Below are 114,488 nucleotides of genomic sequence, written 5' to 3'. Positions count from 1 at the left end.
TCCATGGGGAGGTGGTTCAGGCGTTCCAGGTGGACGTCGAGGATGCGGGCGGTTCCGTCCGCCCGCTCCACGTAACGGCCGATCCAAAACAGGGACTCGGCAATACGGCTAAGCATTCGCGGCTACCTCCTGCGCGCCCGGAACTAAGTTGGAAAAGAAATGCCCGACGGCGGTCAGGTGTCCAGGTGCCCGGCTCACTGCTGCTGCTCCGACTGGCGGTCGCGCCAGTTGCTCTCGACAGGCCAGACGGAAACCCGTTCGCGGACGGTGACCGACTGCCGGGGAACGGTTTCCACCGGCATCTGGGGTGAGTCGGCCAGGACCCACGTGTCCTTGGACCCGCCGCCCTGGCTGGAATTGACGATCAGGGAGCCCTCCTTGAGCGCCACGCGGGTCAGGCCGCCGGGGAGCACCCAGACGTTGTCGCCGTCGTTCACCGCGAAGGGGCGGAGGTCCACGTGCCGGGGGCCGAACTTGTCGCCGCCCAGGGTGGGAACCGTGGAAAGCTGCAGCACCGGCTGGGCAATCCAGCCGCGGGGGTCGGCAATGATCCGCTGGCGGAGTGCGTCCAGTTCGTCGCGGGACGCGTCGGGGCCGATGACCAGGCCCTTTCCGCCGGAACCGTCCACGGGTTTGACCACCAGTTCCGCGAGGTTGTCCAGGGTGTACTCCCGGGCTTCCTTCTCCTCGAGGCGGTAGGTGTCCACGTTGGCGATGATGGGCTCCTCGCTGAGGTAGTAGCGGATCAGGTCAGGCACGTAACTGTAAACCAGTTTGTCGTCGGCAACGCCATTGCCCACCGCGTTGGCGATGGTGACGCCGCCGGCGCGGGCGGCGTTGACCAGGCCGGGGCAGCCGAGCATGGAGTCGGAGCGGAACTGCAACGGGTCCAGGAAGTCGTCGTCGATCCGCTTGTAGATCACGTCCACCCGCTGCTCGCCGGCCGTAGTCCGCATGTACACCCGGTTTCCGCGGCAGATCAGGTCGCGGCCCTCCACAAGCTCCACGCCCATGAGGCCGGCCAGGAGGGTGTGCTCAAAGTAGGCGCTGTTGAAGACGCCGGGGGTGAGGACGACGACGGTGGGATCGTCAACGCCGGCCGGCGCGGTTTTGCGCAGCGCCGAGAGCAGCCGGCGGGGGTATTCCTCCACCGGGCGGATCAGCTGCTGCCCGAAGGCTTCGGGCAGGCCCTTGGCCATGGCGCGGCGGTTCTCCAGCACGTAGCTGACGCCGGAGGGCACGCGCACGTTGTCTTCAAGGACCCGGAAGGTGCCTGCGGCGTCGCGGACGACGTCGATGCCGGAGATATGCACCCGGACGCCGCCCGCGGGCTCGAAACCGTGCACCTGCCGGTGGAAGTGCGCGCTGGTGGTCACCAGCTGACGCGGGATCACGCCATCGGACACCACGGTCATCTTGTCGTAGACGTCGTTCAGGAAGGCTTCCAGGGCGCGTACCCGCTGGGCGACGCCCCGTTCCAGGACATCCCACTCGGCAGCGGGGATGACCCGCGGGACGATATCGAGGGGAAAGGGCCGTTCCTCGCCCGCGTAGTCGAACGTGACACCGCGGTCCAGGAAGGTGCGGGCCATGGAGTCGGCGCGTGCGCTGACGTCCGCCAGGGAGAGCTTCCGGAGAGCCTCCGCCACCTGCCCGTACGAGTCCCTGGCCTGCTGTCCCGGGGCGAACATCTCGTCGTAGGCTCCGGTGCGGCCTGCGGCCTCGGAGTAATCCTGGAATAGGTCTGACATGTCCAATAGCCAACCATCTTTTTGTTTCGAATTCATTTACAGCCACCCATTGTGGCGTGTTGGCGCCGGTAGCCCGGTTCGTACTTTACTGGCCTCTTCGGGCACAGTAGGTGAGTGCCAGTCAGCAGAAGCATTCCCGAGCCGGGCCGTGGCCGTTTCCGGCCCCTCCTGGCGCGGCTTGTCCCGGGCCTGCTGACCGCGGCAGCCGCCGTCGCTGCGGCCTTCCTGGTGCATGGGGTGCTGCCTGCGCTCCCCGCGATGACCCTGGCCGTGGTGCTGGGGGTGCTCGCCGCCAACCTTCCCGGTGCCGCCGGATGGACCGAAGGGCGCGCACGGCCCGGGCTGGACTTCGCGGGCAAGCACCTGATGCGCGCTGGCATCGTCCTCCTGGGCTTGAAGGTCAGCGTCATGGACGTCCTGGGCCTGGGGTGGCTGGCGCTGCTTCTGATCGTGGCGGTGGTGGCGGCCAGCTTCGGCGGGACGTACGCCATCTCGCGCCTCTTCCGCCTGCCGCCGGTTACCTCGCTCCTGGTGGCCACCGGGTTCTCCATCTGTGGGGCCTCTGCGATTGGCGCCATGGCAGCCGTCCGCCGGATCCGGCACGCCGATACCGTCCTGCCCGTGGCCCTGGTGACCCTCTGCGGAACGCTCGCCATCGGTGTCCTTCCCCTCGTCGCCCATCCCATGGGCCTGACGGCGGCCGTGTTCGGCGCCTGGACCGGCGCTTCCGTGCATGATGTGGGCCAGGTGGTGGCCACCGCCCAAACCGCCGGGACCGCTGCCCTGGCGATCGCCGTCGTCGTCAAACTCACCCGGGTGCTGCTGCTGGCGCCTGTTGCCGCCATGGCGGGCGCGCACCATCGAAGGGGCGCGCGGTCAATCGGCGCGGCAGACGGCAGCACGGCGAAGATGCCGCCGGTGGTGCCGCTGTTCGTAGTGGGTTTCGTCGCCATGGTGGCGCTTCGCTCCACGGGCTGGCTTCCCGCAGCGTGGCTTGAGGCCGGAGCCACCCTGCAGGACCTCCTGCTGGGCGGGGCGCTGTTCGGGCTGGGCTCGGCGGTGCGGATCCGCAGCCTCCTCCACACGGGTGGCCAGGCGCTCCTGGCAGCACTGGCCTCCTGGTTCCTGATTGCCGCGCTGGGCCTTGGGGCCGCGTTCCTTATCGCCGGCTGAGCGAGCCCTTGGCCCGGCCACCTGAGCCAACCCAACAGGGCCGTGGTTAGATAGCCGGGTGTCGAATGAGAATCTGCAGCGCCGCGAAGCCGCCGAACGTTCAGCCCTGATCAGCACCACCAGCTACGACATCTCCCTGGATGTGCGGCAGGCAGCTGATCCGGCAGTCGCCGGTTACACCAGCCGCAGCGTCATCACCTTCACGGCCGAGCCCGGCTCCAGCACGTTCCTGGACTTCATCGGCAGCAGCGTTCACAGCGTGCTCCTCAACGGCAAGGGACTGCCGGTGGAGGACGTGGTGGACGGCGCACGGATCCGGCTGGACAACCTGCGGGCCGAAAACCAGGTCACGGTCACCGGAACCGCGCTGTACAGCCGCTCCGGCGAGGGCATGCACCGGTTCGTGGACCCCGCCGACGGCCAGTGCTACCTGTACACCCAGTATGAGCCGGCCGACGCGCGGCGGGTGTTCGCCAACTTTGAACAGCCGGACCTGAAGGCTGCCTACACGTTCCATGTCATGGCCCCTGCAGACTGGCACGTAGCCTCCAACGGTGCGGAGGTGAAGCGCACCCTGCTCACCAGCGACCCGGCCACCGCCTGCTGGGACTTCGCCACGACCCTGCCGATGTCCACCTACATCACCACCGTCCTGGCCGGCCCCTACTTCAAGGCAGAGGACAGCTGGCAGGCAACGCTCGACGACGGCACCCGCCTGGACGTCCCGCTGGCCCTTTACTGCCGCGCCTCGATGGCTGAATCCTTCGACACGGACCACCTCTTCGAGCTCACCAGGAAGGGGCTGGACTTCTTCAACCGGCTCTTCGACTACCCGTACCCCTGGGGCAAATACGACCAGGCCTTCGTTCCCGAGTACAACCTCGGTGCCATGGAGAACCCTGGCCTGGTCACCTTCACCGAGAGCTACGTCTTCACGTCCCGGGCCACCGACGCCCAGTACCAGGGGCGGGCCAACACCCTGCTGCACGAGATGGCCCACATGTGGTTCGGGGACCTGGTGACCATGCAGTGGTGGGACGATCTGTGGCTCAAGGAATCGTTCGCCGACTACATGGGAACGCTCGGCGTCGACCGGGCCACGGACTGGGACACCGCGTGGGTCAACTTCGCCAACAAGCGCAAGGCCTGGGCCTACGTCCAGGACCAGCTGCCCACCACCCACCCCATCGTGGCGGACATCCCGGACCTCGAGGCGGCCAAGCAGAACTTCGACGGCATCACCTACGCCAAGGGCGCCTCCGTCCTCAAGCAGCTGGTGGCCTATGTAGGTTTTGACGCCTTCATCGCCGGCTCGCGCGAGTACTTCCGGAAGCACGCCTACGGGAACACCTCGCTGGCCGACCTGCTGGCGGCCCTGGATGCTGCCTCAGGCCGTGAGCTGTCCGGCTGGGCCCGGCAGTGGCTGCAGACCTCAGGCATTTCCACGCTGTCTTTGGACTTCGCCGCGGAGGGTGCGCCGGAAGGCGCAGCAGCGGACGACGACGGCGTGCCGGGCAGGGTGGCAATCGTCCAGGAAGCGACGGACCCGGTCACGGGACACGAGGAGCTGCGGCCGCACCGCCTCCGGGTGGGTTCCTACGACTTCGACGCCGAGGGCGCCCTGGTGCGGACCGGCAGCATCGAAACCGACGTGGCCGGCGCCCGCACGGAACTCCCCCAGCTCGCGGGCCAACCGCGGCCTGCGCTCCTCCTGGTCAATGACGACGACCTGACCTACGCCAAGGTGCGCCTGGATCCTGCCTCCGAGGCAACGGTTCGTTCCTCGCTGGACCGGATTGCCGATCCCATGGCCCGCGCCCTTTGCTGGACGTCGCTGTGGAACTCCGCCCGGGACGGCGAAAGCCCCGCATCGCTGTACGTGGATGCCGTAGCTGCCTTCGCCCCTGCCGAAACGGGCATCGGCGTCCTGCTGAACGTCCTCGACAACGCGACAACCGCCGTCGAACGCTACGCCCCCGCTGACAGCCGGGCCAGCGTGCGCTCCGCCTTCCTGGCCGCGGCCGCTGCCGAACTGGACCGTGCCACGCCCGGCTCGGACCAGCAGCTCGCCTGGGCCCGCACCCTGGCCACCCTGAGCCGGCATGACGGGAGCCTGCTCCCCCGCCTCCGCGGCCTGCTGGATGGCAGTGCTCCCGTGGAGGGGCTGGCTGTGGATGCCGAGCTCCGCTGGCACCTGTGGCATGCGCTCGCTGCCAACGGACAGGCCGGCGCAGCAGAACTGGATGCCGAACTGGCCCGGGACACCACCGCTTCGGGCCGGGCAGGGCACGCGACCGCGATGGCGTCCCGGCCGGACCCTGCCGTCAAGGCCGCGGCCTGGCACGCAGCCGTCGAAGGGACCGAGCTCTCCAACCAGCTCCTGACGGCGACCATCAGTGGCTTCACCACCGCTCCGCCGGCGCTGCTGGAACCCTATGTGGAGCCGTATTTCGATTGCCTTCGGACCGTATGGAATGAACGCAGCATTGAGATTGCCAGCCGGATTGTTCGCGGTCTCTACCCCGCGGCGCAGGACCTGGCGGCGGGCACCCATCCCGAAGAGCATCCGGTGGTACGGCGGACCGATGAGTGGCTGGCTGCCAACCTGGAGGCGCCGCATGCCCTGCGCCGGATCATCATCGAGCAGCGCAGCCACCTGCTGCGCGCACTCACCGCGCAGGCCGCCGTCGTTCCCCACCACTCATCGATTGCTCCCTAAGTGTCGTTTTGCAGGCGCCAAAACGACAACGGGCCCACGCCGGCGAGGGCCCCGGCCTGAGCTTGCGAAGGATGGGAGCCGGTGGGGAGCAACCGATGAGGCTACGGGACGCGGTGGAGCCACTCCTCGGTCCCGAACTTGGCGGCCACCCGTTCCTCGGCGGCGGCCAGTTCGTGTCCCGCCAGCTGTGACGGCGTTGCCCCGTAGCGCTCGCTGAACACCTCGATCATCGCCTCGATGATCGCCATCCGGGCCAGGCCGGTCTGGCGGCGCAGTGGGTCCACGCGCTTCTTGGCGCTGCGGGTGCCTTTGTCGGAGAGCTTCTCCTTGCCGATCCGGAGGACCTCCACCATCTTGTCGGCGTCGATGTCGTAGCTCATGGTGACGTGGTGCAGCATGCCGCCGTTTGCCAGCCGTTTCTGTGCGGCGCCGCCGATCTTGCCCTGGTCCGTGGCGATGTCATTCAACGGGATGTAGAACGCGTTGATGCCAAGCTTCTTCAGTGCGGCCATGACCCAGGCGTCCAGGAAGGGGTAGGAGTCCGCGAAGCTCAGCCCGTCCACCAGGGTCTGGGGCAGGTAGAGGGAGTAGGTGATGCAGTTGCCGGCCTCCATGAACATGGCGCCGCCACCGCTGATCCGCCGGACCACGTTGATGCCGTGTTTGGCAACGCCCTCGGGGTCCACCTCGTTCTGCACGGACTGGAAGCTGCCGATGACCACCGACGGCTCCTGCCAGTCCCAGAACCGCAGGGTGGGAGTGCGCTCCCCCGCGCCAACGGCCTCCGTCAGCACCTCGTCCAGGGCGACATTGATTTCGGTGGGAAGCACGGTGGGCGCGATGATGTTCCAGTCGTGGTCTCCCCACGAGGTGGCCTTGGCCAGCGCCCGGCGGACGGTGACGGCCACCGCATCGGCAGAGAAGCCGAACAGGACCGCTCCAGTTGGCAGCGCTGCGGTGACGGCCGCGGCGAGGTCTTTAGCGGGAGTGGTCTCGGGGAGCCCGGTCAGCGCGCGGTTGATGTCTGCCAGTGCCTCGTCCGGTTCCAGGAAGAAGTCGCCGCTGACGGACACGTCCGCAAGGGCGCCGTCCGCCACGGTCAGGTCCACCACCACCAGCTTGCCGCCGGGCACCTTATATTCACCGTGCAGGCGCTGGTTGCTGGCGGCTTCAGGGGCGGGGAAAGGTGACTGGGTCATGCTTCCAATCCTGCCCCAGAAGACAGGTGTGCGGTTAACGCAGGAAGCCCGCACCGTTTCCGGTGCGGGCTTCCTGATACAAGCCAGGGCGAAGGAATTACTTCTTGCCGCCGAAGCCCTTGAAGCGAGCGTTGAAGCGCTCGACGCGGCCTGCAGAGTCCATGATGCGCTGCTTGCCCGTGTAGAACGGGTGGGACTCGGAAGAGATTTCGACGTCGATGACCGGGTAGGTGTTCCCGTCTTCCCACTCGATGGTCTTGGAGGAAGACACGGTCGAGCGGGTCAGGAACTTGGTGCCGGAGGCCAGGTCGTTGAAGACAACAGCTTCGTACTTCGGGTGGGTATCAGACTTCATAATGGGACCTTTGTTCGCGCAGCTGGATTTTGCCAGCTGCCAGGTATGAATGGGATGGCTGGGCTTTGTTGCATCAGCCGTAGCTGAAAAAGCAGGACAACCAGCTATCCATCATAGCCGATGCCCGTGGGGCTGACGAACCAATGCGCCACACGCTAGGCCCGCGCGCGAAGCTCCCAAAAAGCCACGGCGGAAGCGGCTGCCACGTTGAGGGAATCCACGCCGTTGCGCATGGGGATCTTTACGGCGAGGTCGACGGCGGCGAGGGTCTCCGGGCTCATGCCGGCACCCTCGGTGCCGAGCACCAGGGCGAGCTTGTCCAGGTTCCGGGAGGCGACGGCGTCGACGTCCTCCGCGTCGGGCGTCAGCTCCAGCGCCGCGACGGTGAAGCCGTGGTCCTTCAGCACCTGGAGGTCGCCGGGCCAGTTGTGCAGCCGTGCCCAGGGAACCTGGAACACGGTGCCCATGCTCACCCTGACGCTGCGGCGGTAGAGCGGGTCGCCGCAGCGGGGGGAAACCAGGACAGCGTCGATATCGAGCGCCGCTGCGGAGCGGAAGATGGCCCCCACATTGGTGTGGTCCACGATGTCCTCCAGCACGGCCACGCGGCGGGCCCCGGCCAGGAGCCCCGGCAGCGGCACCGGGGCAGGGCGCTGCATCGCCGCCATGGCCCCGCGGTGCAGGTGGAAGCCGGTGATTTCCTCCAGCAGGGCTGCCGAGCCGATAAAAACCGGGACGTCCGGGTAGGCCTTGAAGACGTCGTCGAGGTCCGCCACCCACTTCTCGGCGAGGAAGAACGACCGTGGCTGGTGCCCGGCGGCCAGCGCCCGGCGCAGCACCCGCGACGACTCGGCGATGTACATGCCCTCGGCCGGTTCGCGGAGCTTGCGCAGGTGCACGTCGGTGAGCGTGGTGTAGTCGCTGACCCGGGGGTCGTTGGCGGATTCGAGGTAGTGGAAAGTCACCGGGTGATTATTGCAGCAGGTTGGCGATCATGACGGCGAGGGCCACGAGGCCCAGGCTGAAGATCACGGCACGCAGGACGCGGGGCGACAGCTTGCGGCCCACCTTCGCGCCCATGAGGCCGCCGATGGTGGAACTCACGGCGATCAGCAGCACCACCAGCCAGTTGACACGGTCGAAGGCGAACAGCAGGTAAGAGATGGCGGCGACCATATTCACGCCGAGGACCAGGAAGTTCTTCATGGCATTGGCGTTCTGGATGGTGCCGGTGAGGAACACGCCAAGGATGCCCACCAGCAGGATCCCCTGCGCTGCCACGAAGTAGCCGCCGTAGACACCGGCCAGGTAGACCAGGACCAGCAGGAGGATCCCGTGGCGTTTGTCTTTGGCGGCCTGCGCCGGATCGGCCTCGCGCTTGCGCACCCAGTCCTGCAGCCGCGGCTGGAACACGACCATCAGCATGGCCAGGACCAGCAGGACCGGGGCCACATAGTGGAAGACCTTTTCGGGCAGGTGAAGCAGGAGATAGGCGCCGGTGATGCCGCCAAGCACCGACGCCGGCAGCAGGCGCATGACCTGCCGCCCACGGCCGGCCAGCTCACGGCGGTACCCGAAGGCCCCGGCGCCCGTGCCGAAGACCAGGCCCATCGCGTTGCTCATGGAGGCGGTTACCGGGGCCACGCCCAAGGCGATGAGCACTGGGAAGGTGACCAGGGTCCCGGAGCCCACCACGGCGTTGATGGTGCCGGCCCACAGCCCGGCGATGAACACAATGATGCTGCTGAAGAATTCCAAGGTAGTTGCGCAGGCCTCTTCTAGCGGCGTGCTGTGGCGGTGTAGCGTCCCGCGTTCTCGGTCACCGCAAGCGGCAGCCCGAAGGTGGTGCTGAGGTGTTCTTCGGTCAGGACCTCGGTAATGGGACCGGCAGCCACAACTCCGCCGTCACGCAGCAGCATGGCGTGGGTGAACCCCGGCGGGACTTCCTCGAGGTGGTGCGTGACCAGGACCATGGCAGGAGCCGCTTCATCGCGGGCTAGTTCAGCGAGCTTGTGCACCAGCTCTTCGCGGCCGCCCAGGTCCAGTCCGGCGCCCGGCTCATCCAGCAGGAGCAGTTCGGGGTCCGTCATCAGGGCCCGGGCAATCTGGACGCGCTTGCGCTCGCCCTCTGACAGGGTGGCGAACGTCCTGTTGAGCAGCGGCCCCATGCCCCAGTCGTTCAGCAGCCGGAAGGCGCGCCGTTCGTCGTCGCGCTCGTAGCCTTCGCGCCAGCGGCCGGTGACGCCGTAGGCAGCGGTAACCACAACGTTCAAGACGTTCTCGTGTTCGGGGATCTGGGTGGCAAGGGCTGCGGAGGAGAGACCGATGCGGGGCCGGAGCTCGAACACGTCAACGCGGCCCAGGATTTCGTCGAGGATGCCGGCCGTTCCGCTGCTGGGGTGGAGCCGGGCCGCCGCGATCTGGAGAAGGGTGGTCTTGCCGGCGCCGTTGGGGCCGAGAATGACCCACCGCTCGCCCTCGTTGACCTGCCAGTCAACCTTGTCCAGCAGGGTCTTTTTGCCTCGGACAACGCTGACGGAGTCCAGTTCCAGAACATCACTCATAGGAGTAGACACTAGGACAAAAAAGAAGATGACTGATAACCGGTGTGAAGGCTGCCTAACGGCCCTGCATCGGCCGCCCGCAATGAATTCAAGGCACCCGTTGACCGCTGGCTAAGATTGCTGGCATGACTTCGAACGTGACTGCGGTCAGCTATGGCCTGAATGTGACCCCTGCCGGGCTGGAGCAGCTGCGTTCCGTCCTTGATTCGCACGGCGCCGAGGTGCTGGCCGAAACGGGGTCAGGAGACAACCGTTATCGGGTCCAGATCCTTGAACTGGCCCTTCCTGACGCGACCGGTGCGGGGCTCGCCGCACTGCGCCGCGGCGTGGCGGAATCCGCAACGGACGGCTTTGACACTGCCATCGTGCCCGCGGCCCTTCGCACTGCGGCCCGCAAGCTGCTGATCATGGATGTGGACTCCACCCTGATCCAGCAGGAGGTCATCGAACTCCTGGCCGCCTACGCGGGGAAGCGGGAGGAGGTCGCAGCCGTAACGGAGGCTGCGATGCGGGGTGAGCTGGACTTCGCCCAAAGCCTGCACGCCCGAGTGGCCGTACTCGCTGGGCTGCCGGCCGACGTCGTCCATTCCGTGCGCCAGGAAGTGAAGCTCAGCGAAGGCGCCGACCAGCTGGTGGCCGCGTTCAAGGCCGCAGGCCACACCGTGGCCGTGGTGTCCGGCGGATTCAACCAGATCCTTGAGCCGATCGCCGCCGACCTGGGCCTGGACTACTGGCAGGCCAACGAACTGGAGATTGTCGACGGCGCGCTGACCGGCAAAGTACTGGGCGCCGTGGTGGACAGGGCTGCGAAAGAAAAGTATCTGCGGGAGTGGGCTGCCGCTGAGGGAATTGCGCTTGAACACACCATCGCCGTGGGTGATGGCGCCAACGATCTGGACATGCTGGGTGCCGCCGGGATCGGGGTGGCTTTCAACGCCAAGCCTGCCGTCCGCGCCGTGGCAGATGCAGCACTGAACATGCCGTACCTGGACGCGGTCCGCCACGTCGCCGGCGTCTGACTCCCCCGCTTAACCGCGAGATGGCAGTTCGCGGCAGTGCTCGACATGAGCATTGCCGCGAACTGCCATCTCGCGAAGGGGCCAGAGTTTAGCTGGAAGCCTCGGCGCTCTTGCCGAAGTAATCCGCTCCGCCGGCGTATTCGGTGTGGCCGGACTCGACGTCGGCCGTTGCCATCCCTGCCACAACCTGCGCAAACTCTTCGACGGAGTACAGCTTGCCGGCCTCCGCGCGGCGGGCCTCGATGGCGCCTGGCGTGGAACGGTCCAGGAGCGTGGCGGTGACGGTGCCTTCGATCATGTCGCCGGACACCACCACCAGGGAGATGCCCTTCTCCGCGAGGTTGGGGATGAGTTCACGCAGGGCGTCCTCGCCGGCGCGCTTGCTGCGGGCCACCGGCTCGTAGGCCGGCATCGTGGGGACCGTGTTGATGAAGTGGGCCTGGTGGCTGGTCACGAAGACCACCCTGGAGCCTTCCTTCATCAGGGGCACTGCGGCGTTGAGCATGTTGATCTGCGCGTCGCGGTTCAGCTTGAGCGCGTAGTCCTCGCCCATGCCGGTTTCCATGCCGCCGGAGGCGTTCAGGACCAGGATGTCCAGCGATCCAAAGTTTTCCATGGCGGCGCTGGCGAGGGCCTGCACGCCTTCCTGGGTAGTGAGGTCGGCACCCACGGCGACGGCACGGCCGCCGGCGGCCTCGATCCCTTGCACTACCTTGTTGGCGCGGGGCGCCTTCTGGCGGTAGTTGACCACGACGGCGGCACCCTCCGAGGCGAGGATCTTGGCTACGTCAGCGCCAATGCCGCGCGATGATCCTGTGACGATCGCCGTTTTGTTGTCCAGCAGTCCCATACGAGCTTCCTTTGTTCGAAACATCTAAATCGTTGTGGCCTGCAGTCCATCATGCCAGCGGCCGAAGCCGATATCCCTTGTCCGACTTCGACAAAGAAGGACCCGGCGGCTAGTTTCCCGCAGCGTCAGGGGGCGGCAGGGTCAGCGGCTGAGACCGGCAGGGTCAGTGGCCCATGCCCAGGCCGCCGTCCACCGGGATCACGGCGCCGGAGATGTAGGCGGCTTCGTCGCTTGCGATCCAGCGGACCACGTTGGCCACCTCCGCGGCCTCGGCAAAGCGTCCGGCGGGGATGCTGGACAGGTAGTCCTTCTGGGTGGCTTCGGGGAGTTCTGCCGTCATGTCGGTGTTGATGAAGCCGGGCGCCACCACGTTGGCGGTGATGCCGCGGGAACCGAGCTCGCGGGTGAGGGACCGGGCGATGCCCACCAGGCCGGCCTTGGACGCGGAGTAGTTGATCTGGCCGGGTGCGCCGTAGAGGCCGGACACCGAGGAGATGAGGACAACGCGGCCCTTCCGCAGACGGATCATGCCCTTGGACGCGCGCTTGATGACCCGGAAGGCCCCGGTCAGGTTGGTGTCGATGACCGAGGTGAAGTCGTCCTCGCTCATGCGCAGGAGCAGGGTGTCCTTGGTGATGCCGGCGTTGGCCACCAGGACTTCCACGGGGCCATGCGCCGCTTCCACTTCCTTGAAGGCAGCATCCACCGAGGCTTCATCAGTAACGTCCGCCTTGACGCCGAGGATTCCCTCCGGAAGCTGCGTTTCGCTGCGGTAGGTCACGGCCACCTTGTCACCGTTGGCGAGGAACGCCTGCGCGATGGCAAGGCCGATGCCGCGGTTGCCGCCGGTCACCAGGACACTGCGGGGGGCGGACGCTGTTTCAGTCATGGGGATGCTCCGAAATTCTGCGGCAGGCTGTGCCGCGCTAGCGGGGTGTGGTTTGGGCTGCCTCCGATCTTAGCGGCAGGCCTGCGGCGGGTTTGGGCAGCACTGCCGATGGTGCGAGAATTAAGGGAAGCCTTTGGAGCGTGATCATCCACCGTGACCCTTGAAAACCATGCGGGACGTTCCGCGCCCGAAGAACCGGGCCGGTTCTCCGGCGACGCCGAGGTCCACAGCATTACGGACGCCGCGGCCGCACATTCGGAAGATATGCGCCAGCGGATGATCAAGTACGCCCTGGCCATGGGGATCCGCATGGTCTGCCTGATCCTGATTTTCGTGGTGGACGGGTGGTTCAAGATCATTGCGGTGGCGGGAGCAGTTTTCCTGCCGTGGATTGCGGTGGTCATCGCCAACGGCAGCGACAAGGCGGAGACGCCCAGCGACTTGCTGCTGGACTCGGCCCCGTTGGCCGAGCTCGAAAGCCCGCCTCCCCCGGCCACCGACGAAAAACCGGAAAGCGCCGTGCTCCAGGGCGAGCTGGTGAAGGACGATGACCAGGAGCGCGGAGAGCAGGGGCAGGCCAAATGAGCATTTTCGATTTTGCAGCAGGATCCGACGTCGTTTCTGAGACCGCCCTGTGCTCGCGGAAGGCGTGCAGGGCGCAGGCGTCCTGGCAGCTTCTCTGGAACAACCCCAAAATCCACACACCCGAGCGGCGAAAGACCTGGCTGGCCTGCGCCGACCACCGGGCATGGCTGGAGGACTACCTGCAGACGCGCGGGCTCTGGAAGGAAACCCTCCCCCTCGCCGGCGACGGCGGATCGCTGGAGCAGGACATCTGAATGTACCGTTTCCTTTTTTCCAGCAAGTGGCTGGGCTATCTCCTGCTGGCCGCCATCTTTGCCACCGCATGTGTTTTCCTGGGCCGCTGGCAGATGGACCGCCGTGCGGAGACCCTGGCCGAAATCAACCGGGTGGTCAGCAATTACTCGGCAACTCCCATCCCTTTCGAGCAGGCACGGGACCAGTTCAACCACCTGGACCCGGCCAAGGAGTGGACCCAGGTCGAGCTCAAGGGAACCTATGACGCCGCCGGGGAACGGATCGTGCGCAACCGGCCTCTCAACGGTCAGCCCGGCTACGAGGTAGTGGTCCCCTTCCGCCTCACCACCGGTGAGACAGTCGTCATCGACCGGGGCTGGTTGCCCATCGGCAACAAGAATCCGGGCAGCCCCGATTCGGTGCCTGCCCCTCCCCAGGGTGAGGTGACCGCCGTCGTGCGCTTGAAGCATGGTGAGCCGGAGCTTCAGCGCGGGGCCCCCGAAGGGCAACTGGCGTCCATCGATCTCCCCACGTACGCCGCGCAGCTGGGCTACCCGCTGATGACGGGCGCGTACGGCCAGCTCGCCTCGGAAACACCGCCGGCAGCCGCGATGCCCGTTGCCTTCCCCAAGCCGTCGACGGATGAGGGGACGCACCTGTCCTACTCCCTGCAGTGGTTCGCTTTCGGCGTTCTCATGTTCGTCGGGTTCGGCTACGCGGCGCGGCAGCAGGCACGGAACGCGGCGATCGACGCCGAGGACGAGGAGCTGATTGACGATGGGGCCATGCATGCTGCGGTGGCCCCCCGCCGTCGGCCGGCTGCACCCCGAAAGCGCAAGAAGGCGACCGCCGAGGAAGAAGAAGACGCTCTCCTGGACGCGCAGGGCTACTGAGGCATGGAGTACGACGGCGGCCCGGTCTCCTTGGTGCGCTCCGCTCTGGTGGCGGCGGGGCTCGCCGACACCGTGCGCACCTTTCCGTCGGGAGTACCCACGGCAGCCGCAGCAGCTGAGGCCCTCGAATGTGACCTTGCAGCCATCACCAACAGCCTTGTCTTCGAACTCGGCGGGGAGCCGCTGCTGATCCTGGCCAGCGGCGCCGCGCGCGTGGACACAGCGCTGGTATCAACGCAGCTGGGCGCAGGGAAGATCCGCCGCGCCTCCCCCGCCTTCGTGCTGGAACATACGGGCCAGGAGGTAGGTGGCGTAGCCCCGGTGGGCCACCCCAAAGGGATCCGCACCCTGCTGGACGAGTCCCTGCGGCGCCACGAGCTGCTGTGGGCCGGAGCGGGAGACCACAACTCCATGTTCAGCATCACCTACCAACAGCTCCGGAGCCTTACCGCGGCGCTGGAGCTGCAGGTGCGCTAAGCCAGAGTGATGAGGTCCAGGTAGTCCTCGTTCCAGAGGTCCTCGACGCCGTCCGGAAGCATGACTACGCGTTCCGGGTTCAGGGCTTCGACCGCACCTTCGTCGTGGCTGACCAGGACAACGGCGCCGGTGTAATTGCGCAGGGCGCCCAGGATTTCGGCGCGGCTGGCGGGGTCGAGGTTGTTGGTGGGCTCGTCGAGGAGCAGCACGTTGGCGCTGGAGGCAACGATGGTGGCGAGAGCCAGGCGGGTCTTCTCGCCGCCGGAGAGCACACCCGCAGGCTTGTCCACGTCGTCACCGGAGAACAGGAACGAGCCAAGGATGCCGCGCACCTCGGCGTCCTTCATATCGGGCGCGGCGGAGCGCATGTTCTCCAGCACAGTCCGGTTGTGGTCCAGGGTTTCGTGTTCCTGGGCGTAGTAGCCAACCTTCAAGCCGTGGCCGGGGATGACTTCGCCGGTGTCGGGAATGTCCACGCCGGCGAGCATCCGCAGCAGAGTGGTCTTTCCGGCACCATTGAGGCCCAGGATGACCACTTTGGAACCGCGGTCGATGGCCAGGTCGACGTCGGTGAAGATCTCCAGCGAGCCGTAGGACTTGCTGAGCCCGTCCGCGGTGAGCGGGGTCTTGCCACAGGGTGCGGGGTCCGGGAACCGCAGCGCTGCCACCCGGTCCTGCTCGCGGACCGCTTCCAGCCCGCTGAGCAGGCGCTCGGCGCGCTTGGCCATGTTCTGCGCGGCAACGGCCTTGGTGGCCTTGGCCCGCATCTTGTTGGCCTGGTCCATGAGGACCTGCGCCTTCTTCTCAGCGTTGGCGCGTTCCCGCTTCCGGGCGCGCTCGTCGGTCTCCCGCTGAAGGAGGTAGCGCTTCCAGTCCATGTTGTAAAAGTCGATCTGGGCACGGTTGGCGTCCAGCAGGAACACCTTGTTGACGGTGGCTTCCAGCAGGTCCGTGTCGTGGCTGATGACGATCAGGCCGCCCTGGTGGTTCTTGAGGAAGTCACGCAGCCAGGCGATGGAATCGGCGTCAAGGTGGTTGGTGGGTTCGTCCAGGAGCATCGTCTCGGCGTCCGAGTAGAGGATGCGGGCCAGTTCGACACGGCGCCGCTGGCCGCCCGAGAGCGTCTTGAGCGGCTGGTTCAGCAGCCGGTCCGGGAGCGCAAGGTTGGAACAGATCGACGCAGCTTCGGCTTCCGCTGCGTAACCGCCGGCTGCGAGGAACTCGGATTCCAGCCGGTCATACCGGCCCATGGCCTTCCGCTGCACTTCGGCGTCCTCGCTGGCCATTTCGTCGTGGGCCTTCCGAAGCTTACCGACGACGACGTCCAGGCCACGGGCGGACAGGATGCGGTCCCGTGCCAACTGCTCCATGTCCGGGGTACGGGGATCCTGGGGCAGGTAGCCGATCTCCCCGCTGCGGGTGACCTTACCGGCGGCGGGAAGGCCTTCGCCTGCGAGGACGCGGGTCAGCGTAGTCTTGCCGGCACCGTTCCGGCCGACAAGGCCGATCTTGTCTCCCTTGTCGATGCGGAAGCTCACCTGGTCCATCAGGAGCCGGGCACCGGCGCGCAGTTCAAGATCCTGGACAGTAATCACAGCAGGTAAGGCCTTTCACAACAGGGAACGCCACGGTCCGCGCACGGAGTGCCAGGGGACGCTGGGGCAGAGTGGCCGGAGAACGGCACATCCCAGTCTACCGTCCGGCAGGCGGCGGTCCATCCATACTGCATACAGGGGAAGGATGCCGTCGGCTTAACTGCCGTTTCGGGCCCGGTCCGTCAAGGACAATGAGGACATGGAATTCGACCGGCTGCTGCAAATCCGCCGCATTTACGCGCAGCCTGCAGCCTTGGAGCTGCCGCGCGGGCGGGAGATCGTGGCACGGTGGCCGGGAGCCGACGTCGTTCCCGTGGAGAGCCATTGGAACATTCCCGACCTCCACGGCGACGAAACCAACGTGCCGCGGTGGTCCCGGATCAAAACCGAGGCGCTGGTCCTCGGGGTCAAGAAGTCCCTGACCGTGAAGCCGAACGGCAGGTCAGCGGACTTCATTGCCCCCTCCACGGCCAACGGATGTGCCATGGCGTGCGCCTACTGCTACGTTCCGCGGCACAAGGGCTACAGCAACCCGGTCACCGTTTTCGCCAATATCGACCAGATCGCCGGGACGCTGGAACGGCACGCCACGCGCCAGGGACTCAAGCTGGAGCCTAACCAGTGCGACCCCGAGCTCTGGGTCTATGACATTGGCGAAAACAGCGACTGCTCGGTGGACGCGCTGATCAGCGACAACGTGGAGGACCTTGTCACGCTGTTCCGGGAACTGCCCAATGCCAAGCTGTCCTTCGCCACAAAGTTCGTCAACCGGCACATGCTCGGCTGGAACCACGGGGGCCACACCAGGGTCCGCTTCTCGCTGATGCCGGCGGACCTGGCGAAGTCAGTCGATGTGCGGACGTCCCCGGTGGCCGAGCGGCTGGCCGCCATTAACGATTTCGTCGACGCCGGGTACGAGGTACATGTGAACTTCTCCCCCGTGATCATTACCGACACGTGGCTGGCCGACTGGGAGGAGCTGCTGCGCCAGTTGGACGCCGCCCTGACCCCTGCAGCCAAGGCGCAGCTGGCCGCCGAGGTCATTTTCCTGACCCACAATGAGCAACTGCACGAGGTCAACCTGGGCTGGCACCCGCAGGCCGAAAACGTCCTGTGGCGCCCTGACCTCCAGGAGGCCAAAGTCTCCTCGAATGGTTTCAGCAATGTCCGGTACCGGGCGCGCGCCAAGGCAGGCTACGTCCAGCAACTGACTGCGCTGATTGGCAGGATCGCACCGTACTGCCGGATCCGGTACGCGTTCTAAGCACCGCGCTTCCCGGCCCGCTGGCCCGGCCCGCGATGGAACGGAAGACTAATGGCCCGCGGGACCACCGCCGTCGGGCGTTTCTCCTGCCGCGCCGTGCCCGTGATCCTTCGCCTTGCCGAAGGGCAGCACTTTCAGCAGCGGGCCAATGACAGCCATGACCACCAGGCCCCAGGCGAGCCCGATCACCGCTGAGCACAGGGTGTCCACGAGCCAGGCCAGGAAGCCGCCAACAACGGCAACGCCCGCCACCGGGTGCTCGAGTGCGTGGATCAAGTCATAGGGCGCGTGCCAGCCAAGGTCGTGTGCCCCCTGCACCATAATGTGGCCGCCTACCCAGAGCATCGCGATCGTTCCCACGAAGGTAATCGCAGCCAGTACGGCCGGCATGCCCCTTACCAGGAGGTGGCCAAAGCGCTTGGCGCGCGCAGAATCCTTGGCGGCAAGATGGACTCCAATATCGTCCATCTTCACGATCAGCCCGACGGCGCCGTACACAAGCACTGTGATGGCAATCGCCACCAGGACCAGAATGAAAGCCCGGACCCAAATGGATTCCGTCGCCACCTCGTTCATGGAGATGACCATGATTTCGCAGGACAGGATGAAGTCGGTGGTGATAGCGCCCTTGACGACAGTGGCCTCCGCGTCATGCCCGCGTTCCACAGCCGGCGCTTCCTCGGCCTCATGGTGGCCGCCGCGCAGCTTGTGCCAGACCTTCTCCGCGCCCTCATAGCAGAGGTACGTGCCGCCCAGCATCAGGATGAACGGGATGATCCAAGGGATGAAGGCGCTGATCAGCAGGAGCGCCGGGAGAATGATCAGGAGTTTGTTCCGGATGGAGCCCCAGAAGATCTTCTTGATCATGGGCAGCTCGCGCGACGGGTCCGCCCCGGACACGTACTGCGGGGTGACGGCGGCGTCGTCAATTACGACGCCGGCGGCCTTGGTACCAGCCTTGGCGGCACCGGCTGCCACATCGTCTACCGAGGCTGCCGCGATGCGGGCCAGGGCGGCGACGTCGTCCAGCAGGGCGACGAGCCCGCCGCTCACAGGTGGCCTCCGCCTGGCTGGGGACCGGACGGTTTTGCGTGGGTGGGTGCGTGCGTGATGGGCATCTTCGGAGTATATGGCAGCAGGGCGTAGGCCCTCTCACCCGCACGGGGGCGAGGTGCTCAGTTTCCGGTGGACTTCTTGAGTTCCTGGGCGAACATCACAATGATGCCGCTGGGACCACGGACGTAAGTCAGCTTGTAAATGTCTCCGTAGGTTGCGACGCCCCGCAGCGGGTGGCATCCATGCTTCGCGGCGATCTCCAGCGCGGCGTCAATGTCGTCGACCGAGAAGGCAACGCGGTGCATTCCGATTTCGTTCGGCAGTGTGGGGTGTGTGTCGATGGCGGCAGGATGGATGTACTCGAAGAGCTCAAGCTGGCCTCTGCCGTCCGGGGTCTGGAGCACTGCGATTTTTGCGTGGTTGCCGTCAAGGCCCACGGCGGTGTCGGCCCACTCCCCGCTGACGGTGTCACGGCCCAGGACCGTAAGCCCGAGGTCAGTGAAGAACGCGATGGCCTCTTCCAGGTCACGAACCGCGATTCCGACGTTCTCAAGTTTGATGGGCATGTGCCACAGGCTACCAACTCACGAAGTCCTGGTCAGTGGACCGAGTACCTGACAAGGTGATCCATTTGTGCGGCCACAACGTGACCGTCGAGGGAGGCATAAGCCCATCCTTTGCCGGACAACCACTTGCTGCCTGCAGCCGGAGGGCAATGAGTTCTGCCCGCCCTCGCGGTCGGTCCAAGACCTGGAACGGGAAGAACTGCAGCAGCACTAAAGGTCCTCGACTCAGTACTTGTAGAAGCCCTCCCCCGAGGCGACCCCCAGCTTGCCCTGGTCGATGTAGTGCTCCTTCAGGTACTGGGCGAATGCCTGGGAACCGGCATCCGGCGAGGCCGAGGCGATGTTGTACGCCGTGGTGAGGCCGACGACGTCGTAGATCTGGAACGGTCCGCTCGGGGCGCCCGTGGCGATGCGCCAGGTCTTGTCAATGGTGCGCGGGTCGGCCACGCCCTGCAGCAGCAGTCCGGCGGCCGCGTTCAGCAGCGGAACCAGCAGCGAGTTCAGGACGTAGCCGGCCTTCTCCTTCTTGATCTCGATCGGTTCCAGTCCGCTGTTCCGGGCAAAGTCGACGACAGCGGCGTACACCGCCGGGTCCGTCTCCGCGGTGCCCATGACCTCGGCGATGTTCTGCGCCCAGATGTTGTTGGCGTAATGGAGCGCGAGGAAGCGGTCCGGGCGTCCGGTGAAGTCTTTCAGGTCACTGGGCAGCAGGGTGGATGAGTTGGTCGCGAAGATGGCCTTGGCCGGCGCCAGTTCCGCGAGCTTGCGGTAGACGTCGCGTTTGAGTTCCAGCAGTTCGGGAACGGCTTCGATCACGAGGTCCGCGTCGACGACGGCGTCCCCCAGGTCTGCGGTGAGGCGGAGGTTTGCCAGGGCTGCTTCGGTCTTGCCCTCGGAGGCGCCGGCAATCTGTGCCCGGTAGATGCCGGCGAGGCGGGCGAAACGGTCCCGCGCCTTGGCAAGTGCGTCCTCATCGACGTCGTAGGCGGTGACTGCGAAACCGTGGAATGCGGCCTGGAAGGCGATCTGGGAGCCGAGCACCCCTGTGCCGAGCACGGTGAGCGTCTTGATGGAGGGCATTATGGTTTCCTTTCGGCGCCGGCCTTAGCGGCCGCCGGGGTTGTCGGACCCGTAGATACTGCGGATCCAGATGGTTGACAGGATGTCCAGGGCGGCGGTCTCCGCGATGGCAGGACTCTCCCGGTTGAGGGCAGCAGTAATGACCCGTTCGTTCATCAGGTTCAGGCTCACCGCGAGGTCGTGCGCGTCGGTGCCCGCCGGCGCGGCCCCGCGGGCCTGCTCGGCACGGATAACGTCGCTTGAGAAGTCGACCCAGGACTGCATCGACCTGGACCACAGCCCGCGCACCTCGTCGTTTCGGGTGCGCGCCCCGATGGCGGCGGTCGACACACCGCGGTGCGAGACAAACACCTCAACGAACATTCCGATGGAACGGGTCCACGCACCCGCGGGGTCGCTCTCGAAATCGCGCGGCAGGTGCCCCACCCGGTGCTCGACCTCGTTGATAACCCGGTCCAGCAGGGCCAGCAGCACGGCATCTTTCGAGGGGAAGTAGAAGTAAAAAGTGGGGCGCGAAATGCCGGCACCCCGGGCCAGATCCTCGATGGAGACCTCGTCAAAGGCACGGTTTGCCAGGAGGGCCTCGGCGGTGACCAGGATTGCGTCCTGGCGCTCATCGCCCGAAACCCTCGCGCTGCGTCTTCCTCTTTGAGCCATGCGCCCATCCTAGCCCCGGTTCTCAACACGGTGTTGACTATCTCAACATTAAGTCGATAGCTTGGCGGCATGAGCGAGCACGTAGATGTGTTGATTGTCGGCGCCGGGCTGAGCGGTGTGGGTTTCGCCAGCCGGCTGAAGCGCGAGGTACCCGGAAAAACCTTCACCGTAGTGGAGTCGAGGAACGCCGTCGGGGGTACCTGGGACCTGTTCCGGTACCCCGGGATCCGGTCCGACAGCGACATGTACACGCTCGGCTACTCCTTCCGGCCCTGGGCCGGCGCCAACGCGATCGCGGACGGCGAGTCCATCCGCGAGTACATCGAGGCAACGGTCGCCGACGAGGGCCTGGCGCCGCGGATCCGGCTGAACACCAGGGTCATTTCCGCCTCATGGTCAAGCGAAACCGCACTGTGGACCGTGACGGCGGTCCACACGTCCGGGGGCGAGTTCCGGTCCGGCGACACCGACTCCTCCCCCGAGCCACTCACCTTCACCTGCTCGTTCCTGTCCGTCTGTTCCGGCTACTACCGCTATGACGAGGCCTTCACCCCGGCCATCAACGGGGCCGACACCTTTGCCGGAACGATCGTCCACCCGCAGCACTGGCCGGCCGACCTCGACTATGAGGGAAAGCAGGTGGTGGTCATCGGCAGCGGCGCCACGGCCGTGACGCTGGTGCCGTCCATGGCAAAGTCGGCGGCCAAGGTAACGATGCTGCAGCGCTCCCCCACCTACATCGCCCCCGTGCCCGCGCGGGACCACCTGGCCGACCGCCTCCGGGGCAAGCTGCCCGCGCAACTGGCATACGACGTCGTACGCTCCAAGAACATTCTCTTCTCCATGTTCACCTACCAGCTCAGCCGACGGCGGCCCGAGACGATGAAGGCGATCCTGCGCAAGTCGGCAGTAGCCAAACTGCCGGCGGGCTTCCCGGTGGACACGCACCTGGCCCCGTCGTACCAGCCGTGGGACCAGCGGGTCTGCGCGATCCCCAACGGGGACCTGTACCGGGCCATCAGTGCCGGCACTGCCGAGATCGTGACCGACACGATCTCCCGGATCACCCCGGACGGGATTGACCTGGCCTCCGGCACATCGCTGCCCGCCGACGTCATTGTCACGGCCACGGGACTGAACCTGCTGGTGATCGGCGGCATGAAGCTCTCCGTCGACGGCGAGCCTGTGGACGTTGGCAGGACTCTAACCTACAAGGGCATGATGCTGGAGGGGGTCCCGAATTTCGCCCTCACCATCGGCTACACCAACGCGTCCTGGACCCTGAAGGCGGACCTGGTCGCCGGGTACATCTGCAGGCTGATCAAGCATCTGGACCGCCGGAACCTTCAGTGGCTGGTACCCGCGGCACCCGCCGACGTCGCCAACGGCTCGCTGTCCTCGCTGATCGACCTGAAGGCCGGCTACATTTTCCGCGGCGCCGACCAGTTGCCCCGGCAGGGCGCAGGCTCGCCGTGGCGGCTGCACCAGAACTACTTCCGCGACTTCGCCCTGCTCCGGTCCGGCCGGCTGACCGACCACGTCCGGTTCGGCCGGCGGGGGCAGCCGGTGCGGAAAACCGCCCGGCAACCCGCGGCCCCGGCCCGGGATCCCCTCGCGCTGCCGGGGACGGGCCATGTCACCGTCGCGGGGACACGGCTGCGCTACCGGAAGACCGGCAGTGGGGATCCGGTCCTGCTGCTGCACGGCATCGGCCAGAGCCTCGAGGACTGGAACGAACAGCACGATCGGCTCTCGGACCGCCACACGGTCTACAGCGTCGACCTGCCAGGCTTCGCGTACTCCGAACGGCTCCCCGGCACGACCACGCTCGCAAAGCTGGCCGGGATCCTGCCGGCCTTCCTGGACGCCGTCGGGGTTACCGGGCCGCTGCCCGTGATGGGCAACTCGCTCGGCGGTGCCGTGGCCATGAAGCTGGCCGCCGACCATCCGGACCGCGTCTCCGCGCTCGTGCTGGCCAACAGCGCCGGATTCGGCCAGGAAGTGGCACTGGTCCTTCGCCTCCTTGCGGTCCGCCCGCTCGCGGCCCTGCTCCTGCGGCCCGACGAGAAAGCATCACGCCGGACGGTACAGTCGCTCTTCTACGACAAAACGCTGGTCACGGACGACCGCATCGGCCACGCGCTCGCCCTGTCGCAGCGGGAGGCGCACCGCCGGACGCTGGTCGACGTCGCCCGCGACCTGGGAACGATTTCCGGTGTCCGGGCTGAGTGGCGCACCGCTCTGATCGGCGCGCTCGCCAAGTCAGACGTTCCGGCGCTGGTGGTGTGGGGCGACCACGACCACATCCTGCCGTTCAGCCACCTTGAAGCGGCCGCCGCGGCGCTGCCCCGCGCCGAGTCGCACGTCTTCGCCAAGACCGGGCACATGCCGCAGATCGAACGGCCTGACGAGTTCGCGGCGGTAGTCGAGGACTTCCTCACGAGGGTCTCCGCCGACCGTCAAGCGGCCAGCATCTAAGGGCGCTTCTCGTCGTCGGCCTCTCGGCATGCGGGCGCTGCGGTAGCCGGTCTCACCGTCGGCCTCTATACATGCCGGCTGCAGCGGGGGCACCTGCCGTCGCCCGCCGGGCCGGGTCGTGGCGGCCAAACTCTTGGCCGCCTTCTATTGGCCTGTCTCAGCGCTATGCATACATAGCTGTAGCCCGGGCAGCAGCAGGTCCGGCGGCACCTGGGTCATGCCGTAGAGCAGCAGGCCCATCGAGACGACCATGACGCATACGCCGCGAACGTCCATGGACGGCGGGCACGAGTGCCTATTGCATCCCCCATGTCATGGAAGGCACTCCAGCGGTTTCGATGGTCTTCGCCGGGAACCGAGAGATTGCAACACTTGGACAGCAAGTGTCAGGGGCCGCAAGCCGATCCTCAAATGCGTGTGCCTTTTTGTAGTGGTGCGTCTCCCGCCACCTGATGGTCGACGGCCCGTGGTCCGGAGTCTACACGCGGCAGTCAGCTTCGCGTGATCGGCTGGAAGCCGCACCGGGAACAGGTATTCGAGGTGTTCACAACGCGCGGACTGTGCTGTGCGGATCCATATCAGGGGGCTCGACCTCCGGAACCGCTGTGCATCTGGCTCAAAGCCTCATCTACAGGATCAGGATGGAGGGCTTCCCCTCTGCGGTAACGGAGCCCTGCTGGCCTTGCCGGGAGGAAGCGTCCTCTGGGGTCGAGATCAGCGCGCTCGGCCTGAACGCGCTCATCATCTCCCGATGCGTTACCGTCATGCGGATGAAAAAGGTCGCCGCTTATCCCGCGTCTGCCGAATGGACCAACTGACAAGGCGATCTTTCGCCTTCGGGGATAGACCGACGGCAGTATGCTCTTCGAAGGTCTTCGTCTTGCAAGGTTTGGGGGTAGGTGCATGCGGTTCACCGCGGGTATAGCTGTGGCTGTCGCTGGCAGCATCTTGATGATTGGTGCTGCCCCGTCGATGGCATCAGGGGATTTGGTTTATGTTGACCAATTCCCTCTCGGCGTTGTCGTCGACACCGAGGGCACTGCTTACATTGGCGATACCGGAGGAGTTCACGTTCTTCCCAAGGGCGCGAGCACGCCAACCAAGACGCTCATGACAGGTGTCAACCCGAAGGGAATGGCATTGTCTGCGGATGGCACCCTGTTTGTCGAGGGGCCCACCTTCGGGGACCGACCACACGAAGAGCTGACGGTAATACCGAAGGGCGCCTCAGCCGTGGCGCGCACAATTCCCCTCAGTTTCAGCGCCCACCTCATATCCGCCGCTGCCGACGGCACTGTTTTTGTTCCCAACCCAGAACTGGGGACGGTGTCAATCATCCCGCCAGGAGCCGACGCGCCGGCTCAAGAGGTTACCGTCGGCCCGACTCCCAGGGAAGTAGCCGTAGCCCAGGACGGCACCGCCTACGTGACCAACCAGGACGGCGGGACCGTCTCGGTCATCGCCCCGACCGCCGGCACGGTTTCCCGCACCATTGACGTCAGGAAGACACCTGACAGCGCTGGCGCTCCCCACGGGATTGCAGTAGGCCCGGATGGCGCGGTCTACGTCACCAACATCACCTCAAACGACGTCGCGGTGATCAAGCCGGGAGAGTCAGTTGTGTCCTACCGGGTGCCGGTTCCGGGCGGGCCAAAGGAAATCGCTGTCGGCCCGGACAGCGCTGTCTATGTTCTTTCCGAGGCCAGCAGCCTCAACGTCATCGCACCAGGTGAAACGAGTGTCCGCCGCAGCCAGCCGACGGCCCGGAACCCCGGGCATCTCGCCGTCGCTCCCAACGGGTCCGTCCTGGTCACCAACACCGCCGATATGTCCGTGACGGTCTTCCCAGCCCAGGACCTGGGCATCCCCGCGCTGGCGGCTGTCAAGGCCCAAGCTGCTGAGGCTGAGGCAAAAGCAACAGAACCCTCGGCTCAGGCAGACACCACGGGGAACGGCATCATGTCCGACCTTCCCGTCATCGTCGGCACCGTGGCGGCAGCCATCCTCGTAGGGGCCGCCGCGCTGATCCTGGTCGGCAGAAGGCGCAGGCGTTCCGAAGCTGCCCACGATGCAGCCACATTAGAGCCATCGGCAGAGGATCCTGAAAGATCTGCAGTCCCTTCGGATCACACACCAAACTGAGCGTCCGGGTTTCCTTGGTGCGGCCAACGGCCCTTCCGTGTTCGACAAGGATCTTTCACAGGACTCGTGGAGGCCGGTCCTCGGCTGGCAGGGACGCACTGATCCTCACAGACCTGGTAACCTCACGTCCCTTGAGGTTCGTCGCGGCCAATGTGATCGAGTGCGTGATCGTAATTCATCGCCAGGGTCGGCAGCCCCGCATCAAGCCGTCGTTGAGCCACCTGAATAACCGAAACACTTGTGTTCCTGCTTATGCGGACTATTGGTGAGCCCTCTTCGACAACTTCCCAGTGGGCTCCCGGGATGGTGTGAGTGAGAACGTCTCCGTAGAACATGCCAATTGAGTATGTCAACCCGATCCAGGACCACTGAGACGGTCCGAATCAGGACCGGCCTGACCCGGCAACCCCAGCTGATGAGTGACTCGATGGTCGCGGGAACCTGGTCGGAATCGGGATCGGAATCAACGAGACACTTGGCGTCCGGCCGGGCGACGAGCTCGCGGGTATCGAAGACTGCAAATTCCAGGTAAAGGGGCTCTTCGCGGTTGATGGGGAATTGAGTTCGTGTCGTTGAAGACAAAGGGGCCCGTGGCCCTGTTGGGATGAGTGTGTCTAAGCATTCAACCTGGAACAGGACCACGAGCCTTGAACGAGCCTACCGGGGTCGCAGCCGATGCTGCCACCATCCTCTTCAACCTGCCCGACTACCGTGTCATCTCCACGACCATGTCCGCTGGCCGCCGTCAGGTCATCGTCGAAACTGACGCGCTACCGGGCTGCCCGAGCTGTGGGGTCATTGCCTCCCGGCGGAAGGAACGCCGCCTTCAACGGCTCCGCGATATTCCCGTCGCCGGGCCGGTGGACGTGCTCTGGTCCAAGTACCGCTGGTACTGCGAAGAGTCAGCGTGCGACCGGCTCTCGTTCTTCGAATCCACGCCGCAAGTGCCGCGCCGTGCCCGGTCGACGAGCCGGCTGCGGGACCAGCTCGTGGACGCGGTCATTCGCTCCGGCAGGGCTTTCTCGGAGACAGCTGCCGGCTTCGCCGTGTCCTGGTGGATGGTCCGGGCTGCGGTGACCGAGGCCTGCCTGCTGCGGCTGCCCGACGTGGACAAGCTCAGTCCGCGGATGCTGGGCATTGATGAACACCGGTTCCGGTCCGTGCGCTACTTCCAGGACCCGACCACGAAGGCGTGGACACGGTTCGAGCCGTGGATGACAACCATCGTGGATCTGGAGACCGGCCAAGTCCTCGGCGTGGTCGACGGCCGAGACCACAAGGGCGTCGGGGACTGGCTGTTCGCCCGGCCCCTGCAGTGGCGGCTGGCCGTGCAGGTCGTCGCAATCGACCCCTCCGCGGCGTTCCGCAAAGCCTTACGGATGTGGCTTCCCCGCACTGCTGTCGCCGTCGATCACTTCCACCTGATCTCGCTGGCCAACCAGGCAATGACTGAGACCAGGCAGAACCTCTCCCAACAGGTCAAGGGCCGCCGCGGCAGGGCCATCGACAAGGCCTGGGCCCACCGCATGCTCCTGCTGCGCGGCGGTGACACCCTCACGTGTAGGGCCGCCCTCCGACTCGAGGAAGTGTTCGCCCTGGACGATCCAACCGGCACCCTCCAGGCCGTCTGGAAGGTCAAGGAACAACTCCGCGCCCTGTTGCGCACCGGCTCCCTGGAGGACGCCGCGGCGGCCAAGCAGGTACTCGAGGAGCTGGTCAAGGAAGCCGCACGGCCGGAGACGAACAGGCTGTACCGTACAGTCTGCCGGTGGTGGAAGGAGATCGAGGTGCTGATCATTACCGGCGCCACGACAGGCAAGGTCGAGGCGAACAACACCGCAATCAAGAACATCAAACGAACCGCCCGCGGGTACCGCAACGCCGCCAACTACAAATCGGTTATTCTCTTGAGAAGTGCCGTCAGGACGGCGGCATGACGCTCATTCCAGGGATCCATTTCCCCACGAACCGCGAAGAGCCGGTAAAGGTCCGGCTGCAGTTTCGCACGCCGCAGCGTCATGCTGCGCCGGAATCTGCTCTCCTGCCAGTGGCGGCTGACTAACGTCATCGAGGGGAGAAGACGAAAATAAATCAAGATAGCTGGCTCACAACGATCCGATGATGGCTCGTTTCGTTGCAGTTCTCGACACAATTGCTGCGTCCCGAAGCGGTGAGGCTGGCGACGTTGTGCGGAATCTGTGACCGCCCGTGCGCCGTGATGAAACCCGTGTCGACGGCGGTCCTCTGTTGTCTGCCGGCGCGGGCCCGGTTAGTCTGACGAAGGGAAGAGGCCCGGGCAACCAAAGTTTTGGGGGCAGGCCTCACGGCAATCTAGTCGTGCCGATTCCCGCGCTGGCTCCGCTGCCCGAGGACTGGGGGGCCAGCGCCGCCCAGGGCGGCCAATGTTGTTCTGCCCCAGACTGGCAGAACAGAGCCAATGAGATTCGGACGAGTCCCGGCAATCAAGGAAACGAAAAGGTCCGACCGGCTCGGGCCGGTCGGACCTTCTCATGGCGCGTCGGTGGGCGGAAACGGCGGGTTATCCGACTTTGCCCGCCAGTGCCACGAGCACACCGGCTGTGGCGAAGAACTTGTTGCTCCCCAAGTCGCGGATGGTCTTGACACCCATGCCGGCGAGCAGTTCATCGTGCTTTTCCGTCAGCCCGGCAAGGGCCGAGGGCGGTGCGGCCAGAACTTCGTCGAGGGTCGAGTTCTCGTAGGCCTTGTCGAGTGCCTTGCCCAATTCAATAGAAACAGCCATGTACATGTCCTTTCATCGATACGGAACAACAGCACACCCGCCGCGGATCCTGCCAAGCAGGAATGGGGTATGCACGGACGCCGGGATATTTCCCTGCGCCCCTGCCGGATACGCTATCGCAATGTCCTCACCAGTACATCCATATCCGGCAATCAATGTGCACAGACACTGAGCATCTGCATCGATCTGTTCGGACGGCGCTGGGGCGTCGGACATTCAATTTGCTTTACCCCGAAAGAACGGCCAGTTTCTGGTGGCCGGCCTTTCCTCGTTGGCTACTGGCGGCGGTCCTGCTGCAGGGAGTCACGGATTTCCGTGAGCAAAGCAATCTGCGGATCCTCCGCTGCTTCTTCCTTGACATCAGGGTTGATGCCCAAGCGCCGGTTGCGGCGTTCGATCATGTGGTTCATCGGGACAACAATGACGAAGTAGATGGCTGCAGCCACGAGCAGGAAATTGACGATGGCCGTGAGCAGGACACCGAATTTGATGTCGTTGCCATTCAGGGTCACGACGGCGAAACTGTCGAAATTCGGCGATCCGACCAGAGCCGCAATGAACGGCATGAGAACACTTTGGACTAGGGCCGTGACCACGGCGCCGAAAGCGGCACCAATCACGACGGCGACGGCAAGGTCTACGACGTTGCCCTTCAGGATGAAATTCTTGAATCCGGTCAACATGTTCCTTAAGTTACTCCACTATGAAGCCGATTTCGTGACAAGCGGATAAATAACCGGGGGTGGCGAAGATGACAAGCCCGCTGAATATGTCAACGTCATTCAGGACACGACGACGGCCTGATTCAGGGCCACCCCGGACCCACGATCAGATCCCCCAACGACGATGCCCAGCCCCACAATCAAGGTTCTGACATGCTTCGGTAAGTTCAGCCGTTCCCGTTTGCGTGCCGGGTGCCGTTTGCGGGCTCTTCGTGGTTGATGGTGAAACAGGTTCGTGTCTTGAAAGCTGAAGGGCTCGTAGCCCTGCTGTGATGGATGTTCTCTACGCATTCATCAAGTCAGGAGCTACGAGCCTTGATCGAGCCTACTTCGCCGCGCCCCGATGCTGCCACCGCAATTTTCAACCTGCCCGACTACCGCGTCACCGATACTGAGATCCTCGCTTTCGGGCAGCGCCGGATCCAAGTCGTGGCCACCGCCGAGGCCGGCTGCCCATCCTGCGGCGTCATCAGCACCCGCGTTCATTCCCGCCGGCCACAACGCCTGCGTGACATCCCCGTCGCCGGGCCGGTCGAAGTGGTCTGGGCCAAGCGGAGATTCTTCTGCGATGAGTACCTGTGCCCGCGCCAGACATTCACCGAGGAAACAACCCAGGTCCCGCGCCGGGCACGGTCCACCCATCGGCTCCGTGAGGCCCTGGTTGCCGCCGTCATCGGATCCGGCAGGGCAGCCGCCGAGGCCGCCGCTTCTTTCGGAGTCTCATGGTGGCTCGTGCAGCGGGCCCTGGACTCTGCGGCGCTGACGCTGCCCGATGTCGACGCCCTTGCACCGCGGATGCTCGGCATCGATGAACATCGCTACCGGTCCGTGCGGTTCTTCCGCGACCCGGCCACCAAGGCCTGGAAACGCTACGAACCATGGATGACCACCATCGTCGATCTTGACACCGGACAAGTCCTAGGGATCGTTGACGGCCGCGACAGTGAGGGCGTCGGGGACTGGCTTTTCGCCCGTCCGCTCGAATGGCGCCTGGGCGTGCAGGTCGTTGCCATCGACCCATCCGCCGCTTTCCGCAAAGCCCTGCGGATGTGGCTGCCACGCACCGCTGTCTCAGTCGATGCATTTCACCTGGTCAAGCTTGGCAACGACATGCTCACCGAAGTCCGGCAGCGCCTCACGCAGCAGGTTCATGGCCGGCGGGGACGCGCCATCGACCCGGTATGGGCAAATCGGCGACTGCTCCTGCGGGCCGGGGACACACTCTCGGACCGGGCACGGAACAGGCTCAGCACCGTGTTCGACACCGACGACGCCACCGGGAAGTTGCAGGCCGCGTGGCTGGTCAAGGAACAGCTCCGCGCCCTGCTGACCACCGGGTCCCTCGCCCACGCGGCCGCCGCGAAAGACCAGCTTCAGACACTGGTTGTCAAAGCCGCGCAGCCCGAAACCAACCGGCTCTGGCGGACGGTCTGCCGCTGGTGGAAAGAGATCGAAGTGCTCATCGTCACCGGTGCGACAACCGCGAAAGTGGAAGCCAACAACACCGCGATCAAGCACATAAAGAGGACCGGCCGGGGATTCACCAACGCACGCAACTACAAAACGCGTATCCTGTTGCGCAGTGCCGCCAGAACAGCGGCATGAACATCCTTCACGGCAGAACATTCACCACGAACCGTGAAGAGCCCGTTTGCGCCCCTTCATGGACGGCTCACCGAGAAATGGGGCCTACGGAGTGCACGACTCACGGCATAGTATCGCCGCGACTGTCGGGCGTTAGTCCTAGGACTGGCTGTTCGGATGGCTTCTCCGGCGTTTAGAGTCAGACATGACTGAGAAGCGCAGGCGTCTGTATTTGGTTCTTTTGCTTGTCGGCGGGGGTGGGGCCTATTTTCTCTATGAGCTCCTCTCTGGCCAACCTGCAGACCTTGCGGCAATAGGTACTCTCATCTTCGTAGGTGCCGTCAGTCTGATGCTCATTGTCCTAGTGCGTCAGCGGCGCCGGTCATCGCAGCGGCTGGCCCAGCGTGGCCAGATTGAGTGTTACATCCGTCGACCCGATGCGCCCGAGGGAGACCGCTATAGGAAGTGGAATATCGGACTCGTAACGCCAGGCCAGGGAGTGTTCACCTTCCAGCCGGTCGTGGGTCGGACACGCACAGCGCGAGGTGAGCCCTTCGATTTTCGCGTTATCGCGACGACCGGATCCCGCTATCCCGCTACGAAATGGGACAAATTCAACCGATTGGAGTCCAACGCTATCGTTCTGCCGATGAACACTGATGATGGACCCCTTGAGATTGCGGGTCAGACCAAAACGCTCGACAAAATCGAGGCATTCCTAACAGGAAAGGAGTCCCAAGGCCCTCGTACCTAATCAGACCTCAGCAACAACTCTGACGTCCTCTCCAGGTTCCCGAGGGAAGCCGTGGACTAGACCTAGCGACTTATGCCGCGTGAGGCGTCTCCTTTGGGACGCTGAATCGGTGTCACTGAGAGGGCTACGAGGTTTGTTGGGCGATGGTGTGGGCGAGGCGGTAGGAGTCTGTGCCGGTTTCGATGATGGTGCCGTTGAAGGTGAGGCGGTCAACGATTGCGGCGCAAAGGCGCGGGTCACTAAAGGTTTTGGTCCAGCCGGAAAAGGATTCGTTGGAGGCGATGGCAATGGAGTTCTTTTCTTCCCGTTCGGTGAGGACTTGGAAGAGGAGCTCGGCGCCTCGGCGGTCCAGTTGCATATAGCCCAGCTCGTCGATGCACAGTAGGTCGACGCGGCCGTAGCGGGCGATTGTTTTGGCCAGCATTTTCTCATCGGCAGCTTCGACGAGTTCGTTCACAAGCCGGGTGGCGAGGGTGTATTTGACTCGGTAGCCCTTCTCGGCGGCGGCTGTGCCGAGACCGATGAGTAGGTGGGATTTGCCGGTCCCCGAGTCTCCGATGAGGCACAGGGGCGCGCCTTTGCGGATCCAGTCCCCGGTGGCCAGCGTGTGGATGGTCGCTGGGTTGATGTTCGTGTTCGCGTCGAAATCGAAATCCCCGAGCCACTTATCCCGAGGAAAGTTTGCAGCTTTGACGCGGCGGATCGAGGAGCGCCGGTCCCTATCGTCGCATTCGGCCAGCAGCAGCTCGGCCAGGAACCCCTGGTAGGACAGTTGTTCTTTCCCGGCGACGCTTAGTGCTTCGTCTAGGACCCCACGGATGGTTGGCAGGCGCAGGCGGCGGCAGGCTTGGTCCACGGCTGCGACCGCGGCCTGTTCGGTCAGACCGCGTCGTCGGCGCAGGACCGGAGTGACGTTTGTAGCAGGGGTTGTGGGGCTCATGAGATGTTCTCCTTCGAAGCGGTTTCCGCAGGGTGTTCGGCGCGCTTGGCCAGCAGCTCGTCATAGGCGCGGACTGAGGGCAGGGGCCGGCTATCAGAAGGCAGCCCCGCGATGACGGCCGCCGGGTCCATGAGTCGACGCTGCGTCAGGCTGACAACGCGTTGCACTTCCGCTTGAGCGTGGTCACCGCGATGACGGTTTGACCTGGGCCCACCCTCAGCGGCGGAAGTCATTGCGTGTCTGCGGGCTTCGACCGCGACGACATCGGCGCTGACCGCACCCACTCGCAGCGCGGCGGTGATTCCTGCTTCGATGTCTGCTCCATCCATGGAACGGTGGAGCAGCAGGACATCGATCAGCTCACGAGTCCCTTCGGCGTCGCCGTTGACCCGACGCGAGGCAGCCCAGAAAGCCTCATGGGCGCTGGTGAAAGAACCTGATGCCCGAGCCCGTGCCAAAGCCGTGGAACCAGGCAAAGCGCCGGGTTTGGCCTTGAGGACCTCCAAGTAATGGTCGAGCTGGACCGACTGGCCGCCCTTGGCGACAATTCTCTGATGCCGGGCCGCCACCGCACGGCCGTCGAACACCACAAGCTCCGACGCCCGCAAGGACACCCGGACCCTTCGGCCGATGAACCGTGCCGGTACGGAATACTTCACCATCCGCACCGTAATCATTGAGGACCTGTCCACTCTCGGGTTCAGCACAAGACCGGGGTCGAACTCTTCGGCCGGCAGCGGCGCCAGGAACGGACGCTCGGCGGCGAAGTCATGGCCGATGGTGCGGATCCTGCCATCAATCCGCCGCTGATCGTCCTGGACCTCGCGGTCCCGGATCCGGTCGTTGAGCTCCTCAAGGGACTTCACGACAGGCATCGGGGTAAGGCGGTTGCGGCGGAACCAGCCCACCTCGCCCTCGACCCCGCCCTTCTCGTGAGCCCCGGCAATACCTGGCTGGCAATAAAAAGGATCAAAACCGTATTCTCTGAACTCGCTCGAAAGGGATGGCTGGCGCTGTCGGTGATGATCAAATTTTCTTGGCGGAGGGCAACCCGAGAGAGACAGTCGGTTGGCCCGTCCGGCGCCGTTGAGCCTGGGCGAGTTTGTCTTCGGCTCCTGCGAGACTGACTTGCAGGCCTTCGATCTCGCCGATCCATCCTTCCCGTTCAGCCTCGGCGATGCGGGCAAGGAGGTTGTCGCGGATCTCGAGGAGCCGGCCATGCTGGGCAGGGTCGGGCCAAAGCATCGGGCAGCGGATGCAGGCGTGCTCGTGGATGCAAGGTGTTCCGAACGCTCGTCCGCAGGTCCCGGCCGCGACTTTGCGTTTCTCGAAGTGCCCGAGGAACTCTTTCCATTCTTCTTCGGTGGGGGTGCGGTATTCCTCGCTGGGCCGTAGCGACCGTCTGCGGGCGAGGAATGCCAGGTGGGCGTCGATGGCCTCGGTGGGGTAGACGGCCTTGTAGCCCATGGTGACGTTGATGTCTCGGTGGCCGGCAATGATCTGCGCGATGTGTGGCGGCAGCCCACTGAGGACGGCTTCGGTGATGAACAGCCTTCTAAAGTCGTGCGGTGTGAAGTGCAGCGGTTCTCCCGTGACGGGATTGACCAGGCCGGAATGTTCCAAGGCTGCGGTGAGCAGTTTGCGGATCAGTCCCGCGCTCATCGCGCGGTGCTCGCCCACGACGCGGCGCTGGAAAAGGAGAGGCGCCGCTGGTCTCCAGACTCGCTCGTGGTCGTCGTATGCTTCGACCAGCGGAATGGCTCCGGTCTTCGGGTTCTGGACGCGGCGGATGATCAGGCTGAGGACGTCGGCTAGTTCGGGACTGACCACCAGCAGCCGCTCGGTATCGGTCTTTGACGGCGCGATCTGCAGCAAGGGAACGATTTCTCCGGTGGTGGGCAGCCGGTATTGGATCAGACTGTGGTGGGACAGTTCGGTGAGTTCCTCGACGCGGATCCCGGTAGCCCGAAGGGTCTCGACGGCGGCGAAAGCCCAGAACGCGTGTTCTTCCTCGCGACCCAAATCGCGCCGCTGACCGGTGTCGGGTTCGACTGCCCAGATCTTCACGGCAGCCGCTCGGGATGGAGCCACTCGCATCAGGTTTTGACCGGCCGCGGTGAACGTCGCTCCCGGGGCCGTCCGGGTTGCTGATTCGAACAGTTCGGCGGCTTCCTTCCGGCGCCGGTTCACGCTCTCGACCAGGACTGGCAGGACCGGTAGGCGTTCTCGCGTGCGGGCGTCCATGCGGGACTTCAGGTGGCGCTTGGCCTTCCGGCGGTCGATCTCCTCCCTTCCGATCGGGCAAGGGGCGACCCAGTGCGCCCAGCGGGCCGGGTCCTCGACGGCCCACTGAGCCAGGTCGAGGTAGAGCGCCCGGACAGGAGTCAGGCATTCGCGGTAACTGACCCGCTCGACTTCGGCATCACGTTTACGGCCATCGGAGTCGGTGACGGAACGGGTGATGGTGCGCAGTCTCCGCTTCCAGGCCGCGGCGACGCCGGCGGGGAGGTCGAGGCTGTCAATGCCCGGGTGATGGCGTTCCAGATCGGCCCAGAACAGCCCCGCCAAGTGGTAGGTGATCGAGGTCAGACTACTGTAGTCGAGGCTTGCCTGGCGTTCCTTGAGGTAAGCGATCAAGAGACCGCGGATGTGGTCGGAAGAGAGTTGGTACTGGTCGATCATCTGTTCGGGGGTTTTCTGTCCGGCGACGCGCAAGTGGCGCAACGTGGCTGGCGCGTCGGGTCCGAAGGAGCCCATCTCGTGCAGCAGCCGGTAGAACAGGCCGGTCGAGCCGATAGTGGTGCCGCGCGTGGAGGCTTCGGCGTCCAATACTTCCACGACATCACCGGGGGTGATGTCGCTGATCGTCCCGCCCATGGCCGAGACCAGCGCGGCGGCGCGGTATAGGTTGCGGGTCAGTGCAGTCTGGGAGACGTTCGGGTCGGCGGTGCATTTGGCCCGGAGTTCGGCGAATCCGGCAGGGTCGCGCATGGCCGCCATAGTCCGGGCCAAGGACCCGGACCCGAATGCCGCGATGCAGAGCCAGGAGAGTGAGGGGCGGATCAGGTCGGCGCCGAATACGATGTGGAGCGAGCGGAGGAACTGTTCGTCATTCCATTGGCTCTCCCTGCCTAGGTTTCGCAGCCAGGCCAGGGGAATCTGCCGCCAGGGCCGACCTGCTGCTTCAACGCCGGTCGCCGACCATCGTTCCTGCCACGTCGCGCCCGGATGCTCGTCAAGCCAGTCCAGAACCCATTGACTGCCCTGACGGGGGATCTTGATGTGATCGCTCGCCTCTACATGTCGCGATCTCATGCGGGTCAACGCTGCGTCCCGGTCCAGCATCGTTGCAGCCCAGCGCGTGGCGGTCGGCCGGGCCCGAAGTGATTCGCTCAGCAGTGGTGCGGTGACCTGCTGGGTACTGCGGTGAGCTTTGGGATCGTCAACGACCAGGACAGTCATAGTCATGACCTTCCGAACAGGATTTGCAGGGTCTCGGGCGCATAGCCCGGTGCCGGCGCTGGAACTGCCCGGCGCTCGGCTTGGCGGGTCTGTTGCTCGTGGTGCTCCAAGACCCGCCGGATTACTTCCTGCTTGCGCGGAGTGAGGTAGATCTGCGTGGTCGTCAGCAGCGCGTGCCCGAGCACGAACTGGACATCGGTCAATGGCAGATTCGGGTCTTCGGCCATCCGGTAGGCCGCCGTATGCCGCAGCCCGTGGAGCGTCGCATCGCTCCCTGCCGCACGGACCGCCCGCTCGAACATTCGGTGCGCCGCATGGTAAGTCAGGGGACGATAGGGCTCCCGGAGCGTCCACCAGATCGGCATCGATCGCCCTTTCGGCAGGCGTCCTTGCATCTCGAGCTCATAGAGCCGGAGCCAAACGAACGCGTCAGTTGAAGCCGGCAGCTCCTGACTCGCCCCCGAGCCTTTCCGGATCACTGTGATCACCTGCCGGCCCGGATCAACACCGCTGCGCAGGGCCGACAACAGCTCCGAGGCCCTGGCCCCGGTGGAGACATAGAAGGCAACCAGCGCACGATCCCGATGTGAGGGCAGGCGCGCAAAGATCTCGTTGAATTTCGCGTCAGGAATGCTGCGCGGGATCCTCGAGGCAAGTCGCGGCCGGAACAGGCCGCTGCGTTCGTTTCGGTGGGGCTCCATTGGATTGTGATGGGCATGCGCACGACCCCCGCGCCGTGGACGCTCCAACGGGAACGGGTTGAGCAGTGGCCCGGTTCCTGTGTCGAGGTGGAAGTCGTAGAACCGGCGCAGCACCGTCTCGGTGTGTGCCCGGACCGCGGGCGAATACGGGACCGGCTTCGCCCGGCGCTTCACTGATTCGCCGGGCCTGCGCCAATGCGATCGTTGCGGCTTGCCCGATACCAGCATCCAGCGGGCGAAGTCACGGGCCTCGACCCGGCTCGCCCGGTTCCAGGCGACGTCGATCTCCCAGAGGAAGCGGAACCACCGCAGCAGGTCCATCCCGTAGGAACGCAGCGTCGAGGCCGATCTGCCTGCCGCCTGCAACTCGTCGAAGAACGCCGATACCGCCGCGATCGGTGCGCCTCCGGCATCAACTAGCCGACACGGCCGACACAGGTCCCCTGTGCTTTCAACCGCCCCTACCAGCGGCACCGACAGTCGAGCCAGGTCTCTGTCCACGTCTTCGCTCATCACAAGACAGACCGTAGTCAGCGAACCAGAATCTAGGCGTCAACCAGCACAAACGCGTGTCGTAGTTCAGTAAACGGGTAGAACGAGCGGAACAACACCCACCGATCGTTCTCCACACGGTTCCGGCCCTGCCCGAACACCACAGTCCTGACGGCACTGGTGAGGTTGTCATAGCGGATGTGTTTGACCGGCACGCCGCCGATCTCGTTGAACGCCTCGACGTGGCCTTCCAGAAATGCTTCCTGCGCCTGAGTGGGGTAAATCCGGTGGATCGCCTTGCCGGAATGGGAGAGACGGAAGATGAACATATGGCACTTCGTCTTCACCCCGTCCAACACGATCCAGACCTCGCCGAAGTCCACTTCGGCCTCCGCGCCCGGGGCATGTTCTTGAGGAACAAACACCTCAACCCTGCGGCCGGCCTCCACATCGATCTGCGCCCGGCGGACCCGGACATAGTCTCGCACCGTCGAATACGACAGCTCGTCCGCATCATGCTCCTCGATGAGCCGGGCAAGAATCCTACGGGCCGTATGGCGTTGCTTCCGCGGAGCCGTCGTGTCCTCAACCAGCATGGCGTCAATGGCCGGTCTAAAGGGATCAAGCCGAGGCGAGGATCTCACCGGAGTCTTCCGTGCTGGAGGGACGGGATCCGACAATGCCTGCCGGACCGTGTCCCTACCCACTTGATACCGCTTTGCCAGACCGCGGATCGATAAGCCCTTGTTAGCGGCCATGAAAAACTGCCCATAGGCGGCCACGAAAGTGCCCGCTGGCGGCCAGCAGAACTGCCCGCCGGTGGCCATGAGATCTGCCCACTTCCTTACTTGTTCCTGCCGCGTCTTTAAGCGGTGGGGGCCTCTCCCTGCGGTTTGATGACGGTGTCTAAGCGCACCAAAAGCGAACCAGGAAGAGGCCCTGTATGAAGTCTGACGGAGAAATCATGGAAATTCTTGCTGCCTACGATCTGACCGGATCGTTGCGCGCCACCGCGGAGCTCACGGGCTGCTCGCACCACACCGTTGCTAAACACGTCACCGCCCGTGACGCGGGCCGGCCGATCGGGGAACCCGCGGCCCGCGGCCGGGTCACCGACGCGTTCCTGCCCAAGATCGAGGAATGGATCGAAGCCTCCAAGGGCCGGATCCGGGCCGACAAGGCCCACGAAAAGCTCCTCGCTCTGGGCTACACCGGTTCGGAACGGTCTACCCGCCGGGCGATCGCGCAGGTCAAAGCCGCGTGGCGGCTGGGCCACACCCGCGTCCACCGGCCGTGGATCACAGAACCGGGGATGTGGTTGCAGTACGACTTCGGCGACGGGCCCCGGATCGGCGGGGTGAAGACCATCCTTTTCGTGGCCTGGCTGGCGTTCTCACGCTTCCGCATCGTGATCCCGCTCAGGGACAGGACCGCGCCGAGCGTGTTCGCGGCCCTGGACCGGTGCTTCCGGATCCTCGGAGGGGCGCCGACCTATGTCCTCACGGACAACGAGAAGACCGTCACCACCGCCCACGTCGCCGGGGTCCCGGTGCGCAACCAGCAGACCCTGGACTTCGCCCGGCACTACGGGGTGACCGTGCTGACCTGCCAACCGGCGGACCCGGCCACCAAAGGCGGAGTCGAAGCGTCCGTGAAACTCGCCAAGGCCGACCTCGTGCCCAAAGACACCAACCTCCGCGATGACTACCGCACCTTCGCCGAGCTCGAGGCCGCCTGCACGGCGTTCATGGACGAGGTCAATCACCGTGAGCACCGGACGACGCGGCGGAAACCCGCGGCCATGCTCGCCGAGGAAGCCCCGCGGCTGCACCGGATCCCGGACACCGCCCACACGGTCGCGTTCGGCCTGGCCCGCGGCGTTCCGGAGAACACCCCAATGGTCACCTTCGAAAACGCCCAGTACTCCGTCCCGGCCCACCTGCTCGGAGCCCGGGTGTTCGTCCGCACCCACGGCACCGGGCCCGGCGAGCAGGTCATCATCGTCCACCACGGCACGACCGGGCCCGTCGAAGTCGCCCGCCACGAACGGGCACGGCCCGGCAGCCCCGCCATCAACGACGAACACTTCCCCGGAACCCGGGCGAAGCTCCCCGGCGACTACGAGGTGAGGGCCCGCAGCGCGGACGAGGCCGCGTTCCTGGCCATCGGCGAAGGCGCCAGAACCTGGCTCGTCGAGGCCGCCGCGGCCGGGACCGCAAGGATGAACGTGAAAATGGCCGAAGCCGTTACGCTGGCCAAAATCGCCGGCACTGATCAGGTCGACCGGGCCCTGGGCGACGCCGCCCTGCACGGCCGGTTCGCGCACCCGGACCTCGCCTCGATCTTGAACGCCAACATCCGCCGCACTACCACCCACGCCGCCAACGAAGCCACCTCCCTCACCCAAGGAACAGGGGCGTGGGCCGCGATCGGCAACCCCGCAACCATCACCACGCCGGAGGAGGCCCGATGAGCCCCGTCACCACGACCAATACCGTGGCTCCGCCGCTACCGGCGGACCTGGAGGCCCTGATGCGGTCCCTGAAAATGCCCCACGCCCGGGCGCTGGCCCCGGACCTGATCGCGACCGCCCGCGCCCAGCGGTGGGAACCGGCCGAGGTCATCAAGGCCCTCTTCACGGAGGAAGCCGCCGGCCGGGCCCGGTCCATGCTCGCTTCCCGCCGCAAAGCAGCCGGGTTCCCGACCGGGAAGACCTTCGAGGCGTGGGACCCTGCAGCGTCCTCCATCCCGGGCCCGACCCAGCAGGCACTGCGGACCCTGGAATGGATCACCCGCAGGGAAAACTTGGTCGTCTGCGGGCCCTCGGGGACGGGGAAGACGTTCTTCCTCGAAGCCCTCGGCCAGCAGGCCGTCGAAGCCGGAATGCGGGTCGCTTGGTTCAGGCTCGAGGACCTCGGCGTCCTCATCCGCGCCCACCGAACCGATGACAGCGTCACCCGGGCCGTTGCCCGGATCCTGCGCGCCGAGCTCGTGGTCATCGATGATATTGGTCTGTTGCCCGTGGCCACGGACGCCGCCGAAGGCCTCTACCGGGTCGTGGACGCAGCCTACGAAAAACGCTCCGTCGCGATCAGCTCCAACCTCCACCCCGCCGGGTTCGATGAGCTCATGCCCAAAACCCTCGCCACCGCCACCGTTGACCGACTGCTGCACCACGCCCACGTCTGCCAGACCAGCGGCGATTCCGTCCGTCTTACCCAGGCCCTCGCCGGAAAAGGAGTGACCCGCTTGAACTGACCAACCCAACGATGGCCGACCCCGCCGAAACGAATCAGTGGGCAGATCTGTTGGCCATAACCGGGCAGTTTTACTGGCCACCAGCGGGCACATCAACTGGCCGCCCATGGGCAGAACGTAATGGCCATTGACAAGCCCTCAATGCGGGCATCTCTGCGAATACAGGCGAACAGCTCCAAGCGCACTCTCATCCGGACCTCCAAGTGTTGCTTTCATCAGATGAAGCAACACTGAGGGTGGTCCTGGTTCAGACCGTCACAAGCAACCGGCGAGTTGTGGGGTGGTCCTGATTCAAACCGTCACACCGGTCCTGAATCAAACTGACATATTCACCAATGGCCGCAGTGAGTCCCGTGAGGTCCTTCTTGGCCTCCGGTCCCTCACTCAAGGCATCAATTACGGCGAGGCCCTCGCGCGAGCGGGGAAGGGCTATTCCTTTCCCGCGGACGTACTTGAGGAGTTCGTCATAGCCTCCAACATTTGTGGGTGGAGGCGACGGTTCATCGGTAGCTGGCTTGTACTCTGCATATCTCCGGGCCATCCCTGGAGGCAGTAATTGAAGCGGCTCTTCGGTTTCGTCCCGGTCAGGCATGCCGCCATGCTACCCGGCTACGGTCCTGGAGCGGCACCGCCGATTAGTAGGGGATCAGCGGGAATTACCTCGCCCCATTGCCGATCGATGAGTGACACCAGCCACGCTTGCAGACATCCTTGAGGAACAGGGAACTGGGCCCGCGCGGGACGCTGCCGGGATCTGGGCCCGGGCTGTTGCTGTGCGGGATCGACTCCCGGAGATTCCCCTGGCCGACGACAAGCTGCCAGGCATTGAAGCAGCGCTTGCCCGGGAAGGCTCAATGCTGCTGATGGCGCGAAGCCGCGGGCGTCCGCTGGCGTTCTCCATCGTCGTACTCCATACAGGCGCCCTGGAGGTTCTCTACTTGGCAGTCGACCCGCCAGCTTGGGGCACGGGCCCGGCTCGCCAACTCCTTGATCACCTGCGACATCACTCGATCCCGGCCCAGACACCTATGGAGCTCTGGGTTATCGCTGACAACATGAGGGCCATCAGTACCTGAGTGCCGGCTGGATTGCGACGCCAGAGGTCAAGATCCGCAACTCGGCCGGCCGGCCGGAACGCCGCTACACGCTGTCCCCAGAGCCTTTCCACAGCAGTCTGGAGCCGGAGATGAGTACTGATTTCCAAGCAACAGGACCGAATGTTGTCTCATCTGATGAAGGCGAGCTTCGCATCGCCCGCGTCGGTCTTTCCGTTAGCTTTCGCGGCCAGCAATATGACATGGATTCAGAGACGCTGGATCCGCCCATGAGTATCGTCGTCTACTTCCAGCGCAGCTTGCCGGCGAAGGCCGACGATACAGAGCAGATCCGTCAATTCGTTTTAGACGCGCTCAAGTTCCGAGGATTCAGAGTCGAATCGGCGTAGCCAACCCGATGCACGCTTTGTGACCCCTGCGATGTGGGTCGGAAATCGCCGTCCGACAAGACCTCGTCCGATAAGCCGTCGGTTATGGTGCAGTGTCTCTATAATCCTAGGAATCGAGGTATCCGTGGATCCCGCCGGTCGGTCCCCCCCTCCACTACGCAGCACTCACTGATGACGCGGATGAGGTGCGGCGGCTGACAGCCGAGGGTGTGTTCGTCGATGCACCCGACAGCCAGCGATTTACGCCGCTTCATCTTGCGGCTCAGGAACACGCCCTGGCCGCTGCTACCGCGCTGCTTGACCTCGGCGCGCAGGTAGACGCAGCCAACGGTTTCGGCAATACGCCCCTGTTCGTTGCCGTGTTCAACTCCCACGGGCGCCCCGAGATGATCGACCTGCTGCGTTCGTGCGGCGCGGATCCCCTGCATCCGAATGCGACCGGGCAGACTCCGGCAGGACTGGCCAGACTGATCGGCAACTACGACGTCGCGCAGTACTTCGAAGATGTCGGTTGATCCACCGTAGCTAAAATTTGCGAATTGAGGTTTCTCACCGAGCGAGCGGGGCTAGCCCTTCAGTCTGATTCTGCGCTGAGGCTGTTCGCCAAGTGTTCATTCAGGTAGAGCAGTTCCCGGAAGGGAACGGCTTTTCTGGTTGCCGTTGCAATGTTGCGGCCCTCTTCTGTGAAGAGGAACGGGTAGACGCTGATGCCTTCATCGATGGACAGGGCTGCCACCTCGTCTTCCCATCCCGGCCAGCGCAGTTCCCGGTAGAACTCCTTAGTTCCGCCATGCAGCAGCCACTCGACGAACGCCGTGTGACCCGCCCCGAGGGGAGTCCACTCCAGTGTGTCCGGACCCCAATAGCAGACTTCCCCGGGCTGAGCAGGAAGATCATCGTGGTTGATCGCGAAGACTCCGCCCAGGACGTCGAAAGCGGAGACGAGATGACCTGGGGGTGCTGCGCGACGGTCTGGGTCATCTAGAGCGTTGGCTGTGGCGATGTCCTCGATACCTTTGACGCCGGCGCCGAGAATGCGTACCCATCCATGGTCGACGACGAGAGCCGCGCAGTTCGAAGCAATTGCTCCAAGCGTCGACGCGGCTGTCACCTGAAGGCGGAAGAGCACGTCCCTTTTGCCGGCGTCGTCCGCTGATAACACTTGGAAGTCGACACCCGTGTTAGCCAAGAGCGCCTCCAGCCCCGGCCAGGCGGGAGTGTCGACGCCAAGAAGCTCATCCGCGGACCATATTGGAGTCATGCTCAGATGCTGCCATAGATAGCGTGCCAGTTTGCCGCGGTTGCAGGAAATGACTCCACGCGCCCGCTTAGAGGACCGGATTGCGGGAGTGAGCCCAGCGACGACACCCGTTACTTCGCGAGCCGCTTCAGTCGCTCAAGGTCCCGGTGTTCGGCGTGAACGACGCCAACTGTTTCATGCCGCGGGAACACGGGCCCTCGATCAGCAAGGTCGAGGGCCCGGCGCGCTGCTTCTACCGCCGTTTCCCGGTCTCCGGTTGCTTCTGCAAGATCAATCACAGCCAGGTTCCACCGGAAATGCGCATCCCGAAACGGAAGATGCACCACTTCCGGCCATCGGGTCAGCAGTTCTGCGGCTTCTGCAGGGTCCTGCTCGTCACCCCGTCGAATGAGGAGTTCGGCCAGCTTGATGTGCAGCGTCGCGGTTGTACTCTTCAGGCTGGGATTGTCAGCGAGCAAACGGCGGTAATAGGTTTCTGCAAGCATCGGGTCTTCTTCAACGTATGAGTCCCCCAGGTGCTCCAACGCGGTGAAGCCCTCCATCCTGGAGAACTCTCCGTCGTCCGCGAGCACGCGCAACCACAGGTCCCTGGCCCCGCCGATCCCGCCGGCGTCGCTCAATGCCAGTCCCTTGATACGCAGATACTGAACGCGGTTGTAACCACGGGACCGCGCGAGGCGGGCCTCAAAGTCCGCACGATCCGCTTCGCCCCACGCCGGAGACCGAAACCATTCATCTGCCATGCGGACGATTGTTCCAGAGGAGCTATCGACTTACTTGGTGTCCGTCTGAGTCAGCTGTCCCTGCCCACCAAGTGCTGTGCGAAGTGGAGAAGACCCGTGGCTGTTTGTTCACGGTCCTGCGGCATTTCGTCCCAGACGTCCAGAAGGTACAGGAGCTCGTTTAGCTGGCTTGGTTGTCCCAGCGGGAACCAAGCCACCTGGTACATGAGCCTCGACCCGGCGAGAACGTCGATCCGCTGCTCGGCAGTCTCCTCGGCCCAGTAGCGGAGGAGGAATTTGGCTGCTTCCTCTTCGTTTTCGTGCCGGATGCCGAGCTCGTCCCGAGCGTCGCTCCACAGATCAGCCGCGTCGGCCCTATCTCCTATCGGAAGTCCTGCCACTTCGCGAAGCGATGGACTGTCGTAGCCCAGGACGAGAAGCTCCGTGGCGAAGTCAGGCAGCTCGTGGGGCGGGATCAGTCCTGTCTGCTCGCTAAGAAAGATTGCTCGTGCCCTCCGGTAACTGTCCACGCTGGAAATATATCCCGGCGAGACGGCGCGACTACCCGCGCTTCTCCAGCCGACGATGATCGACTGCCTGGGCTACGGGAGTCAGTGCCGCCCAAAGTTCCGCCTCGGTGGCCTGGAGGGCCGGCGGGAGGTTCTTTTGCGGGAGGCGGCGGCTCCTGGCGCACGGACGCAAGGCTCCTTCGAGGTATTCCACGGCCGCCAGCATCAGCGCAGGAGTCGTGCCTCTGGGGCCGTAAGGCCACACCGCAAGCACTTCGCCGGATTCATGCAGCTCGCCGGCCCTGATCGCAATGTCCGCTGCCTGCTCCGCGCTCAAGTCGGCAGCTTGTGTGGCAAGATCGGGCTCGCCCAACCGCCACAGCTCTCGTGCGATGGACAGCGGAGGACTCGTGATCGTAAGGGATCCTATGGATCAATCATCATCTGCCTCTCGCTCTTGGTGCATTTGAGGCCGCCTGTGACGTGGTCGAAGGGGCGCTGTCCGCTAGGCTCCGGACTATGCCCCCCTCCTGGACTGTCCTGATCACTCTGCACTCCATAGCGGCCAGCTATGCATTGATCTTCGGTGCAGTGAACCTGCTGCGCCGGACCAAGGGCGGCAGTCTTCACAGGATCGTGGGCCGCATCTGGGCTGTGGCCATGTATGTCGTCGTGCTGACCTCATTTGGTATCAGAACCATCGACGGCGGGTTCAACTGGCTCCACGCGCTCTCGGTGTTGACATTCTGCACACTGACGGCAGGACTGCGGGCAATCCGGAAAGGAAACATCAGGGCCCACCGCAGCTTTATGACCGGCAGTTACTTCGGCCTGGTCGGGGCTTTCGTCGGCGTAGTTGCAGTGCCCTCGCGCCGCATCCCCCAGCTCGCCATCCATGAGCTGCCCCTACTGGGGCTCTTCATCCTGATCCTGCTCGTCACAGCCGGACTGACAATCATCGGCATCGCCCAGCTGCGCAAAACAAGAATGGCCCCCAGCACGCGTTAGCAGGTGCTTTACCCGACAGCTACTTGGATGATTCGCGTACTGCCAGGGAAGCCAGGGCCGCACGTGGTTCGACGTCGTAGCCCGTCGCCAGGGCACCGAACCAGTTGAGCCCGACCTTCAGCCCGTCCCGTTCCAGACCAGGCAGCCATCTGGAGCGCCACTCATTGAGGGGAATAGCGACTGTTTCGAAGCTGGAATAGGCCTCGACGGTCGAGATGATGCGCTCTGCGCGTGAGCTCAGCGACCAGAAGGGCATGCTGCGCATGCCATCGCTTCCAAAAGGAGCAGGAATGCCCCCGGCATCACGGATCGTCCAAACCTGCTGCTCGCGAATGACTTCTGTGAAGAATGCAGTTGCCTGGGCGCTGCTTGTGGTCATACGAGCATGGTCTCAGACTGTGCCAACTATCGTCTTCCGGCCGGCCGACCATTCGATAGGTCAGCTCTGCACAGCGGCGGTCGCTTCAATCTCCACGAGCTGGTTCTCATACCCGGGCACAGTCACTCCCATAAGAGTGCTCGGCACCTCGTGGGCCCCGAACGCCGCTCTGACTACCTCCCACGCCGCCAGTAAATCCGTCCGGTCTGAGGAGGCCACAAGCACGCGGGTGGAAATTACGTCTTCGAGGCCGGCGCCGGCAGCTTCAAGGGCCAGCCGCATATTCTCAATCGCTTTGGCCGCCTGCCCGGCATAGTCTCCGGGAGCCGCCGTCGTTCCGTCTGTGTTTAAGAGACAGGCGCCTGCAAGGAAGATCAGACGTGAGTCGGCTGGCGCTGTGGCCGCGTAGGCGTATTGGGCGACGTCACTGAGGACACTGGAACGAATGAGCGTTACTGCGCGGGGCATGGATATCTCCTTCACTTGAGGAGGCCAAGCAGCAAGGTGTCTGATCCTCCGTTGCGGCCGACTTTACGGAATCCCAAACGCTCGTACAGAACTCTTGCCCTGTTTCCGTCCTCAACGCTGAGGCTTATAGCCCTCAGCCCGCGGGCTGAAGCCAGGGCGATGAGTCCTTCCATCAGCGCAGTGCCGACTCCCCTGCCCCGGTGGCCGGGAAGCTGCGGCACCAAGCCGCACCCGTCGGAATCCCGTCTGCTTCGGCTATCACGCCGAAATCATCCTCCCTGGGCCATCCCTCGATGTAGTGCGAAAGCTTCGGCGTGCCCAGGAACTGCTCAAGCGTGAACTTGGCCTCGCCACCCCAGTTCATCGCTCCCAAGCCTGCGGCCACGAGAACCTCAAAGTCCCCGGCAGAAGCCTCGCGAATGGTCATCCCCTCATTTCCCATGCTCACGAGCCTAACCTGCGGCCCTACCCCGGTGACTGGCAGCGATTTCCGAGGCTGAGCTGTCATCGCCAGTTCAGGGAGGACCGGCTGTTTTGTTCTTCATCAGCGGGAGCGAAGCACCAAGACCGCGATTTGTTGCGCAGCCTGCTCTGGCGTGATTCCTCTTGTGTCGATGACGGTGGAATCCTTGTGCATGCATGCCCACACCAGGTCAACCGGCAATCTAGCGACCGAATCCGCCGGGATCAAGGAGTCCCCCAGAGCAGGGAAGCCGTCGTTGAGGTCGGCCTCGATTATGGCGAAGCCCTGCTTGCTTAGCAGATTGAGCATGAGCGGCTCGTTGTCGACACACCTCACAGAGGCGTCGGGGTACCTCTCGCGAAGGAGCCGGCTACCTGCGCCGGTGCCGGCACCGAGGTCGAGGATGCTGCGAGCGGCTGTCACTCGGGCAAGGTCCAGAACGGCTGCGAGGTCGCCGAACACCTCGGCGTCGAGATCGAGGACGCGGTGCTGCGCCAGGCTGTCCGGTCGCTGGTGGGTTCGGTGGTCGTGGTCCCGCATCGGGGGGTGCTGGTGATCCATGCCCCTCACCTTTCCGCCGTGGCCGCAGAACCCAGGCCGGCGGCGCTCGGCCTAACGTCGAGGCCATGGCGTCGCTGACCCAGCACGATTTTAGAGACCGTTGCTTCCGAGACGGCCGAAAAGACCCCGAAGCGCCCCTCAACCGCCCACCGGGTTTCCTCTTCGATGAGGTCGGCGTTGATCCTTGCGCCGGCCATGACACCCTCGGCCGCCGCGGTGATCACTTGGGCCATTAAGTTGGAGACGTTGCCCGCGGCATAAACTCCAGGTAAGGCGGTCGCACTCGTCGCGTCAACCTCGATGAACCGTCCGGCTCCGGACGGATGCAGTTGGGACGTTAGCCCAAGTGATTCGAGTAACGCGGACGTGGCCTCCATCCGTGTCCCGACCGCCAGCGCTTGCAGCTCGAACGAACGCCCTTGGCGGAGTGTGAGCCCGGTGAGGTCACCATCGACAGCGTCCACAGTAGCCACGGCACCGTCAACGACCGTGACGGAGCGGGCTGCCAGCTTGGCCCACTCCTCGTCGGTGGGTTCAACGGTGTCGTTGAGGAACAAGGTGATGTCCGGGGACCATTGCCTGAATAGCAGTGCCTGATGGACCGAGAGCGGGCCAGTGCCCAGCACTCCAATCCGTTGCCCGGTGATCTCCCAGCCATGGCAGTAGGGGCAGTGCACAACCCCCCTTCCCCACTGCTGCTGCAGCCCGTCGATGGGCGGCAGTTCGTCGGTCAAGCCGGTGGTGACGAGGAGCCGACGGCAGGAGAACCGGCGGCCATCTCCGAGAAGCACCTCAAATCCCCCGGGGGTCCGCCGTGCCGAAACGGCTTCACCCTCGGTGAGCGTTCCTCCGTAGGAGAGCACTTCGCGGCGCCCGATGGACAGAAGTTCTCCGGGGCTAATACCGTCCCTCGAAAGATAACCGTGGACACCCGCCGCTGGTGCGTTGCGGGGTGTCCCAGAATCGATGACCAGCACCGAGCGTAGCGCCCGGCCCAGCGTCGTGGCGGCGCTGAGTCCTGCAGCGCCGCCCCCAACAATTACAACGTCATACCGAGTGGTGTCCATACTGATTTGTCCTTCGTCGCGGCTGAAAGTTTGCCGCCAGCAACATTCGGCGGTTCCACCACCTTCCACCTCATAAAGCGAAACCGGCAAACCATATTGCCGTTATGGCAAACTGTGGGTATGGCAAATGAGCTTGATGACGTCCTCGGAGCGGTCGGCCCCCGGCTTCGGGCACTCCGCGCGGAACGAGACCTCACCCTCGGCGACGTGTCCTCCGCATCCGGAGTGTCAGTGAGCACCCTGTCCCGCCTTGAATCGGGCCAACGCAGGCCAAACCTGGAAATTCTGCTTCCCCTCGCGCAGTTGTATGGCGTTCCCCTCGATGATCTGGTCGGCGCCCCACCCACCGGGGATCCCAGAATCCATCTCCGGCCCATCACCCATGCAGGCATGACCGCTGTTCCTCTCACACGTCGCCCTGGCGGATTGCAGGCCTTCAAGATGGTGCTCACCGGTGATGCCCGCGGGGCGGAGCCCGACCCGCGCGTTCACGAGGGTTACGAATGGCTGTACATCCTCAACGGCCGATTGCGTCTGGTGCTGGGTGACAAAGACTTTGAACTCCGCGCCGGCGAAGCCGCGGAATTCGACACCCATACACCCCACTGGTTCGCCAGCGCCGACGGGGAACCCGTCGAGTTCATCAGCCTGTTTGGACAGCAGGGCGAGCGGATGCACGTCCGCGCCCGACCCAGGCCCTCATAGCCCCGCAAGGGATCGCTGAGAGCCACAGCTCATGCCCAGCTGACATGATGAGAAGCATGGCTGCTTCCCGTCCCAATCCTCAGGCGCGTCTTGAAGGCACCGTCGTCGTTCTTCGCGAGCTAACCGAGGAAGACCTCCCGGCCCTCTTCACAGCTATCGGAAGACCAGAAATATTTGCTGGCGGTTGGGGTGGAGGTATGGGAGCTTATCGAGAGGACTTCGAGCAGTGGGCGGAGTTTCTGAGGCAATGGCTGCCCTGGGAACAAGGCAACGTCTACGCCGTGTGCTTGCGTTCGTCAGATAGCACGGTTGTTGGCACCACTTCGCTCGGCGATTTCGACTTGAAAAACGAGTCTGCGCACATCGGCTGGACTGCTTACTCCCCGGACGTCTGGGGAAGCGGAGTGAACGCTGACGCCAAGCGGCTCCTGCTTAATACAGCCTTTACCCATGGATTTGAGCGCATCCGGTTGCAAGCCGACGTGCTAAACGTTCGGTCGCGGGCGGCGATTGAGCGGATCGGCGCCCAGGAAGAAGGCGTGCTTAGGCATGTCCAACGGCGTGCGGATGGCAGTTGGCGTGACACGGTTATCTATTCCGTTCTGCGGGAGGAATGGCCACGTGTACGCACTGTCCTTGACGAGCGTTTGGCAGCCCGGCCCGACGGCCGCTACATCCCGTCTCCGTAAGTCGATCCTCATAGGGAACGCGTGCTCGTCCTGCCCGATCTCTGATGCCAGACGGGGGGAGCCGAGCTTGCAAGGAATTGGTGAAGGATCTTGCACAGTCTCGTGTCCGGGTTTAGCGTCAGGGCAACACGCCGGCAAGAACCTGCTGCAGGAGGACACAAGAATGCGATACCGAGATCCTTCCTGGTGGCAAGTGGGTGCACTCTATGTAATTGCCGCGACAGCCTTCATCCCGCCCGAGAGCACCAGGCGGATCGTTGTTGGGGTTGTTATGTTTGCGGTTGTAACCGCAGCCGTGGCCGTAAAGATTTTCCGAGCGCGCGCCGAAAACAAAAAATCTTCGGCTTCCCCTGGTCCCTAGTTCGTGCCGATTACCTATACAGTCAGAGGTTCGTTTAGACCAGTTAACTGGTCCGGCGTTCGCGGAACGGGATATGACATCCAACCGCTTGAAGTCCGTGCCCGGCTCGATGCCAGCGAATAGGGCACCTAACCGAGCGACGTGACCCGCCCGTGAAGGATCGGTCATCGTGCACGGCTGCCTTCTACCTACCGGAGGATGTCCACCACTCGTAGAGTGGCATCGAACGGAGGAAGAACAATGGCGAAACGAAAATGGCACGATAACTGGGTGCTCTACCTGATTCCACCGTCTCTTTTCGCCATGTTCTTGGTTTGGCTTATGAGGGACGTCTGGCACTGGTTCTGACGCCGCTCAGAACGTGGACGACCGTAACCAAGGGTGGGCATCGCCCGGCGTTTTTCTCGCCTGGGCAATGGCCGATTGGGCATAGGTCGCCGAATGCGGCACCGTTGCAATAGGCAACTTCGGCCGCCGGCCTCATGAGACTGAGAACACCTCAAGCGCCTTCGGCCAAAGGACCACATAACGTTCTTCACCTACCGGCCTATATGCCGCGCGTACGCTGGCCCATCGCCAGTCAGTGCCCAGTGTCGTCCTCGCGTGCTGAAAGGCTTCTAGCGGTCGATCCGTTTCAATGAAGATGTTCATTTCGCCAGCGCCAAAGTCGTGCCCGTCTACGACGCCGTATGCATCAAGGAGATCAGACTGAAGCAAGTCCTCCATTGAGATAAGCGCATCAAAGTCGGCATCAGATGTTGCTGGCCACTGCAACACCAAGATGTATTTCCGGGCTGCATGTTCCCTGGACATCGCGCGACCCCGAGCATTAGCCATGAGTGGAGTCTTTCACTTCTTGGGAGGCGGAGGGAGGCAGCTCGCCTGACTTGAAGTCGTCCTATTAGGGATCCTTTTCACAGGAGTCGCGCCTCGACGCCCGGTAAAGGGAGGTCTGGCCCGTTGCCCTCCGGCATGGGCGATTCTGACGCGGAGACCAACGGCTGCAGTACCCGGTCGATCCCAGTCATTGGCCGTACTGCTCAAGGAGATTTTCCTGTAGACACGTCTTCACTTCGCCGGCCGGTTCATCCCATGACAACCGGTCAATTCACTCGATTGGCATGCCCGCCCAATTATGTGGCGTCCACTCCACGGGGTAACCGCACTCTTCCATTGCGAGAAGAATCGGCCCGGCATCTTGTGAGGGCCAGAAGAGCCACCACACGCTGGGGTCCCTAGTGACGATCTCGATTTCCGAAAAGATCCCAAACAGGTTCTTTCGCTTAGCGAAAACCTCTTTAATCTCTCGACGCGGTATCGTCCACGGACCTAAACGAAACAAGCGCATGAGTCCGCGGCCGTGGAACTCCAGTTGCTCCGGAGTGACCACAAAACGAATCCAGGGAGGACCGGCCTTGACCCGATAGTTGCTATACGCGCCCCCCGTGAACTCGCGACGTAACGTCGGAATAAAGTTGCTGCCACCGGTACCCTCCACGAGTGCCAGCCTAGGCCCTACCCTTGCCTACCGCCCGTACTTGGTGCCGATCATCAGCTTCAGACGTTCCTGTAAACGGAGCCGCCTCTCATTACAGGGCCGCTTACAGGCGACCGCTGGGCGATCCCGTAGCGGCCCTGGCAAACCCTCTCACTAAGCTCGATACATGCAGATTCGAGAGGCGACCTTGGGTGACCTGGGAAATGTGGGCGCGATCTGCGATGCCAGCGACCGTGCACGCTGGACTTCGGAAATGATTACCCCGCTAACCGAGCGGATCGTGCTGGTCGCGACAATCCAAGATGAAGTTGTCGGCGTCGCCAAGACTCACTTCCATGGCGAACCGGATGGCAAAGCCCCTGCCGGCCATTACTTAGGGGGTGTCGTCGTCCCTCCGAATTCCCGCCGGCGAGGGATCGGGTCTGCACTCACCCGCGCACGCATGGAGTGGACATGGACCCGGTCCTCGACCGTTTACTACTTCGCGAACGAACACAACGTGGCGTCCATTCGAATGCACCAGGCACTGGGTTTCCAGTCCGTTGGTCAGTTCACAGCGATTCGCGGTGTGAGAGCCGATGATGGGCGATCGGAATTAGTGCTCTTTCAAGCATGCCGATAGACGATCGGTCACGGGCGGGCGGCCGGGCAGCGCAAGCAACGCGGATTGATCAGACCGCATGGTTCCTGCGAGTAGCGACGGTAGTTCCGCGAAAGCTTTGAATTGTTCCCTTGCGCTTGAAGCCGTCGCGATCAAGATGGAGGGCTTGGAGCCCAGCGTTCCTGGCCCCCTCAACGTCTACGCGGTAGTTGTCCCCGACGTACAGTGTCCCGGAAGGCAGTACATTCAAGCTTTGACAGGGCAAGGTGAAGGCCTCTGGTTCCGGTTTGGCATGGTTCATCAGTTCAGAGCTAAAGATCCCGTCCAGAAGTCCTTCGAGTCCTGTCCGGCTGATCTTCGCGGTCTGTTGCTTGTGATTCCCGTTGGTTACGACACCAACAGGCAAACCTATGGCGCGGATGCTCCTAAGGGTGGAAACTGCGTCTGGAAATGCCGTCCAGGCTTCCTCATAACTCTGGACGTACTTGGCGAAGAGTTCGTCCAGTTCCCAGTTCGTTGGGGGGACATCAGAACCAGCCAAGTGGCGAAATTCTCGGAGTCGCTCACGGCGCTGTTCCTCGAAGGACAGCTCCTTCGCAAGGTAACGGTCGTAGTTAGCCTGCTCGATCCGAAACCACGCACTTGTTAGCTCTTGCGAACACCCCACCCCAACGTGTTCTAGGAAAAGGCGCACCCCAGTTCTGACTGATGCAGGATGGTCGAACAGAGTGTTGTCCAGGTCAAAGAGGACCGCTCGAATTTCCACCCGCCCAGCGTACGGCGTTCATAGATGCCTTAGGACCGCCCATGTGACTAAACCGGCTCTTCGCGGTTGATGGGGAATTGAGTTCGTGTCGTTGAAGACAAAGGGGCCCGTGGCCCTGTTGGGATGAGTGTGTCTAAGCATTCAACCTGGAACAGGACCACGAGCCTTGAACGAGCCTACCGGGGTCGCAGCCGATGCTGCCACCATCCTCTTCAACCTGCCCGACTACCGTGTCATCTCCACGACCATGTCCGCTGGCCGCCGTCAGGTCATCGTCGAAACTGACGCGCTACCGGGCTGCCCGAGCTGTGGGGTCATTGCCTCCCGGCGGAAGGAACGCCGCCTTCAACGGCTCCGCGATATTCCCGTCGCCGGGCCGGTGGACGTGCTCTGGTCCAAGTACCGCTGGTACTGCGAAGAGTCAGCGTGCGACCGGCTCTCGTTCTTCGAATCCACGCCGCAAGTGCCGCGCCGTGCCCGGTCGACGAGCCGGCTGCGGGACCAGCTCGTGGACGCGGTCATTCGCTCCGGCAGGGCTTTCTCGGAGACAGCTGCCGGCTTCGCCGTGTCCTGGTGGATGGTCCGGGCTGCGGTGACCGAGGCCTGCCTGCTGCGGCTGCCCGACGTGGACAAGCTCAGTCCGCGGATGCTGGGCATTGATGAACACCGGTTCCGGTCCGTGCGCTACTTCCAGGACCCGACCACGAAGGCGTGGACACGGTTCGAGCCGTGGATGACAACCATCGTGGATCTGGAGACCGGCCAAGTCCTCGGCGTGGTCGACGGCCGAGACCACAAGGGCGTCGGGGACTGGCTGTTCGCCCGGCCCCTGCAGTGGCGGCTGGCCGTGCAGGTCGTCGCAATCGACCCCTCCGCGGCGTTCCGCAAAGCCTTACGGATGTGGCTTCCCCGCACTGCTGTCGCCGTCGATCACTTCCACCTGATCTCGCTGGCCAACCAGGCAATGACTGAGACCAGGCAGAACCTCTCCCAACAGGTCAAGGGCCGCCGCGGCAGGGCCATCGACAAGGCCTGGGCCCACCGCATGCTCCTGCTGCGCGGCGGTGACACCCTCACGTGTAGGGCCGCCCTCCGACTCGAGGAAGTGTTCGCCCTGGACGATCCAACCGGCACCCTCCAGGCCGTCTGGAAGGTCAAGGAACAACTCCGCGCCCTGTTGCGCACCGGCTCCCTGGAGGACGCCGCGGCGGCCAAGCAGGTACTCGAGGAGCTGGTCAAGGAAGCCGCACGGCCGGAGACGAACAGGCTGTACCGTACAGTCTGCCGGTGGTGGAAGGAGATCGAGGTGCTGATCATTACCGGCGCCACGACAGGCAAGGTCGAGGCGAACAACACCGCAATCAAGAACATCAAACGAACCGCCCGCGGGTACCGCAACGCCGCCAACTACAAATCGGTTATTCTCTTGAGAAGTGCCGTCAGGACGGCGGCATGACGCTCATTCCAGGGATCCATTTCCCCACGAACCGCGAAGAGCCACTAAACCGCACGATAAAGGATCGGCTTAATGGAAAGCCCGCTCCGTGCAGCGACCGGCTTTACGGGCTGGGTGGAGTGAACGAGGACAGCGCTCCGATCCAGATATTAGCCTCTCGAAATCGGAGAGATTGGAAATCGGATGTTAGCCGGGCTCATTGTTCCTCAGGATTTGCAGGACCTCGCTCGGAGGCTCAGGGATCCGGCGGTCCTTGGGAACGCCCACCCAAACAACCCCGTGTTGATCAGGACGGCTGGTGGCACGACCAATTGGCTCCGCCATATTTATGGCCACATCACGGGCGAAGCCCTCAATGGTTCCATCCGCCGCCGTTGAATTAAATACGAGCCGACGTCCCAGCACCACCGCGGGGTCGATAGTCCGGCAGTACACAACGCAGACTGTAGCCGGCCCGTCCTCCCAGTAGCCGAGAATGTTCACCTCATCCGCCCAGGAGCGGTCAATTTCCCTAATGATATGTTCAGCTAAATCCATAGATCCATCCAACACCGGACGCGCCGTGAGGAAAACGTGACTAGCCCTAGTATTGTGGCGCTCTCTCTCACGGCATACTCTTTGAGCCTGATCGTGAATTGGGGTGCGGTCGAATGGCCGGAAAAATCAGACTCTCGCTATTGGCCGTTACGCTATTGGCCGTCCTGGTTGCGTGCGCAGTTCCTGCCACTCCCATTACCGAAGCCTCCTCGGAGCCGCCGGCCCCCACCGCCGCTTCCGGCATCCCAACCATGCTTTACACCCATTGCGGAATTAAGGAATTGCGCGTCGACGACACATTCTTCCTCGCCGAAACACCACTGGACGACGGCCAAGGCAATCCCCCTCCGGGTTGGGGAAACCCTTATCAGGCTGGCACTGTGACCGTGTCCGGCTCAAAAGCTGTATTTCGAGATGACAATGGCCACGTCATCACTTTCCTTGCTCGTCCGGGTGCCACAGGTTTTCTCAATATCTGTTCCTAGAAGCCGATGGGCTGCACGGTAATGGATCCGTCACCGGGGCGCCGCGCCGTTCCACTCCGCCTGTTATGCATGGGAACGCTTTTGGGGCAAAGAGGCTTGAGGCACCTTAGAGGCTCCCAAGCGTCGCGCCGCAGGCACTGAACCGAGGATTCAGGTCGCGACGTATCTGAAAATGCCGATAAGCATGAACAGCACACCGAAAACTACAGCAACCACGCGCAGCCGCTTGAGATAGATCGTGGGGTTCTTCCTGAATCGCTCAAAGGTGGCCAGTGCTGTGAGTTGAAGCCGGGACAGAGGACGTCTGAAAACGATCAATGCAACCCCGACCAGGGCAAGAACTATGGACGAAAAGTCGCTGTAAGTCATTCCGCGTCGCGCCTCACTTCAGAGCGCCTAGGGCACCGGCCAAGATCATTCCGATTCCGACCATTAAACAGATGACAACGAAGATCCACCGAATTGTGGACCCAACTCGAAGGGCCGTTCGATGATTCGAATTGGGTCCGAGCGAGTTGATTCTTGCGGTGCCCTTTTCTAGCGACCTGCGTGCGGTCAGTACACCGACTATGCCAGCTATCAGCAGTATGGAACCGAAAAGTATGGCGCCCATGTGTCCCCCTCTAAGACGGTGCTTCCCTGCACAGACGTCCCACGAATGATTTTCGAAGCCTACGCTTCTGGCGTGATAGGCGCATGTACTGCTTGAGGCCAGAGCTGCTTGAACTTCAGAGTGATAAAACTCGAAGCCTACTGGCCGAATCGCTGGGACAGATCCTTGATTATGAGCTGACCTGGCGTCCGTAAGCCGGTGGTCGACCGCGCACTTCAGAGCACGATTACGGATCCTTGGCTGAACAGACCTGCCTAGCTCTGTGGCCATCTCTACTCAGAGTTCTAAGGGAAGTGGCTCTTAGAAGCTAAGCGACGTCGGTGGGTGCATCGATATTGGGGTGCGGGCTCAGAACTGGTGGCGATGCCCCTTACTCCCTTGCCTCGCAGTCAGTACCCTGAACGCTATGAAACCCGATCCAACTAGAGGAATCGCAGGACGCAGTTCAAAGCCGGGCGATGAATTAGGAAATGGCCCCTTAGGGCCTGAGTCCCAAAATCTAGCGCCTGGCATCCTTGCACTTGTCGTTATCGGTCCCTCAGCCTTCTTCTTCATTCAAAAGGTTTGGGGCTTTTGGACAGGCATCGCGATCAGCACGGTCGTCATCGTCCTCGTTGGAACCGGTCTGGTGCTAATGCGACGAAAGAAGCGTGCTGGCAAACGTCGCTAAGTCTGGGCCGTCAACCTCGCCCTCCTGTACGAAGCCAGCTACCAAGGGGATTACAGTCACTGCGCTTTAGCCGATCGGTCACCGGGCGCTCGTGAGCGCAGTGGAGTTCATGGGGCTTGGGCGGTCACCGAAAGTTGCCCAGGCCACAATTATGGCAACCACGATAACCACCAGGACGAGAGCAGCGGTGAGAATTCCGCGGGGTTTCATGCCCGTAGACTAACCGGTGCTGAAACATATTGGGCGTGATCTGTTGCCCACGGCATCCCGCAGGGGCCCTGAATCTCGTCCGCAAGCCGATCCTTTATCAAGACGGGGAGCGCTGTTTTGGGGATTTGAAAACCAGCTTCGGGTTCCGGGCCTACCTCAGTGGCGGAGTCTCAGCAGGTAGTGGACGCAGGGACGACCCGTATCTTCGAATACTCCCTCACCTGTCAGGCGCCACCCGGCATCCTCATAGATCTTCCGGGCTGCGCCATTCTGTTCGAGTACTGAAAGGGTCGCCTCTACGAAACCCGCCATTTCCAGCGAACAGGTGGTGTCCGCCAGCAGGGCCCGGCCCACCCCGCGCGCCTGGATCGTAGGGTCCACCGCAAGGAGCGTCAGGCGCGCTGTAGCGACGCCTTTTGGCGGTGTTCTGTCTGTTGCCAGCGCAAACCCGTGAATCATGGAGTCACTTTCTGCGATGGCAAGTATCCCGCCCGGCATCGTGAGCTTCGCCAGGGCTCTCTGCCTTACTTGGGGATCTCTGGCTGTGCCATCACGAAGAGCAAGGGCCTCCATCCAAAGCTCTGCGCAGCGTGGGTGATCGGCCATCTTTCCCTCCCGGAAAGAAAAAGACGGCGCGGGTTGCGTGGCTCTGGTGTGATTCTCCATCCCTACCTTTATAGCGCAGGCAGCCATTTAGCCTTTGACTCGCACTCGGGCCGCCCTCATGTCGTCGGTCCGCTCCAAGTTGGGATACTGGCGTAAGGGACCAACTCCGTGAGGCTGCGGATCTTCCCCTCGCCTCTGTCGGCTGGCCGGTCTAGATGGAGTGCTTGTAGTCCGGCATTCCTGGCGCCTGCAGTGTCAGTGGCATAGTTGTCCCCGACATACAGCGCTTCCGCCGGCAATATGCCCATACTTTCGCACGGTATTAGGAAGGCCTCCGCTGCTGGTTTAGCATAGCCGGTCGATTCCGAGCTGAACACGCCATCCAGCAACGGAGCGAGGCCGATCCTTTCTATTTTCGCGCTCTGCTGATGGTGGTTGCCGTTAGTAATGACACCGACAGTGATGCCGCTGGCTCGCAGCTCTTGCAGCACGGGCGCGGCATCTTGGAAGGCGGTCCATGCCCGTTCGTAGCTTTGAAGGTACGTGTCGAACAGGTCATCCAGTTCGCCCTCATCCAAAGGACCTGTCAACCCAATCATGGGCAGGAATTGGCGGAGCCGTTCCCGTCGCTGTTCCTGGAAGGAGATCTCCTTCAACAGGAACCGGTCGTAGCTGCGCTGTTCAATCTCAAACCACGAACTCGCAAAATCCGCCGAAGAAGTAGCTTGCAGGTGCCCCAGGAAGGCCTCCAATCCCGCGCGGGCAGACGCCCGATGATCAAACAAGGTGTTGTCCAGATCAAAGAGGACCGCTCGAATACGCACTTCCCCACCGTACCGGTCTGGACTCTTGCTACCGTGTGCCAGCAATCGCAGCAATGGCCGCATGAGGCCTGTTCCCGGGGTCGTGCCGGGTCTCCACCTCAAGGACAGCAAAGCCGGCGTCCTGCAACAGCTGGCTCATCTGCTCGATGGACCAGAAGTAGGCCCGAATAACCGCATGATCAAAGGGCAACCCTGACTCTCCTTCGAAGAAGCCAACAAGCAAGTGCCCACCCGGCGCGAGTACCCGATGCAGCTCAGCAATAACCTCGGGCAGCTCCGCCGGGTCCAGATGAATCAGTGAGTACCAGGCCAGCACGCCGCCCAGACTGCCGTGAGCGATATCGAGTGAACGAAGTGAACCGACCCAAAAGGGCACCTCCGGAAAGCGGCTGCATGCAGTGTTGATGAATTCAGGGAGCAGATCAATGCCGGACACGTCAATGCCCTGCTGGTGCAAGAAGTGGGTCCAGTGCCCCGGACCGCAGCCGACGTCCAGCACTGCTGCGGGGACGTCAGCTGCCCATTGTGCGATACGTTGCCGGTCCAATTCGTGCATGTCCTCGATGGAACCTAGAAGGTTCGTGTATTCAGCAGCACGTGCGCGGTAGGCGTGGCAGACTACTTCATCACTCATGAAACGATCCCAAAAACGGTCTCAGCTAGCTCCGCCGGGCTGCTGATGAACGGTGAGTGGCTCGACGCCATGCTAACCGTTGTGCCGCATCTGCGGGCCATGCGCTTCTGGATGCCAGGATCCAGCGCCTTGTCTTCTTCGCAGAGGATGTACGTGGTTTCGATGCTGTCCCACGCAATGTGTTCAGGTACTCCGCGGCCGTGCCCTGGCCGTTGTCGCACGAGTAGCGAGGTGGCCCAGGCGCTTTCAGCAGCAGTGCAGTCGGCGTAGAGTACGTCGCCGGCCATCTCTGGCTTGATGCTGGTTGTCCCGTCGTCATTCTGCTGCACAGCATGGTTAACGAGTGCGCCGGCGCCTCCCAGCAGCGCCCCGCTTTCACCTGCAGCGGGTACGAAGGCAGCGAGATAGACGAGATGACCGACCCGCTCCAATCCGGTAATCACTGAGCCCCCGTAGGAGTGTCCTAAGACAACGGGCTGGTCCGCACATGCGTCCACGACCTCCTGCACGGCAGCAGAGTCGGCGGCCAGCGAACCACGGTGCAGAAGGGGAACATGGACAGTGACGCCCTGCCTCCGAAGCTCGTCCGCGAGCCGGTCAAAATGCGCCGGCTGGTGCCACAACCCATGCACGAGTATGACCTCTGTTCGCTGTTCCATTCCCACAGCCTACAAACGCACAGAATTTTGGAGGCAAAGCCGTAAGCCGGTCCTTCCTTGAGACTGATGAGCTAACGGTGGCCGACTGCGTACCCTCATTGCATGGGTGAGTTCATTCGCTATCAAAGTGCCGTCCCTAACCGTCGCGGGCGATTCCCAGGCGTGTTCGCGATGGCCAATGGTCTTGGAAATGAGGGGCTTCTGAATGAAGCAGATAGGCAATGGCTGCGGATAGCCAACGCCAACGCCTCCGCGACTCATGTGGACCCGACAACCGTGGCAGCGGATTGCTACAACTCTGAACTCAACCCTGGCGCCAGGTCTTGGTTCAAGGCTGAATCTACGCAACTTCTCAATATGACTACGACGTACCTAGACCTACTAGACCGATACGACATCCCCTGGACGGCCCTTCGCACCCGTAACCCCGGCAGGATCGTCTACGAGGACGAGGTGCAAGTCGTCGCAGTTCCGCACACCTATGAAACTCATTGGCCATTTCGACCGCGCCGGTAAGGATCACTCATTGCTATACGGATAGAAGGGAACTACTTCAGCACAGCGACCATCTGTACGCGGCGACCGTACCTGGTGAGATCAAGGCTGTCTTCAAGACGGACCAGTTTCCGGTGGAAGTCAGTCGAAGGGTCCTCCTCCACAAAACCGGCCCGCGAGTAGAAAGGCGCGTTCCAAGGGACATCGGCATAGGTACGCAGGGTCAGCCGTCTATGCCCACGTTCGCGGGCTTCTTCCTTCGCGGCATTGATCAGCAGGCGGCCGTATCCGCGACGACCATACTCGGGCAAGACCGAAAGTTGCTCAAGGTGAGCAATCTTCCCTGACTCGATAACGTGCACGAAACCCACGACAGCGCCTGTGTCTGTGGCTTCGGTGACTAGGACGTATCCGGGCTCTGACGCTCTTGAACCCCCAGATGGGGCGGGCGGCCATCGATCAGGAAACAGCCAATCAATGAGAAGCCGATCGGCAGCATTCTCGATCGTCTCCACTGCCGGGTAGTCAGCCGATGTCGCGAAGCGGATTCGAGCGGTCACCAATTGATCATATTGTGGCTGCCCGCAAGCCGGTCCCCCACGCGCCGCAGTCCGGACGCTTTTAGGGGCGTCCAAAATTCGCAGCGCGCCGAGGTTCCGGGATTCCCGTAAACCCCGCCCCTCGTACTGCCCGGTAATGGAGTCCTAAACGCTACAATTGACGGCATGCTTATCGGGTACGCCCGAGTCTCCACCAACGCCCAGGACCTGACAGCACAGCGCGACGCTCTTGCAGCGGCTGGGGTGGATCCTGAAGTTATCTATGTCGATCAGGGATTCACCGGAACCCAACGCGACCGGCCCGGCCTCGGCAAGGCCCTGGCCGCCTGCCGCAGGGGAGATACCCTTGTGGTCACCAAACTTGATCGCCTCGCTCGCTCGCTGACCGACGCCCGGGACATCGCGGACGAGCTCACCCGTAAGGGGGTTGCCCTCGACCTTGGTGGGAGCGTCTATAACCCCAATGATCCGGTGGGAAAGCTGATGTTCAATATCCTGGGCATGATTGCCGAGTTCGAATCCGACCTGATCCGCGCCAGGACGCGTGAAGGAATGGCAGTGGCAAAAGCCAAGGGCCGGCTGCGAGGGAAACCTCCGAAGCTTTCAAAAGCCCAGGAAGCACACGTCGTTAGTCTCTACCAAGGCGGGGCGCATACAATCGCTGAGATTGCCGAGCTATTCGGCGTTGCCCGCTCGACGATTTACCGGGCCGTCCAAAGGGCCTTGCCAACGCCGCCCAAGTGATGGTTGGCCGCTCCGAGAGGTGTAAGGCGTTCCAGCCACTACGCGTGGAAGTTGTGCCCACCCCAAAAGCGGCAACCCTCCCGGTTAGTGGAACCCCTACAAAATGGACCCTGCTCCGCGGCGGTAGCGTCGGCTGTACATTAGATTCCGCTTGTACAACCCCGACAGGAACCCCATGAGCACCGTCGACACCACCGCCAAGAACACCGGCCAAGCCCGCCGCCGCTGGAACGGCACTGACCTCGGGCTGATCGCCGTCTTCGCCGCCCTGGTCGCCGCCGCCGCCCTGGTGCCCGGGCTCGCCCTGAACGGCTTCGGTGTCCCCATCACCTTCCAGACCCTGGCGGTGATGCTCACCGGACTGGTGCTTGGCCCCGCCCGCGGGTTCGCCGCCGTCGGCCTTTACACGCTCCTGGGCCTGGTCGGCCTGCCCATCTTCAGCCAGGGCCGCAGCGGCCTGGCCATCCTCGCCGGGCCCTCTGCCGGGTACATCATCGCCTTCCCCATCGCCGCCTTCGTCGTGGGATGGCTGGCCACCCTGGTGATCCGGCGCACCACCAAAGCCCGCGCCCTGTGGTTCTTCCTCTCCGCCACCGCCACGAGCATCGTCTTCGTGCACACGCTGGGCGTCATCGGCATCGCAATGAACTCCAAGGCAACCCTGGAGCAGGCCTTCATGAGCGACCTCGTTTTCTACCCGGGAGACATCATCAAGAATGTCCTGGCAGCCGCCATCGCCGTCGCCCTTCACCGGGCCTTCCCGGATGTCCTGGTGCGCCGCGTCCGTCGCCGTGCCCTGCCCGCTGAGAGCGCCTAGGCCGCCATGCCCGCCGTCACCTTCGCCCAGGCGTCCGTCGCCGTCGAAAGGGAAGACTCCCCGCACCCCAAGGTGCTCCTTCACCCGGTGGACCTCCGGCTGGAGGAAGCACGGATCGGGATCATCGGTGCCAACGGTTCCGGGAAATCCACCCTGCTGCGCCTGGTCAACGGCCTCATCCAGCCCACCACAGGGGCGGTAACGGTCGACGGCGACGACACAGTCCGTGCCGTCCGGAAAGTCCGGCGCAACGTGGGGTTCGTCTTCACCGACCCGTTGTCCCAGCTGGTGATGCCCACAGGCCGCGAGGACGTGGAACTGTCCCTGCGCCGATCCGTCCGGAACGCGGCCGAGCGGCGCAGCCAGGCCGAAGCCGCACTGCAAAGGCTGGGCCTGCTGCACCTGGCGGACCAGAGCATCTACGAACTGTCCGGCGGCGAACGGCAGCTCATGGCGCTCGCCGCCGTGCTGGCCGTCGACCCTAAAGTGCTGGTCCTGGACGAGCCCTCCACCCTCCTGGACCTGCGCAACCGCGAGCTGCTCCGCAGGACGCTGGCAGGCCTGGACCAGCAGATTATCCTGTCCACCCACGACCTCGAACTGGCCTTGGACATGGACCGGGTCCTGGTCATCGAGGACGGACGGGTGGCATTCGACGGCGCCCCAACCGACGCCGTGGCCGCCTACCGTTCCTGGTGTGTGGCGGGACTCAATGCAGGGCGGGATGTTCCGTGAGGGGCCACGGCTTCCTCCTTGCCAACTATGTGCCCGGAGATTCGCTTCTGCACCGGGCACCGCTGGCACTGAAGTTCCTCCTGGTCGTAGCCTGCGGCCTTGCGCCCTTCATCATTGTGGACTGGCGCATCTCCGCAGCCGTACTGGCTGCGCTGTGCGTTCTCTTTTTGGCGTCCGGAGCCGGAGTGAAAAGGCTCTGGCGAGCAATCCGGCCGCTTGCCCCCGTGCTGTTGGTGATTGGTCTCTTCCAGTGGTGGCAACTCGGCGGACCCACGGCGGGGCGAATCGTCTTGAACATCCTGCTCTGCGTGGTGGCCGCGTCCCTGCTCACCGCCACCACGCCCATTCAGCGGCTCCTCGACGGCGTGGTCCGGGCTGCCCGTCCCTTCACGAGATTCGGCGCGGATCCGGAGCGCTTTGCCCTGACCATCGGCATCATGCTCCGCAGCATTCCGTTCATCGCCGGCACCTTCGCCGACGTCCGTGACTCCGCCAAGGCCCGCGGCCTGGAGCGCAATCCGCGGGCCCTGGTCCTGCCCGTCTTCATCACCTCGGTGGCATACGCACGCCAAACGGGTGAAGCACTCGCCGCCCGAGGCCTGGGCGAAGCCGAGGACTAAAGCCGGCCTAGAGGCGCCGGTACTCCAGCAGTGCGGCCGTCCCCATTCCGCCCGCCATGCTGATCATCGCCAGTCCCAGGGCTCCCGGTGTTCCTGCCCTCCGCGCCTGGGCGAGCAGCCGGGTCACCAGCACCGCCCCCGAGGCACCATAGGCGTGCCCCAGCGCCAGCGCCCCGCCATCGAGGTTGGCCCGGTCGGCGTCGATTCCCAGCTGGTCCAGGCACGCGAGGGTCTGGGACGCGAAGGCCTCATTGAACTCCACCAGGTCCACGTGTTCTGCGGTCACACCGGCCTCCGCGAGCAGCCCACCGGCCGCCTGCGCAGCACCGATCCCCAGCACCCGGGGCTCGACGCCGGCGGTTGCGGTTCCGCGCACCAACAGCGCGTCGCGTGCCCCCAGTTGGCGGGCATGCTCCAGGGACGTCATAACGACGGCGGAGGCGCCGTCAGCGTCGAAGCAGGAGTTCCCGGCGGTGACAGTTCCTCCGGGCACGAAGGCGGGCGGGAACCGTCGCATGACGGCCGGGGTGAGGCCGCGGCGTGGCCCGCCGTCACATGAGACCGTGCCCGTGTCTGTGGCCAGCGGGACGATTTCGCCGGCAAAGCGGCCGTCCTGGATTGCCGCAAGGGCTTTCCGGTGGCTTGCCAGCGCGAAGGCGTCCTGCCGCTCCCGGCCAATGCCGAATTCCTGCGCCACAATCTCCGCCGCGACGCCCATGTCCGGATCGCCAAAGCTTGCCGGCACGAACTGGGCCCGCTGATAGAAGTCCGCGCCGCCGTCGTCCGTCCTGTGGGCCAGTAGTGGTGCGGTGCTGGTGCTCTCCACTCCCCCGGCCAGGTAAAGCGGGCTGCCGCCTGCTGCAACCAGCCGGCCGGCGAGGACAATGGCGTCGAGCCCGGAACCGCACTGCCGGTCGACGGTGATCCCGGGGACACTGACCGGGAGTCCGGCCTCGAGCAGGGCCAGCCGGGCCACGTTGCCGCCGCCGCCTACTGCGTTGCCGATGACGACATCGGAGACGGTGGCGGGATCCACGGCGAGCTCGGCAACCAGCGCCCGGAGCACCGGCGCCAGCAGTTCGTGGGCGCGCAGGCTCCGCAGCGCACCGTTGACGGGGCACACCGGCGTCCGGCGGGCTGCGATGATGACCGGCTGGCGCTCCGGCGGCAGCAGGTCAGCCGGCAAGGGGCCGCGCCCTGGGGTCCCGGGAGTTGATCCACTCCAGCAACAGGCTCCGGCTGACCTTGCCCCGGTCCGTCGTGGGCAGCTCGGGCAGGAGGTAGTACTGAAGGGGACGCTTGTGCCGGGACAGGAGGTCCTCCAGCCCGGCCCGCAGCTGGGTGGCGGTGATCCCGCCGTGGGACGGAACCACGCCCGCCACCACCCGCTGGCCGCGCAGGTCGTCCGGCATCCCGGCGGCGAGGGCTGCGGACACACCGGGAACCGCGGCCAGTGCCAGTTCCACCTCGTGGGGGTACACGTTCCGCCCGGCGGTGAGGATCATGTCGGCGCGGCGGCCCAGGATGTGCAGTTCCCCGTCCTCGAGATAGCCCTGGTCCCCCACCGTGTACCAGCTGCCGAAGGACCGCAGGGCCTGGCCGTCGTCGCCCCACAGGTAGCCGTTGCTCACCATGCCGCTGCGGACGCAGATGTTGCCGTATCCGCCGCCCGGGACCTGAGTCCCGTCGTCCGCCAGGACCCGGACCTCGACGCCGGGGAAGGGCCGCCCGATTCCGGTTCCGCCGGGGGCTGCAGCCTGGCCGGGTGCCAGTCTGAGACCGGAGACAAAGCTCAGCTCGGAGGCGCCGTAGTACTCGTAGATGGTGGCATTCGGGGCCCAGCGCCGGGCGGCCTCCAGCGTGCGGGCGTCCAGCTTCGAACCGGCGCAAATGATGGTGCGGATCCCCGAAGCGTCCACGCATCCCGTCAGGCCGCGCTCGCTGAGCATCCTCAGCATGGTGGGCACCAGGACAAGCCGGGTGACGCGGTCGTGCGTGATGGCACCGTGGACGTCGCCGACGTCGAACGTCTCCAGCGTCTGGAACTCGGAACCGGCGTAGAGGCACTCGGCCAGCGCGTAGAGATTGAGGCTGGCCGCCAGCGGCCCCGGGGCAAGGGTGACGTCATCCTGGCGAAGGCCGAAGAACTCAATCGAGGCATCGAAAGACTGCTGCCAGGACTGCCGGGAACGGGTAAAGGCCTTGGGCACGGACGTTGTCCCGGATGTGAGGCCGACCAGGAACGTGGACTCCGGCGGACCATCAGCGAGACCGTCGTCCGGGGACACCGGCGCCGCAACGCTGTGCGCCTCAACGTGCCGGACAATGTCCTCCTGCAGCGGTGCCGGCCAGTCAGGATCCAGGACGGCGCACTGCCGCCTGCCGGCCACGGCTGCAGCAAACTTCACCGCAAAGTCCACGGAATTGGCTTCGCAGAGCGTGGTCACTGACCTAGTCTCCGCCACCAAACCGGCAGCAGCATCGCGCAGCCCTGCCCATTCAAGCCGCCGCCCGCCAACCACGACGGCGGTGTCGTGCGGGCGGTGCTCAGCCCAGCGCTGGATCTTGTTCAGGAAGGGCACGGACCAACTTTACCGGCCGCCGCGGATTGAGCCGCCGGGCCGCGGGTATTGTGACGATATGAGTTTCAATGACAATGCGCAGCTTGATCCCAGCCAGGTCCAGGACCGAAGGGGCATGGGTACCGGTGTGAAGGTCGGCGGCGGAATCGGCGGCGGCCTGGTCCTGCTGGTTGCGCTCCTGCTGGGCATCAACCCCAACATGCTTGGCGGCCTGACCGACGGCGGCACCGCCGGACAGTCCCAAGGCACGGCTCCGGCCTGCAAAACCGGAGCAGATGCGGACGCCCGGCTTGACTGCCGGATCACCGGCACCGTGAACAGCCTCAACGCGTTCTGGCCGGGCTACCTCCAGCAGTACAAGGTGCAGTACCCGCGGCCGGAGGCAGTGATCTTCAACGGCAGCACCAACACCGGCTGCGGGCCCGCAACTTCCGACGTGGGTCCCTTCTACTGCCCGACGGACACCACCGCCTACTTCGATCCCGGATTCTTCCAGGAACTCGTCGACCGGTTCGGTTCCTCCGGCGGCCCCCTCGCCCAGGAGTATGTGGTGGCGCACGAATTCGGCCACCACGTCCAGAACCTGCTGGGTGACCTGAAACGCGCGCAGCAGGATCCGCAGGGACCGGAGTCCGGGTCCGTCCGAACCGAGCTGCAGGCCGATTGCTATGCCGGACTCTGGGCCAAGTACGCTTCCACCACCAAGGACCCCGCCACCGGCCAGCCCTACCTGGAACCCCTCACCCCGCAGGATGTGAATGACGCCTTGTCGGCGGCCGCATCCGTGGGCGATGACCGGATCCAGAAGGCAGCCACCGGCCGTGTCTCCCCCGAAGGCTGGACCCACGGCTCCAGCGAGGAACGCCAGCGCTGGTTCACCCGGGGCTACCAGTCCGGCGACATCAAGCAGTGCGACACGTTCTCCGCCGCCACCCTCTAACCCCAGGTTCACCCCATCGATTGCTCCGCACTTGTCGTTTAGATCGCTGAAAACGACAGATACGCAGCAATCGATAAGCCAACGACGACGGCGGGCCACCTTTCCTGCGAAAGGTGACCCGCCGTCATCGTACTTATTTAGATGTTGAAGCCGAGGGCCCGCATCTGGTCCTTGCCGTCGTCGGTGATCCGCTCCGGACCCCATGGCGGCATCCATACCCAGTTCAGGCGCCAGTCGTCCACGACGCCGTCCAGTGCCTGGCCGACCTGCTCCTCGAGCACATCGGTGAGCGGGCAGGCGGCGGTGGTGAGCGTCATGTCGATCAGGAGCGCACCGTCGTCGTCGGAGTACTTCAGGCCGTACAGCAGGCCCAGGTCCACAACGTTGACGCCAAGCTCAGGGTCGATGACGTCCTTGAGCGCCTCTTCGACGTCCTCCAGGGCCGTGCGGCCCGGCGTGATTTCGGTCATGGCAATGAGTCCTTACTAGGCCTGTACTGCGGCCTCAGCCGCGATGGTGGCTGCGCCGGCGCCCTTGGCGTAGCGGTCGTAGCCTTCTTCTTCGAGGCGGTCGGCCAGTTCGGGGCCGCCTTCCTCGACAACCTGTCCGTCCACGAACACGTGCACGAATTCAGGCTTGATGTAGCGCAGGATGCGGGTGTAGTGAGTGATGAGCAGCGTGCCCATGTTGCCCTCGGCGTGCGCGCGGTTGACGCCTTCGGAGACGATCTTCAGCGCATCCACGTCCAAGCCGGAGTCGGTCTCGTCCAGGACGGCGAACTTGGGCTTGAAGAGTTCCAGCTGGAGGATCTCGACGCGCTTCTTTTCGCCACCGGAGAAGCCTTCGTTGACGTTGCGCTGGGCGAAGTCGGCGTCGATGCGCAGCTTTTCCATGGCGTCCTTGACGTCCTTGGTCCAGGTCCGCAGCTTGGGTGCTTCGCCATCAATGGCGGTCTTGGCGGTGCGGAGGAAGTTGGTCATGGTGACGCCGGGAACCTCCACCGGGTACTGCATGGCCAGGAAGACACCGGCGCGGGCGCGCTCGTCAACGCTCATGGCCAGCACGTCTTCGCCGTCCAGGGTGATGCTGCCGCTGGTCACGGTGTAGCGGGGGTGGCCCGCGATGGTGGAGGCCAGGGTGGACTTGCCGGAGCCGTTGGGGCCCATGATGGCATGGGTTTCGCCGGTCCTGATGGTCAGGCTGACGCCCTTCAGGATCTCCTTGGTGCCCTGTTCCGTCTCAATGCTGACGTGCAGGTCCTTGATCTCAAGAGTTGACATGCTCTTCTTTCTTTTTCGCTCGTAAGTCTGGTGCTGCGGGCGCTCAGTAGTTGTTTACTGCTGCGCCGTTCAAAACGTTGGTGACGTCCACGTAGACGTCGTCTCCGTCGAGTTCGACGGCGAACACGGGGACAGGATCGTAGGCGGGGAGCTGCAGCGGCTGGCCGCTGCGCAGGTCGAACTGGGAGCCGTGGCCCCAGCACTCGATGGCGCAGCCTTCCACGTCGCCCTCGGACAGGGAAATGTCCGCGTGCGAGCAGGTGTCGCCGATGGCGTGGATCTCGCCCATCGAGTCCCGCACCACAGCAACGGGGTAGCCGTCGATCAGGATCCGCAGTGCCTGCTTGACCTGGATGTCATTGGCGCTGCAGACCAGTTCGCCCTTGGGTGTGCCGCTCATCCGTTCCTGCCCGTTCCTAGTTCTCGGTTGCCGCGAGTTCGCGCTCAACAGCCTCGGTCAGGCGCTCTTCGAGGGCCGGGACCTTGATCTGCTGGATGACCTCGTTGAGGAAGCCGCGAACCACCAGGCGGCGGGCAACATCCTCGGGGATGCCGCGGGCCATCAGGTAGAACAGGTGCTCGTCGTCGAACCGGCCGGTGGCGCTGGCATGGCCGGCACCCTCGATCAGGCCGGTCTCGATCTCCAGGTTGGGCACGGAGTCCGCGCGGCAGCCGTCGGTGAGGACCAGGTTCTGGTTCTTCTCGTAGGAGTCGGTGCCTTCAGCCTGCTTCTGGATCAGCACGTCGCCCACCCAGACCGTGTGTGCGCCCTTGCCCTGCAGCGCGCCCTTGTACAGGACGTTGGACTTGCAGTTGGCCAGGTTGTGGTCCACGAAGGAGCGGTGCTCCAGGTGCTGTCCCGCGTCGGCGAAGTAGAGGCCCAGAAGCTCGGCCTCGGCGCCTTCACCGGCGAACCGGACGTTGGAGTTCAGGCGGACGATCTTGCCGCCGAGCGTTACGGCGATGTGCTTGTACACGGCGTCCTTGGCAACCTCGGCGTCGTGCTGGGCCAGGTGCTTGGCGTCGTCTTCCCACAGCTGCACGGAAACCACCGTCAGCTGGGCGCCCTCGCGGACCAGGACCTCGACGTTGCCGTTGTGGTCGGCGATGCCGCCGTGCTCCAGGATCACTACGCCGCGGCTGTTGGCCCCGGCCTCGATCACCACGTGGGAGTTGCTGCGGCGGCCCGCGCCGTTGCCGGTCAGTACAACGCGCACGGGAGCGTCCAGCTCGGCGTTGGCCGGGATGGAGATCAGCTGCGCGCCGCGGGCGTTTGCGGAAGCGACGACGGCGGCACGGTCGGCGGGGACCAGGGTGGCACCACGGGGGGCCTCGCCCGCGCCGAGGATCCGCTGCACGACGGCGGCGGGCGCTTCGACGGAAACGTCCAGGACGCCGTCTTCCGACGGGGCGTCGGACAGCAGGTTGGCCAGTTCACGCACCGGGGTGAAGCGCCATTCCTCTTCCCGGCCGTTGGGCAGGGCGAAGTCGGCCACGTCGTGGCTGGTGAGCCGCTCGGCGCGGGAGGCCATGACCTGCGTGCCGTGGCTGTGGTGGCGGTCAACCTTGGAGGCGACCAAGTGTTCGCCTTCCTCGGTGAAACCGGAGATCGACGGTGCGCCGATGCGCGCCTTTTCGGTAGTTGCTTCGGCAGTCATTAACCGACGGATCCTTCCATCTGGAGTTCGATGAGGCGGTTGAGCTCAAGGGCGTATTCCATGGGCAGCTCGCGGGCGATCGGCTCGATGAAGCCGCGCACGATCATGGCCATGGCCTCGTCCTCGGGCATGCCGCGGGACATGAGGTAGAAGAGCTGCTCCTCGCTGACGCGGGAAACGGTGGCCTCGTGTCCCAACTGGACATCGTCCTCGCGGATGTCGATGTACGGGTAGGTGTCCGAGCGGGAGATAGTGTCCACCAGGAGGGCGTCGCAGCGCACGGTGTTGGCCGAGTGCTTGGCGCCTTCGCGGACCTGGACCAGGCCGCGGTAGGCGGCACGGCCGCCGCCCCGGGCAACGGACTTTGAGATGATGGAGCTCTTGGTGTTCGGCGCGATGTGCACCATCTTGGAGCCGGTGTCCTGGTGCTGGCCTTCGCCGGCAAACGCGATGGACAGGGTCTCGCCCTTGGCGTGCTCACCCACCAGGTAGACGGCCGGGTACTTCATGGTGACCTTGGAGCCGATGTTGCCGTCCACCCATTCCATGGTGGCGCCGGCTTCGCAGACAGCGCGCTTGGTCACCAGGTTGTACACGTTGTTGGACCAGTTCTGGATGGTGGTGTAGCGGACGCGGGCGCCCTTCTTCACGATGATCTCCACGACGGCGGAGTGCAGCGAGTCCGAGGTGTAGATCGGCGCGGTGCAGCCTTCGATGTAGTGGACGTAGGAGTCCTCGTCGGCGATGATCAGCGTGCGCTCGAACTGGCCCATGTTTTCCGTGTTGATGCGGAAGTAGGCCTGCAGCGGGATGTCCACGTGGACGCCCTTGGGCACGTATACGAAGGAGCCGCCGGACCACACTGCGGTGTTCAGCGACGCGAACTTGTTGTCGCCCACGGGGATCACGGTGCCGAAGTACTCCTGGAAGATCTCCGGGTGTTCCTTCAGTGCGGTGTCGGTGTCCAGGAAGATGACGCCCTGGGCCTCGAGGTCCTCACGGATCTGGTGGTACACCACCTCGGACTCGTACTGGGCGGCAACGCCGGAGACGAGGCGGCTGCGCTCGGCTTCCGGAATGCCCAGCTTCTCGTAGGTGTTGCGGATGTCTTCCGGGAGGTCTTCCCAGGTGGCTGCCTGCTTCTCGGTGGAGCGGACAAAGTACTTGATGTTGTCGAAATCGATGCCGGAGAGGTCTGCACCCCAGGTGGGCATGGGCTTGCGGTCGAAGTACTTCAGGCCCTTAAGGCGGAGGTCGAGCATCCATTCCGGTTCGCTCTTCTTGGCCGAAATGTCCCGGACTACCTCTTCATCGAGACCACGCCGTGCATTGGCGCCGACGTCGTTCTTGTCGGCCCAGCCGTACTCGTAGTTGCCGATGCCGTGGAGCTCGGGATTCTTTTCCAGAATCTCCGAGATCACAGTGTTTTCGGCTACTGCTTTCTCTGATAGTTGGTCCGTCATCACGGCCTTTCTTGCTGATGGTTGATTACTTCGTCCAGGCCGGCGGGGGCTGCCGCCGGCGCGGGCGCCGGTTTGGCAGACAGCCTGCCTGTAGGTATGTGGGTGGTGCAGACGTGGCCGCCCCGCGCCAGGGTGGAGAGCCGGCGTACGTCCACTCCCACCAGCCTTGAGAAGACTTCGGTCTCGACGTCGCAGAACACCGGGAACCGGGCTGCCAGCTGCTGGATGGGGCAATGGCCCTGGCAGAGCTGCACGCTGGACAGCGCCGCCGGAAGCGGTGCCTTCGCTTCGATGGTTGCGGCGGAAGCGACGAAGTTGTCCCGGCTCAGTGCGGCTGAAAGTGCGATGGCACGGTCGCGGATATCCGGCCCGGCCTGTTCGATTTCGGGTGCGTACCGGCGCTCCATGTCCGCGAACCGCTCCTCGGCGAAGGCCCGCACCGCATCCGGGCCGGCAACCTTCTGCAGCTCCTGAAGCGCCAGTGCGGCAATGTCCAGGTAGTCATTGCCAAGGCTTGACTGGCCCTGGGAACTGAGGACGTAGCGGCGGGCCGGGCGGCCGGCACCCGCACCGGGCTTGGCAACCCGCTTGACTTCGATGACGCCGGCACGCGAGAGGTGGTCAAGATGGCGCCGGACTGCCGCTGGGGTGAAGCCCAGCATGTCTCCCAGTTCGGCGGCGCTGACCGGTCCGTGTTCCAGGACGGCAGCGAGGACCCGGTCCCGGGTGCGCTCGTCGGCATCAGCCACGGGGCTGGATGCGGCACGACCGGGCCCGGCCACGGGCACAGCGGTGGTGTTGGTCATGGAATACACAACACAATCATGTCGTAATTTAGTCCCGGGCTCCAGTAAGGGCAGGCTGACCTTGGGGCCTGAACCGATTATGACCAGGCCGCGATTCCCGCACCCAGACTCAACAGCCGCGCCGGGTTGGCCGGGACAGCGCTAAATACTACATCCCGTAGAATACTGTGGTGCGATCCCCCCAGTCCCCCGTCCTGTCCATTCATGGGCTCATCAAGGACGTTGGCCCCTTGTCCAGTATGGACGGCAAGATGCTTCGGGTAGTCAGCGGTGTTTCCCTCGTTGCCGAACGCGGCCAGGTAACTGCCCTGCTCGGCGCCAACGGTGCCGGGAAGACAACAACCCTCGAATGCGCTCAGGGCCTGCAGAAACGTACCGGCGGCAGCATTTCGCTGCTGGGCGAGGACCCCGCGACGGCCGGCGCCGGGCTGCGCTCCCGCGTAGGTGTGATGCTCCAGGACGGCGGCCTCCCGCCGTCGGCCAGGCCCCTGCCGCTTTTGCGGCACATCGCCGGGCTCTACGCCCGCCCCTGGCCGCTCGAGGACCTGGTGGGCCGCCTTGGCATCGATACCTTCAGCCGCACCAGCGTCCGCAGGCTGTCCGGAGGCCAGAAGCAGCGGCTGGCGCTTGCCGCCGCCCTCATCGGCAGGCCGGAAGTACTGTTCCTTGACGAGCCAAGCGCCGGCCTGGACCCGCAGTCCCGCCAACTCGTGTTCGACCTGATCGCGGAGCTGCGTGATGGCGGCATGGGCATCATCCTGACCACCCACCTCATGGATGACGCCCAGCGCCTGGCGGACTATGTCTACATAATCGACGGCGGCCGCAACGTGGCCGAAGGAACTGTCCAGGAACTGTTGCAGCGCAGCCCGGTCACCGAACACGGCGCAGACCACGTCCGGACGCTCGCGTTTGAAGCCCCGGCCGGACTGGACCTGGCCGCAGTGCTGCCGGACGACGTGGAATTTTCCGAAGCCCGTGCCGGCAGCTACACCGTGACCGGCGCGCTCACGCCGCGCCACCTGTCCGCGCTGGCGCAGTGGTGGGAAGCGAAGGGCATCATGCCGGCATCACTGAGCCTTGAGGCGCGTAGCCTTGAAGACGTCTTTTTGGACATTTCAGGAAAGGACATCCGATGAGCGGGGCAGCATTGCAGGAGACGCAGCAGCCGGCGTCCCTGGCGCGCCGCGTCCTGCTCCAGGGCAAATACGAGGCACTGACCATGCTGCGGAACGGCGAACAGCTGATCCTGGCAATCGTGCTCCCGCTGCTGGCACTGGTCGGCCTGACGGTGACCCCCTTCCTGGACGGCATGGGCTCCAGCCGCATCAACGTGGCCGTCCCGGGGATCCTGGCCCTGTGCGCCATGTCCACCGCCTTCACCGGGCAGGGCATCGCCACCGGTTTCGACCGCCGCTACGGCGTGCTCCGCTTCCTGTCCACCACTCCGCTGGGGCGGGGCGGCCTGATTGCCGGCAAGGTCCTTTCAGTCCTGGCCGTTTTGTGCATCCAGGTGGTGGTGGTGGGCCTTGTCGCCTTGGCCCTCGGCTGGCAGCCGACGGCGGCGGGCTGGTTCCCGGGGCTGGCCCTGCTTGCGCTGGGCGCGGCGGCGTTCACGGCGCTGGGGCTGCTGGTGGCCGGGACGGTCCGGCCGGAAGCCACGCTGGCCATCACCAACCTTTTGTGGATCCTTTTGGGAGCCATGGGCGGGATTGTGATCCCGGCCGAAAGGCTGCCTGCGGCCGCGCAAGCGGTTGTGCACTTCCTGCCTTCCGGCGCCTTGGGTGAATCGATGCGCGCCGCCTTCCTGGGCGGGGCCGTGAACGGCGGCGCCGCCCTTATCCTGCTGCTCTGGACGGTTATTGCCGGGGCTGCAGCCATCCGTTGGTTCAAGTGGAATTGAGATAATCGTGTCCACGGCTTCACGCCTTCCCCAGCTCGCCGGCCGCCTGGCCTCGCGGCTCCCACGCACCGTGGACGTCCGCATCCGCCGGCTCGCCGTAGCGTCCCTGATCGGCCAGACGCTTTTGGTGGTCACCGGCGGCGCCGTCCGGTTGACCGCATCAGGCCTGGGCTGCCCCACGTGGCCTCGCTGCACCTCCGACTCGATTGTGAACACCCCGGAAATGGGCATCCACGGCTTCATCGAGTTCGGGAACCGGCTCCTGACCTTCGCGCTGGCTGCCGTGGCCGCCCTCATGCTGGTGTACCTGTGGAACCTGCGGAAGGAACGCAAGGACCTTTTCCTGCTGGCCCTCGGACTGCTCGCCAGCATTCCGGCGCAAGCGGTGATTGGCGGCATCACAGTCCTTACCAACCTCAACCCGTGGGTGGTGGGCCTGCACTTCCTCGTGTCGATGGCCCTCGTGGTGTTCGCCACCCTGCTGGTGAACCGCGCGTTCGGCCGCACCGGCCGCTTCCTTGCTGCCCGGCCCCCCGCACTGCCTGCCGTGCTGCGTCCGGTGACGGCCGCCGTCGCCCTTTTCTCCGCCGTCGCCGTGATGCTCGGCGTGGTGGTCACCGGCGCCGGTCCGCACGCCGGCGACGCCGATGCCCCCCGCAACAACCTGGACTGGGACCTGTTCTCCCACATCCACGCGGTTCCCGCCTATCTGGTCACCGCCGGTACCGTGGTGGCCCTGGTACTGGTCTTCAGGCGCCGCATCACCGGCCCGTTCCGCACCGCCGTGCTGATGCTCCTGGGCGTCACCATCCTCCAGGCCATCATCGGCTTCACGCAGTACTACAACGGCATCCCGGCGCTGCTGGTTGCCGCCCACATGCTTGGCGCGGCGCTGCTGATGGCCGCGTCCACCAACGCCTGCGACATCGCCCACTCCAGCGCGGTGGAGACGCGCAGTTCCGTAAGGTAAACCGCTGCAATACGCTGCCCCCCGCGACAGATGGCAGGCGCCCCGGACCGTTTGGGCCGGGGCGCCTGCCGTTTAACGGCTGCAGCCTGAGCTACCGGTCGGCCAGGGCCCGACCCTGCACCCCGGCGTCGAAGGATCCGTCCAGGTCCTCGATGCCGTCGGCCGTGATGCGCAGGACCTTCGCCGTGGCAATGTCGTAGAAGAGTCCTACGGCCTGCACCTTTCCGGCCGCCAGCGCCGGCCCGGCCACCGGATGCTCCTGCAACTTGGCCAGCTGTACAGCCACGTTGACCATCGCCAGCTGGTCCACGGTACTGTAGCCGTCTTGCGCGGCCTGCCTGCCCACCGGATGTCCGGCCAGGAGTTCCGCGTAGCTGGGGCGGGCGTGGTCCAGCCAGCCTGCGAATGCCGTGCCGAGGGAGCTGTTGTCAGCACCGTCAGCCTCTGCGAGCACCGCCTTCATGGCGCCGCAGTTGGAATGGCCGCAAATGACCAGGGACTGTACGCCAAGGCCGTTGACGGCAAAGGAAAGGGTGGCGTCGATCGAAGCCTCCTGGCCCGCGTCCCTGCATACCACGTTGCCAATGTTGCGCAGGGTGAGCAGGTCCCCCGGGCCGCTGCTGGTGATCAGGTTTGGATTGACGCGGGAATCCACACAGGCCACGAACAGGCTGTCCGGATTCTGCGCATCCGTCAGGTCATGGACAAGTGGGCGCACCTGGTGGGCGAACCGGCGGTGGTATTTATTGATACCCACCAGCAGCGGCACCTTGCGGGGCGGAAGGGGCAGTTCGGTGGCGTCCTCGCGCCGGGGAGCCTGGCGCGCAGCGTCCTGAAACACGGTGTTGCCATGCTCTTCAAGGATCACCGTGGCGCCCGTGGCCTGGTGCTGGAGCTGCCAGGCGAGCAGGGCCTCACGGAACGAGTGGTCCACATAGTCGGCGTTCAGCTCCACCACCACGTCGGCGCCGGCGGGAACAGACTGGAGGACTCCGCTCAGCTTCGGCAGCGCGAAGAAGCTGCACGAGCCGGCGATGGTCACACGCCAGGGCGACGACGGTGCCGCGGGGCGGTGCGCGCGGATGGGGGTGCGCAGGACGCGCCAGAGGACATGGGCAGCGGCGAGGACCAGGCCGATCATCACCCCTTCGAGCAGGTTCAGGAACACCACGCACACCAGGGTCACCGCATAGATGGCCAGGTCCCCGGTCCGATGGCTGGTGCGGATGTCCGCCAGCTTGATCAGCCGCGCGCCGATCACCACCAGCAAACCGGCCAGGACCGCCAGCGGGATCAACTGGATCAGTCCGGCAAAGAGGGCCGAAAACGCGAGGACCCACACGCCGTGCAGGATTGCGGACATGCGGGTGGCGGCGCCGGCCTCCACGTTGGTGGCGCTGCGGACTATGACGCCCGTCACGGGCAACCCGCCGAGTGAGCCCGAAACGATGTTCGCGGCGCCCTGGCCAATGAGCTCCCGGTTGAGATTGGTCCGGGGGCCGGTCTGCATCTTGTCTACGGCCACGGCGGACAGGAGGGATTCGATGCTCGCGATCAGGGCCATGGTGAGCACTGCGAAGGCGAAGGCGCGCCAGTTCCCGTCAGGCAGTCGCGGCAGTGCGATGGCGTCAAAGATGGAGCCGCCCAGGGAAATGCGCTCAACACCTGGGGCAAAGGCCACGGCCAGTGCGGTGCCTGCAGTGACCGCGGCAAGGGGGCCGGGCACACGCCGGACAGCGGCCGGCAGGAACTTCCAGCACAGGAGGATGGCCACGACGGCCAGACCCAGCAGGGCGGCATGCAGTTCCAGGTTGGTGATGGCCGCAGGCAAGGCCGTGAGGTTTTCGAATGCAGATCCGGCGGGCTCGGATCCGAGCAGCACGTGCAGCTGCTGCAGGATGATGGTGACGCCGATGCCCGCCAGCATGGCTTTGACCACCACGGGCGAGACGGCAAGGGCCGCGCGCCCCACCCGGCTGATCCCCAGGAGGAGCTGCACGACGCCGGCCGCTGCCGTGATGGCGCAGGTCACCTGCCAGCCGAATTCCTGAACCAGGCCGGCCACGACGACGGTCAGGCCGGCCGCAGGTCCGCTCACCTGCAGCGGAGAACCGCCAAGGCTTCCGGCCACGACTCCGCCAACGGCGGCGGCGATGAGGCCGGCCATGATGGGCGCCCCCGATGCTGCTGCAATGCCCAGGGAGAGCGGGAGGGCCACAAGGAACACCACCAGGGATGCCGGCAGGTCTTTGCTTAGGTGCGCAGTGAACAGGCGGCCGGCGAACGTGAAGCGGCGGCCGCCTCCCTTGCCACCCGGCGGGCTGTGGCTGGGAGCGGGAACGGTGGAGGGACGGGCATCCATGGAATTTCCTTTGCGTCAGGGGAAGGGGCAGCTCCACCGTAAGCAGCAGGTCATCCTCAATGACAGCGAAAGTGATAGATATGACAAAAATGTCAAATCGTTCGCCGAGGCAACGGAATTAGGGCTCTATGGCTTCGCGCAGGGCCGGGCAGGACGAGCGGCGGCACGCGATGAACCATCAGCCCGACTGGGGGGCGGGTCCGGTTAAACAGAGCAGCGGCCCCACACGAAGTGTGAAGCCGCTGGTCCAGTCCGGGCTGGGATGGCAGGGCTAGCCGATGATGGCATGCCCAATGAAGGGGTCCACCGCCAGGGCGATGAACAGCAGCGTCAGGTAGCTGATGGAGCCATGGAACACCTTCATGGCGCGCTTGTCAGGGATGTCCTCACGCTGGGCACGGCCGTACAGGGCGTGGGACTCATAGAGGAACCAGGCACCTGCAAGGATGGCGGTAAGGGTGTAGACCCAGCCGGCGCCGCCTGCCGGAATCATCAACAGCGAGCAGGCCACCATGGCCCAGGCATACAGGACCACCTGGACAGACACCACCTTGGCGCCGGCGATGGCGCCAAGCATGGGGACGTTGGCATTCCGGTAGTCCTCGCCGTAGCGCATGGACAGGGGCCAGTAGTGCGGCGGTGTCCACAGGAAGATCACCATGAACAGGATAACGGCCGGCCACTCCACGGAATTGGTCACGGCAGCCCACGCAATGAGCACCGGGAAGCAGCCCGCTGCGCCGCCCCACACAATGTTCTGCGCGGTGCGCCGCTTAAGGATCATGGTGTAGATGACCACGTAGAAGAAGATGGCTCCCAAGCCCAGCCAGGCTGACAGCGGATTGGCGCCGAACCAGAGGATGGCGATTGCGGCCGCGCCAAGCAGCCAGGAGAACACCAGTGCCTCGCGCGGGGTGACTTCACCGGTGACCAGGGGCCTGTTTTCCGTACGGTGCATCAGCTTGTCGATGTCACGGTCGATGTAGCAGTTGAAAGCTCCGGCACTGCCGGCGGCGAAGGCTCCACCCACCAGGGTGGCAAGGATCAGCCCGATGGACGGGAAGCCGCGCTCCGCATAGATCATGGTGGGCAGAGTACTCACCAGGAGCAGCTCGATGACCCTCGGCTTGGTGAGGGCGAGATACGCCTTGGCCTTACGGGCAAACCCGGCGCCGGAGGCCCGGGATGCTTTCAGCGGCGTATCTGTTGTGCTCACGGTGGCAGTCACCCGTTCTGTGTGGCAGTTTGAGGCTGGCAGTGCAGCTCCGGTCTTGCGGCCCGGGCCCGGGCACGGCACTAAGGAAGGAAATGCATCAGGTGCGTGCAACAGTCGGGAAACCCCGGACGGCGTTGGATATGCACACCCGGCGTTGGCCTCCGAATATCATACCGCGCCCGGGGCGCTGTCCCGGCCCTGCCATATGCGCATTTGATCGCTCGCGGGCCCATTCGAGCAGATTAACTCACGACGTCGTGATGGTGATTCACAAAAGGGGAAATTGCGTCCAAAACGTGAGATTTGGCCCGCCCGGAGTATGGATAAGAGCTAAGCTGTCACCAGATCAGCACGCAGCAAGAAAGCGGTGGAAAACGCATTCCCGCTGCTGTCCGTGACTGAATGCAAGGATCAACGTTTCGATGGTGGACGGCTGGTACACACCGCAGCGGGCGCCACACACGCGCCCTCAATCGGATCCGGTGTACCGCCGCCGCCAGCACAGAGAGGGGCCCGGTTTTCGTGCCACATTTGGAAGAGCAAGAACTGTCATGGACCAGCTTGGACCAGAAGGCGGTGGACACCATCCGCGTCCTGGCTGCCGACGCCGTGGAGAAGGTGGGCAATGGACACCCGGGAACCGCCATGAGCCTGGCACCGGCTGCCTACCTCCTCTTCCAGAAGCTGATGCGCCACGATCCGCGCGATCCGCAGTGGCTGGGCCGTGACCGGTTCGTCCTGTCCCCCGGCCACACATCGCTGACCCTTTACATCCAGCTGTTCCTCTCCGGCTACGGGCTGGAACTGAAGGACCTCGAAGCGCTGCGCACCTGGGGCTCGCTGACCCCCGGCCACCCGGAGTACAAGCACACCGCCGGCGTGGAGATCACCACCGGCCCGCTGGGCCAGGGCCTGGCATCATCGGTTGGCTTTGCGTACTCCCAGCGCCGCCAGCGTGGCCTGTTTGACGCCGACGCTCCGGCCGGCCAGTCGCCGTTCGACCACACCATCTGGGTCATCGCCTCCGACGGCGACCTCCAGGAAGGCGTTACCGCCGAAGCCTCGTCGCTGGCCGGGCACCAGGAACTGGGCAACCTTGTGGTCATCTACGACGAGAACCACATCTCCATCGAAGACAACACCGACATCGCCTTCACCGAGGACGTCCTGAAGCGTTACGAAGCCTACGGCTGGCACACCCAGCGCGTGGACTGGACCCGCACCGGCGAATACAAGGAAGACGTCCAGGAGCTCTACAGCGCCCTGCTGGCCGCCAAGGCCGAGACCTCCAAGCCGTCCATCATCTCGCTGCGCACCATTATTGGCTACCCGGCCCCCAAGAAGCAGAACACCGGAAAGATCCACGGCTCGGCCCTGGGCGGCGACGAGGTTGCAGCGCTGAAGGAAGTCCTCGGCTTCGACCCCGCCAAGTCCTTCGAGGTGGACCAGGAGGTCCTGGACCACGCCCGCCAGGTGGTGGAACGCGGCGCCGCAGAGCGCAAGGAATGGGAAGAGTCCTTCACCGCGTGGCAGGAAGCCAACCCCGAAGGTGCCGCACTCCTGCAGCGCCTCGAGGCGCAGGAGCTGCCCCAGGGCGTCGACGCAGCCCTCCCGGTCTTCCCGGCCGGCAAGGACGTCTCCACCCGCGCGGCATCGGGCAAGGTCCTGAATGCACTCGGCCCGGTCCTGCCCGAACTGTGGGGCGGTTCGGCCGACCTCGCGGAGTCCAACAACACCACCATCGAGGACTCGCCGTCCTTCGTGCCCGCCTCCAAGCAGACCGATGCATGGTCCGGCAACCCCTACGGCCGCGTCCTGCACTTCGGCATCCGCGAGCATGCTGCCGCCTCGATCGTGAACGGCATCACCCTGGCCGGCAACACCCGCGCGTTCTCCGGCACCTTCCTGATCTTCTCTGATTATCAGCGCCCTGCCATCCGCCTCGGCGCCCTGATGGGTGTGCCGTCCCTTTACGTCTGGACCCACGACTCCATCGGGCTGGGCGAGGACGGTCCCACGCACCAGCCGGTTGAGCAGCTCGCCTCGCTGCGCGCCATCGTGGGCCTGGACGTCGTCCGCCCCGGCGACGCCAACGAAGTGGCAGCGGCATGGAAGACGATGCTGGAAAACCACGCCAACCCCGCAGGCATCGTCCTGACCCGCCAGAACATTCCTACCTGGGAACGCGGCGAGGGCGACGCCGACGGCGACACCTTCGCATCCACCGCGGGTGTGGCAAAGGGCGGCTACGTCCTGGCCGAAGCATCCAAGGACGGCGCCACCGTTCCGGCCGACGTCATCCTGATCGCCACCGGTTCCGAGGTCCAGCTCGCAGTCCAGGCACGCGAAGCACTGCAGGCCGAAGGCATCGCAGCCCGCGTCGTGTCCATGCCGTGCGTTGAATGGTTCAAGAAGCAGGACGCCACCTACCGCGAATCCGTCCTGCCCGCCGCCGTCAAGGCACGCGTTTCGGTTGAAGCAGGACTGGCCCTGGGCTGGCGCGAATTCGTTGGCGACGCCGGCCGTTCCGTCAGCCTTGAGCACTACGGCGCTTCCGCCGACTACAAGCGGCTCTTCCAGGAGTTCGGCATCACGGCAGAAGCAGTTGCCGCCGCCGCCAAGGACTCCCTCGCCGCCACCCAGGCCTAAACCCAAACTTCAGGAGATACAGCAATGACTACTCCCACCCAACAGCTCTCCGACGCCGGAGTCTCCATCTGGCTCGACGACCTTTCCCGCGGACGCCTGGAGACCGGCACCCTCCGCAAGCTCATCGAGGAAAAGAACGTGGTTGGTGTGACCACCAACCCGTCGATCTTCCACGCAGCCATCACCGCCGGCACTGATTACGACCAGATCATTGCCGGCAAGGCGGCAGAAGGTGCCAGCGTGGAGGACACGATCTTCGAGATCACCACCACCGACGTCGCTGACGCCTGCGACCTGTTCGCCCCCGTTGCCGCCGCCACCAAGGGCGTGGACGGGCGCGTTTCCATCGAAGTGGACCCGCGCCTCGCCTGGGACACCGCGGGAACCATCGCCGAGGCCAAGCACCTCTCGCAGCGCGTCAATAGGGACAACGTCCACATCAAGATCCCGGCAACCATCGAGGGCCTCGAAGCCATCACGGCAACCCTGGCCGAAGGCATCAGCGTCAACGTGACCCTGATCTTCTCCCTGGAGCGCTACCGCGCGGTGATCAACGCCTTCCAGTCCGGACTGGAGCAGGCCAAGGAAAACGGCCACGACCTGTCCAAGATCCACTCCGTTGCCTCATTCTTCGTCTCCCGCGTGGACACCGAAATCGACAAGCGCCTCGACAAGATCGGCACCGACGAAGCCAAGGCCCTGAAAGGCAAGGCCGGTTTGGCAAACGCCCGCCTGGCCTACCAGGTCTATGAGGAGCTCTTCGCCACCGAGCGCTGGGCCCTGCTGGCCGACGCCGGCGCACTCCCCCAGCGCCCGCTGTGGGCCTCCACCGGCGTCAAGGACCCGGCGTACCCGGACACCCTGTACGTCACTGAACTGGTCGCGCCCGGCGTCGTGAACACCATGCCGGAGAAGACCCTGGACGCCACGTACGACCATGGCGTGGTCACCGGCGACACCGTCAGGGGCACCTACGATGACGCCAACGCCACGCTCGACGCCCTGGAAAAGCTTGGCGTGTCCTACAACGAGGTCGTCGCGCTGCTCGAAACCGAAGGCCTGGACAAGTTCGTGGCCAGCTGGAAAGAACTGCTGGCCGACGTCGAAGGCGCCCTCGCCTCTGCACGGAAGGCTTCCTAACACCCATGAGCACTCTCAGCTACGACGCCACCGGCGCGGCGCAGAAGGCGCTTGAACAGCACCTTCCCGCCCTCGTGGAGGACCGGATTGCCACGCGGATTTTTGCCAAGGACCACACGCTGTGGGGTCCCGACGCGGAGTCCGAGTCGGCAATCCGCCTCGGATGGGTGGAGGCAGCCACAGTCTCCCAGCCCTTGGTCAAGGACATTCTGGAACTCCGTGATGCCCTGCGCGCCGAAGGAGTCAGCCGGATCGTGCTTTGCGGCATGGGCGGATCCTCCCTGGCCCCCGAGGTCATCGCAGGCACCGCCGGCGTCGAGCTGACCGTGCTGGACAGCACTGACCCGGACCAGGTCAGGGCTGCCCTCGCGGACCGGCTGGCCCAGACCGCCATCGTGGTTTCGTCCAAGTCCGGATCCACCCTGGAGACCGATTCCCAGCGGCGCATCTTCGAACAGGCCTTCACCGAGGCGGGCGTGGACGCCAAGAGCCGGATCATCATTGTCACGGACCCGGGCTCGCCGTTGGACAAGGCCTCCCGGGAGGCCGGCTACCGGGCCGTCTTCAACGCCGACCCCAACGTCGGCGGCCGCTACTCCGCCCTGACCGCCTTCGGCCTGGTCCCCTCCGGCCTGGCCGGCGTGGACATCCAGGCCTTCCTGGACGAAGCCGAGGAAGCTGCGGAAATCCTCAACGATGACGCCCCTGAGAACATCGGGCTGGCCCTGGGCACGGCCTTGGGTGGAACCAGCCCGCTGCGGAACAAGATCATCATCGCCGAAGACGGCTCCGGCATTGTTGGCTTCGCCGACTGGGCCGAACAGCTTATTGCCGAATCGACCGGCAAGCTGGGCACCGGGATCCTTCCGGTAGTTGCGGGTCCCCAGGCGCCGGAAGTCACCTCCGGCGCGCCCGATGTCCTGGTGGTCCGGCTCGTGGCCGCAGACGCCGACGTCGAACTCGGCGAAAACCAGGTGGCCATCGCCGGTGGCCTGGCCACCCAGATGATGGTGTGGGAGTTCGCCACCGCCGTGGCCGGGCGCCTGCTGGGCATCAACCCCTTCGACCAGCCCGACGTCGAGGCCGCCAAGGTGGCTGCGCGCGGACTGCTGGACGCCCAGCCGGAACCCACACCGGCCGCCTTCGTTGACGGCGCCATTGAGGTGCGCGGAGGCGACTGGCTCGGCGACGCCGCCACAGCAGAAGGTGCCGTCAAGGCCCTGCTGGGTACGCTCGCCTCCGACAGCTACCTGAGCGTCCAGGCCTACTTCGACCGGCTCGCGTTCGCCGGGCTTGAGGGCATCCGTGACGAGCTGGCGGCGGCTACGGGCCGCCCGGTAACCTTTGGCTGGGGTCCGCGCTTCCTGCACTCCACCGGCCAGTTCCACAAGGGTGGACCGGCCATCGGCGTGTTTCTCCAGGTCACCGCAGCACCCGCCGAGGATCTGGCGATCCCGGACCGGCCGTTCACCTTCGGCGAGCTCATCGCCGCCCAGGCTGCAGGCGACGCCCAGGTACTGGGCGAACACGGCCGTCCCGTGCTGCGCCTCCACCTCACTGACCGTGCCGCCGGCGTGGCACAGCTGCAGGACATCGTCGCTGCACTGTCCACCCGCGCATCCGCAACCGAAAGCTAAGGCGCAAAAGCAACATGCCAGAAACTGAATACGGCCGGAAGGGCGCGGGCCGCCCGCGTAATCCGTTGCGTGATCCGCGGGACCGCCGTTTGAACCGGATTGCGGGTCCATCGTCGCTTGTGTTGTTTGGGGTGACGGGGGATCTTGCCCGGAAGAAACTGATGCCGGCGGTGTATGACTTGGCTAATCGTGGGTTGTTGCCGCCGAGTTTCGCGCTGGTGGGGTTCGCCCGGCGGGAGTGGGACAAGGAGGATTTCGCCGCTGAGGTGAAGGCCTCGGTCCAGGCCCACGCCCGGACGCCGTTTGATGAGGCGGTGTGGAACCAGCTCTCGGAGGGCATCCGGTTTGTCCAAGGCGAGTTCGACGACGACGCGGCATTCGAGCGGCTCGGCGAGACAATCAAGGAACTCGACGATGTCCGCGGCACCCGCGGGAACCACGCGTTCTACCTCTCGATCCCGCCCAAGGCGTTCGAGCAGGTCTGCCGGCAGCTGTCCAAGCATGGCCTGGCGCAGGCCGAGGGAGACAAGTGGCGGCGGGTGGTGATCGAGAAGCCGTTCGGGCATGACCTGGAATCGGCCCGGCAGCTGAACGACATTGTGGAGTCGGTGTTCCCTCCGGACGCGGTGTTCCGGATCGACCATTACCTGGGCAAGGAAACGGTGCAGAACATTCTGGCGCTGCGCTTTGCGAACCAGTTGTTCGAGCCGTTGTGGAACGCGAACTATGTGGACCATGTCCAGATCACTATGGCCGAGGACATCGGCACCGGCGGCCGGGCCGGGTATTACGACGGGGTCGGTGCGGCCCGGGACGTGATCCAAAACCATCTGCTGCAGTTGCTGGCGCTCACGGCGATGGAGGAGCCGATTTCGTTCAACGCCGATGACCTGCGCGCGGAGAAGGAAAAGGTCCTCGCCGCGGTCAAACTCCCCGAGGATTTGTCCACGCATTCGGCACGTGGGCAGTTCACCGGCGGGTGGCAGGGCGGGGAGCAGGTCCTGGGCTACCTGGAGGAGGAAGGCATCCCGGCGGACTCGACCACGGAAACCTACGCGGCAATACGGGTGGACATCCACACCAGACGCTGGTCCGGCGTGCCGTTCTACCTGCGTGCCGGCAAACGGCTGGGACGGCGGGTGACGGAGATCGCCGTGGTGTTCAAACGCGCCCCCAACCTGCTCTTCCGCGACCACGGGGAGGACGATTTCGGGCAGAACGCCGTGGTCATCAGGGTCCAGCCCGACGAGGGCGTGACCATCCGGTTCGGCTCCAAGGTCCCCGGCACCCAGATGGAAGTCCGGGACGTGACCATGGACTTCGGCTACGGGCACTCCTTCACCGAATCCAGTCCCGAAGCCTATGAGCGGTTGATCCTGGATGTGTTGCTGGGTGAGCCGCCGCTGTTCCCGCGGCATGAGGAAGTGGAGCTGTCCTGGAAGATCCTTGACCCGTTCGAGGAGTACTGGGCGTCGCTGGACGAGCAGCCCGAACCCTACGCCCCCGGTTCCTGGGGGCCCGCCAGCGCTGATGAGCTGCTGGCCCGTGACGGACGAACCTGGAGAAGGCCATGATCGTTAACCTGCCCGATACCACCACGTCCAAGGTCTCCAAGAAACTCATGGCCCTGCGCGAGCAGGGCGGGGTGATCGCCCTGGGCCGGGTCCTGACCCTGGTGGTCGTCACGAAATCGGGGCTGGAGGAAGAAGCGATCGAGGCCGCCAACGACGCCTCCCGCGAACACCCCTGCCGGATCATCGTGCTCGCCGACGCCGGGAAGGACGCAGCGGACCGGCTGGACGCCCAGATCCGGGTGGGCGGGGACGCCGGGGCCTCCGAGGTTATCGTGCTCCGCGGCTACGGCCAGCTCGCCCACGAAAGTGAGTCCCTGGTCGCCGCGCTGCTGCTCCCCGACGCACCCATTGTGGCCTGGTGGCCGCATGGCGCCCCGGAGAACGCGTGCGAGACCTCCATTGGAGCGATCGCCCACCGCCGGATCACCGACTCCGCGAACGAGCCCGATCCCCAGGCCGCGCTCGAACGGATCCACCGGACCTACAAGGCCGGCGACACCGATCTCGCCTGGACCCGCCTCACCAACTGGCGTATCCAACTCGCCGCCGCCCTGGATGAAGTGGACTCCTCCCCGGTGACGGCCGTTGCCGTCGAGGGTGCCTCGGACTCACCCTCCACCATCCTGCTCGCGGCCTGGCTCACCCTCACCCTGGACGCCCCGGTGACGATCGTGGCGGACCCGGCCGGAACCGGGATCCGGCGCGTCCGGCTCACCCGCCCGGGCGGCGACGTCCAGCTCTTCCGTCCGGGACTGTCCGTGGCGGAACTGACCCAGCCGGGCCAGCCGGCACAGCGGATCTCGCTCCCCCGCCGCAGCCTCCGCGACTGCCTCGCCGAAGAACTCCGCCGCCTGGACCCGGATGAAGTGTTTGGTGAAGTGATTACTATTGGACTGCCACGTACCAATCTAAGGAGCGTCCGACCCAGTGAGCGTTGACCCACGAGTGAGCATCCATCCTGATTCGTCCGTCCTCATGGCTGCGATCGCTGCACGCCTGATCACGAAGCTTGTCGATGTGCAGGACAAGTACGGCGAAGCCACCGTGGTGCTCACCGGGGGAACCGTGGGGATCGGCACGCTGAAGGCCGTTGCGGACTCACCTGCGGCACCCGCCGTCGACTGGTCCAAGGTGAACTTCTGGTGGGGTGACGAACGCTTTGTTGCTTCCGCCGATCCGGACCGCAACACGAAACAGGCATTTGATGCGTTGCTCTCGCATATTCCGGTGGACCCGGAACGTGTCCACTCCCCTGGTTCGTCTGACGATTTCGGCACTCCCGAGGAGGCCGCGGATGATTACGCCCGGCAACTGAGGGAAGCGGCAGCAGCCGAGCATGCGGCCGACATGTCCGACGACCGGCCAGAGGAACCGTCATCGCTCCCCCGGCTGGACGTGGTACTGCTCGGTGTTGGACCCGACGCCCACATTGCATCGCTCTTCCCGGAGCAGGCCGGGATACGGGAAAAGGGCCGCACGGTGGTGGGTGTCCGGAACTCCCCCAAGCCGCCGCCGCTGCGGATCTCCCTGACCCTTCCCGCCATCAACACGGCTTCCGAGGTGTGGATGGTGGTGGCCGGCGAGGACAAGGCCGGAGCAGTGGGGCTTGCCTTGGCTGGGGCCAACCCGGTGCAGGTGCCTGCCTCAGGCCCCCGCGGTACGTCCCGTACCCTGTGGTTGATTGACGAAAACGCAGCCTCACGTGTCCCGCAGCAGCTCGTCCGAAAGGACGCCGCGGGCGCGTAGCTTTTCCAGCGCTCCGGCCAGGACGTCTTCGGCGTCCTGGCCGGAGCGCCGTTCTTTAACGTATTCCAGGTGGCTCTTGTAGCCGTCGTCAAACAGATCGTCCGGAGCCGCCACGTGCCCGTCGCGGGTAGCAGGGCCGCCACATCGCCGGCAGTCCCACGTGCGGGGAATCTGGTCCTCCGGCATCTTCAGGAACACGGGCTGCGTCTCGTGGCCCTTGGCGCACCAGTACGACACCCTGATCCGGGGCAAGGCGCGCGAGGACGTGTCATTGGATTGAAGGCTGGACCCTGAGCCTGCTGTCACCCCGGCCCGGGTGCCGCGGAAGCCTGATGCTGGATGGACCATGGGAACTCCTGCTTCGAAGGGGACGCCGGCACCCGCAGCTTAAAAACAAAACTGTGGCTGCCGGTAACCGACAGCCACAGTTTAGATGTCAGGGCCGGGCGGCGGGAGTGCCGCAGGCCTCTATTCAGTTGCAGAGCTCAGGAGTCCCCGCCGCTGAACCGCATGATCAGGCCGAGTGCGATAATCACCAAGCCCCAGGTGACACCCAGGATGATGGTGAAGCGGTTGAGGTTACGTTCTGCCACGCCTGAAGAGCTGAGGCCTGAGCTCATGCCGCCGCCGAACATATCGGACAAGCCGCCGCCGCGTCCCTTGTGCAGGAGGATCAGCAGCGTCAGAAGGAGGCTGGTGATGCCCAGGAGGATCTGCAGAATGACATGAAGAACGTCCACGACGGCCTTTCAGAAGTTGGAATTGCGGGAGTGTGTGCCGGTTGCGGGCTAGTCCGCGACCAGGTGGCTCTCGAACCTGACAATATTAGCAAACTCCGCCGGGTCAAGGCTGGCGCCGCCCACCAGGAGGCCGTCCACGTCGCGCTCCTGCAGGATGGCAGCAGCGTTGTTGGCCTTGACGGAGCCGCCGTACAACAGGCGGGTCTTTGCGGCCACGTCGGCGCCAAAGAGGCTTTCGAGTTCTGCCCGGATGGCGGCACACATCTCCTGCGCGTCTTCCGGGCCGGCCACCTCGCCCGTGCCGATGGCCCAGACCGGCTCATAGGCAACCACCAGTTCGGCGGCCTGTTCGTTGGTCAGCCCGGCCACTCCGGCCCGGAGCTGCTGCAGCGTGTTTTCAACATGGGTTCCGGCCTGGCGGATCTCCAGGCCCTCGCCGACGCAGAGTACGGGGATGATGCCGTGCTTGAACGCGGCCTTGACCTTGGCGTTGACGACGTCGTCGGATTCGTTGTGGATAGTGCGGCGTTCGCTGTGGCCCACCAGGACGTACTTGCAGCCGAGCTTGCTCAGGAACTGGCCCGAGATGTCACCCGTATAGGCTCCGGAATCGAACTGCGAGAGGTCCTGGGCGCCGTAGGCGATCTGCAGGTCATCGCCCTGGACCAGGGTCTGCACGCCGCGGAGGTCGGTGAACGGCGGGAAGACGGCCACCTCAACGCGGCTGTAGTCGTGCTTGGCGTCGGAGAGGGTCCATGCCAGCTTCTGCAGAAGGGTGATGCCCTGCACGTGGTCCATGTTCATTTTCCAGTTGCCCGCGATGAAGGGCTTGCGGTCGAAAGCGCCGTTCGTTGACGTAGTCACGTATTCTCCAAAAGGTTCTTGATATGTGTGCGGCCGGCAGGCTGCCGCGGGCAACCTGCCGGCCGGAGGACTGCGAGGCCCGTACTACCGGTCCAGGACGCTGAGGCCCGGGAGTTCCTTGCCTTCGAGGTATTCCAGGCTGGCACCGCCGCCCGTGGAGATGTGCCCGAACTGGTCGTCGGCGAACCCCAGGGTGCGTACTGCTGCAGCGGAATCGCCGCCGCCCACCACGGTGAAGCCGTCGGTTTCGGTGAGGGCCCGGGCAATGGCGCGCGTGCCTGCCGAGAATGCCTCGAACTCGAAGACGCCCATGGGGCCGTTCCAGAAGACAGTGCGTGCGCCCTTGATCCGGTCGGCAAAGGCGGCAGCGGTATCGGGTCCGATGTCCAGGCCGATGCCCTGGGCACCGAAGCTGCTGCCTTCAATGGCGTCGGCGGCGACCGTTTCGTGCGCGGCATCGGCGGCAAACTTCTCCGCCACGACGACGTCCGTGGGAACCACGAATTCGGTTCCTGCGTCCGCGGCCCGCTTCAGGTAGTCCTGGACCACCGGGATCTGGTCCTGCTCGAGCAGGCTCGAGGCGACCTTGTGGCCCTGCGCTGCCAGGAACGTGAACAGCATGCCGCCGCCCACCAGGATGGTGTCAGCCTTGCCAATCAAATTGGCGATGACCGCGAGCTTGTCCGAGACCTTGGAACCGCCGAGCACCACCACGTAAGGGCGCTGGGTGTCGGTGGTGAGCTTCCGGAGGACTTCCACCTCTGTGTGCACCAGGTCGCCCTGGTAGGACGGCAGCCGCGTGGCGACGTCGTAGACACTTGCGTGCTTGCGGTGGACGGCGCCGAAGGCATCGTCCACGTAAGCGCCGTTGCTGCCGGTCAGGGCCACCAGTTCATCGGCGAAGGCGCCGCGTTCGGCGTCGTCCTTGCTGGTTTCGCGGGCGTCGAAGCGGACGTTCTCGAGGACCAGGGCTTCGCCGTCCTGCAGGGATGCCGCGGCAGACTTGGCGGCATCACCGACGGTGTCGGCCGCAAGGGTCACCTTGAAGCCGGCCAGTTCGGCGAGCCGGTCCACTGCAGGCCGCAGGGAGTACTTGTCCTCCGGAGCGCCCTTGGGGCGTCCAAGGTGGGCTGTTACCAGCACGCGGGCACCGGCGTCCGTGAGCTTTGCCAGCACTGGAAGTGAGGCCTTGATGCGGCCGTCGTCAGTGACTGTAGAGCCGTCGAGCGGCACATTCAGGTCACTTCGAACCAGAATGTACCGCCCGCGGACACCTTCAGCGATCAGTTCGTTGAGGGTGTGAGATGTCATGCGTCTAACCCTAGCCCAGCTTGGATGCCACGAGCTCCGTGAGGTCGACGAGGCGGTTGGAGTAGCCCCACTCGTTGTCATACCAGGAAACAACCTTGACCTGGTTGCCAATCACCTTGGTCAGGCCGGAGTCGAAGATCGAGGAAGCGGGGTCGCCCACGATGTCGGAGGAGACGATGGGCTCGTCCGTGTAGGTCAGGAAGCCCTGGAGCTCTTCGGACTCCGCAGCGCGCTTGAGGGCTGCGTTGACTTCCTCAACGGTGGTCTCGCGGGACACGGTGACGGTGAGGTCGGTGGCGGAGCCGGTGGGCACGGGGACGCGGATGGCGTAGCCGTCCAGCTTGCCCTTGAGCTCCGGCAGCACAAGGCCGATGGCCTTGGCGGCACCGGTGGAGGTGGGAACCATGTTGATGGCCGCAGCGCGGGCCCGGCGCAGGTCCTTGTGGGGGCCGTCCTGGAGGTTCTGGTCGGCGGTGTAGGCATGCACGGTGGTCATGAGGCCACGCTCGATGCCGAATTCGTCGTTGACCACCTTGGCCAGCGGGCCGAGGCAGTTGGTGGTGCAGGAGGCGTTGGAAATGATGTTGTGCTTGGCGTTGTCGTAGAGGTTGTGGTTGACACCCATCACGATGGTGATGTCCTCGTCCGAGGCCGGAGCGGAGATCAGGACCTTCTTGGCGCCGGCGGCGATGTGCTTCTGCGCGTCTGCAGCCTTGGTGAAGAAACCGGTGGATTCAATAACGATGTCCACGCCCAGTTCGCCCCAGGGGAGGTTGGCGGGATCGCGCTCGGCCAGGACCTTGACCACGTTGCCGTTGACGACGATGTTGCCATCCTTGACCTCGATGGTTTCCTTCAGGCGGCCGCCGACCGAGTCGTACTTGAACAGGTGCGCCAGGGCTTCGGGGCTGGTGAGGTCGTTGACTGCAACGATCTCCAGGTCCGCGCCTTGGGCAAGCGCTGCGCGGAAGTAGTTGCGGCCAATACGGCCAAAGCCGTTGATACCAATACGGGTCGTCACTTTTACAGTCTCCTTGGTGCTTTGAGAAGCACTACTAGTTGAGCGGGCGTTGAAGCCAACTAACAGATCCCGCACGCCATTGGGCAGAGATGATTTACACGGAGGGCGACCAGCCTCATTGCTGAAGGCTAACCGCCTTCCGTGACCTATCTTACGTTTAACTGGGTCCGCCCCCGCAAGTGCGGGGGCGGACGGTCCACATCCCGGCCGGTTTAAGTCAGAATGTGAAGTTTGTTACATCGATGTATAGCGCCCGTCACTATGGGAGGGTGATGAGTCCCGTTGCGTTGGCGCGTGCTGCCTCGAAGCGCTGGGCAACATCTGCCCAGTTCACGATGTTCCAGAACGCCTTGACGTAGTCGGCCTTTACATTGACGTAGTCCAGGTAGAAGGCGTGCTCCCACATGTCCAGCATCAGCAGCGGGATGGTTCCCAGGGCGGTGTTGCCCTGCTGGTCGTAGAGCTGCTCGATGACCAGGTTTCCGCCGATGGGCTCGTAGGCCAGGAAGCCCCAGCCCGATCCCTGCAGGCCAAGGGCTGCGGCGGAGAACTGGGCGCGGAAGGCGTCGAAGGAGCCGAACGCGTCATCGATTGCGGCAGCCAGCTCACCTTCGGGCTTGTCGCCGCCGTCCGGGGACAGGTTCTTCCAGAACACTGAGTGGTTGATGTGTCCGCCGGTGTGGAACGCCAAGTCCTTGGAGAGCCGGTTGATGTTGGCGAAGTCGCCCTTTTCACGTGCCTCGGCCAGCTGGGCCAGGGCGTTGTTGGCGCCTGCCACGTAGGTGGCGTGGTGCTTGCTGTGGTGCAGCTCCATGATCCGCGCGGAGATGTGCGGTTCAAGGGCGGCGTAGTCGTAGCTGAGTTCCGGCAATACGTACTCGGTCACAAAATCCTCCAATATCGTGGACCCCAAGGTCCGGTTTGGTAACGCTCGGATTGTGCATCCGGGCAGCTGGTGCCCGGAATTCTTTTTGATTCTATGGGGCGCCTACTCGTCCAGCATTTCAGGCGTCACATTGGCATCCGTTCCGGGAACGCCCAGGTCAAGCGCCCGCTTGTCCGCCATGGCCAGCAGGCGGCGGATCCGTCCGGCGATGGCGTCCTTGGTCATGACGGGGTCGGCCAGCCGGCCCAGCTCGTCAAGGCTTGCCTGCTTGTGCGCCACCCGCAGTTCGCCGGCGTACTTCAGGTGGTCCGGAACGTCGTCGCCCAGGATCTCCAGCGCCCGCTCCACGCGTGCGCCGGCGGCCACGGCGGCCTGGGCGGAGCGCCGCAGGTTGGCGTCATCGAAGTTGGCCAGCCGGTTGGCGGTGGCCCTGACTTCCTTGCGCATGCGGCGTTCCTCCCACACCATCAGCGCATCGTGGGCTCCCATGCGCGTCAGGAGCGCGGCGATGGTGTCCCCGTCGCGGATGACCACGCGGTCCACTCCCCTGACCTCCCGCGCTTTGGCCTGGATGTCCAGCCGGCGGGCGGCGCCCACCAGGGCAAGGGCGGATTCCGGCCCAGGGCAGGTGACCTCCAGCGACGACGAGCGGCCCGGTTCCGTCAGCGAACCGTGGGCCAGGAACGCGCCGCGCCATACGGCCTCGGCGTCAGCCGCTGAACCATTGACGACGGCGGATGGCAGCCCGCGCACGGGCCTGCCGCGCCCGTCCAGGAGGCCGGTCTGGCGGGCCAGTGCCTCGCCGTCACGGACGACGCGCACCACATAGCGGCTGGCGCGCCGCAGTCCACCGGCGGAGACCACGATGATTTCGCTCTGGTGGCCGTAGACCTCGGCGATGGCGGCACGGAGCCTGCGGGCAGTGGACGCCAGGTCCACTTCCGCTTCGATGACGATCCTGCCGGAGATGATGTGCAGTCCCCCGGCGAACCGGAGCATTGCGGAGACTTCAGCCTTGCGCACTGATGACTTCTTGATGTCCAGACGGGACAGTTCTTCCTTGACTGATGCTGTCAGTGCCATGGCACCTTCCTAACTGTTCCCGAAAATGTCCTGGTACGCCGTGGCCAGCCTGAGCGGCTCGTGGACGGGGCGGCGTCCCGACGCCCCTACTTTACCCAAGACAACTTCCGCCCCGAGCATGCCGGCAGCCTTCTCGAACTCCTGCCGGTCCGGCACCGACGCGGGATCGGCCAGGACCACGTCCACGCTGAACTCCGGAGCGTAGCGCCGAAGGACGTGCAGATGGTCCGCCGCCGTCATGCCAGTGGTTTCCTTGGTATCCATGGCGAGGTTCATGGTCAGGCAGCGCTTGGCCGGGGTACTGCACAGCGCCTGCCGCATCTCCGGCAGGAGCAGGTGCGGCAGGACCGATGTGTACCAGGAGCCCGGGCCCAGGACCACCCAGTCCGCCAGTTCGATGGCTGTCAGGGCGTCCGTGCAGGCCGGGGCTGCCTTGGGCAGGAGCCGGACTTCCTCCAGCGAGCCGGCCACAGCGCAGCGCGCCTGGCCGTGGATGGTCTGCAGGCTGATGGCACCATCCGGGGCGGTCACGCGCACGTCGCCTTCGATGGTGAGCGGGACGGTGGACATGGGCAGGACCTGCCCCCGGGCGCCGAGCAAGGCCCCGGCCCACTTGAGCCCTGCGACGGCGTCGCCCAGCAGTTCCCACAGCGTCACGATCAGCAGGTTGCCCATGGCATGCTCGTCCAGGGAGCCCCCCGGGCCTTTCCCGGCGCGGAAGCGGTGCTGCATGACATCGCGCCAGGTCCGTCCCCAGTCGGTGTCGTCGCAGAGCGCGGACAGTGCCATCCGGAGGTCCCCCGGCGGAAGGACGCCGTACTCCTCGCGCAGACGCCCGGACGAGCCGCCGTCGTCCGCTACCGTGACCACCGCGGTGAGTTCGGAGGTGAGCAGCCTCAGCGCCGACAGCGAGGCTGCCAGGCCGTGGCCGCCGCCCAAGGCCACCACGTTGGGACCCTTGTCCTGCTGTCCCGAGCCCTTACCAGCGGCCGGCGGCACCAGGGGCAGGGCTCCGGTGAACAGGGCCATTACTCGCGGCCCAGATCCCGGTGCGCGGTGGTCACCGTGACCCGCGGGTACTGTGCGAGTTTCTTGGAGAGCTCCACGGCCACGGCCACCGAGCGGTGCTTGCCGCCGGTGCAGCCGACCGCGATGGTGGCGTAGTGCTTGTTTTCCCTGCGGTACCCCTCCAGGACGGGCTCCAGGGCCAGGACGTAGCGGTCCACGAAGTTCTTGACGCCTTCGGCTTCCAGCACATAGTCGCTGACGTCCTTGTCCAAGCCGGTCTGCGGACGGAGCTGGGGCACCCAGTGCGGGTTGGGGATGAACCGGACATCGGCCACGTAGTTGGCATCCACCGGCAGGCCGTACTTGAAGCCGAAACTCATCACGTTGAGCCGCAGGGCAACAGGACCGGTTTCGCTGAAGAGCTCCGTGATGGCGGTGGCCAGGCCGTGGACGTTGTAGTTGGAGGTATCCAGGACGACGTCGGAGCTGTCGCGCAGTTCCTGCAGCAGCTCACGTTCGGCGGCAATACCGTCGAGGATGCGCCCGCCGCCCTGCAGCGGGTGTGGACGGCGCCCCTGTTCAAAGCGCCGGACCAGGACGTTGTCGCTGGCGTCGAGGAACAGGACCCGGAAAGTGACCCCGCTGGCGGCGAGTGCGTGCAGGGCAGAACGGATGTCGGCAAAAAGGCCTTTGCTGCGGACGTCGATAACCACTGCCAGCCGGGGAATGGACTGCGGTGCGTGCGAGACCAGTTCCGCGAGCGTGCCCAGCATCTGCGGCGGCAGGTTCTCCACGACGTACCAGCCGTGGTCCTCCAGGGCGTCGGCGGCCGTGCTTCGGCCGGCGCCGGACATTCCGGTGACCACCAGCAGCTCCGCTTCGACCGGTTTGACGGGTTCCATCCCGTCGTGCCCGGCCCCGGATTCCGCCGTCGTGTCTGCCATGAAGCCTGCCCCGTTTCCTCGTTGTCCCCGTGGGCAGCAGCGATGGCGCTGCCCCGTCCTTTACCCTAGCTAAGATTCAATGATTTCGCCGGTGGTCATGTTGATCGCCGGCACTGTGACTGCTTCGGGCCCATCCGCAGCGAAGTGGTTCACGATGGCACTGGCGAGTGCCGGGCCTATGCCTTTTGCCTCCGCGAGCTCTTCCGCGGTGGCAGCCTTGACGCCCTTCACCGAGCCGAAGTGCGCCAGCAAGGCCTTGCGCTTGGAGGCACCCAGGCCCGGAACGGCGTCCAGCGCCGAAACGGTCATGGCCTTGCCGCGCTTCTGGCGGTGGAACGTGATGGCGAAGCGGTGCGCCTCGTCACGGATCCGCTGCAGCAGGTACAGCCCCTGGGAGGTGCGGGGCAGGATGACCGGGAAGTCGCTGTCCGGGAGCCACACTTCCTCAAGGCGCTTGGCCAGCCCCACCACGTACACATCATCGATGCCCAGGTCCTTCAGGGCGCGGGCCGCGGCGTTGACCTGGGGCTGGCCGCCGTCCACCACCACCAGGTTGGGCGGGTACGCGAATTTCGCCTTGGGCGCCGGGGTGGTGGTGTCCAGGGCGGCAGCTTCGGTTGCGGCCGCCTGGCCGGCCTCATCCTGGCCAGGCACTGCCAGGCCGTCCGCTGCCAACCCGTCCGCTGTAAGGACGGACTCATCCACTTGCGCGGACTTGTCCTGCAGGTAGTGCCGGAACCGGCGGGTGAGGACGTCATGCATGGCCGCGGTGTCATCGGACGCTGCGGGACCCGTGATGGAGAACTTCCGGTAATCGGACTTCTTGGGCAATCCGTCCTCCACCACCACCATGGAGGCCACCACGTTGGTGCCCTGCACGTGGGAGACGTCGAAGCACTCGATCCGCAGCAGCGGCACGGGCAGGTCCAGGGCTTCCTGCAGCTCCTGGAGGGCCTGGGACCGCACGGTGATATCCCCCGCACGGCGGGTCTTGTGAAGCCTCAGCGCGTGCTCGGCGTTCTCGCGCACGGTGGACATCAGCGCCGCCTTGTCCCCCCGCTGGGGCACCCGGATGTCCACCTTGGCGCCGCGGATGCCGGCCAGCCACTTCGCCAGGTCCTCCATGTTGCTGGGCGCCACGGGCACCAGGACTTCGCGGGGCAGCCGGCCGTGGGTATCGCCGTCCTCGCCGTAAACCTGCTGGAGCAGGTGCTCAACCAAGTCAGGCGTGCTGAAGTCTTCCACCTTCTCCACCACCCAGCCGCGCTGGCCCCGGATCCTGCCGCCGCGGACGTGGAACACCTGGACGGCAGCTTCGAGTTCGTCCTCGTGCAGGGCGAAGACGTCGGCGTCGGTGTCCTCGGACAGGACCACCGCGTTCCGCTCGAAGACCTTGCGCAGCGCGGTGATGTCGTCCCGGAGCCTGGCGGCGTGCTCATAGTCGAGCTTCGCCACGGCGTCGCCCATTTGCTTCTCAAGCTTGTTGATGAACCTTGTGGCCTCGCCACCCATGAAGGCGCAGAAATCGTCGGCCAGTGCCCGGTGGTCCTGTGGCGAGATCCGGCCCACGCAGGGTGCTGAGCACTTGTCGATGTATCCCAGCAGGCACGGCCGCCCGCTGGCCTCGGCGCGCTTGAAGACGCCGGCGCTGCAGCTCCGGACAGGGAAGACGCGGAGCAGGGTATCCATGGTTTCCCGGATGGCCCCGGCTGTGTAGGGGCCGAAGTAGCGGGTCCCCTTCCGCTTGTCACCGCGCATCACCTGGACCCGCGGGTACTTTTCGCCCATCGTCACGGCAAGGTAGGGATAGGTCTTGTCATCCCTGAACACCACATTGAACCGGGGCTTGAATTCCTTGATCCAGGTGTATTCCAGCTGCAGCGACTCCAGCTCGCTGCCCACCACCGTCCACTCGACGCTGCTGGCCGCATGGACCATCGCATAGGTCTTGGGCAGCAGCCCGGCCGGGTTGGCGAAATAGGAGTTCAGCCGGGACCGGAGGCTCTTGGCTTTGCCTACATAAATGACCCGGCCGTGCGAATCGCGGAACCGGTAGACGCCCGGGTTGGTGGGGATTTCACCGGTCTTGGGGCGGTAACTTGCTGGATTTGCCACCTATCAAGTCTACTGAGTCGCGCCGGGTCTCCTTGCCAGCCGGTTACTCCGCGGACTTGCTCTGGTTGTAGCTGGCAGAGCGTTCCTGGCCGCTGAGCTCGGCGATGGCGTCCATAATCCGGTCTGTGACCTCACGGCGGGCGGGCAGGGAGTGGTCCGGACCCGTCTTGTCGAAGTACAGCGGCTCCCCCACCTTCATGGTGAAGTGCTGCGGCCTGACCCCTTTTTCTCCGGCCCGCTGCAGCTTCTCGGTCCCGATCAGGCCCACGGGAATGACGGGGGCCCCGGTGGTGAGTGCCAGCCAGCCGACACCGGTACGCCCCCGGTAAAGGATGCCGTCGCGGGAGCGCGTGCCTTCCGGGTAGATGCCGATGCCCCGGCCAGCCTCCAGGATGTCCAGCAGGGTCTTGAGGGCCTGCACGCTGGCGGCCTGTTCGCCGCGCTCCACCGGGATGGAGCCCACGGATTCGAAGAACGCCTTCATGACCTTGCCCTTGACGCCGCCGGTGGTGAAGTATTCGGCCTTGGCGAAGAAAGCGACGGGCCGCGGCATCAGCGCCTGGACAATCACGCTGTCGAAAAAGGACAGATGGTTGGGGGCCACGATGAAGGGACCGTCGGAAGGGACGTTTTCGAGTCCGACGACGGTGGGCCGGCAGGTGCCGGCGATCAGGTTGCGGGTTGTCCAGCGGACGGCATCAAACATTTCCATCGTTGCTCACCCCGCTCATGGCCGCGGTGTGGACTGCCTGGAGCCGCTCGATGACCGAAACGAGTTCCTCGCCTGTATTAACGACTGCCACGGAGCCGGCTTCCTCCAGCTCACCGTCCGGAGCGAAGCCCCAGACCACCCCGATGCAGTCCAGTCCGTTGGCGATTGCACCGGAAACGTCCTGGGCGCGGTCCCCCACCATGATGGCGTGCTGCGTGTCCAGGTCCCGCAGGGCGGCGGCGATGATCTGCGTCTTACCAAGCGGAACGCCTTCCACCCTTGCTTCGTCGTCGGCGGAGCCGTGGATGCCGTGGAAGAATCCGTCGATGCCGTGGTGCGCCAGGACCTTGTGGGCAAGCCGCTGCGGCTTTTGGGTGGCAACGGCCACGGGGCGTCCATCCTCTGCGAACGATTCGAGGATTTCGCGGATGCCCGGGTACAGCCGGCTCTGGGCAATTCCCGTGGCGACGTAGTATTCGCGGTAGCGGCGGACCACCTCTTCCAGGCGGTCCGCCGGCACCTTTGCCACGTTGAGCAGTGAATCGCTCAGCTTGGGGCCGATCATGGAGTCAAGCAGGTCCTGGCCGGGAACGGGAAGCCCCAGCTCCCGGAGGGCCGACGCAATCCCCTCAGTAATTCCACCGGCCGGGTCGACAAGAGTGCCGTCCAGGTCAAAGATCACGGGCACTGTTGTTGAAGTCACCGGGTTAGTTTCTCACGACAGCAGGACTGCCTGAAACTCGCATTCCCTGCGAGGAATACTTCGCTTGTAATTCCCTCGCTCAGCCGAGTATTTCGGCGAGGAATTTCCCGGTATGGCTGGTGCTGGACTTCGCCACCTGCTCCGGCGTTCCCGCAGCCACAATCTGGCCCCCACCCGAACCGCCGTCAGGCCCCAGGTCCACCAGCCAGTCTGCACTCTTGATGACGTCCAGGTTGTGCTCGATGGTGATCACCGTGTTGCCCTTGTCCACCAGTCCCTGCAGGACCATGAGCAGCTTGCGGATGTCTTCGAAGTGCAGGCCCGTGGTGGGCTCGTCCAGGACATAGATGCTGCGCCCGTTGGAGCGCTTCTGCAGTTCCGCGGCGAGCTTGACCCGTTGCGCTTCGCCGCCGGACAGCGTGGTGGCCGGCTGGCCCAGCCGCACGTAGCCCAGTCCTACGTCCACCAGGGTGTTCAGGTGACGTGCGATGGGTGAGAACGCCGCAAAGAATTCGGCGGCCTCTTCGATGGGCATGTTGAGGACATCCGCGATGGTTTTGCCCTTGTAGTGCACCTCCAGGGTTTCCCGGTTGTAGCGGGCCCCGTGGCACACCTCGCAGGGGACGTAAACGTCAGGCAGGAAGTTCATCTCGATCTTCAGCGTGCCGTCACCCGAGCACGCCTCGCAGCGGCCGCCCTTGACGTTGAAGGAGAAACGGCCGGGCAGGTAGCCGCGCACCTTGGCTTCGGTGGTTTCCGCGAAGAGCTTGCGGATGTTGTCGAAGACGCCGGTGTACGTGGCCGGATTGGACCGGGGGGTACGCCCGATGGGGCTCTGGTCGACGTGCACTACCTTGTCCAGGTGCTCCAGGCCCTGGACCGTCTTGTGCCGCCCGGCCACCTGCTTGGCGCCGTTGAGCTTGTTCGCCAGGACTTTGTAGAGGATTTCGTTCACCAGCGTGGACTTCCCCGAGCCACTCACTCCGGTCACCGCGGTGAAGAGGCCCAGGGGGAAGGCAGCATCGACGTTCACGAGGTTGTTCTCCCGCGCGCCCACTACCTTGATCTCGCGCTTCTTGTCGTACTTGCGGCGCTTCTTGGGCACTTCGATGGCCTTGCGGCCGGACAAATAGTCACCGGTCAGGGATTCCGTGTTGGCCAGCAGTTCCTTGTAGGTGCCGGAGTGGACCACCTGGCCGCCGTGCTCGCCGGCGCCGGGCCCAATGTCCACGATCCAGTCGGCCACGTGGATGGTATCTTCGTCGTGCTCCACGACAATCAGGGTGTTACCCATGTCGCGGAGCCGGGTGAGGGTTTCGATCAGCCGGCGGTTGTCGCGCTGGTGGAGGCCGATGGAGGGTTCATCGAGGACGTAGAGGACACCCACCAGGCCGGACCCGATCTGGGTGGCCAGCCGGATGCGCTGGGCTTCGCCGCCGGACAGGGTGGCCGAGGGCCGTTCCAGGTTGAGGTACTCCAGCCCGACATCCAGGAGGAAGGTCAGCCGGGCCTGGATCTCCTTGAGGACCTGGTGGGCGATCTGGGCTTCGCGCCCGGTCAGCACCAGGTTGTTCAGGAATTCGGCACATTCCCGCATGGGGAGGGCGGCTACCTCGGCGATGGACTTGCCGTTGATGAGGACGGACAGGGAGGCGGGGTTGAGTCGGGCTCCGTTGCATGCGGGGCACGGAACCTGCCGCATGTACTCCTCGTAGCGGTCGCGCGCCCAGTCGGAATCGGTCTCGCCGTGCTTGCGGTGGACGTACTGGATGGCACCTTCGAACCCGGTGCTGTACTTGCGTTCACGGCCAAAGCGGTTGCGGTACTGCACCACCACTTTGTGGTCCTTGCCGTGCAGGACGGTCTGGCGCACGTCCTTGCCCAGCTTCTCCCACGGCGTGGTCATGGAGAAGCCCACTTCCTTGGCCAGGCCCTCCAGCAGCCGGTTCCAGTACTCGGTGGTGGCCGTTCCCATGGACCACGGCGCGATGGCGCCCTCGGACAGGGACAGTTCCGGGTTGGGAACGATGAGTTCCTCATCCACCTCAAGCCGGGTACCGATGCCGCTGCAGGCCGCGCAGGCGCCGAAGGGGTTGTTGAAGGAGAAGGAGCGGGGCTCGATCTCGTCGATGGCGAGGGGGTGCTCGTTGGGGCACGCCAGGTTTTCCGAGAACGCCCGGATCCGTTCGGGGGCGTCCGCATCAACGTCGACGAACTCCGCCAGGACACGTCCCTCGGCCAATCCCAGGGCGGTCTCGATGGAGTCGGTCAGCCGCTGGCTGATCCCTTCCTTGACCACCAGGCGGTCCACCACCACCTCAATGGTGTGCTTGAACTGCTTGCCAAGCTTGGGCGGATCGCTCAGCTGGACCAGGTCGCCGTCCACCCGTGCCCGCGAGTAGCCCTTGGCGCTGAGGTCCTTGAAGAGGTCGACGAACTCGCCCTTGCGTCCGCGGACCACGGGGGCCAGGACCTGGAACCGGGTGCCTTCGTCGAGTTCCAGGAGCTGGTCGACAATCTGCTGCGGGGTTTGCTTGGAGACCGGTTCACCGCAAACAGGGCAGTGCGGGCGGCCGACGCGTGCCCAAAGGAGGCGCATATAGTCGTAGATCTCGGTGATGGTGCCCACCGTGGAGCGCGGGTTCTTGCTGGTGGATTTCTGGTCAATGGAAACCGCCGGGGAGAGGCCTTCGATGAAATCAACATCGGGCTTGTCCACTTGGCCCAGGAACTGGCGCGCGTAGGCGGAGAGTGATTCGACGTAGCGCCGCTGGCCCTCGGCGAAGATGGTGTCGAACGCCAGGGAAGACTTGCCGGATCCGGAGAGTCCGGTGAAGACGATCATGGCGTCCCGCGGCAGGTCGAGGTCCACGTTGCGCAGGTTGTGCTCCCGCGCACCCTTCACCACGAGGCGGGAGAGGTCCGGGCGCTCCAGGGCCGCAGCGGAGGGGACGGCGAGGGAAGCGGAGGGGGCAGGGGTTTCTTCAGCTAAGGCTTTAGGCACCCCATAATGCTAATCGAAAACTTTTTCGAACACTGACCGTTCCGCCCTCAGGGAACATCGTAAGCGGCGGCCAGCAGCTTCACCGCTTCGGCGAAGCTGGCGCCCTGGGATTTTGCGACCGCGGCATATGCGGCCGCGGCGTCGGAGAGGTCTCCCAGCCGCTCATCGCGCGCACAAACCACGGTCCCGTTGCGTCCCCGGGTGGCAACGACGCCGGCCGCCTCCAGCTCCTTGTAGGCCCTGGCCACGGTGTGCGGGGCGACGTCGAGTTGTTCCGCGAGGGCCCGTACCGCGGGGAGCCTGGTGCCGGGCGCCAGTGCACCACTGTCCGCCAGATGGATGACCTGCAGCCGAAGCTGCTCGAAGAGCGCCACGCTGCTGGCCTGGTTGGGCCGCCAGGACCCCGGGAAGTCGGGAGCGGCCTTCACAGGCCGCCCTCCAGGACGCCGGCCTTGCCGTCCCGTTCTGCAAACTGGGCGTTGTACAGCCTGGCGTAATAGCTGTTCGCTGCAAGGAGGCTTCCATGCGTGCCTTGCTCGACGATGCGTCCGTGGTCCATGACGAGAATTAGATCAGCGTTACGGATGGTGGACAAACGGTGGGCGATCACGAAACTTGTCCGCCCGCGGCGCAGCCGCTGCATCGCCTGTCGGATAAGCAGCTCAGTCCTGGAGTCCACCGAACTGGTTGCTTCATCCAGGACAAGTACGGAGCGCCCGGCGAGCTGGGCCCTGGCGATCGTGAGAAGCTGCCGCTGGCCCTGGCTGAGCGGCTCCCCGCCGTTTTCCAAAACAGTGTCGTAGCCGTGCGGCAGGGACCTGATGAAGTGGTCGGCATGGGTGGCCTCTGCGGCGGCGACAATGGCGGCTTCCGGAGCGTCGGGCCGGCCGTAGGCGATGTTGTCGCGGATGGTGCCCCCGAAAAGCCAGGAATCCTGCAGCACCACGGCAAACCGGGCACGAAGGTGGTCACGGGGGATGTCCGCGATGTCCGTTCCGCCCATGGTGATCCGGCCGGATGTGGGCTCCAGGAACCGCATCAGCAGGTTCACCACAGTGCTCTTGCCCGCACCTGTATGCCCCACGATTGCCACCGACTGCCCCGGCTCCACGGTGAAGGTGAGGTTACGGACCGCGGGGACGGATCCGGGGTACCCGAACGTGACGTCCTGGAAAACGATGGGGCCCGCGGCCGGGGCGCCGGGCACGAGCCCGTCCCGTGCAGGAGGGTCCTGCTCGTGCAGGTCAGGCTCCGGCAGATCCTCATGTGCGTCCAGGAGCACGAATACCCTGCCCGCGGATGCCGCACAGGACTGCATGACGTTGAGGAGCCCCCCGATCTGGCCCACCGGCTGGGTGAACAAGCGGCTGAACTGGACGAAGGCCTGGACGCCCCCGATGGTCATGGCTCCCGCGATGACCTGCACGGCTCCCACCACCGCAACTGCTATGTAGTTGAGGTTGGACATCAGCACCATCAACGGCTGGACCACGCCCGCCGAGTACTGCGCTTTGGCAGCCGCCCGTGCCAGGCGGCCGTTGCTCCGGCTGAAGACTTGCACCGCGTGTCCCTGCCGGCCGAAAGCCTTGATGACCTCGTGCCCGCTGATGAATTCCTCCACGTGGGCGTTAAGTTCGCCAGTCTCCTTCCATTGCGTGGCGAAGTGCTCCTGCGACCGCCTGGCCACCAGGAACGTAATCCAGGTGGAAATGGGAACGGTGGCAACGGCAATGGCTGCAAGCAGCGGCGAGATCCACAGCATCATGGCCAGCGAACCGAACAGCATCAGCACCGACACGATCAGCTGGGTCAGGACCTGGTTGAGGGCCTGCGCAATGTTGTCGATGTCGTTGGTGGCCCTGCTCAGGACGTCACCCCGGGAGCCTTCGCGGAAGTAGGTGGAGGGAAGGCGGTGGAGTTTGTCCTCGACCGAGGCACGCAGGCCGTACATGAGCCCTTGCACGGCGTGGGCTGTCAGTGCGCCCTGCACCCAGTTGAACAGGGAGGCGAAAACGTACATCATGGCCACGGCCGCCAGCAGGATTCCCAGGCCCTGGTCCAGGGAGCCTTCGAAGATGCCCTCCACCACCATGTCGGTGGCATCACCCAGGTACTTTGGGGCGGCAACGTTGAGGCCCGCGAACGCGCAGGTAGCCGCGACGGCTCCCAGCATCCGCAGCCGGAAGGGGCGCAGGAGGCCAAGGAGCCTGCCGGCAGTCGGCCAGAACCCCTGCCCCGCTTCCCCGGCTTCCTCCCCGCCCGTCACAGCATGCCATCCAACGCGAGCTGCGACTCGGCAATTTCCCGGTAGGTGGCTGAGGTTTCCAGCAGCTCCTGGTGCGTCCCCTGCGCAACGAGCCCGCCGTCGTCGAGCACCAAAATGAGGTCCGCGTCCTCCACGGCGGAAATGCGCTCGGCAACCAGGATGGTCGTTGCCGCGGCGAGCTGCTGGTCCAGGGCCTGCCGCAGCCGGGTGTCCGTGTCGTAGTCCAGGGCCGAAAAGCTGTCATCGAAGAGGTAAAGGGGCGCTTTGCGCAACAGGGCCCTGGCAATGCACAGCCTTTGCCGCTGCCCGCCCGACAGGCTGGCGCCGCCCTGGCCGACAGGGGTGGCGAGCCCCAGCGGGAGGTCACGCATGAAGCGCATGGTCTGTGCCGCCTCCAAAGTGGCCCAAAGTTCCTCGTCTGTGGCGTCGGGGGCGCCCATCCTCAGGTTGTCGGCGATGGTGCCGGTGAACAGGTGGGAATGCTGGGGCACGATGGCCATGGCGGCCCGGAGCTGGTCCAGGGGCAGGTTCCGGATGTCGTGGCCGGCCAGCGTAATCCGGCCTTCCGTGGGGTCAAGGAAACGCGGAACCAGGTTGAGCAGGGTGGTCTTGCCGCTGCCGGTGGAGCCGACGATCGCGGTGGTGCTACCGGGAGCAGCGGTAAAACTGATGCCGGCCAGCACGGGGGCTTCTGCACCCGGATAGGAAAAGCCCACGTCCTGGAACGTCAGCACCGCCGGCTGGGCCGGATCAAAACGGGAGTGGTCCAGCCGCGCGTGCGGCTGCGCTTCGCTGCTGACGGACGGCTCGGTGTCGAGGACCGCCTGGATCCGTTCAGCGCAGACGGCGGCGCGGGGCGCCGTCATGAGGACGTACATGGACATCATGATGGCGAGCAGGATCTGCATGATGTAGGCGATGAACGCAGTAAGCGCGCCGAGATTCATCAGTCCTGCCTGGATGCGGTGGCCGCCGAACCAGACGACCGCGACGGAACTGATGTTGACCACCAGCATGATCATCGGCAGCATCCCGGCCACCAGGAGCGCCGACTGCAGGTTGTTGGCCGTCAGGCCCGCATTGGTCTCCGCGAACCGACGCACTTCGTGGCCCTGCCGGACAAAGGCACGGATGACATCCACACCAATGATCTGCTCGCGGAGGATGCCACCGGACCGGTCCAGCAGGTCCTGGCCTTCCCGGTAGAGCGGAATCAACCGGCGGACGATCAGGTACATGATCAGCAGGAGCAGGGGCACGATGCCGATCACCACCACTGACAGCGCCACGTCCTGCTGCACAGCAAGCACGATCCCACCGATGCCCATGGCCGGGCCGGCAAAGAGCATGGTGAAGACCAGCACGGCAAAGGCCTGGACCTGCTGGACATCGTTGGTTGCACGGGTGGTCAGGCTTTGGGTTCCAAACAGGGCCACATCCTGCGTGGACAGCGACTGGATCCTGGTGAAAACCTCCGCCCGCAGGCGGTGCCCGATCCTCATGGCCACCACCGCTCCCAGGTAACCCGCGGCGATGGCGGAGGCGGCCTGCACCACCGCGATCACGGCCATGAGCATCCCGAGCCGCGAGATCACCTCCGGGTTCCCGGCGACGATGCCGTCATCGATGATGGCCGCGTTGACCGTGGGCAGCAGCAGGTTCGCCGCCGCCTGGACCAACTGGAGGAGGACGATCGCTCCGACGTGCGCGTATTGGCCCGCAAGCTGCCGCTTCATGAGTCCGACCAGCAAAATACCCCCTGTATGTGCGTTCGGCCGAAAAGGGGGCCAGCGGCTTGACCCCTAAACCACAGACGCCATTGTAAGCCACATCACTTTTCATTTCTGTCACGGCATGTGACGGGGGTGAAAACTATCCGTCGACATCCTTGCGGCCCACTGCGAAGATCCGGCGGAACGGGAAGACGGTGCCGTGGACGCCCTGGGGGTAGGCGTCCCGCAGGGCGGCGGCATACTCGGATTCGAAGCGCTTGGCGTCATCTTCGTGAAGGGCGGCCATGACCGGCCGGAGCGCCGTGCCCCTGACCCACTCCAGCACCGGGTCCTGGCCGTGGAGCACCTGCTGGTAGCTGGTTTCCCACGCGTCAGCCGCGAAACCGGCGTCGAGCAGGACGCCCAGGTAGTCTTCGGGCTCCCCCACCGTTTCCCCGCCCCGCAGCACCCCGTCCAGCTTGGACGCCCAGTTGTCCGAGGCTGCGAGTTCCCGCATCAGGGCGTGCGAAGGGGCGTTGAAGTTCCCGGGCACCTGCATGGCAAACCAGGCGCCGGGCCGGAGGGCGTCGAGCCACTTCCGCATCAGGTCCTGGTGCCCCGGGACCCACTGCAAGGCGGCATTGCTCACCACGACGTCCGTCGCGGGGGCCGGCATCCAGTCCACAATGTCCGCCTGCTCAAATGTCAGGGCAGGAATCTTCGCCGCCAGCGGGGCGGCCTTTGCCAGCATCTCCGCGGAAGAGTCCAGGCCCACCACCTTGGCGCCCGGCCAGCGCTCGACCAGTGTTGCCGTAAGGTTCCCGGGCCCGCAGCCAAGGTCCACCACCTGCGCGGGCCCCTCCGCGTGGATCCTTGCCGTGAGGTCGAAGAACGGCCTGTTCCGGTAGTCGTCAAACTCGACGTACTTTGCGGGGTCCCATTTCATGAATATCTCCAGGTTCTGACGCACACGGGCAAGCCGTAGCCTAACCCGGCAGGTACGCCTGGTCCCTCCGCAACGTGGCACTAAGGTTGAACTCAATGAAACTCGTTGACCAGCTGACCGATCTGTCCACTCCCAACCCGGCCGCCGCCGTCGATCCCGACACCCTTTACACGCGGTTTGTGGAGTGGACGGAAAGCCGGGGCCTGTCGCTGTACCCGGCGCAGGATGAGGCCATCATGGAGCTGGCAACTGGCGCCAACGTCATCCTGGCGACGCCCACAGGCTCGGGTAAATCGCTGGTGGCCATCGCCGCGCACTTCCAAGCCATGGCCCAGGGCCGGCGCAGCTACTACACCGCCCCCATCAAAGCCCTGGTGTCCGAGAAATTCTTCGCACTTTGCGATATTTTCGGCGCCGATAACGTGGGCATGATCACCGGTGACTCCGGGGTGAACCAGGACGCGCCCATCATCTGCTGCACGGCGGAAATCCTGGCCAACATCGCGCTGCGGGAGGGCCCGGCGGCGGAGCTCGGTGCCGTGATCATGGATGAGTTCCACTTCTACTCCGATCCGCAGCGCGGCTGGGCCTGGCAGGTCCCCCTCCTTGAGCTTCCGCAGGCCCAGTTCCTGCTGATGTCCGCCACACTTGGCGACGTCACCAGGTTCGAGGAGGGACTGACCGCGCTGACCGGCCGCGCCACCACCACGGTGAGCTCGGCGGAGCGTCCCATTCCGCTGCATTACTACTACCACCAGACTCCCGTCCACGAGACCCTGGAGGAACTGCTGTCCACCCGGCAGGTGCCTGTCTACGTGGTGCACTTCAGCCAGCTCGAAGCGATTGACCGCGCCCAGAACCTGATGAGCATCAACGTGTGCACCCGGGAGGAAAAGGACAAGATCGCGGAGCTGATCGCCAACTTCCGGTTCGCCGCAGGGTTTGGGAAGACGCTGAACAGGCTGGTGCGCCACGGAATCGGCGTGCACCATGCCGGCATGCTGCCAAAGTACCGCCGGCTGGTGGAGCAGCTTGCCCAGGCGGGGCTGCTGAAGGTTATTTGCGGCACGGACACGCTGGGCGTGGGCATCAACGTGCCCATCCGGACGGTGCTGCTCACGGCCCTGAGCAAGTACGACGGCGTCCGCACCCGGCTGCTTAATTCGCGTGAGTTCCACCAGATTGCGGGCCGGGCAGGCCGGGCGGGTTATGACACCGCCGGGACGGTGGTGGTGCAGGCTCCCGAGCACGTGATCGAGAACGTGAAGGCGATGGCCAAGGCCACGGCCAAGTTCGGAGACGACCAAAAGAAGCTGCGCCAGGTGGTGAAAAAGAAACCGCCCGAGGGGTTCGTCTCCTGGGGCGAGCCGACGTTCAAGCGGCTCGTGGAGTCTGTGCCGGATCCGTTGACGTCGAGTTTCACGGTGACGCACGCCATGCTGATGAACCTGATGGAAAGGCCCGGGGATCCGTTCGCGGCGGCCAGGCGGCTGTTGACCGAGAACCATGAGCCACGCCCCTCGCAGCTGCGGCTGATGAAGAAGGCGCTGGGGATCTACCGGGAACTGCTGGCCGCCGAGGTGATCGAGCGGATTCCGCCGGAGGAACAGGGCCCCGATGGCCGCACTGTCCGGCTGACCGTGCACCTGCAGCCAAACTTCGCCCTGAACCAGCCGCTCTCCCCCTTCGCGCTTGCTGCGCTGGACCTCCTTGACCCGGAGTCGCCGTCGTACGCCCTGGATGTGGTGTCCGTGATCGAGGCGACCCTGGAGAAGCCCCGCCAGATTCTCTCCGCGCAGCAGAAGAAGGCCCGCGGCGAAGCGGTGGCCGCCATGAAGGCCGACGGTATCGACTACGACCAGCGGATGGCCATGCTGGATGAGGTGACCTATCCCCAGCCGCTTGCGGAGATCCTGGGTGAAGCGTTCGAGGTGTACCGGAAGGCCGCGCCGTGGGTGGGAGACTTTGAGCTCGCGCCCAAGTCGATAGTCCGCGACATGTACGAACGGGCCATGAACTTCGGCGAATTCGTCCAGTTCTACGGCCTGGCCCGGTCCGAAGGGATTGTGCTGCGGTACCTCGCCGACGCCTTCAAGGCGCTGCGCCAGACCGTCCCGCAGGACATGCTTCGGGAGGACCTTGAAGACCTCGTCGCGTGGCTGGGCGAGCTGGTGCGGCAGGTGGACTCCAGCCTCCTGGACGAGTGGGAGGAGCTGGCTTCCGGCGCGGCCCCTACGCCGCACGACGCACCGCCGCCCCCGCCGCCGTCGCTCACGTCCAACATCCGCGCGTTCCGGGTGATGGTGCGCAACGAAATGTTCCGCCGGGTGGAGTTGTTCGCCGATGAGGATTCCGCGGCTTTGGGAGAGCTCGACAGCGGCTCCGGCTGGGGTGCCGAACGCTGGGAGGACGCACTGGACGACTACTTCGACGAACACGACGACATCGGGACGGGTCCCGATGCGCGCGGCCCCGCCCTGCTGATGATCACCGAGGAACCGGGGACCTGGAAGGTCCGCCAGATCTTCGACGATCCGGCGGGCAACCACGACTGGGGGATCTCGGCGGAGGTGGACCTGGCAGAGTCGGATGCGACCGGAACGGCCATGGTCAGGGTCACGGAGGTAAACCGCCTCTGACGCCGGCCGCCTGCGTTCCCGGGCGGTCTCAAGCGGCCTGCTGGGGCCTTGCCGGTGCCGGCGGTAAGCTCGGACCATGAGTGTAATCCGCCCCGCAACCCGGCACGACGTCCCCGCCATCCTCCGGATGATCCATGAACTGGCGCATTACGAGAAGGAACCCGACGCTGTCCGGAACACCCCGGAACTGCTGGAGCAGGCGCTCTTTGGCGACAACCCCCGCGTCTTCGCCGCCATGGCCGAAGATGATGCAGGCGACGTGCAGGGCTTCGCACTGTGGTTCCTGAACTACTCCACCTGGGAGGGCGTGCACGGGATCTACCTGGAGGACCTCTACGTCAGCCCGGAAGCCCGCGGCGACGGGCACGGCAAAGCGCTGCTGCAGCACCTTGCCGCAATCGCCGTCGAGAACGGTTACGCACGGGTGGAATGGAGCGTCCTGGACTGGAACGAACCCTCCATCAATTTCTACCGCCGCCTCGGTGCCCGCCCCATGGACGGCTGGTCCACCTTCCGGCTTACCGGCGAGGCGCTGGACCTGTTTGGCCGGGCAGCTTCCCTTCCGGCTCCCGCCCGTGGTTAACGTGCAGCGCGTCCCGGCCGCGGCGGTCCGGCACGAGGTAAGGGCAAGGCACGAATTCCGCGGCATGCGCACGGTGGAGCACTACTTCACCGTCCCGCTGGACCATTCGGAACCCTCCGGCGAGACCATCACGGTTTTCGCCCGCGAGTACGTCTCCGCCGCACACAGTGAGGAGGCGGCCAGCGGGCTGCCGTGGCTCCTGTTCCTGCAGGGCGGCCCCGGCGGACGCGGGAACAGATGGGGTTCCCTGGGCGGCTGGAGCAAAGCAGCCGCGCAGGACTTCCGGATCCTGATGCTGGACCAGCGCGGCACCGGACTCTCCTCTCCCCTCGACCGCACCACCCTGCCTGGCCGCGGCTCCGCAGCCGCGCAGGCCGCCTACCTGGAGCATTTCAGGGCAGACTCGATCGTGGCGGACGCGGAGCTGATCCGCACGGCCCTTGGCTCCGAACCCTGGACCATCTACGGCCAAAGCTACGGCGGCTTTTGTGCCCTGACGTACCTGTCCTTCGCGCCGGAGGGACTGCGCGAAGTCCTCATCACCGGCGGCCTTGCACCGCTCACCGGCAGCGCGGACGACGTGTACCGGGCCACGTACCAGCGCGTGGCGGCGCGGAACGAGGAATACTTCAGCTGGTATCCGGAGGACCGGAAGAGGGTGGAACGGATCGCCCGCCACCTGCGCTCCACAACCGAGTTGATGCCCGACGGCGTGCCGCTGACCGTGGAACGGTTCCAGATGGCGGGGGCATTCCTGGGCGGCAACACCCGGGTGGACGGCCTGCACTACCTGCTGGAGGACGCCTTCGTGGAGACCGCCGGCGGGCCAAGGCTTTCGGACACGTTCCTGGACCAGCTCCAGGGCGTCGTGTCCCGCCGTTCCAACCCGCTGTACGCCCTGATGCACGAATCCATCTATGGCCAGGGGCAGGCCACGAATTGGTCCGCCTGGCGGATGCTCGCCGAGAACCCGTGGTTCAGGCCGGACGCCGAGCCGCTGCTGCTGACTGGCGAGATGGTGTACCCGTGGTATTTCGAACAGGACCCGGCCCTCCAGCCCCTGCGCGAAGTCGCGGAACTGCTGGCTTGCAGGCAGGATTGGCAGCCGCTTTACGACCTGAGCGTGCTTGCCGCCAACACTGTTCCCGTTGCGGCGGCGGTGTACTCCGACGACATCTACGTGGACCGGGACCTCTCCCTGCGCGCTGCGGCAGCGGTGCAGGGCCTGCAGGTCTGGGAGACGGCCGATTTCCATCATGACGGGATCGCCGACGACGGCGAGAGGATCTTCGCCCGCCTGCTGGGAATGGCGCGGTCAGGCGGCCGCTGACCGGCGGTGCGACGTCCGGGTGACGACGGCGGCGGCCAGGACTGCCGCGCCAATGGTTCCGCCCAGCAGGTTCAGACCCAAGTAACCGGCGTAGCCCAGGACCAGTCCCGACAACGCGCCGCCCAAGGCTCCCGCAGCGCCCATCAGCATGTCGGAGACGCCCTGCACCGCTACCCTGGCATCCCGCCCGACACTGTCCGCCAGCAGCGTGGACCCCGAGATGGTGGCCGCCGACCACCCCACGCCCAACAGGACGAGCCCGGCAGCCACGGCGGCAGTTGAGGACTGCCCGAATCCTGCAATCGCGACTGCTGCGACCAGCACCGAGAAACCGATCATGATGGTCTCGATCCGGCCTGCCCGGTCCGTCAGCCAGCCCATCACCGGGGAGAGCGCGAACATCCCGGCAATATGCAGTGAAATGGTGAAGCCGATGATGACCAGCACATCACCTTCGGCATGCCCTGCATGCGGACCGGGACCCTCCACCAAGTGCTGAAGGTGCAGCGGCGTCATGGACATCACGCCCACCATCACGGCATGGGCGGCGACGATTCCGGTCACGGCCAGCAGCGCCGTCCGGGAACTCCGGATGGCCTGCAGTCCGCGGCCAAGGGAGCCTGCGACGGTCTGCGGCGCGGCGTGGACATCCTGCCCGGGGACACCAGGCCCGGGAGCGCCCGAGTGCGGCCCATGAACCGCCGGAGCCGGCGGTTCATGGCCCGCGGGCTGATCCTTGTTGCTGTTGGCGGCAGCGAGTTCGCGTGCCAGCAGGAGCGGGTCCGGGCGGAGGCCGGCGAACACGAGCACGGTGGCGATCAGGAGCCCGGCCACGGAGATCACGAAAGGTCCTGCGATAGGCGGCAGGCCCAGTGCCGCTCCAACGGCCGTGCCGGGCTGGATGAGATTCGGCCCGGCAACGGCACCAACGGTCACTGCCCAGACGACGGTGGACAGTGCCCGGCCGCGGTGCCCGGCGGCAGCGAGATCGACTGCGGCGAACCTGGCCTGCAGGCTCGCCGCGGTTCCCACGCCGATCCCTGCTGCTCCCAGGACCAGCACGATGAAGGACCCGGAAATAACGGCCAGCACCATGAGCACCGCACCCGCCAGCGCGGCGGAGAGGCCGGCCACCTGGCCCACGCGGCGGCCGCGCCGTTCGGCCAGTGACGCCAGCGGCAGCGCTGCGGCCGCTGCCCCGAGCGTCATCACGGTGGCAACAGACCCGGCCCACGCACTGGACCCCGAAAGTTCGACGGCCAGGATGGAGCCGATGGACACGGTTGCTCCCGTCCCGAGTCCGCCGAACACTTGGGCCGCGCTCAAAAGCACAACGGTGCGCCGCTGCACTTGGAGCACGCCCTGATCCTTCACGGGTGTGCGGGCCATGTTTCGAGCATAGACCTGTCCCGGGGAGCCCTACAGGGGTTTTGAGCCGTTGCTGCTACCAACGTTTTAAGCGGGTAGTCCCGGCCGCCTGGGCGGCCGGGACTACCCGGATTGCTTCGTGCGGCGCAGCCCTATTCGGCGTCGCTGTGGCTCTTCCGGGCGTCTTCTTCAAGCCGGGGATCAACTTCGGCAACCTTGGCCTTGGAGCTGAGCAGGCTGGCGACCACGGCAATGACGATGGTGCCCACAATGACGGCGAGCGAGACGAAGGTGGGGATCTCCGGCGCCCACTCGATGTGCTGGCCACCGTTGATGAACGGCAGCTCGTTGACGTGCATGGCGTGCAGGACCAGCTTGACGCCAATGAACGCCAGGATGACCGACAGCGCGTGCTTGAGGTAGATCAGCCGGTTCATCAGGCCGCCGAGCAGGAAGTAGAGCTGCCGCAGGCCCATCAGGGCGAAGAGGTTGGCGGTGAAGACAATGAAGGGACTCTGGGTCAGCCCGAAGATCGCCGGGATGGAGTCCACGGCGAACAGCAGGTCCGTCAGGCCGATCGTGATGAAAACGATCACCATGGGGGTGAAAACCTTCTTGCCGTTGACCACGGTCCGCAACTTGCCGCCGTCGAACTTCTCCGACATGGGGATGACCTTGCGGATTTTGGCAATCAGCGGATTCTCGCGGTCTTCTTCCTCTTCGCCTTCGTCCTGGGCCTGCTTCCAAGCCGTCCAGAGCAGGAAGGCGCCGAAGATGTAGAACACCCAGCTGAACTGGTTGATGACGACGGCGCCCAGCAGGATGAAGATGCCGCGCAGGATGAGCGCGATGATGATGCCCACCATCAGCACTTCCTGCTGGTATTTCCGCGGGACGGAGAACCTGGCCATGATGATGATGAACACGAACAGGTTGTCAATGCTGAGGCTGTACTCCGTGACCCAGCCGGCAACGAACTGGCTGCCGAATTCAGGGCCGGTGAAAGCGAACATGGCGCCGGCAAAGGCCAGGGCGAGCGTGACGTAGAAGGCCACCCACAGTCCCGCCTCCTTCATGGACGGTTCGTGCGGCCGCCGCACCACCAAGAGGAGATCGATCAGGAGAATCAGGCCGAGGACGGCAAATGAGCCAACCTCGAACCATACGGGCAAGTCGAGCACAGGGCAGCCTTTCGCAGGGTACACAAAATGGTGTAAGTCTCTCCGGCCTGCCTGCGCTCCCCGTGCTGCTGTGGCACTTGGTGCTGATGTGGTGGCCCGCTACGCCCGGCAGGGCAACTGTGCCCTGCGTGTTGACGATCGTAGCGCTTGGGATACTCCCCTACGTGCCTATAACTCTACCCCAGCCCGTCCGGGATGACGTCCCTGCGCAGCCTCGGCGGACGCACGGGATAACGGTTTCCCAAAAACCATTGACCAGGCCTTATGCCACTTGAAATAATCACGGGCAGTGAGAAAACGCTTTCTCATGTCGACCTAGTGTTCTTTCAGAAAGTCAAGGTTGGTCAATGAAGACTCCACTTCGCACCAGCATGGTGGCCAAGGCCCTTGCCACCGCCGCCACGGTAGCCCTGCTGGCTACCGGCTGCTCCTCCGCCTCCTCCAGCGACAGCGGCGGCAATGTCACCGTCCGCTTCACATGGTGGGGCAACGACCTGCGGAACAAACAGACGCAGCAGGTCATCGATGCCTTCCAGGCGTCGCATCCCAACATCAAGATCCAGGCCGAGCCGGGGGTGTGGAGCAGCTACTGGGACAAGCTTGCCACCACCACCGCCGCCAACGACTCCCCCGACGTGATCCAGATGGACCAGGCCTACATCGCAGAATACGGTGGCCGCGGGGCACTGCTGGACCTGTCAAAGCAGGGCAACATCGACACTTCCAAAATTGACCAGGACGCCCTGAAGTCCGGGCAGG

The 114,488-nt window shown here is 64.8% G+C and carries 109 protein-coding genes and 2 pseudogenes (2 of these 111 running past the window's edge); 41 read left to right on the top strand and 70 right to left on the bottom strand.

Features of this window, described 5'->3' with window-relative positions; translation table 11 throughout:
• Together LFT49_RS10470 and LFT49_RS10465 are read right to left on the bottom strand one after the other, a co-directional pair.
• Positions 1–116 carry the 5' portion of an alpha-E domain-containing protein gene (locus tag LFT49_RS10470; protein ID WP_142133862.1) on the bottom strand. Its footprint begins 811 nt before the window's first position, so 116 of the gene's 927 nt are visible here — the first part of the coding sequence; its start codon is at positions 114–116; its stop codon lies beyond the left edge, outside the window.
• A 78-nt stretch (positions 117–194) separates the two neighbouring features.
• A complete protein-coding gene (locus LFT49_RS10465; RefSeq protein ID WP_236802704.1) occupies positions 195–1,751 on the bottom strand; it encodes a circularly permuted type 2 ATP-grasp protein in 1,557 nt (518 codons plus the stop codon).
• Positions 1,752–1,865: 114 nt separating this feature from the next.
• On the opposite strand from LFT49_RS10465, the gene LFT49_RS10460 reads away from it, so the two are divergent.
• A complete protein-coding gene (locus LFT49_RS10460; protein WP_237428165.1) occupies positions 1,866–2,924 on the top strand; it encodes a YeiH family protein in 1,059 nt (352 codons plus the stop codon).
• A gap of 58 nt (positions 2,925–2,982) precedes the next feature.
• A complete protein-coding gene (pepN, locus tag LFT49_RS10455; RefSeq protein ID WP_237428164.1) occupies positions 2,983–5,643 on the top strand; it encodes an aminopeptidase N in 2,661 nt (886 codons plus the stop codon).
• Positions 5,644–5,744: 101 nt separating this feature from the next.
• Here pepN and LFT49_RS10450 read toward each other — a convergent pair whose 3' ends face one another.
• The 5 genes from LFT49_RS10450 to LFT49_RS10430 form a co-directional block, all read right to left on the bottom strand.
• Positions 5,745–6,842, bottom strand: coding sequence for a lipoate--protein ligase family protein (locus LFT49_RS10450; RefSeq protein ID WP_237428163.1), 1,098 nt, complete (start codon positions 6,840–6,842; stop codon positions 5,745–5,747).
• Positions 6,843–6,939: 97 nt separating this feature from the next.
• Positions 6,940–7,197, bottom strand: a complete 258-nt coding sequence (locus LFT49_RS10445; RefSeq protein ID WP_018761303.1) for a type B 50S ribosomal protein L31 — start codon at positions 7,195–7,197, stop codon at positions 6,940–6,942.
• Between the two features lie 155 nt (positions 7,198–7,352).
• Entirely contained in the window at positions 7,353–8,162 is an 810-nt protein-coding gene (locus tag LFT49_RS10440) for a TrmH family RNA methyltransferase (RefSeq protein WP_237428162.1), read from the bottom strand.
• A gap of 7 nt (positions 8,163–8,169) precedes the next feature.
• Entirely contained in the window at positions 8,170–8,955 is a 786-nt protein-coding gene (locus tag LFT49_RS10435) for a sulfite exporter TauE/SafE family protein (protein WP_237428161.1), read from the bottom strand.
• Positions 8,956–8,975: 20 nt separating this feature from the next.
• A complete protein-coding gene (locus LFT49_RS10430; protein WP_236802692.1) occupies positions 8,976–9,761 on the bottom strand; it encodes an ABC transporter ATP-binding protein in 786 nt (261 codons plus the stop codon).
• A gap of 125 nt (positions 9,762–9,886) precedes the next feature.
• On the opposite strand from LFT49_RS10430, the gene serB reads away from it, so the two are divergent.
• On the top strand, positions 9,887–10,780 hold the full coding sequence (gene serB / locus LFT49_RS10425; RefSeq protein WP_237428160.1) for a phosphoserine phosphatase SerB: 894 nt from the start codon (positions 9,887–9,889) through the stop codon (positions 10,778–10,780).
• A gap of 88 nt (positions 10,781–10,868) precedes the next feature.
• Here the strand turns inward: serB and LFT49_RS10420 are convergent, their stop codons facing one another.
• Positions 10,869–11,630: an SDR family oxidoreductase gene (locus tag LFT49_RS10420; RefSeq protein ID WP_237428159.1), complete on the bottom strand. Its 762-nt coding sequence runs from the start codon at positions 11,628–11,630 to the stop codon at positions 10,869–10,871.
• Between the two features lie 163 nt (positions 11,631–11,793).
• A complete protein-coding gene (locus LFT49_RS10415; protein ID WP_236802687.1) occupies positions 11,794–12,519 on the bottom strand; it encodes a beta-ketoacyl-ACP reductase in 726 nt (241 codons plus the stop codon).
• Between the two features lie 153 nt (positions 12,520–12,672).
• On the opposite strand from LFT49_RS10415, the gene LFT49_RS10410 reads away from it, so the two are divergent.
• The 4 genes from LFT49_RS10410 to LFT49_RS10395 are packed head-to-tail and all read left to right on the top strand — an operon-like array spanning position 12,673 to position 14,708.
• Complete coding sequence (locus LFT49_RS10410) at positions 12,673–13,104, top strand: DUF3099 domain-containing protein (protein WP_236802685.1); 432 nt, start codon at positions 12,673–12,675, stop codon at positions 13,102–13,104.
• Positions 13,101–13,358, top strand: a complete 258-nt coding sequence (locus LFT49_RS10405; RefSeq protein WP_236802683.1) for a hypothetical protein — start codon at positions 13,101–13,103, stop codon at positions 13,356–13,358. The genes LFT49_RS10410 and LFT49_RS10405 overlap by 4 nt, the downstream gene beginning before the upstream one ends.
• A complete protein-coding gene (locus LFT49_RS10400) occupies positions 13,359–14,231 on the top strand; it encodes an SURF1 family cytochrome oxidase biogenesis protein (RefSeq protein WP_236821961.1) in 873 nt (290 codons plus the stop codon).
• A gap of 3 nt (positions 14,232–14,234) precedes the next feature.
• The gene (locus tag LFT49_RS10395) at positions 14,235–14,708 is read left to right on the top strand and encodes a YbaK/EbsC family protein (RefSeq protein WP_236802679.1); all 474 of its coding nucleotides are present in this window, start codon (positions 14,235–14,237) and stop codon (positions 14,706–14,708) included.
• Here LFT49_RS10395 and abc-f read toward each other — a convergent pair.
• Positions 14,705–16,303 (bottom strand): ribosomal protection-like ABC-F family protein, encoded by a 1,599-nt coding sequence (abc-f, locus tag LFT49_RS10390; RefSeq protein ID WP_236802677.1) that lies wholly within the window; start codon positions 16,301–16,303, stop codon positions 14,705–14,707. The two genes, LFT49_RS10395 and abc-f, sit on opposite strands and share 4 nt — an antisense overlap.
• A gap of 199 nt (positions 16,304–16,502) precedes the next feature.
• Between abc-f and LFT49_RS10385 the strand changes: the two genes are divergently transcribed.
• Positions 16,503–17,567 carry a spore photoproduct lyase family protein gene (locus LFT49_RS10385; RefSeq protein WP_236802675.1) on the top strand — a complete coding sequence of 355 codons (1,065 nt, stop codon included), beginning with the start codon at positions 16,503–16,505 and terminating at the stop codon, positions 17,565–17,567.
• Between the two features lie 48 nt (positions 17,568–17,615).
• On the opposite strand, the gene LFT49_RS10380 is transcribed toward LFT49_RS10385, so the two are convergent.
• The 4 genes from LFT49_RS10380 to LFT49_RS10365 all read right to left on the bottom strand — a co-directional run bounded on the left by LFT49_RS10380 (position 17,616) and on the right by LFT49_RS10365 (position 20,926).
• On the bottom strand, positions 17,616–18,620 hold the full coding sequence (locus LFT49_RS10380; protein ID WP_236802673.1) for a DUF808 domain-containing protein: 1,005 nt from the start codon (positions 18,618–18,620) through the stop codon (positions 17,616–17,618).
• Positions 18,621–18,742: 122 nt separating this feature from the next.
• Positions 18,743–19,189 (bottom strand): VOC family protein, encoded by a 447-nt coding sequence (locus LFT49_RS10375; RefSeq protein ID WP_236802671.1) that lies wholly within the window; start codon positions 19,187–19,189, stop codon positions 18,743–18,745.
• A gap of 225 nt (positions 19,190–19,414) precedes the next feature.
• Positions 19,415–20,269: a 3-hydroxyacyl-CoA dehydrogenase gene (locus tag LFT49_RS10370; protein WP_237430444.1), complete on the bottom strand. Its 855-nt coding sequence runs from the start codon at positions 20,267–20,269 to the stop codon at positions 19,415–19,417.
• 24 nt (positions 20,270–20,293) lie between these two features.
• On the bottom strand, positions 20,294–20,926 hold the full coding sequence (locus LFT49_RS10365) for a TetR/AcrR family transcriptional regulator (protein ID WP_236802666.1): 633 nt from the start codon (positions 20,924–20,926) through the stop codon (positions 20,294–20,296).
• 69 nt (positions 20,927–20,995) lie between these two features.
• Between LFT49_RS10365 and LFT49_RS10360 the strand changes: the two genes are divergently transcribed.
• Both LFT49_RS10360 and LFT49_RS10355 read left to right on the top strand, forming a co-directional pair.
• Positions 20,996–23,404 (top strand): alpha/beta fold hydrolase, encoded by a 2,409-nt coding sequence (locus tag LFT49_RS10360; protein WP_237430443.1) that lies wholly within the window; start codon positions 20,996–20,998, stop codon positions 23,402–23,404.
• Positions 23,405–24,637: 1,233 nt separating this feature from the next.
• On the top strand, positions 24,638–25,546 hold the full coding sequence (locus LFT49_RS10355; protein ID WP_237430442.1) for a Vgb family protein: 909 nt from the start codon (positions 24,638–24,640) through the stop codon (positions 25,544–25,546).
• A gap of 122 nt (positions 25,547–25,668) precedes the next feature.
• Here the strand turns inward: LFT49_RS10355 and LFT49_RS22735 are convergent, their stop codons facing one another.
• Positions 25,669–25,881, bottom strand: a complete 213-nt coding sequence (locus tag LFT49_RS22735) for a DUF6278 family protein (RefSeq protein WP_442863735.1) — start codon at positions 25,879–25,881, stop codon at positions 25,669–25,671.
• A gap of 312 nt (positions 25,882–26,193) precedes the next feature.
• On the opposite strand from LFT49_RS22735, the gene LFT49_RS10350 reads away from it, so the two are divergent.
• A complete protein-coding gene (locus LFT49_RS10350) occupies positions 26,194–27,483 on the top strand; it encodes an ISL3 family transposase (protein WP_237429206.1) in 1,290 nt (429 codons plus the stop codon).
• A gap of 602 nt (positions 27,484–28,085) precedes the next feature.
• Here LFT49_RS10350 and LFT49_RS10345 read toward each other — a convergent pair.
• Together LFT49_RS10345 and mscL are read right to left on the bottom strand one after the other, a co-directional pair.
• Positions 28,086–28,307 (bottom strand): hypothetical protein, encoded by a 222-nt coding sequence (locus LFT49_RS10345; RefSeq protein ID WP_237430441.1) that lies wholly within the window; start codon positions 28,305–28,307, stop codon positions 28,086–28,088.
• A gap of 275 nt (positions 28,308–28,582) precedes the next feature.
• A complete protein-coding gene (gene mscL / locus LFT49_RS10340; protein ID WP_237430440.1) occupies positions 28,583–28,990 on the bottom strand; it encodes a large conductance mechanosensitive channel protein MscL in 408 nt (135 codons plus the stop codon).
• Between the two features lie 354 nt (positions 28,991–29,344).
• On the opposite strand from mscL, the gene LFT49_RS10335 reads away from it, so the two are divergent.
• On the top strand, positions 29,345–30,634 hold the full coding sequence (locus tag LFT49_RS10335; protein ID WP_237428630.1) for an ISL3 family transposase: 1,290 nt from the start codon (positions 29,345–29,347) through the stop codon (positions 30,632–30,634).
• An 857-nt stretch (positions 30,635–31,491) separates the two neighbouring features.
• Here the strand turns inward: LFT49_RS10335 and istB (LFT49_RS10330) are convergent.
• The 5 genes and pseudogenes from istB (LFT49_RS10330) to istA (LFT49_RS10310) all read right to left on the bottom strand — a co-directional run.
• A complete protein-coding gene (gene istB / locus LFT49_RS10330) occupies positions 31,492–32,307 on the bottom strand; it encodes an IS21-like element helper ATPase IstB (protein ID WP_237430439.1) in 816 nt (271 codons plus the stop codon).
• Positions 32,304–33,287 (bottom strand): annotated as a pseudogene (locus tag LFT49_RS10325) (Mu transposase domain-containing protein); the annotation flags it as partial. The gene istB (LFT49_RS10330) and the pseudogene LFT49_RS10325, both read right to left, overlap by 4 nt.
• Before the next feature lie 46 nt (positions 33,288–33,333).
• Positions 33,334–35,769 carry a site-specific integrase gene (locus LFT49_RS10320; protein ID WP_028264595.1) on the bottom strand — a complete coding sequence of 812 codons (2,436 nt, stop codon included), beginning with the start codon at positions 35,767–35,769 and terminating at the stop codon, positions 33,334–33,336.
• A 2-nt stretch (positions 35,770–35,771) separates the two neighbouring features.
• Positions 35,772–36,983 carry a tyrosine-type recombinase/integrase gene (locus LFT49_RS10315; protein WP_028264596.1) on the bottom strand — a complete coding sequence of 404 codons (1,212 nt, stop codon included), beginning with the start codon at positions 36,981–36,983 and terminating at the stop codon, positions 35,772–35,774.
• Between the two features lie 71 nt (positions 36,984–37,054).
• Positions 37,055–37,720, bottom strand: a pseudogene (gene istA, locus LFT49_RS10310) (IS21 family transposase); the annotation flags it as partial.
• A 185-nt stretch (positions 37,721–37,905) separates the two neighbouring features.
• On the opposite strand from istA (LFT49_RS10310), the gene istA (LFT49_RS10305) reads away from it, so the two are divergent.
• Both istA (LFT49_RS10305) and istB (LFT49_RS10300) read left to right on the top strand, forming a co-directional pair.
• Positions 37,906–39,435 (top strand): IS21 family transposase, encoded by a 1,530-nt coding sequence (gene istA / locus LFT49_RS10305; protein ID WP_237428196.1) that lies wholly within the window; start codon positions 37,906–37,908, stop codon positions 39,433–39,435.
• Positions 39,432–40,220 carry an IS21-like element helper ATPase IstB gene (istB, locus tag LFT49_RS10300; protein ID WP_237428195.1) on the top strand — a complete coding sequence of 263 codons (789 nt, stop codon included), beginning with the start codon at positions 39,432–39,434 and terminating at the stop codon, positions 40,218–40,220. The genes istA (LFT49_RS10305) and istB (LFT49_RS10300) overlap by 4 nt, the downstream gene beginning before the upstream one ends.
• A 247-nt stretch (positions 40,221–40,467) precedes the next feature.
• On the opposite strand, the gene LFT49_RS10295 is transcribed toward istB (LFT49_RS10300), so the two are convergent.
• A complete protein-coding gene (locus LFT49_RS10295; RefSeq protein WP_237430438.1) occupies positions 40,468–40,812 on the bottom strand; it encodes a hypothetical protein in 345 nt (114 codons plus the stop codon).
• Between the two features lie 91 nt (positions 40,813–40,903).
• On the opposite strand from LFT49_RS10295, the gene LFT49_RS10290 reads away from it, so the two are divergent.
• The 3 genes from LFT49_RS10290 to LFT49_RS10280 all read left to right on the top strand — a co-directional run bounded on the left by LFT49_RS10290 (position 40,904) and on the right by LFT49_RS10280 (position 42,179).
• Entirely contained in the window at positions 40,904–41,296 is a 393-nt protein-coding gene (locus LFT49_RS10290) for a GNAT family N-acetyltransferase (protein ID WP_237430437.1), read from the top strand.
• A 110-nt stretch (positions 41,297–41,406) separates the two neighbouring features.
• Positions 41,407–41,664 (top strand): hypothetical protein, encoded by a 258-nt coding sequence (locus LFT49_RS10285; protein WP_237430436.1) that lies wholly within the window; start codon positions 41,407–41,409, stop codon positions 41,662–41,664.
• Between the two features lie 185 nt (positions 41,665–41,849).
• On the top strand, positions 41,850–42,179 hold the full coding sequence (locus LFT49_RS10280) for an ankyrin repeat domain-containing protein (RefSeq protein ID WP_237430435.1): 330 nt from the start codon (positions 41,850–41,852) through the stop codon (positions 42,177–42,179).
• A gap of 59 nt (positions 42,180–42,238) precedes the next feature.
• Here the strand turns inward: LFT49_RS10280 and LFT49_RS10275 are convergent, their stop codons facing one another.
• The 4 genes from LFT49_RS10275 to LFT49_RS10260 form a co-directional block, all read right to left on the bottom strand.
• Positions 42,239–42,925, bottom strand: coding sequence for a DUF2625 family protein (locus LFT49_RS10275; RefSeq protein ID WP_237430434.1), 687 nt, complete (start codon positions 42,923–42,925; stop codon positions 42,239–42,241).
• Between the two features lie 110 nt (positions 42,926–43,035).
• Complete coding sequence (locus LFT49_RS10270) at positions 43,036–43,668, bottom strand: hypothetical protein (RefSeq protein ID WP_237430433.1); 633 nt, start codon at positions 43,666–43,668, stop codon at positions 43,036–43,038.
• Positions 43,669–43,718: 50 nt separating this feature from the next.
• Positions 43,719–44,177 carry a hypothetical protein gene (locus tag LFT49_RS10265; RefSeq protein ID WP_237430432.1) on the bottom strand — a complete coding sequence of 153 codons (459 nt, stop codon included), beginning with the start codon at positions 44,175–44,177 and terminating at the stop codon, positions 43,719–43,721.
• 31 nt (positions 44,178–44,208) lie between these two features.
• Positions 44,209–44,493, bottom strand: coding sequence for a hypothetical protein (locus LFT49_RS10260; RefSeq protein ID WP_237430431.1), 285 nt, complete (start codon positions 44,491–44,493; stop codon positions 44,209–44,211).
• A 182-nt stretch (positions 44,494–44,675) separates the two neighbouring features.
• Between LFT49_RS10260 and LFT49_RS10255 the strand changes: the two genes are divergently transcribed.
• Entirely contained in the window at positions 44,676–45,164 is a 489-nt protein-coding gene (locus LFT49_RS10255) for a DUF2306 domain-containing protein (protein WP_237430430.1), read from the top strand.
• Between the two features lie 19 nt (positions 45,165–45,183).
• Here LFT49_RS10255 and LFT49_RS10250 read toward each other — a convergent pair whose 3' ends face one another.
• The 6 genes from LFT49_RS10250 to LFT49_RS10225 all read right to left on the bottom strand — a co-directional run bounded on the left by LFT49_RS10250 (position 45,184) and on the right by LFT49_RS10225 (position 48,102).
• A complete protein-coding gene (locus tag LFT49_RS10250; RefSeq protein ID WP_237430429.1) occupies positions 45,184–45,543 on the bottom strand; it encodes a DUF2750 domain-containing protein in 360 nt (119 codons plus the stop codon).
• Positions 45,544–45,603: 60 nt separating this feature from the next.
• Positions 45,604–46,011: a RidA family protein gene (locus LFT49_RS10245; protein ID WP_237430504.1), complete on the bottom strand. Its 408-nt coding sequence runs from the start codon at positions 46,009–46,011 to the stop codon at positions 45,604–45,606.
• 11 nt (positions 46,012–46,022) lie between these two features.
• Positions 46,023–46,232: a GNAT family N-acetyltransferase gene (locus tag LFT49_RS10240; protein WP_237430428.1), complete on the bottom strand. Its 210-nt coding sequence runs from the start codon at positions 46,230–46,232 to the stop codon at positions 46,023–46,025.
• Positions 46,184–46,459, bottom strand: coding sequence for a hypothetical protein (locus LFT49_RS10235; protein ID WP_237430427.1), 276 nt, complete (start codon positions 46,457–46,459; stop codon positions 46,184–46,186). Before LFT49_RS10235 ends, LFT49_RS10240 begins: the two co-directional genes overlap by 49 nt.
• 96 nt (positions 46,460–46,555) lie before the next feature.
• Positions 46,556–47,035: a class I SAM-dependent methyltransferase gene (locus LFT49_RS10230; RefSeq protein WP_237430426.1), complete on the bottom strand. Its 480-nt coding sequence runs from the start codon at positions 47,033–47,035 to the stop codon at positions 46,556–46,558.
• A 5-nt stretch (positions 47,036–47,040) separates the two neighbouring features.
• The gene (locus LFT49_RS10225; RefSeq protein ID WP_237430425.1) at positions 47,041–48,102 is read right to left on the bottom strand and encodes an NAD(P)/FAD-dependent oxidoreductase; all 1,062 of its coding nucleotides are present in this window, start codon (positions 48,100–48,102) and stop codon (positions 47,041–47,043) included.
• A gap of 120 nt (positions 48,103–48,222) precedes the next feature.
• Between LFT49_RS10225 and LFT49_RS10220 the strand changes: the two genes are divergently transcribed.
• The 3 genes from LFT49_RS10220 (at position 48,223) to LFT49_RS10210 (ending at position 51,977) form a co-directional block, all read left to right on the top strand.
• The gene (locus tag LFT49_RS10220; protein WP_237430424.1) at positions 48,223–48,807 is read left to right on the top strand and encodes a helix-turn-helix domain-containing protein; all 585 of its coding nucleotides are present in this window, start codon (positions 48,223–48,225) and stop codon (positions 48,805–48,807) included.
• A 56-nt stretch (positions 48,808–48,863) separates the two neighbouring features.
• Positions 48,864–49,496: a GNAT family N-acetyltransferase gene (locus tag LFT49_RS10215; protein WP_237430423.1), complete on the top strand. Its 633-nt coding sequence runs from the start codon at positions 48,864–48,866 to the stop codon at positions 49,494–49,496.
• 2,025 nt (positions 49,497–51,521) lie between these two features.
• Positions 51,522–51,977, top strand: coding sequence for a GNAT family N-acetyltransferase (locus LFT49_RS10210; RefSeq protein ID WP_236821951.1), 456 nt, complete (start codon positions 51,522–51,524; stop codon positions 51,975–51,977).
• Between the two features lie 49 nt (positions 51,978–52,026).
• On the opposite strand, the gene LFT49_RS10205 is transcribed toward LFT49_RS10210, so the two are convergent.
• Positions 52,027–52,722: an HAD family hydrolase gene (locus LFT49_RS10205; protein ID WP_237430422.1), complete on the bottom strand. Its 696-nt coding sequence runs from the start codon at positions 52,720–52,722 to the stop codon at positions 52,027–52,029.
• A gap of 166 nt (positions 52,723–52,888) precedes the next feature.
• Between LFT49_RS10205 and LFT49_RS10200 the strand changes: the two genes are divergently transcribed.
• A complete protein-coding gene (locus LFT49_RS10200) occupies positions 52,889–54,178 on the top strand; it encodes an ISL3 family transposase (protein ID WP_237429206.1) in 1,290 nt (429 codons plus the stop codon).
• Between the two features lie 186 nt (positions 54,179–54,364).
• Here the strand turns inward: LFT49_RS10200 and LFT49_RS10195 are convergent, their stop codons facing one another.
• Positions 54,365–54,715, bottom strand: coding sequence for a hypothetical protein (locus tag LFT49_RS10195; RefSeq protein ID WP_237430421.1), 351 nt, complete (start codon positions 54,713–54,715; stop codon positions 54,365–54,367).
• Between the two features lie 113 nt (positions 54,716–54,828).
• Between LFT49_RS10195 and LFT49_RS10190 the strand changes: the two genes are divergently transcribed.
• The gene (locus LFT49_RS10190; RefSeq protein ID WP_236821954.1) at positions 54,829–55,200 is read left to right on the top strand and encodes a hypothetical protein; all 372 of its coding nucleotides are present in this window, start codon (positions 54,829–54,831) and stop codon (positions 55,198–55,200) included.
• A 150-nt stretch (positions 55,201–55,350) separates the two neighbouring features.
• On the opposite strand, the gene LFT49_RS10185 is transcribed toward LFT49_RS10190, so the two are convergent.
• The 6 genes from LFT49_RS10185 to LFT49_RS10160 form a co-directional block, all read right to left on the bottom strand.
• Positions 55,351–55,569: a hypothetical protein gene (locus LFT49_RS10185; protein ID WP_237430420.1), complete on the bottom strand. Its 219-nt coding sequence runs from the start codon at positions 55,567–55,569 to the stop codon at positions 55,351–55,353.
• Between the two features lie 1,280 nt (positions 55,570–56,849).
• Positions 56,850–57,152 carry a GNAT family N-acetyltransferase gene (locus tag LFT49_RS10180; protein ID WP_237430419.1) on the bottom strand — a complete coding sequence of 101 codons (303 nt, stop codon included), beginning with the start codon at positions 57,150–57,152 and terminating at the stop codon, positions 56,850–56,852.
• 263 nt (positions 57,153–57,415) lie between these two features.
• A complete protein-coding gene (locus LFT49_RS10175) occupies positions 57,416–58,123 on the bottom strand; it encodes an HAD family hydrolase (RefSeq protein WP_237430418.1) in 708 nt (235 codons plus the stop codon).
• A 28-nt stretch (positions 58,124–58,151) separates the two neighbouring features.
• Positions 58,152–58,757 carry a class I SAM-dependent methyltransferase gene (locus LFT49_RS10170; protein ID WP_237430417.1) on the bottom strand — a complete coding sequence of 202 codons (606 nt, stop codon included), beginning with the start codon at positions 58,755–58,757 and terminating at the stop codon, positions 58,152–58,154.
• Positions 58,754–59,416 carry an alpha/beta hydrolase gene (locus LFT49_RS10165; RefSeq protein WP_237430416.1) on the bottom strand — a complete coding sequence of 221 codons (663 nt, stop codon included), beginning with the start codon at positions 59,414–59,416 and terminating at the stop codon, positions 58,754–58,756. The genes LFT49_RS10170 and LFT49_RS10165 overlap by 4 nt, the downstream gene beginning before the upstream one ends.
• A 548-nt stretch (positions 59,417–59,964) precedes the next feature.
• Positions 59,965–60,471 (bottom strand): GNAT family N-acetyltransferase, encoded by a 507-nt coding sequence (locus LFT49_RS10160; RefSeq protein WP_237430415.1) that lies wholly within the window; start codon positions 60,469–60,471, stop codon positions 59,965–59,967.
• A gap of 165 nt (positions 60,472–60,636) precedes the next feature.
• On the opposite strand from LFT49_RS10160, the gene LFT49_RS10155 reads away from it, so the two are divergent.
• The 4 genes from LFT49_RS10155 to LFT49_RS10140 all read left to right on the top strand — a co-directional run bounded on the left by LFT49_RS10155 (position 60,637) and on the right by LFT49_RS10140 (position 63,387).
• Positions 60,637–61,215: a recombinase family protein gene (locus LFT49_RS10155; RefSeq protein WP_442863734.1), complete on the top strand. Its 579-nt coding sequence runs from the start codon at positions 60,637–60,639 to the stop codon at positions 61,213–61,215.
• Positions 61,216–61,390: 175 nt separating this feature from the next.
• Complete coding sequence (locus LFT49_RS10150; RefSeq protein WP_237430414.1) at positions 61,391–62,032, top strand: biotin transporter BioY; 642 nt, start codon at positions 61,391–61,393, stop codon at positions 62,030–62,032.
• Positions 62,033–62,038: 6 nt separating this feature from the next.
• Positions 62,039–62,767 (top strand): energy-coupling factor ABC transporter ATP-binding protein, encoded by a 729-nt coding sequence (locus LFT49_RS10145; protein ID WP_237430413.1) that lies wholly within the window; start codon positions 62,039–62,041, stop codon positions 62,765–62,767.
• Positions 62,764–63,387 carry an energy-coupling factor transporter transmembrane component T family protein gene (locus LFT49_RS10140; protein ID WP_237430412.1) on the top strand — a complete coding sequence of 208 codons (624 nt, stop codon included), beginning with the start codon at positions 62,764–62,766 and terminating at the stop codon, positions 63,385–63,387. The genes LFT49_RS10145 and LFT49_RS10140 overlap by 4 nt, the downstream gene beginning before the upstream one ends.
• 7 nt (positions 63,388–63,394) lie before the next feature.
• Here the strand turns inward: LFT49_RS10140 and LFT49_RS10135 are convergent, their stop codons facing one another.
• Both LFT49_RS10135 and LFT49_RS10130 read right to left on the bottom strand, forming a co-directional pair.
• Positions 63,395–64,573, bottom strand: coding sequence for a thiolase family protein (locus tag LFT49_RS10135; RefSeq protein ID WP_237430411.1), 1,179 nt, complete (start codon positions 64,571–64,573; stop codon positions 63,395–63,397).
• A complete protein-coding gene (locus LFT49_RS10130) occupies positions 64,563–65,969 on the bottom strand; it encodes a class I adenylate-forming enzyme family protein (protein ID WP_237430410.1) in 1,407 nt (468 codons plus the stop codon). Before LFT49_RS10130 ends, LFT49_RS10135 begins: the two co-directional genes overlap by 11 nt.
• 58 nt (positions 65,970–66,027) lie before the next feature.
• On the opposite strand from LFT49_RS10130, the gene ypfJ reads away from it, so the two are divergent.
• A complete protein-coding gene (ypfJ, locus tag LFT49_RS10125; protein ID WP_237430409.1) occupies positions 66,028–66,909 on the top strand; it encodes a KPN_02809 family neutral zinc metallopeptidase in 882 nt (293 codons plus the stop codon).
• Between the two features lie 137 nt (positions 66,910–67,046).
• Here ypfJ and LFT49_RS10120 read toward each other — a convergent pair whose 3' ends face one another.
• Genes LFT49_RS10120 through LFT49_RS10095 form a run of 6 tightly spaced genes read right to left on the bottom strand, consistent with a single transcriptional unit; the run spans position 67,047 to position 72,116 of the window.
• A complete protein-coding gene (locus LFT49_RS10120) occupies positions 67,047–67,379 on the bottom strand; it encodes a metal-sulfur cluster assembly factor (RefSeq protein ID WP_058267279.1) in 333 nt (110 codons plus the stop codon).
• A 15-nt stretch (positions 67,380–67,394) separates the two neighbouring features.
• Positions 67,395–68,189 carry a Fe-S cluster assembly ATPase SufC gene (gene sufC, locus LFT49_RS10115; RefSeq protein WP_236802645.1) on the bottom strand — a complete coding sequence of 265 codons (795 nt, stop codon included), beginning with the start codon at positions 68,187–68,189 and terminating at the stop codon, positions 67,395–67,397.
• A 43-nt stretch (positions 68,190–68,232) separates the two neighbouring features.
• Positions 68,233–68,589 carry a non-heme iron oxygenase ferredoxin subunit gene (locus LFT49_RS10110; RefSeq protein WP_142133896.1) on the bottom strand — a complete coding sequence of 119 codons (357 nt, stop codon included), beginning with the start codon at positions 68,587–68,589 and terminating at the stop codon, positions 68,233–68,235.
• Between the two features lie 16 nt (positions 68,590–68,605).
• Positions 68,606–69,847: a Fe-S cluster assembly protein SufD gene (gene sufD, locus LFT49_RS10105; protein WP_237430408.1), complete on the bottom strand. Its 1,242-nt coding sequence runs from the start codon at positions 69,845–69,847 to the stop codon at positions 68,606–68,608.
• Positions 69,847–71,310 carry a Fe-S cluster assembly protein SufB gene (gene sufB / locus LFT49_RS10100; RefSeq protein WP_043454764.1) on the bottom strand — a complete coding sequence of 488 codons (1,464 nt, stop codon included), beginning with the start codon at positions 71,308–71,310 and terminating at the stop codon, positions 69,847–69,849. Before sufB ends, sufD begins: the two co-directional genes overlap by 1 nt.
• Entirely contained in the window at positions 71,310–72,116 is an 807-nt protein-coding gene (locus LFT49_RS10095; protein ID WP_236802641.1) for a helix-turn-helix transcriptional regulator, read from the bottom strand. The genes sufB and LFT49_RS10095 overlap by 1 nt, the downstream gene beginning before the upstream one ends.
• 170 nt (positions 72,117–72,286) lie before the next feature.
• Here LFT49_RS10095 and LFT49_RS10090 point away from each other — a divergent pair, with 170 nt between their 5' ends.
• From LFT49_RS10090 to LFT49_RS10080, 3 genes are read left to right on the top strand one after another with little or no spacing between them, the layout of a single operon-like run.
• Complete coding sequence (locus tag LFT49_RS10090) at positions 72,287–73,255, top strand: ABC transporter ATP-binding protein (RefSeq protein WP_236821944.1); 969 nt, start codon at positions 72,287–72,289, stop codon at positions 73,253–73,255.
• Positions 73,252–74,019 (top strand): ABC transporter permease, encoded by a 768-nt coding sequence (locus tag LFT49_RS10085; RefSeq protein WP_237430407.1) that lies wholly within the window; start codon positions 73,252–73,254, stop codon positions 74,017–74,019. Before LFT49_RS10090 ends, LFT49_RS10085 begins: the two co-directional genes overlap by 4 nt.
• Positions 74,020–74,026: 7 nt before the next feature.
• Positions 74,027–74,989 carry a COX15/CtaA family protein gene (locus LFT49_RS10080; RefSeq protein ID WP_237430406.1) on the top strand — a complete coding sequence of 321 codons (963 nt, stop codon included), beginning with the start codon at positions 74,027–74,029 and terminating at the stop codon, positions 74,987–74,989.
• A 91-nt stretch (positions 74,990–75,080) separates the two neighbouring features.
• Here LFT49_RS10080 and LFT49_RS10075 read toward each other — a convergent pair whose 3' ends face one another.
• The gene (locus LFT49_RS10075) at positions 75,081–77,351 is read right to left on the bottom strand and encodes a SulP family inorganic anion transporter (protein WP_237430405.1); all 2,271 of its coding nucleotides are present in this window, start codon (positions 77,349–77,351) and stop codon (positions 75,081–75,083) included.
• A gap of 271 nt (positions 77,352–77,622) precedes the next feature.
• On the bottom strand, positions 77,623–78,579 hold the full coding sequence (locus LFT49_RS10070; RefSeq protein WP_236821943.1) for a heme o synthase: 957 nt from the start codon (positions 78,577–78,579) through the stop codon (positions 77,623–77,625).
• Between the two features lie 519 nt (positions 78,580–79,098).
• On the opposite strand from LFT49_RS10070, the gene tkt reads away from it, so the two are divergent.
• From tkt to pgl, 6 genes are read left to right on the top strand one after another with little or no spacing between them, the layout of a single operon-like run.
• The gene (tkt, locus tag LFT49_RS10065; RefSeq protein WP_237430502.1) at positions 79,099–81,216 is read left to right on the top strand and encodes a transketolase; all 2,118 of its coding nucleotides are present in this window, start codon (positions 79,099–79,101) and stop codon (positions 81,214–81,216) included.
• Positions 81,217–81,240: 24 nt separating this feature from the next.
• Complete coding sequence (tal, locus tag LFT49_RS10060; protein ID WP_236802630.1) at positions 81,241–82,356, top strand: transaldolase; 1,116 nt, start codon at positions 81,241–81,243, stop codon at positions 82,354–82,356.
• A 5-nt stretch (positions 82,357–82,361) separates the two neighbouring features.
• A complete protein-coding gene (locus tag LFT49_RS10055) occupies positions 82,362–83,993 on the top strand; it encodes a glucose-6-phosphate isomerase (RefSeq protein WP_237430404.1) in 1,632 nt (543 codons plus the stop codon).
• Between the two features lie 14 nt (positions 83,994–84,007).
• On the top strand, positions 84,008–85,567 hold the full coding sequence (gene zwf / locus LFT49_RS10050) for a glucose-6-phosphate dehydrogenase (RefSeq protein WP_236802626.1): 1,560 nt from the start codon (positions 84,008–84,010) through the stop codon (positions 85,565–85,567).
• A complete protein-coding gene (locus LFT49_RS10045) occupies positions 85,564–86,505 on the top strand; it encodes a glucose-6-phosphate dehydrogenase assembly protein OpcA (protein ID WP_236802624.1) in 942 nt (313 codons plus the stop codon). Before zwf ends, LFT49_RS10045 begins: the two co-directional genes overlap by 4 nt.
• A gap of 37 nt (positions 86,506–86,542) precedes the next feature.
• Positions 86,543–87,313, top strand: a complete 771-nt coding sequence (gene pgl, locus LFT49_RS10040; protein WP_236802854.1) for a 6-phosphogluconolactonase — start codon at positions 86,543–86,545, stop codon at positions 87,311–87,313.
• Here the strand turns inward: pgl and LFT49_RS10035 are convergent.
• From LFT49_RS10035 to LFT49_RS09955, 17 genes are all read right to left on the bottom strand, one after another.
• Positions 87,266–87,661, bottom strand: coding sequence for an RNA polymerase-binding protein RbpA (locus LFT49_RS10035; RefSeq protein WP_236821941.1), 396 nt, complete (start codon positions 87,659–87,661; stop codon positions 87,266–87,268). The genes pgl and LFT49_RS10035 overlap by 48 nt on opposite strands.
• Positions 87,662–87,798: 137 nt before the next feature.
• Positions 87,799–88,053 carry a preprotein translocase subunit SecG gene (gene secG, locus LFT49_RS10030; RefSeq protein WP_236802620.1) on the bottom strand — a complete coding sequence of 85 codons (255 nt, stop codon included), beginning with the start codon at positions 88,051–88,053 and terminating at the stop codon, positions 87,799–87,801.
• A gap of 48 nt (positions 88,054–88,101) precedes the next feature.
• A complete protein-coding gene (gene tpiA, locus LFT49_RS10025; protein WP_236821940.1) occupies positions 88,102–88,917 on the bottom strand; it encodes a triose-phosphate isomerase in 816 nt (271 codons plus the stop codon).
• A gap of 84 nt (positions 88,918–89,001) precedes the next feature.
• Positions 89,002–90,228 (bottom strand): phosphoglycerate kinase, encoded by a 1,227-nt coding sequence (locus LFT49_RS10020; RefSeq protein WP_237430403.1) that lies wholly within the window; start codon positions 90,226–90,228, stop codon positions 89,002–89,004.
• A 10-nt stretch (positions 90,229–90,238) separates the two neighbouring features.
• A complete protein-coding gene (gene gap / locus LFT49_RS10015; RefSeq protein WP_142133914.1) occupies positions 90,239–91,249 on the bottom strand; it encodes a type I glyceraldehyde-3-phosphate dehydrogenase in 1,011 nt (336 codons plus the stop codon).
• A gap of 259 nt (positions 91,250–91,508) precedes the next feature.
• Positions 91,509–92,135 carry a superoxide dismutase gene (locus LFT49_RS10010; RefSeq protein ID WP_236802614.1) on the bottom strand — a complete coding sequence of 209 codons (627 nt, stop codon included), beginning with the start codon at positions 92,133–92,135 and terminating at the stop codon, positions 91,509–91,511.
• Between the two features lie 102 nt (positions 92,136–92,237).
• Complete coding sequence (whiA, locus tag LFT49_RS10005) at positions 92,238–93,218, bottom strand: DNA-binding protein WhiA (RefSeq protein WP_142133916.1); 981 nt, start codon at positions 93,216–93,218, stop codon at positions 92,238–92,240.
• Between the two features lie 9 nt (positions 93,219–93,227).
• The gene (locus LFT49_RS10000) at positions 93,228–94,247 is read right to left on the bottom strand and encodes a gluconeogenesis factor YvcK family protein (RefSeq protein ID WP_236802612.1); all 1,020 of its coding nucleotides are present in this window, start codon (positions 94,245–94,247) and stop codon (positions 93,228–93,230) included.
• Positions 94,247–95,170, bottom strand: a complete 924-nt coding sequence (gene rapZ / locus LFT49_RS09995) for an RNase adapter RapZ (RefSeq protein ID WP_142133918.1) — start codon at positions 95,168–95,170, stop codon at positions 94,247–94,249. The genes LFT49_RS10000 and rapZ overlap by 1 nt, the downstream gene beginning before the upstream one ends.
• 69 nt (positions 95,171–95,239) lie before the next feature.
• A complete protein-coding gene (uvrC, locus tag LFT49_RS09990) occupies positions 95,240–97,285 on the bottom strand; it encodes an excinuclease ABC subunit UvrC (protein ID WP_237430402.1) in 2,046 nt (681 codons plus the stop codon).
• A 43-nt stretch (positions 97,286–97,328) separates the two neighbouring features.
• Positions 97,329–97,997, bottom strand: a complete 669-nt coding sequence (locus LFT49_RS09985) for a lysophospholipid acyltransferase family protein (RefSeq protein ID WP_236802608.1) — start codon at positions 97,995–97,997, stop codon at positions 97,329–97,331.
• Positions 97,984–98,700 carry an HAD hydrolase-like protein gene (locus LFT49_RS09980; protein WP_236802606.1) on the bottom strand — a complete coding sequence of 239 codons (717 nt, stop codon included), beginning with the start codon at positions 98,698–98,700 and terminating at the stop codon, positions 97,984–97,986. The genes LFT49_RS09985 and LFT49_RS09980 overlap by 14 nt, the downstream gene beginning before the upstream one ends.
• Positions 98,701–98,779: 79 nt before the next feature.
• Positions 98,780–101,704, bottom strand: coding sequence for an excinuclease ABC subunit UvrA (uvrA, locus tag LFT49_RS09975; protein WP_236802604.1), 2,925 nt, complete (start codon positions 101,702–101,704; stop codon positions 98,780–98,782).
• 47 nt (positions 101,705–101,751) lie between these two features.
• Positions 101,752–102,132 (bottom strand): GntR family transcriptional regulator, encoded by a 381-nt coding sequence (locus LFT49_RS09970; RefSeq protein WP_236802602.1) that lies wholly within the window; start codon positions 102,130–102,132, stop codon positions 101,752–101,754.
• Positions 102,129–103,970 carry an ABC transporter ATP-binding protein gene (locus LFT49_RS09965; protein ID WP_442863733.1) on the bottom strand — a complete coding sequence of 614 codons (1,842 nt, stop codon included), beginning with the start codon at positions 103,968–103,970 and terminating at the stop codon, positions 102,129–102,131. Before LFT49_RS09965 ends, LFT49_RS09970 begins: the two co-directional genes overlap by 4 nt.
• Positions 103,967–105,706 (bottom strand): ABC transporter ATP-binding protein, encoded by a 1,740-nt coding sequence (locus LFT49_RS09960; protein WP_237430401.1) that lies wholly within the window; start codon positions 105,704–105,706, stop codon positions 103,967–103,969. Before LFT49_RS09960 ends, LFT49_RS09965 begins: the two co-directional genes overlap by 4 nt.
• Positions 105,707–105,842: 136 nt before the next feature.
• A complete protein-coding gene (locus tag LFT49_RS09955) occupies positions 105,843–106,628 on the bottom strand; it encodes a trans-aconitate 2-methyltransferase (protein ID WP_237430400.1) in 786 nt (261 codons plus the stop codon).
• Between the two features lie 95 nt (positions 106,629–106,723).
• Between LFT49_RS09955 and LFT49_RS09950 the strand changes: the two genes are divergently transcribed.
• The 3 genes from LFT49_RS09950 to LFT49_RS09940 all read left to right on the top strand — a co-directional run bounded on the left by LFT49_RS09950 (position 106,724) and on the right by LFT49_RS09940 (position 111,180).
• Positions 106,724–109,267 carry a DEAD/DEAH box helicase gene (locus LFT49_RS09950; RefSeq protein ID WP_237430399.1) on the top strand — a complete coding sequence of 848 codons (2,544 nt, stop codon included), beginning with the start codon at positions 106,724–106,726 and terminating at the stop codon, positions 109,265–109,267.
• A 76-nt stretch (positions 109,268–109,343) separates the two neighbouring features.
• Positions 109,344–109,850, top strand: coding sequence for a GNAT family N-acetyltransferase (locus LFT49_RS09945; protein WP_237430398.1), 507 nt, complete (start codon positions 109,344–109,346; stop codon positions 109,848–109,850).
• Positions 109,851–109,914: 64 nt separating this feature from the next.
• Positions 109,915–111,180, top strand: coding sequence for an alpha/beta fold hydrolase (locus LFT49_RS09940; protein ID WP_237430500.1), 1,266 nt, complete (start codon positions 109,915–109,917; stop codon positions 111,178–111,180).
• Here the strand turns inward: LFT49_RS09940 and LFT49_RS09935 are convergent.
• Both LFT49_RS09935 and LFT49_RS09930 read right to left on the bottom strand, forming a co-directional pair.
• Complete coding sequence (locus LFT49_RS09935; protein ID WP_237430397.1) at positions 111,166–112,569, bottom strand: MFS transporter; 1,404 nt, start codon at positions 112,567–112,569, stop codon at positions 111,166–111,168. The two genes, LFT49_RS09940 and LFT49_RS09935, sit on opposite strands and share 15 nt — an antisense overlap.
• 131 nt (positions 112,570–112,700) lie before the next feature.
• Positions 112,701–113,729, bottom strand: a complete 1,029-nt coding sequence (locus LFT49_RS09930; RefSeq protein WP_236802590.1) for a TerC family protein — start codon at positions 113,727–113,729, stop codon at positions 112,701–112,703.
• 347 nt (positions 113,730–114,076) lie between these two features.
• Between LFT49_RS09930 and LFT49_RS09925 the strand changes: the two genes are divergently transcribed.
• On the top strand, positions 114,077–114,488 hold the 5' portion of the coding sequence (locus LFT49_RS09925) for an ABC transporter substrate-binding protein (RefSeq protein WP_237430396.1). It continues 911 nt past the right edge of the window; only the first 412 of its 1,323 coding nucleotides appear in the window; the start codon lies at positions 114,077–114,079; its stop codon lies beyond the right edge, outside the window.

The organism is Arthrobacter sp. FW306-06-A (genome assembly GCF_021870055.1).
GTDB lineage: Bacteria > Actinomycetota > Actinomycetes > Actinomycetales > Micrococcaceae > Arthrobacter.
This window is presented reverse-complemented; position numbering and strand designations above follow the sequence as displayed.

Coding starts and splice junctions, on each gene's coding strand:
- LFT49_RS10445 (WP_018761303.1), bottom strand. CDS start 7,197: ATGAAGTCTGATACCCACCCGAAGTACGAAGCTGTTGTCTTCAACGAC.
- LFT49_RS10275 (WP_237430434.1), bottom strand. CDS start 42,925: ATGACTCCAATATGGTCCGCGGATGAGCTTCTTGGCGTCGACACTCCC.
- LFT49_RS10450 (WP_237428163.1), bottom strand. CDS start 6,842: ATGACCCAGTCACCTTTCCCCGCCCCTGAAGCCGCCAGCAACCAGCGC.
- LFT49_RS10045 (WP_236802624.1), top strand. CDS start 85,564: ATGATCGTTAACCTGCCCGATACCACCACGTCCAAGGTCTCCAAGAAA.
- LFT49_RS10465 (WP_236802704.1), bottom strand. CDS start 1,751: ATGTCAGACCTATTCCAGGATTACTCCGAGGCCGCAGGCCGCACCGGA.
- tal (WP_236802630.1), top strand. CDS start 81,241: ATGACTACTCCCACCCAACAGCTCTCCGACGCCGGAGTCTCCATCTGG.
- istB (WP_237430439.1), bottom strand. CDS start 32,307: ATGAGCCCCACAACCCCTGCTACAAACGTCACTCCGGTCCTGCGCCGA.
- LFT49_RS10145 (WP_237430413.1), top strand. CDS start 62,039: ATGCCCGCCGTCACCTTCGCCCAGGCGTCCGTCGCCGTCGAAAGGGAA.
- pgl (WP_236802854.1), top strand. CDS start 86,543: ATGGCTGCGATCGCTGCACGCCTGATCACGAAGCTTGTCGATGTGCAG.
- LFT49_RS10255 (WP_237430430.1), top strand. CDS start 44,676: ATGCCCCCCTCCTGGACTGTCCTGATCACTCTGCACTCCATAGCGGCC.
- sufC (WP_236802645.1), bottom strand. CDS start 68,189: ATGTCAACTCTTGAGATCAAGGACCTGCACGTCAGCATTGAGACGGAA.
- ypfJ (WP_237430409.1), top strand. CDS start 66,028: ATGAGTTTCAATGACAATGCGCAGCTTGATCCCAGCCAGGTCCAGGAC.
- LFT49_RS09940 (WP_237430500.1), top strand. CDS start 109,915: ATGCGCACGGTGGAGCACTACTTCACCGTCCCGCTGGACCATTCGGAA.
- LFT49_RS10400 (WP_236821961.1), top strand. CDS start 13,359: ATGTACCGTTTCCTTTTTTCCAGCAAGTGGCTGGGCTATCTCCTGCTG.
- LFT49_RS09960 (WP_237430401.1), bottom strand. CDS start 105,706: ATGAAGCGGCAGCTTGCGGGCCAATACGCGCACGTCGGAGCGATCGTC.
- LFT49_RS09985 (WP_236802608.1), bottom strand. CDS start 97,997: ATGGAAATGTTTGATGCCGTCCGCTGGACAACCCGCAACCTGATCGCC.
- LFT49_RS10055 (WP_237430404.1), top strand. CDS start 82,362: ATGAGCACTCTCAGCTACGACGCCACCGGCGCGGCGCAGAAGGCGCTT.
- LFT49_RS10170 (WP_237430417.1), bottom strand. CDS start 58,757: ATGAGTGATGAAGTAGTCTGCCACGCCTACCGCGCACGTGCTGCTGAA.
- LFT49_RS10185 (WP_237430420.1), bottom strand. CDS start 55,569: ATGACTTACAGCGACTTTTCGTCCATAGTTCTTGCCCTGGTCGGGGTT.
- LFT49_RS10295 (WP_237430438.1), bottom strand. CDS start 40,812: ATGCCTGACCGGGACGAAACCGAAGAGCCGCTTCAATTACTGCCTCCA.
- LFT49_RS10215 (WP_237430423.1), top strand. CDS start 48,864: ATGGCTGCTTCCCGTCCCAATCCTCAGGCGCGTCTTGAAGGCACCGTC.
- LFT49_RS09955 (WP_237430400.1), bottom strand. CDS start 106,628: ATGAAATGGGACCCCGCAAAGTACGTCGAGTTTGACGACTACCGGAAC.
- LFT49_RS10385 (WP_236802675.1), top strand. CDS start 16,503: ATGGAATTCGACCGGCTGCTGCAAATCCGCCGCATTTACGCGCAGCCT.
- LFT49_RS10110 (WP_142133896.1), bottom strand. CDS start 68,589: ATGAGCGGCACACCCAAGGGCGAACTGGTCTGCAGCGCCAATGACATC.
- LFT49_RS10230 (WP_237430426.1), bottom strand. CDS start 47,035: ATGGATCACCAGCACCCCCCGATGCGGGACCACGACCACCGAACCCAC.
- LFT49_RS10270 (WP_237430433.1), bottom strand. CDS start 43,668: ATGGCAGATGAATGGTTTCGGTCTCCGGCGTGGGGCGAAGCGGATCGT.
- LFT49_RS10370 (WP_237430444.1), bottom strand. CDS start 20,269: ATGCCCTCCATCAAGACGCTCACCGTGCTCGGCACAGGGGTGCTCGGC.
- LFT49_RS10250 (WP_237430429.1), bottom strand. CDS start 45,543: ATGACCACAAGCAGCGCCCAGGCAACTGCATTCTTCACAGAAGTCATT.
- LFT49_RS10075 (WP_237430405.1), bottom strand. CDS start 77,351: ATGGATGCCCGTCCCTCCACCGTTCCCGCTCCCAGCCACAGCCCGCCG.
- LFT49_RS09945 (WP_237430398.1), top strand. CDS start 109,344: ATGAGTGTAATCCGCCCCGCAACCCGGCACGACGTCCCCGCCATCCTC.
- LFT49_RS10020 (WP_237430403.1), bottom strand. CDS start 90,228: ATGACATCTCACACCCTCAACGAACTGATCGCTGAAGGTGTCCGCGGG.
- LFT49_RS10220 (WP_237430424.1), top strand. CDS start 48,223: ATGGCAAATGAGCTTGATGACGTCCTCGGAGCGGTCGGCCCCCGGCTT.
- LFT49_RS09935 (WP_237430397.1), bottom strand. CDS start 112,569: ATGGCCCGCACACCCGTGAAGGATCAGGGCGTGCTCCAAGTGCAGCGG.
- istB (WP_237428195.1), top strand. CDS start 39,432: ATGAGCCCCGTCACCACGACCAATACCGTGGCTCCGCCGCTACCGGCG.
- LFT49_RS10420 (WP_237428159.1), bottom strand. CDS start 11,630: ATGGGACTGCTGGACAACAAAACGGCGATCGTCACAGGATCATCGCGC.
- LFT49_RS10085 (WP_237430407.1), top strand. CDS start 73,252: ATGAGCGGGGCAGCATTGCAGGAGACGCAGCAGCCGGCGTCCCTGGCG.
- LFT49_RS10195 (WP_237430421.1), bottom strand. CDS start 54,715: ATGGATTTAGCTGAACATATCATTAGGGAAATTGACCGCTCCTGGGCG.
- LFT49_RS10165 (WP_237430416.1), bottom strand. CDS start 59,416: ATGGAACAGCGAACAGAGGTCATACTCGTGCATGGGTTGTGGCACCAG.
- zwf (WP_236802626.1), top strand. CDS start 84,008: ATGCCAGAAACTGAATACGGCCGGAAGGGCGCGGGCCGCCCGCGTAAT.
- LFT49_RS10315 (WP_028264596.1), bottom strand. CDS start 36,983: ATGAGCGAAGACGTGGACAGAGACCTGGCTCGACTGTCGGTGCCGCTG.
- LFT49_RS22735 (WP_442863735.1), bottom strand. CDS start 25,881: ATGTTCTACGGAGACGTTCTCACTCACACCATCCCGGGAGCCCACTGG.
- serB (WP_237428160.1), top strand. CDS start 9,887: ATGACTTCGAACGTGACTGCGGTCAGCTATGGCCTGAATGTGACCCCT.
- LFT49_RS10095 (WP_236802641.1), bottom strand. CDS start 72,116: ATGACCAACACCACCGCTGTGCCCGTGGCCGGGCCCGGTCGTGCCGCA.
- LFT49_RS10245 (WP_237430504.1), bottom strand. CDS start 46,011: ATGCCCCGCGCAGTAACGCTCATTCGTTCCAGTGTCCTCAGTGACGTC.
- sufD (WP_237430408.1), bottom strand. CDS start 69,847: ATGACTGCCGAAGCAACTACCGAAAAGGCGCGCATCGGCGCACCGTCG.
- LFT49_RS10320 (WP_028264595.1), bottom strand. CDS start 35,769: ATGACTGTCCTGGTCGTTGACGATCCCAAAGCTCACCGCAGTACCCAG.
- LFT49_RS10395 (WP_236802679.1), top strand. CDS start 14,235: ATGGAGTACGACGGCGGCCCGGTCTCCTTGGTGCGCTCCGCTCTGGTG.
- LFT49_RS10415 (WP_236802687.1), bottom strand. CDS start 12,519: ATGACTGAAACAGCGTCCGCCCCCCGCAGTGTCCTGGTGACCGGCGGC.
- LFT49_RS10375 (WP_236802671.1), bottom strand. CDS start 19,189: ATGCCCATCAAACTTGAGAACGTCGGAATCGCGGTTCGTGACCTGGAA.
- LFT49_RS10190 (WP_236821954.1), top strand. CDS start 54,829: ATGGCCGGAAAAATCAGACTCTCGCTATTGGCCGTTACGCTATTGGCC.
- LFT49_RS10405 (WP_236802683.1), top strand. CDS start 13,101: ATGAGCATTTTCGATTTTGCAGCAGGATCCGACGTCGTTTCTGAGACC.
- LFT49_RS10345 (WP_237430441.1), bottom strand. CDS start 28,307: ATGGCTGTTTCTATTGAATTGGGCAAGGCACTCGACAAGGCCTACGAG.
- whiA (WP_142133916.1), bottom strand. CDS start 93,218: ATGGCACTGACAGCATCAGTCAAGGAAGAACTGTCCCGTCTGGACATC.
- LFT49_RS10120 (WP_058267279.1), bottom strand. CDS start 67,379: ATGACCGAAATCACGCCGGGCCGCACGGCCCTGGAGGACGTCGAAGAG.
- sufB (WP_043454764.1), bottom strand. CDS start 71,310: ATGACGGACCAACTATCAGAGAAAGCAGTAGCCGAAAACACTGTGATC.
- LFT49_RS10180 (WP_237430419.1), bottom strand. CDS start 57,152: ATGATTCACGGGTTTGCGCTGGCAACAGACAGAACACCGCCAAAAGGC.
- LFT49_RS10430 (WP_236802692.1), bottom strand. CDS start 9,761: ATGAGTGATGTTCTGGAACTGGACTCCGTCAGCGTTGTCCGAGGCAAA.
- istA (WP_237428196.1), top strand. CDS start 37,906: ATGAAGTCTGACGGAGAAATCATGGAAATTCTTGCTGCCTACGATCTG.
- LFT49_RS10155 (WP_442863734.1), top strand. CDS start 60,637: ATGCTTATCGGGTACGCCCGAGTCTCCACCAACGCCCAGGACCTGACA.
- LFT49_RS10360 (WP_237430443.1), top strand. CDS start 20,996: ATGAGCGAGCACGTAGATGTGTTGATTGTCGGCGCCGGGCTGAGCGGT.
- LFT49_RS09950 (WP_237430399.1), top strand. CDS start 106,724: ATGAAACTCGTTGACCAGCTGACCGATCTGTCCACTCCCAACCCGGCC.
- LFT49_RS10150 (WP_237430414.1), top strand. CDS start 61,391: ATGAGCACCGTCGACACCACCGCCAAGAACACCGGCCAAGCCCGCCGC.
- mscL (WP_237430440.1), bottom strand. CDS start 28,990: ATGTTGACCGGATTCAAGAATTTCATCCTGAAGGGCAACGTCGTAGAC.
- LFT49_RS10035 (WP_236821941.1), bottom strand. CDS start 87,661: ATGGTCCATCCAGCATCAGGCTTCCGCGGCACCCGGGCCGGGGTGACA.
- LFT49_RS10365 (WP_236802666.1), bottom strand. CDS start 20,926: ATGGCTCAAAGAGGAAGACGCAGCGCGAGGGTTTCGGGCGATGAGCGC.
- LFT49_RS10225 (WP_237430425.1), bottom strand. CDS start 48,102: ATGGACACCACTCGGTATGACGTTGTAATTGTTGGGGGCGGCGCTGCA.
- LFT49_RS10210 (WP_236821951.1), top strand. CDS start 51,522: ATGCAGATTCGAGAGGCGACCTTGGGTGACCTGGGAAATGTGGGCGCG.
- LFT49_RS10285 (WP_237430436.1), top strand. CDS start 41,407: ATGAGTACTGATTTCCAAGCAACAGGACCGAATGTTGTCTCATCTGAT.
- rapZ (WP_142133918.1), bottom strand. CDS start 95,170: ATGGCAGACACGACGGCGGAATCCGGGGCCGGGCACGACGGGATGGAA.
- LFT49_RS10000 (WP_236802612.1), bottom strand. CDS start 94,247: ATGGCCCTGTTCACCGGAGCCCTGCCCCTGGTGCCGCCGGCCGCTGGT.